Here is a 115,343-nt window from a genome sequence, read left to right on the forward strand (position 1 = left end):
CTTGTTTGAACGTCGGCTGGAGAGCGAATTTCTCAGCACGCGTCGTGGCGACAGCGCTGGCTATTTACTGCTCATAGACCTCGATTATTTCAAATCGGTAAACGATACCTGGGGCCACGAAGCGGGGGATTTCCTGCTGGCGGAAATTTCATCGCTGCTGCGAAATCATGTGGGATTGCAGGATATTCCAGCGCGTTTTGGCGGCGATGAGCTAGGCGTGATTGTGCATCATGCCAGCGACGAATCGGTGGTGGCGCTGGCCCAACGTTTGCAGGAAAAGATTGCGCAGGTGCGTTTACCGGCATCGGCGGAGTTTCGTTGTTCGGTGAGTATAGGTATTGCATCAGCAGCGCATGCAGAATCCATACGTCACTGGTTGCGGCATGCCGATGAAGCGCTGTATGAGGTGAAACGTGCCGGACGCAACGGCGTGCGCTTGTGGCAACCGTCGCTGGCCGGCGCGGCCTGAATTACACGAACTCGGGTTCGCAGTTCACTGGGAAGTTAAGCGAGTTAGCAATAAAGCAGGCTTCGTGGGCCTGATGATGCAGTTCACGCGCGCGGTCCGCATCCGCCGGATCGCGCAGCGCAATGCGCGGTTTCAACGTGATGTTGGTAAACCGACCGCGCGTGCCCTCAATCATTGTCCCTTCTGCTGCATCTTCATAAGCTTCCACTACAATTCCGGCGTCAGAACATAAATGCAGATACCACAATTTGTGGCATGCCGAGGCCGAAGCCAGCAATAACTCTTCCGGATTCCAGCGCGTGGCATCCCCGCGAAACGCTGGATCGGCGCTTAGCGCTATCGTCTCTTTGCCAGCGGCAATCAGCTCCGCGTTACGATCGTAAGCGGTATAAGATGCGGTGCCGTTGCCGCGGTTGCCGGTCCAGCGCACCGTGACCTGATAATAGTGTTCTTTTGCTGCCATTACTGATGCTCCTTTTAAAATGAACATGACATCAGCAGACTATCAGGAATTGCTGCTACAACGCCTGCGATCGGTGATATCGATTTTCGTGAAAGGATAGGGGCCGTGTAATTTGTTTATAGCGAAAGCTGTTAGGTAAACTTAAGGAATCGGATAACGTTTAAGGGAAAATTTACCATGTTAGAGACAAACCGCCTGATCCTCCGACAATGGCAGCAAACAGACTTACAACCCTTTGCCGAACTCAATGCCGATCCCGAAGTGATGAAGTATTTCCCGAAAACGCTGAGTCGTCAGGAAAGCGACAACGTCGTTGCAAGATTTAAGGCGATGATTGGTGCAAACCAGGGTTGGGGTTTTTGGGCCGTTGAGATGAAAGCCACCGGCGAATTTGTCGGCAGCGTGGGTTTAGCACAGCAGCCAGATCGCTTCGATTTTTCTCCCTGCACGGAAATTGGCTGGCGTATTAATAAAAAGTTCTGGGGGCAGGGAATCGCCAAAGAAGCCGCCCAGGCATCGTTGGCTTACGCGTTTAATGTTTTGCATCTTCCCGAGGTCGTTTCGTTCACCAGTACTCATAACACGCCATCTGAGAAGCTGATGCAGCGATTGGGGATGCAGAAACAAACTATCTTTCTCCATCCCGCGTTACCTTCCGATCACGCACTAGCTGAGCATGTGCTGTATAAGATTTTCCACAACAACTTTATTGACTCGCCTCTCTAAACCCGGCATCAGTCAATGTCGCCCGCACATGAGGAAGACTCTGCGGATAATTTTGCTGAATAAACTCAATCATCTTTTCCCGCACGTAACAGCGTAAATCAAAGGCGGTAGGGGAATTCTGCGCCGTCATTAATAATCTGATGGTCATGGTTTTGTCAGTGGTATCCGTAACCTGAAGCACCTGAGTTTGTTGATCCCAGAGTTTAGTTTCACTGAGGACTTTTTCAAAATGCTTACGCAGAGGATCTAATGGCATCGAATAATCGAGGTAAAGAAAAACAGAGCCTAATATTTGGGCGTTATTACGCGTCCAGTTTTGGAAAGCATTTTCGGTAAAGTAGGTGATGGGCAAAACTAAACGACGCAGATCCCAAATACGCACCACAACATAAGTCAGGTTGATCTCTTCAATCCAGCCCCATTCATTTTCCACCACCACAGCATCATCAATTTTTATCGGTTGGGTAAAGGCGATCTGAATCCCGGCGAACAGGTTAACCAGCGATTTCTGCAGGGCAAAGCCAATGATTATACCGGCAACGCCGGCACCGGCGAGAATGGTCGTGCCGAATTTTCGCACGCCAGGGAAACTGAGCAAAATTAGCGAAAGACACAGTGTCACCAGTACGACAATCGCGACTTTTTTCACATACATTATCTGCGTGCGAATTTTTCGCGCACGAAGGTTATTCGAAAGATTGATGTCATAGCGAATAAATAGCATATCCTGCGCCACATTGATCAATCGAATAAGCACCGAGCAAAAGGATAAGATAATGAAAATATTAACGGTGGTGGTAATAAAGCTCAGGGATCCTGGCTGGATATTAACATAACTAAGTCCAGCACTAATTAACAATAAAGGGATAAACAGAAACAGCGATCCGCGCAGATGCTTTTCCAGTGACTTGAACAGTTTTCTGTCACGTTTTTGCCAGTAGCGAATAAATCTAAGGAGAATAAATCGCGCCAGAAATCCTATTGCGAGTGAGAGAGTGACAAGCATAACAGCAGGCACCCATGTTGGAGCACCAGATAACTCATCAAATAATAATGGCATTACTTTCCCTTTTATTAAGCCAACAACCGTGGTTGTCAGATAAGTCAAAAAATTCAGTAACCATTCTGATATCGGTTATCTGCAGATTATTTATTCATACTTATCAGTATAGACGCTGTAGCAGGCAGGGGATGGGTGGCGTATGCATCGGTCGCCACAAATGGCGACCCTTAGGCAGTTTGGCGAGGTTTTTGTAGGGTGCGCATTGATGCGCACCTGTTACGAAAGGAGGTAAATCAATCACTTTGAAACTACAACTTTAGCTGGCTGCCTAAAATAGCATCGGCTTCCTGCAGTGTCACATCGAGGCCCGCAGAGGGCGTAAATGTCAATTCGCCAAAAATAACCTTACCGTTGAGAAGGTAGAAGTCAGCACGAACAAATTTAAAATCAGCGGCCAGTTTAACCGCATACTCTTTCATGTTATTGAAACCTTCCGGCATTTTGGGATAGCTGTTGGTATTGATTAATTCAACAGTATCTTCAAAGGGAAGCGGATGCCAGTTCATATCAAAATAATAGAATTTAGGTGTGCCTTTCTCCCGCTCCATGCACACCATTACCGCATAAGGTTTTCCATTGAAACAGTAAAATTTATAATCCTCTGGAAACCCACCACGTTCATTCTCAATGTATTTTTCGCATAAGATTTTGCGGTCAATTTTCTTATACTGCGGCTCAATGAAATGGGAGGAGAAATCCTGCTTTAACCACTTACTGAGTTGCTTGTTGGTTTTTTCGATGTCCAGCGATGCTTTGCTATCACAGATTATGTTGTAACCTGCGCCATGGTTACACTTAAGTGCGAATTTATTGGGTAATGCGCGGTAGTCAATATCCATTGGGTCATCATACACGCCGTAGAGTTCATTCAGGATTTCACCACACCCTTTCGCTATCACATACTCCCGAACCTTATACTTATCCGCGCACAAGGTATAAATATCACCATTTAACTCATTGAATTTGAGCCACTGAATTTTTTCATTGAAATTGATTGGATTGGTTAAGTTCAGCTTTTTCTTGAACTTAATATAGTAATGTGTTTTAGCGCAAAATTCTGGGTACATATATGCGCTGATTTTTAACGCTGATTTGACTGTGTGTTTTATCATTTTCATTAAAATTATCTCAGTTTGAAAATGTTAAGATGCATTTTGATGATTGTTTTATTTCTGAAGAAGTAATTGAGTAAAGTGCAAGACATAATCTCAACGATCAAAAAACAGTATGCGGCCCCATTAATGCCGAAGGAATTAATCATTAGCCATGAAAGCGGTATGGTTAAGACACAACATAAAAACATCTTTTTAGCCAGGTAACTGTATCCGGACTCTTTGATCATATAGCGATAACAAATTGTACCTAATGCAGAGAACATAGTGCCGATGATAATGATGGGAATGATACTCACGGAATCCATATACTTATCGCCATACAGTAAATGTATGAAGTATTCACCAAAAAAGTAGAATCCAGCTAACGCTATAAGCGAACACAAGATGACAATTCGGTTGATTTTAATGAGTAGCATTTCAACGGTGATTTGATCTTTTTCACTGTATATCTTTGAGAAGAAGCTTGTTATTAATGCCAATACGATAAATGACCAGGCACCTCCTAAAGTTAACGCGACGCTATAAACGCCCAGATTTGAGTAAGAAAGGATTTTTGCCAAAAAAATGCTCGATATCTGCGTATAGATGTTAGCCGATAGACTCGATAAAATCAGCGCACCGCCGGTGAATAACATATGACGGTTATACATTCCGGCGCCTTTACGATTCTCATTTATTTTTGTGGTGTAGTTAAAATAGATAAGACGCAGGAAATAAGGTATGAGCGGGATGATAACAATAGGAATGGTGAAGTAGTACACGGGCATTTTGAAGTATGAAATAGAGAATCGAATCAACAAGGCAACAGATAAGCCGATCACATTGGTGATAGTGTTTATTTTTGATTTTAATTGCGTGTTGTTGTAGATGGAAAAGAAGTCCATCACAATGTAGTAAGTGGCAATACAGTTGGCCACACCAAATAGAAACACAATGATGTCAGTGAAGAAGTAGAGGTAGATCAATACCGCGCTTGATGACAGGAGAAAGAAAAATCGCCGTTGATTTTGTGTGTGTATCGCTAATGCGATCCCAGACTTACTCTTTTCACTCATGCGTTTAAAGATGATGTTCTGACCGCCAAACCACGATAGCGTTTGCACAAATATAAACAGAGAAGTTGAAATGTTTATTTTGCCATAGTCTTCAGGGCCAACGTATTTTGCCATCAGCGCATTAATATACAGTAGCCCGATGATATTGACTGACTTTTCTAACATGATCCATATTGAGTTAGAGTACATTGCATGTCTCTCATCTACAGAGCTGTGTTGATAGCGTTAAGGACTGTTTATAAGCCATCCGCAAAAAATGAAGCTTTCTTCTATATGCATTAATGTTGTGTATTATTGCGAAATATTCATATAAAAAACACCCAATATTACTGTTTATTCTGCAGGCTAAATTAATTGGTTGACAGTGTGGCTGCTGATATCCAATTAGTGAAGGGTTTTTTTATTAATCAGATTAATGACGTGCGTTTTCAAATATTGAGTCCATTATTTAATCGTGTTCGACTCTATATATTGTGATGATGATCATGATTTTCTTTAACGGGGCTAATTACCGAGAGCACACAGTGTAGCGGCGCAATTGATTGCGCGATTATGCCCTATTTCATGGGGCTGATTTCTGACCACGTCAGTACCGCTGTGGCTTACAGCCTGCTGCAGCTGAGCTTTGTTGTGGTGCTGGCCTATGCGTTGAGGTAGCGCAGACATTCATAATGCGTTGAGTGTCTTGAGGGGCGATTCTGCGGAATCGCCTTACGAATGAACGTTAAAGTACTGCGTGCACATGCCGATAATCGTTTCAGGCTTTTAAAAGCTGTTTTTGTACTCAATATTCGTATTAATCAGGAGAGCAAGATGGATGTATCACAAATTACATCACTGGCTACCGGCCTTGATAACATGGAACTGGCTAATAAATTAAGCACGTTAGTACTGAAAAAGACATTAGATAATCAGCAATCGATGGCGAGCGGCATTCTGGATTCGATTCCTCAGTTGCCTGCAAACCCTGCAATTGGGCGCAACATTAACACCACTGCCTGAAGTCAGCATTAACGGTTTTATGGAGTGATGTCGATCGGGTATCACTCCCAAAATGATTAAATAGTGTTGGCATGTTATTAGCGGAAGAAATTACAGGGTGAAGGTGTCGATCACATATCCTGTTCGCGCAGTATTTTGCCGACATTTCCGCCCGGATGGACGTTGAGCAGCCGCTGCTGATCGAAGCCGTTACGCAGCATGATGTTACAGCACAGCGCATCGAACACCGCCAGCACCAGCATGATAGAAGTGGTAGCCAGCATATTGAGCGGGTCGATCTCCCGCTGGATATGCGTTTTCACCACCAGCGTAGCGGCGTCGGCAATCGCTGAGTCCAGGTTTTCCGTCACGCTGATGATAGCAACGCCTTTGGTTTTAAGCGTCGGCAGCAGGCGCGTCAGTTCTTCAGAATTACCGCCACGTGAAATCAGGATCATCAGGTCGTTGTTGCGCATAAATCCCAGGTCACCGTGGGCTGCATCGGTAGCGTTGAGGTACACTGCCGGTTGCTCGACGCATGCCAGCATGTGGGCGATTTTCCGCGCGGCAATGCCCGAGGTGCCAACACCGGTCACAACAATTTTACCGTGACATCCGGTAACCAGCATCACGAGCTGATGCCAGGTTTCGGCATCAAGATTACGTTGTAACGCCAGTAATTCCTCGCTATAGGTCTGCCAGGCCTGACATGCCTGAGTAAATTCTTCTTCCGCATTCATTCGGTTTTCCCCTGCATCAGGTCTCGATATTTCATGCTGTCGTGATACATCTCGTGGAATACGCGGTATTTACGATCGTAATACTCTTTGATTTTGTTGGTCTGTGGTGTGATGGTTTTACCAATGCGGCTCATAGCAGCCATGGCTTCTGGCAGCGAATCATAGACACCCGCTGCAACGGTGCCCATCATGGCGCTGCCGAGCAACATCGCTTCACTCTCTTCCGGCAACAGCATTGCGCAACCTGTCGCGTTGGAATGCTCCTGCACAAAAATCGGGTTTTTAGTGCCGCCACCACTCGCCATCATGGTATCAATGCAATAACCACTCTGGTTCATGGTTTCAATAATATGACGAGTGCCGAGCGCCAGCGCCTGAATGGTGGCGAGATAATGCAGCGCCATGTCTTCCGGCGTGCGAGACAATTTCAGGCCAGTCAACGTGCCCGTCAGTGTTGGATTGGCACGCGGTGAGCGGTTGCCGTGGAAATAGGGCAACATATGAATGTCTTTGGTCAGGAACGCGATATTTTCTGGCTCACCCGCCATTTTGCGCAAAATACCATTCAGAATTTCATAAATCGTTTTGCCACTGTCTTTTCCCTGTTTGAGTAAATCCTGATAACACGGGTGTGACTGAATGACATGATCAATTAACGCGCCGGTAGTCGATTGTCCGCCTTCATTCAGCCAGTAATCCGGCAGTATCGCCGAATAATATGGCCCCCAGATCCCACCGATATAGCGCGCGCTACGCGACATCGCCATATGAGCGGTGGACGTCCCGCCAATCAGCGCGATGCGATTATCGAAATCCGCTGATTCGCCGGATACGCCGCTGGCACCCAGAATGCCGAGGCTACCCGCGTGGGCATCAATAATGGAGACGCTGACCGCCGTACCGGCAATCAACCCCATTTCTGCAGCGGCGCGCTGAGTTAATCCATGCCCCAGCGGCTCACCCATGGTTTTTACTTCACTGCCGATTTTTGACGCGTTGTTTTCCAGCAAATCTTCCAGACCGATCTGGCGGAAATAGCTCGAGTCCCAGCGGTCTTCGTGACCGATATACGTCCATTTGCAGACGGTAGAGCACAACGATCGCGTGGTGTCCTGCGTGGCGCGCCAGGTAAGAAAATCAGGCAGGTCGAACAGATGCCCGACGTTGCTCCAGGTCGTCGGCATGTGTTGCTTCAGCCACAGCAGTTTTGGCGTCTGCATTTCTGGTGAGATGATTCCGCCGACAAATTCCAGCACGCGGTGGCCGGTGGCATTGATGCGTTCTGCCTGCGTGATAGCACGGTGATCCATCCATACAATAATGTTCTGCTCGCTTCGCCCGGACGGGCTGACGGTCAGCGGTTTACCTTCTTTATCCAGCACCACCAGCGAACAAGTGGCGTCAAAACCGATGCCTTTCACCTGAATAGGATTGATATCTGCCTGATTAACCGCGTCTTTTACGGCGTTACAGACAGACTGCCAAATCTCATCGGAAGACTGTTCGACGAAATCGGCTTTCGGGCGGTACAACGTGATCTCACGGCTGGCCTGGCCGACCATGCGGCCGGTCATATCGAAGACGCCTGCGCGGGCGCTGCCGGTTCCTACGTCTATTCCAATAAAATATGTCGCCATGTTTTTTCCCTTCGTAAAAATCTTTCGCTTATGATTTTCTGTTTTGCAGAGCGATAAACAGGATCAGAACGCAACCCCACAGCGTCATGGTCAGATAACTGCTGACGCCCATCAGGTTAAGGCCGCTCTCGAGCATTTGCAGGACGATCAACGCCAGTACCAGGCCGATGACCCGGCCAAACCCGCCGTCGGGATTAATTCCGCCAAGTACAGAAGCCAGAATGGTCACCAGCAAATAGGAGTCGCCATAGCCTGCTTTGGCCGAGTTGAATTTGGACATCATCAGCAGTGCCGCGCCCCATCCGAGCAGCGCGGAAAGCACATACACCGCGAGGGTAACTTTGTGGGTGTTGACGCCACTGAACCGCGTGGCCTGTTCGTTGGACCCCATCAGATAGAGGCTGCGTCCCAGCGTGGTATGTTCCAGTAACACCCACAACAGCAGCGCCACCAGCAGGAATAACAGCAGCGCCACCGGAATGCCAAGCAGGCTGCCGTTGCTGAGATACTGAATGGCTGCCGGGAAGCCGGAAATCACAGCACCATTGGTTAGCAGAATATTCAGCCCGCCAATCAGCGTCATGGTACCGAGGGTCGCCAGAATCGGCGAAACACCGATATAGGCGATCAGTGCGCCATTGAGCGCGCCAATGAGCACAGCGATGACCAGACCCGCGAGCATCGCCAGCGCGAAATATTCTGGCTGGTTCTGGTGCGCCACCAGAATGGCCGCCATCGCCAGCGAACAGGCATTGGCTCCGGCAATGACCGAAAGATTGATACCGCCGGTGAGCATGGTGATACCCATACCCAGCGCCAGCATGCCCAGAATCGGTAACTGAGAGGAGATCGACTGGAAATTGCCGACGCTGTAAAAACTGCCGCCCAGCGTGAACGAGAACAGCACGGCAACGGCGACGATGATCAATAACTGCAAGCGGATGATGTGATCGCCCGGAAAGAAGCGGTTTAAGGTTGTCATGTCACATTCCCTTTGCCAGTTTGCGTTTTTCATTCCACGCGGTGCTGCTGATGCTGACCAAAATGATCACGCCGCTGAAAACCTGATGCCAGTAAGATGAAATGCTCAGCAAGGTCATACCATTTTGCAGGAAGGCCAGCAGCATTACTCCCAGAATGGTGCCGGTCAGCGAGCCACGGCCGCCGGTCATGCTGGTGCCGCCTAATACCACCGCCGCCAGCACCGTCAGCTCATAACCCAGCAGGGAATTAGGCGCGACAGACTGGGTGATTTGCGCCTGAACCACGGCCGCTATACCCGCCAGCAATCCCATAAATCCGTATACATAAAAATGCAGTCGCAGGATGTTCAGGCCGAGACGCGACGCAGCGTCACGGTTGCTGCCCATGGCATAAATCTGGCGTCCCACGCGTGTGCGGTTCATCAACACGCCGGTGGCGATGATCACACCCAGCAAGCTAAGCAGCGGCAGAGTCAGGCCATAGTCGTAGCCGTCGGCGGCGGTAAAGGAGAACCAATTAATACCGTTCATAAACCAGTCGGGAAACCCGTATAACCAGGTGCCATTGGTGACATACACCAGCAGACCGTAAAACAGGTTTAACGTGGCAATGGTGATAATGATGGCCGGAACGCGCAGCCAGTACACCAGAAAACCGTTGACCAGCCCGAGCAGCAACCCGCTGCCCATCGACAGGGCAAATGCCAGTGGAAAGCTACCGCCGTGATGGATGATGTAACTGGCCATCACGTACTGACCGATTGAGGTGATGGCCGGGAAGGAGATGTCGATGCCCCCGGCAATTAACACCACAAACAGACCACAGGCCAGAATGGCGAGAATGGCGTAACTGGTGGCGACGTCAGTCAGATTACCAAGGGTCATAAATTCACTGGTGCCGACGCTTAAGCCAATCACCAGCAGCAGAATCAGTAATCCCAGCCAGAATTCGTGCTGGGAAAACAGTTTCGACAGAGATTTATTATCCATTAATCACCTCCGCAATCTGCGCTTCGCTGCTTTGGTGCGGCGCGAATTCCGCTACCAGTTCGCCTTTGCGCATCACCAGCACGCGATGACTGTTGTAATAGGCTTCCGGAATTTCATCGCAAATCATCAGCACCGCCATGCCAGATTCCGCCAAATCGCGTGCGATGCGATAAATTCCCTCTTTGTTGGCAATATCTACGCCGACGGTCGGCGAATCGAGGATCAGAATATGGGGTCGCGTTGCTACCCATTTGGCGATGGCGATCCGCTGCGCGTTACCACCGGAAAGGGTTTTAACGGGTAACTGGCTATCCGAGACTTTGATGTTCAAATCACGGATCAGGTCTCTTACCACCGCTGCAGCTTTCTGATGGTCCATTAATCCTGCGCCGGTGTGCAGCTTGTCGAAAATGGACACCAGCGTGTTGTCATAAATGGATTGCTCCATGATCAGACCCTGCGTCAGACGGTCTTCTGAAACATAAGCAATGCCGTGACGGATGGCGTCGCGGTTACTGTGGAATTGCACCACATTGCCGTTAACGCGGATTTCTCCGCTATCTGGTTGGCTCATGCCGAACAGGCTCAGACAGAGTTCCGTCCGGCCCGAACCGAGCAGGCCAATAATCGAGGTGATTTCACCCTGGCGCAGCGCCAGTGAAATATTCTGATACTGACCTTTGCGGCTTAGTTGGCTGACTTCAAGGAGTGGCGTTACGTTGGCTGGCGCACGATGCGGCAGATGACTGTAGGTAAAACGTTGTCCGGTCATCAGGAATGCCAGTTCATTACTGTCGAGTTCGCTGGCCGGATAGGTGCCAACCAGTTTGCCGTCGCGCATCACGCTGATGCGATCGGCCACTTCCATCACCTCATCAAGACGGTGGCTGACAAACACCACGCAGATACCGGCGGCTTTGAGCTCATTCACCACGCGCAACAGACCATTCACTTCAGTACGAGTCAGCGATGCGGTCGGTTCATCCATAATCACCAGACTGGCGTCAGCGGCGATAGCGCGGCATATGGCGACTAATTGGCGATCGGCGATCGACAGCTTTTCGACTTTACGATCCGGATCCAGAGAGACGCCGACCCGTTGCATCGCTGCCACTGCTTTTTTGCGCATTGCCTCGCGATGTACCCAAAAATCTCCGCCTGGTAAATAACGGTGAATGGCAATATTTTCGGCTACCGACAGATTGGGAAATAAAGACAAATCCTGATAAATAACCTGAATGCCGTAATACGAAGAGAGCTGCGGCGTCAGAGTATGAAATAGTTTTCCGTCCAGCGTAATGGCCGCGCCTTTTTCCGGCTGATAAACACCAGAAATGACTTTAATGATGGTACTTTTGCCACAGCCATTTTGACCAGCAAGGCAATGCACTTCGCCTTTATTTAACGTCAGGCTGACATTGTCTAATGCTAGTACGCCGGGAAATTTTTTGCTGATTCTTTCAAGGCTGATAAAGGCCTCATAAGGGGCAGGGGACGTATTAAGCGTATTCATCACCGATCCTTAAGCATATCCTTTGTAATTCCAGTGGGCATTGGCTGCGCAATTTAGAGCTAATCAATGGGTTATGTTTGCGCATTGGCCGCTTTGCCCTGCTGGAATTATTTAGGGTATAAATTTTCATGTCTGATTCGAGATCTAAATACGGCACAACATACAACGCCGTATTTATTTCTCTTAGCCTGGTGTGGCGCTGGAGATAATCTGTCTCCAGAAAATACCTGAATTAAAAAGCCTGATCAGAATCCAAGTGATTTCGCATTCTCTGGTGTCACTTCCAGAATTTTATTAAAGCGAATGACTTTTTTATCCATATCTACGTCAGCTTTCCCCAGCCCTTCGATAGTCAGATCTTTGGTGACTTCTTTACCCTGCAACAGCTGATCAGCGACCGTTACTAAGGCATAGCCGGCATCTTTTGGATCCCACAGCAGCGCTTTCTTAATATCACCGCGCATTAAATATGGAGCAGCTTGAGCGGGCATAGCGATACCAACAACGGCGATTTTATTTTTAGCGCGTTTCTGTTGAACCGCCTGACCCGCACCAATCGGGCCGAGCGAACCGAAACCGATAATCCCTTTCAGGTCGGGATAGGTCTTCATTAAATCCAATGTGGTGGAGTATGACTTATCAATATTTTCTGCCACCGGCAGGCGAGACGTTAATTCATGCATATCCGGGTACTTTTCTTTCTGATATTTGATCGCAGCATCCGCCCACGCGTTATGCAGCGGCACAGTCAGGGATCCGACATAAATGGCGTACCCTCCTTTGCTACCCATATCTTTTGCCAGTTCGTCCATATTGACTTCAGCATATTTCTGGCTGTCGATGGTTTCGATATCCCATTGACCAATTTGCTGGTCCGGCGATTCATGGGTTAATACCACGATGCCCTGGTCACGCGCTTTCTTTAATACCGGCTCCAATACTTTGGCATCGTTTGGCACCACGATGATGGCGTCGACTTTTTTAGCAATCAAATCTTCAATCACTTTGACTTGCTGGGCCGGGTCTGGAGTGGAGCCGCCGACTTGATAAGCGTTGACATCCAGTTTTTGCGCGGCTTCTTTCACGCCGACTTCCATGCGGGTAAACCATGGAATGCCGGTGACTTTGGCGACCACGGCAATATCGTAAGGCTTAGCGGCGAAAGAGGGTGTTGTGAATAACATGCATGCTGAAACCACACATGCACTGACTAATGCGAGGTTAAATTTCATTGCGATACCTTTCTTATGATGTTTTGCAGTAGGGAGCGGACGGTTGGTATTCAATTCACACTCAGAGATTAACTGAAGGAGACACCGGTTTTCGCATGATTGTGATCAAAATGTGAACAATGCCCAGTTTTGTTAAATTTAAAGATTACTTGTGTTAATAAAAAGTAAATAAACACTCCTCCCTTTCCCGGCATCCCGAATTTCAGAGGTGATGGGGTGTTTCTATTAACAATTTATTTCCAATAAAGTAACAAAAGAGAAATATTTGACCGCGTCGTATCTTTCTTGCAGCGAAGAAGGCGGTGCCAGAAATTTTATTTGCACGGAATGTGAACAGCAGCGCATTCCTGGCGATTTTAAGATTCCGCAAACGACGTTTCCCGACCGACGTCATTTTCATCCTCACCGGATATGAGCCTTGTCACAAAATACGTATGACGTTTTTAGCCCTCAAAAAGTAACGCTAAGAAGTGAGGGGCTGTTAAAGGCCCGTTGCAGCTTGTTAATGAATTTGTTAACGCAGATTAATGCATCAAACGCATCAACCCATGAGTTTATTGCGCTTATATAGTTTGTTTTGCTCATCCAGTCTGCAGAAGCAGGCGCTGTAAAAGCGCTAATGACAAACTGGAGATAAACATGCATTCCTCTAACCTACCCATGACGGCCCGAACCCGATGCAGTGCGATACTGCGGGTGACTTCTGGCAACTTTCTGGAACAATTCGATTTTTTCCTTTTCGGGTTTTATGCCACTTATATCGCCCATACTTTCTTTCCGGCCAGCAGTGAATTTGCTTCGCTGATGATGACCTTTGCGGTCTTTGGCGCAGGGTTTTTAATGCGTCCGGTCGGCGCGATTGTGCTGGGCGCGTATATTGATAAAGTCGGCAGACGTAAAGGGCTCATTGTTACCTTGTCGATCATGGCGGCGGGGACATTCCTGATTGTTCTCATTCCGTCTTATCAAACGATTGGGCTCTGGGCACCCTTTTTAGTGCTATGTGGTCGCTTACTGCAAGGCTTCTCAGCGGGTGCAGAGTTAGGCGGCGTATCCGTTTATCTGGCAGAAATTGCCACGCCCGGCCGTAAAGGTTTTTACACCAGCTGGCAATCTGGCAGCCAGCAAGTGGCCATTATGGTGGCAGCGGCCATGGGCTTTGCACTGAATACGGCTATGGAAGAAAGCACCCTTCGCGAGTGGGGATGGCGTTTGCCTTTCCTGTTCGGCTGCCTGATTGTTCCGTTCATTTTTGTTCTGCGCCGTAAACTGGAGGAGACCGAAGCGTTCACTGCTCGCCGCAACCACCTGGCGATGCGAGACGTGTTTAAAACGCTGTTAGCAAACTGGCAGGTGGTTATCGCCGGAATGTTGATGGTCGCCATGACCACCACCGCGTTTTATCTGATCACCGTATATGCCCCTACCTTTGGTAAAAAAGTGCTGATGCTGAGCGCTTCTGACAGCCTGCTGGTGACTCTGCTGGTTGCGGTATCAAACTTCTTCTGGCTACCGGTTGGGGGAGCCCTGTCAGACCGCTATGGCCGTAAGCCTGTATTGGTGACCATGGCGATGTTAGCGCTGATGACTGCCTATCCGGCACTTAACCTGCTTGCTGAAGCACCCAGCTTTTCCATGATGCTGACAGTGCTGTTGTGGCTCTCCTTCCTTTACGGTCTGTATAACGGCGCCATGATCCCGGCATTAACAGAGATTATGCCGGTAGAAGTGCGAGTTGCAGGCTTCTCTCTGGCCTACAGTCTGGCTACGGCTATTTTCGGTGGATTTACGCCAGTCATTTCAACTGCACTGATTGAGTACACCGGCGATAAAGCTTCACCCGGCTACTGGATGAGCTTTGCTGCGATTTGTGCATTACTGGCCACCCTCTATTTATACCGTCGCAGCGCGTTATCACTTCAAACCGCTGGTTAGTTCAGGAATAACATCATGCAAAAAATACATCGTTCACTTCTCATTACGCTGTTAGTGAGTTCCGTTAGTTTTTCAGCGGCGGCCAAAGATGTCACCGTTATGATTTCGGGCGGATTTAAAGCGGCGCTGGAAAAACTGGCCCCACAATTTGAAGCAAAAAGCGGCGACAAGATCATTTTGATCTCTGGCCCCTCGATGGGGAGAACGCCTCAGGCGATTCCAGCGCGCCTGGCGCGCGGGGAGAAGGCGGATGTGGTGATTATGGTCGGTGATGCGCTAAAAAACCTGGAGAAGGATAACTGGCTTCAGCCGGGCTCGCGCGTTGAGCTAGCCGACTCTTCAATTGGTATGGTCGTTAAAGAAGGTGAGCCTAAACTAAATATTAAAACGGATGCAGATCTGCGTAATGCCCTTTTGCAGGCCAAATCTATTGCTTATTCTGACAGTGCCAGCGGCCGCTATGTCAGCAGCCAACTGTTTAAAAAACTGGGAATAGAAGACCAGGTAAAAACAAAAGCGCATAGGGTAGAGCGCATTCCGGTGGCATCCGAAGTGGCTAAAGGCACTTATGCCGTCGGTTTCCAACAAGTGAGTGAATTGCTACCTGTGCCGGGCGTCACCTTTGTGGGTGAACTGCCTGAAGATGTGCAATACGTTACCCGCTTTGCCGGTGCGGTGACCGCCAAGGCAACAAACGGGCATGAGGGCAAAGCGTTACTCAACTTCCTCTCTTCGGCTGAGGCGCAAGATACTGTGCGCGCTACCGGATTGCGATCGGTGACGGCTGAACGGCCGGTTAAACAACACGATACTGTTCAGTGATCAGCTTCTCTAACTCAGCTGCAATGTAGGATTGCATACGGCCACTGCGCCTGATCAGGCCAACCGTACGCTTTACCACCGGCTCAGTGAGTGAAAGGTGTGTGAGTACTGAATGCTCTGACATCGGCATCGACATAGCGGGTACGGCAGCCATGCCGATACCCGCTTCAACCATACCTAGCATGGTGGTCACATGACGGGTTTCGCAGATACTGGGGCGCTCAGGAACGATGTGATCCAGCATCTTATCAAGTAGATGGCGGTTACCGGAGGTCTTATCCAGCTCAATGTAATCCTGCTGATAAAACTCTCGCCAGGTCAGGTTTTTTTTATTGGCTAATGGATGATCCCGCCTGCAGGCCGCCACGTAGACATCGCTCGTCAAGGGTATAAATTCGATAGTGGTTTGCAGATCTCTGGCAAAACAGATGCCAAAGTCTGCCTGACCACTGGCCACTGCTTCAATGACGTTTCCAGCGCTACTATCAATGATTTTCACACGCACCCGTGGATAGCGTGTCTGGAAACGGCGGATAACATCGGGCATAAAATAGTAGGCTGCCGAGGGCACAGTGGCAACGGTGACCAGCCCTATACGATCCTGACTCACCTTATTAATATCCGCTAATACCAGTTCAACATTCGCCAGCAGCTGGTCTGAGCGTTCAGCAAAGGTCCGTCCATACAGTGTCAACGTGACACGCCGGGTCGTTCTGTCGAACAACTTGATCCCTAACGCGGATTCCAGCTTTTCTATCCTACGACTCAATGCTGACTGTGAAAGGCAGATGGACTCAGCGGCAAGCCGAAAATTACTGTATTCAACCAGCGCACGGAAGGCATAAAGATCGTTGAGGTCAAAGTTTACAGGCATAGCAGCAGACAGTCCTTTGGAGCTAGCGGGTGTTCAAAGGGCAATGATAGCCACATTATTGATTACGGTAACCACGTCTTACCTACAAATGTTATTACTTCTCATGTTGGCAAATAATTTTGCCATGCAATGGTCATTATTTCCCCGCCAGCATTTCTGGCAGCGTGCTGCGTTGCCGGAACCACGCGGCAAAAAAGCCGACGATAATGCAAAACTCGGCAATATCTCCGCCGTAATACATCCACTGCGCAGCCTGCTGAATTTCTTCAGCGCTGGCTAAGGTTCCACGTGGGTATCCGAAGCCGTACATCAACTTCGCGAGAATAGCGTGAGCGGCAGTAGCAAAAAAAATTGCCGCCAGACGCACAGTTCTCGATGGACGGTGAGGCGCGGGATCGGGCCCGGCGACAGACCAGGTAAACAGGTAGCCGGAGAGGACAAAATGCAGATGCAGGAAAATAAACAGGGCAGGAATGGCCATGCTCAACGCATATAACGGAGTGAGATAAAGAAGATACATCCCGCCAATATCCAGCGAAGCAGCGGTAAATGGATGGATTAAAAAGCGTATCGGGCGGGTGCGGAGAATAGTCATCATAGCGCGCGCCCACTGTGCGGATAGAGTGCGTAATATCAGTGAGCCGGGCGCCCCAAACACCAATCCGAGAGGTCCAAACATTCCAAGAAACAGATGCTGCAACATATGACCGCGTAAGTCATGATGCGCCCAGTTAGCCAAAGGCGGCAGCATGGATGCCACGATCATGACGATGCCGGCGGTAAAGCTGGCCATGCGCCAGGCGCTCCAGTGGGCAACCCGCCGTAAACGGACAGCGGCGATCAAATAAAAAAAGAGAATGACAGCAGGAGCTATGACCAAAAGAATAAATAGCGCGACTGAATGGGGCATCGCCGCAGGATGCATCATGGGATCCACGGATCAAACTTCCGTTTTAGCGGATAGAGCAGACCGCGCGTGACGATAAATCAGCAAGCCTGCCACCAATAACAGCACAGCAGACAGATTCCAGATGAGGTCATAAAGCAGCACGTTATCAACATAGCGGATCTGATGCAGCCTGAGCAGCTTGTGATCAACAATTCCATCAAACAGTTGAAAAGCCCCCAAACCCACAATGAATCCTGCCCATGCTGCCGCGCGGTTGAGTTTTCCACGGCTTCGCAGGTCCGCAAACATGAAAAAACCAAGCACGAAAAGAATCAGCTCGCCTGCGTGCAATAATCCATCTGAAAGCAGGCTAAACGCGGGTGTGCCCCAGTCAAAGAAGTGATGCCAGGCCAGAATCTGATGAAATACCACTTCATCAATTGCCGCCATCATACCGATTCCCAATGGAAGGGTGGCTATGAATGAACGTTTCAGATCGGGTTGAGGACTGGAATTCAAAGTTGGCACTACGTTCTCCGGGTAAAAGTTAAATTTCACTTAAGAAGCGTAGATGATAATTCCCGCAGCCCGGCCAATTTACGCCAGCGTTATGTCGGGCAGGGCGCACGACATTACCGAAAGCGGTTTTTCAGAGATTCCGCTGAGATTGTGATGATAGCAATCAGGCCTTGAAGCGATGAGAAATTGTGACCAAAATATCCACTGGTCACTCATCGTTTACATCAGCTCACCGAGCAAAGTTGAAATATGACAGAGAAAAAAACTACCGCCGCCACGCGTGGGCCTTCCGACCACACCATCCGCGATCAGATTGTGGCTGCCGCCATGGAGTACTTTAGCCATTACGGCTTTGAGAAAACCACCGTATCCGATCTCGCGCGATCAATTGGCTTCTCAAAAGCCTACATTTACAAGTTTTTCGGTTCTAAGCAGGAAATCGGTGAAGTCATCTGCGCCAATTGCCTTACGGATATCACGGAAAGGCTGAACGCTGCGCTGGAGCAGTCACCTTCCGCCACGGAAAAAATAAAGCAGCTGTTTCAGACGCTTGCTGTGGCAGGCTGCGAGCTGTTCTTCCGCGAACGTCGGCTGTATGACATCGCCGCCGCTTCCTCGCGTGAGCACTGGCCTGCTGCTGTGCAATATGAGGATTCCCTGCGTGAAATCGTGCTCGCCATCCTGCGCGCAGGACGCACTGCCGGGGAATTTGAGCGTAAAACGCCGCTGGATGAAACGGCCGCCGCCGTCTATCTGGTACTCAGACCTCTTGCCGATCCACTTCAATTGCAATCCTCACTTGATACGGCCGGAGAAGATGCAAGCCAATTGGCTGCATTAGTACTTAGAAGTCTCGCTCCGTAGTTTGTGACCATTGACATAATTGGTCACTAGTCAGAGAATGGCGTCCTCATACTTCCCTTGAGTAAGGTAACCCATGCTCCGGCATCTCCCTTTGTTGTCCGTCATCTGCCTGCTGCCGGTCATTCTGACTGGTTGCGGCGAACCTCTATCAGCCGCTGACGATCCGCGCTCCCGGCCGCCACTCATCAGGACGGCGACCGTCGAGCCTGCGGCGGGTCAATCTCGCGTTTTTACCGGCATTGTGGCCGCACGTTTTCAGAGCGACCTGGGTTTTCGCGTGTCGGGCAAGGTGCTTGAGCGTCTGGTTGATAAGGGGCAAAGCGTCAAACGCGGCCAGCTGCTGATGAGGCTCGATCCGGCTGATCTCGCGCTGCAGGTCCGCGCTGCGGAGGGTGCGGTAAACGCCGCCCAGGCACGCGCGCGCCAGACCGGCGATGATGAGAAACGCTATCGTGGATTGGTGGGTTCTGGCGCGGTCTCTGCATCCTCTTACAGTCAAATACGTGCAGCGGCAGATGCCGCGCGTGCCGATCTGAGCGCCGCGCAGGCGCAGGCACGCGTGGCGCTCAACGCCTCGCAATATGCCGTACTGAGTGCTGATGCCGATGGCGTGGTGGTGGATACGTTGGCCGACCCAGGTCAGGTGGTTAGCGCCGGTCAAACGGTTGTGCGCCTCGCCCGCGCCGGTCAGCGTGAGGCGATGGTCAGTCTGCCGGAGACATTGCGCCCGCAGGTGGGATCGCCGGCTACAGCCATCCTGTATGGCAGTGGGATCGAGAATGATGCCAGGCTGCGCGAGTTGTCAGATTCGGCGGATGCAGCAACCCGCACCTACGAAGCACGCTATGTGCTGAGCGGTGCCGCAGCCGGTGCTCCGCTGGGTTCAACCGTAACCCTGCGTATCCCGGAATCTGCGGCGACGCCAGAATCCTGGTCAGTACCGCTCAGTGCGGTGTGGGATGCGGGACGTGGTGCTGGCGTCTGGCTGGTGGAAGGCAAACCCGCCAAAGTCACCTGGCGTGCCGTGACGCTGCTCGGCATCAGCGACGACAGTGCGCGCGTGTCGGGTCCGCTTCAGAGCGGGGAACAGGTAGCCGCGCTGGGCGCACACCTGCTGCATGAAGGTGAAGCCGTCCGCATCGGAATGCCTGGGTCGCAAGGAGCCACGCCATGAGCCGCAACCGCTTTAACCTCTCGGCGCTGGCGGTGCGTGAACGATCGGTCACGCTGTTCCTGATCATTCTCGTTACGGTCGCTGGCGTAGTGGCTTTTCTGGGTCTGGGAAGAGCGGAAGATCCCCCGTTTACCGTCAAGCAGCTGACGGTGATCACCGCCTGGCCTGGCGCCACCGCGCAGGAGATGCAGGATCAGGTGGCTGAGCCGCTGGAGAAGCGGCTGCAGGAGCTGAAGTGGTATGACCGCACCGAGACCTATACTCGTCCCGGAATGGCATACACCATGCTTTCCCTACAGGACAGCACGCCACCTTCTGAAGTGCAGGAGCAGTTTTACCAGGCACGCAAAAAGCTCAGCGATGAGGCGCGCAACCTGCCGGCGGGTGTGATCGGGCCGATGGTTAACGATGAATTCTCGGATGTGGTTTTTGCCCTCTATGCACTGAAAGCAAAGGGTGAACCGCAGCGATTTCTGTCTCGTGATGCCGAAAAACTTCGTCAGCAGCTGCTACACGTTGCGGGCGTAAAAAAAGTCACCATTACCGGCGAGCAGGCAGAACGTATTTATGTCTCCTTTTCCAGCGATCGCCTCGCTACGCTGGGCATTACACCGGAACAGATATTTAACGCCCTGAACGGGCAAAATGCCCTGTCACCCGCCGGTTCGATACAAACGCGCGGGCCCGAGGTGTTTATCCGCCTCGACGGTGCGCTGGATACGCTCGAAAAAATCCGCAACACACCGGTCGTCTCCGGTAATCACACGCTACGGCTTGTCGACGTGGCCAAGGTCGAACGTGGCTATGTCGATCCGCCCGATTTTCTCATCCGTAATGAGGGTGAACCTGCACTGATGTTGAGCGTGGTAATGAGGGAAGGCTGGAACGGTCTTGAGCTGGGTAAGGCGCTGGAACAAGAGGTCCGAAATATAAATAGCGACATGCCGCTGGGCATGACGCTCACCAACGTTTCCGACCAGGCGGTTAACATCAGTTCGGCTGTCGATGAGTTCATGGTGAAGTTCTTCGTGGCTCTGCTGGTGGTGATGGTGGTGTGCTTTGTCAGCATGGGCTGGCGCGTTGGCATCGTGGTTGCTGCCGCGGTTCCGCTGACGCTTGCCGTGGTATTTGTGGTGATGGCCGCCACGGGAAAAAACTTTGACCGCATCACGCTGGGTTCACTTATCCTCGCACTGGGTTTACTGGTTGATGACGCCATCATTGCGATAGAGATGATGGTGGTGAAAATGGAAGAGGGCTATGACCGCATCAAAGCATCGGCCTACGCCTGGAGCCATACAGCCGCGCCGATGCTGGCCGGCACGCTGGTAACCGCGATCGGCTTCATGCCCAACGGCTTTGCGCAGTCCACCGCCGGTGAATACACCAGCAATATGTTCTGGATCGTGGGGATTGCCCTGATTGCCTCGTGGGTGGTGGCAGTATTGTTTACCCCTTATCTGGGCGTGAAGATGCTGCCCGACATCAAGCCGGTAGTCGGTGGCCACGCGGCAATCTATAACACCCGCCATTACAATCGCTTCAGACGACTGCTAACCAAAGTCATCGCGCATAAGTGGTGGGTGGCAGGCGCGGTGATTAGCTGCTTTGTGCTGGCCATCATGGGCATGGGGCTGGTGAAAAAACAGTTCTTCCCAACCTCCGATCGTCCTGAGGTGCTGGTTGAAGTGCAAATGCCTTACGGCACCTCAATAGAGCAGACCAGCCAGACCACGGCGCGAATTGAGCACTGGCTGAAAAAGCAAAAAGAAACCCGCACGGTAACCGCGTATATCGGGCAGGGTGCGCCGCGTTTCTATCTGGCGATGGCCCCGGAATTGCCGGATCCCTCTTTTGCCAAAATCGTGGTGCTGACCAACGGCGAGCACGATCGCGATGCGCTGAAGCAGCGTCTGCGACAAGCGGCAGCAGATGGGCTCGCGCCTGAAGCGCAGGTGCGCGTAACACAGCTGGTTTTCGGTCCCTATTCGCCTTATCCGGTCGCTTACCGGGTGATGGGTCCCGATCCAGACGTACTGCGCCAGCTGGCCGCGAAAGTGAAAGTACTGATGCAGGCCAGCCCGATGATGCGTACCGTCAACACCGACTGGGGTTCACGCGTGCCGGTAATGCATTTCAGGCTGGATCAGGATCGGCTGCAGGCGATGGGGCTAACGCCTGCCGGAGCGGCTCGTCAACTGCAGTTCCTACTGAGCGGGGCATCTATCACGGCGATTCGTGAAGATATCCGATCTGTGGAAGTGGTTGGTCGTGCAGCCGGAGAGGTGCGCCTCGATCCCGCGCGCCTTGACGCTCTGACGTTAGCCGGAGCCGATGGGCAGCGCATTCCACTCTCGCAACTCGGTGAAATCGACATCCGCATGGAAGATCCGCTGCTGCGCCGCCGCGACAGAACGCCAACCATAACGGTGCGCGGCGATATTGCTGACGGATTGCAGCCACCGGATGTCTCAAGTGCGTTGAGCCGGGAACTTCAGCCATTAATCGCGTCACTGCCGCCGGGGTACCGTATTGAACAGGCGGGCTCGATTGAGGAGTCGGGTAAAGCGACTAAAGCGATGCTGCCGCTGTTCCCAATTATGATTGCCCTGACGCTGCTGATCATCATCCTGCAGGTGCGTTCCATGGCAGCGATGGTGATGGTTTTTCTGACCGCGCCGCTCGGGCTGGTTGGCGTTGTGCCCATGCTGCTGCTATTCCAGCAGCCCTTTGGCATCAATGCACTGGTTGGGCTGATCGCGCTGTCAGGGATTCTGATGCGAAATACGCTGATCCTGATCGGACAAATTCATCAGAATGAGCGGGAAGGCCACGATCCTTTCAAGGCTATCGTTGAGGCAACGGTGCAGCGCGCCCGGCCGGTTCTGCTGACAGCGCTAGCGGCGATTCTGGCATTTATTCCACTGACGCACTCCGTGTTCTGGGGCACGCTGGCTTACACGCTGATTGGCGGGACGCTGGGCGGCACTATTATGACGCTGGTGTTTTTACCGGCGATGTATGCCATCTGGTTCCGTGTCAGGTAGGCTAATGCTGAAAAAAATCCCCGCCTGGAGCGGGGAAGGAAGTATGAACAATATGCAAAGACTCTCGCACGCTGTGCGTGCTGTGTGTAACCTTCGTACCAAGTATGAAGCGATAAAAGAGTAGTAGCAGTATTTAACGCCTGCAACTCAGGTCCACAAATAAAAATGAAAAGGCTCGGGCACGAGGCCTTTATCACTTCAATCATCACAGTAATGGTCTGGTAGACAGTCCTGAAATCACTGCCTGGCTTCGTTTATCCTCGTCAGTAAAACCCGAGCGTTACTTATCAACGTGGTCTTTTAAAAATGAGAAATCGATTAATAAATGGCATTTATTTGGAATGGCCAAATAAAAATTATCAATATTCTTGATGATTGAGTCCATAAATAACCGAAGCGGTTTCATTTTGATAAAGATGCAATTTAAATGACTGTAATAGGAGCTAAAATAAAAAAATATAACCCGTGCATTTTTTTTAATCTCCTATAAATTGACCCAGCGGTACTCTCCGCACGTAACGAATGATGCTTTGCATCGCCTCTGAAAGCGTTAGAGATTTCCACTTTCAGAGGTCATTTTTTCCTGCCATAAAAGTCCAATCCTTTTTACTTGCCCTATCTCATATTAAATATTCATCAATTCACGCCAATAAAGCTGTACAACATTGCGATCATTGTATAAGTTTACTGCATGACGATCTGATTAAATTATGAACACGTGAGGTTTCCTTGCAACAGAACCTGGGAAAATGCCATTCAGTAAATGATATTGCAGCGTTTTTCAGCCGCATCTCTCTCTCTTCTCAACACTAAATGTTGAACAGAGAGTGATATGAAAAATCACCATGAACAAAAGTTGAGTGATCTTCTCATCGGCGAGGCGGTAATAGCATTGCTGCGCGAAAAAGCCGGCATCTCGCGACGTGCGCTCCTCTCGAAACTTGAATGGATGCTGAAAGCCGAAAAGGATGAAGAACGCGCGCGCGCAATACTTCTCGCTATGCAGGATGTTAAGAAAGAAATTGCCGAGAGTGAATCCCCTAAAGTTGAAGACCGGGAGCACATGGCAAATTTTGATATAGACAAATTCGGTAATGACGACTCAACCCGACATTAACGCCGGCTAAGGGCTTAAGTGCGTGGAAGAGAGACAAAAATGCGCAACTCAGTAAGGATATTTTATGCAGCAGAATACTATCGAGTCAGACCTGCAGAGTTATTTACACAGCACCGGTGACCAGTATGCACAGGAAAAAGAAGTCATTGGTATCATCGTAAAGTCATTGATCGCAGAGAGAGGAAGAGTGACGAACAAGGCCATCATCATGAGTCTGATAGCGGAGCTGGAGAGTGCGACAGATATTGAGCAACTCGATGTGCTGCGCAACTGCCTTGAAATCGTTGTAGGCCGTACGCCTAATGATGATGATTAATAAAACAAACTATTCTATTTGCCTATCAGCGGGGAGAGTTGTGTCAATTCCCCGCTTTTCTGACCGCTACATCCATATTAAAAATACTGATCCTCATGTCCCTGAGACTTTACTCACCAGTAAAAAAATGCCCAACGTTCTTCTTCACCCGGAGTAAAGCCCACCACCATCTTCAACGCGTTGAGTAACGCGTCAAGTTGCAACGGGTCCGTGGTATTTTCAATTTCCGAGATGAAGTACAAAATAATGGCGCTATTGGAGACACTCTTACCCTGACTCTCAAGCGTCTGGATGGCGGAGTCAATCAGTGTCTTCTCCGCAGAAAGGTTGTCACCTGCGTTTTGGAGATAGTCAGTAATGTCTATTTCGCGGGACGTTTGCTGTGCGCTTTGTTGCATTTTCTCTCCTTGTGATCAGATATTTCTGCGGCAACGTTTGAAAGATGTTTACGCTATTGCGTTGGGTGTTGGCTAAACAAACCCATGCTTTCTGGGCTATTTACCCAGTTAAAAGTCATTCAAAACTAAATTTAGCGCATATTTCTGTTATGGCACGCCTTTCATGGATAAAAATCCATTAATGAGCGGTTTAAAGCCTGAATCCCTTCGACGGGATCGTGACTGGCTTATCTCGCCAACAGATAAAACTTAGCGATCAAACAGCATGCCGATTAATGTCTGATAATGGCGTTCTTCTTCTTGAGTGGCTGCGACTTCGAGACGTCTTAACAGTTTAGTGCAGATAGCCTTACGATTAAGGTTCTTGCCTGCCCGAAGGATTTCGACAACAATTTGACCTAGCGTTTCTTGCTGAGTTGGCGCGCTTGCTTTGCTAAAATAATGTGCAATATCGCTGGCTGTATCGGGAAATTTAGAAACACTCTGACGCATGCGAACCTCGTAAAAGTTGGGATAGTCGATTCTGTCTGAACATAAAGTTAGACAATCTTTTAAAACTTGTACAGGATTAATTTATCTGTACAGATTTTCTTTTCAAGCAAAAGATGCTTATCCTTTTTATTCAGGTAGTTATGTTTGGTTGTAAGATCAGCTGTCGGGTTCTGGTTGTTGAAGATAAGGGTAAATTTGTACAAAGAGAGAGGAGGCGATTAACTGGAGGAGGGGGTATTGAAAGGTTCAGGGAATGAAGTCTGTTTAACTCACTTACTTATCGACATAATGCGGAGCGCCCTGAGGCGCATCCTTAACCTGAATCAACGTTAGTCACCCATTAACGATCATTGTTGATAGCGCGTAAATGTCTGGATGCTGAAAGCCAACGTAGCTCTTCGCGGTTTCGTGGGGAGGTTTCGACAAAGGCTTTTAGCCAGCGTCTGGCGTCGGCTATCTGAGCAAGTCTATTGTCGCTGGCATCGCCTTCGGCCATGGTGCCCAACTCAATGATGAGGGAGTGAATGTTGATTTCCTTCTGACTCACAGCAAGATTAATCACTGCCTCGCCAATAATGATATGGCCTTGTTCTTCGTCATGAAATAACACTGCGTTTCCTCCAATATTTTCGATTACCGTAAGAATAGTGTAGTAACAAACGTCCTTAAGGTCTTTAAGATTGTTTAGAGATTTCGGTTTATCAAATTATGCATGTTAATGTTGCTGCTCAACTTGCTGATAATTATCTTAAATTATGCCAGATGTAAACGCATTGCTTAATGATAAAGAAAAGTCTCAAATTTCGAGGGAAAATAATGAAATCGTTTTCAAGACAAAACTTGCCTCAATTAATGAAGATTTTGATACGTAATTTGGGAATGGGAAATGAATATTGCCAAATGACCGGTGGGGATTAATTAAGGAAGGGGAGAGTGTCGTCCCTGACATTTTCTCCAGCCGGTACACGTTAAACGCGACCGTTGAGGTCATCTTCGTCGTCGTCTTCCGGCCAGAGCCGGACTACGTCCTTAGGCGTCAGTTCGTTTCGTCGTTCAAGCCTGCAAGCGTCTGCAGGTAAGGCACATTATGGACAGCGCGATCGGGCTCTTCGAAACTCTTCAACCATTTTGTGGCTTCAGAAATATCAGACAACCTTGCCTTGCTGCCGCCTGCATTTGCCATATGTTCCAGTTCGTCAATCAGCGATTTTACGCTGACAACTCTCTGTCCCAAGGCAATACTCAGTGCCGCTTCGCCAATAATGACGTAGCCTTTCCCGTCGTGTTGAAAAGACATTAACCATCCTCCATTTTCACGTTTATGACAACCTCGACTTAAACTGTAGGCGCTATGACGGATTTAGCTAAAGGTTAATTCCTAAAAGTCATGAAATCTTAGATTTATATATTTTCTAAGTGACTGTTCACTGCCGTTATTAGGTGCTAATGCAGGGTGATATTATGTACAACTTTGCATGAAAGAGGTTTAATGTTAAAGGCGTTAAGCGCTTTTCAATGATGGATATTAACTCGGTGAAATAATGGGAAGGCACTACAAAAAGGGCTGATATATTTAATTCTAAAGTAATCCGTGAACAGCTGTATAAATATGAAAGCGCAAGGATGCAATAAAATCCTTTGCAGGTAACGATATTGGTTTCGTTACATTTACGGATAGCCAGCTTATTACGCGGAAGTTGGCGGACACCAGCTGCATATTATGCACCGCGCTGTTATATCTTGAGCCCCCACCCAGCCATAGCGTATCCACAAGACGTGCGTCTGTAGAACTTTCAGGGACTGCCCCGATGTATAGGTTGCCCGAGTAGCAACTGATAACCATAGACGAATGTGTTCAGTGCTCAGTCAGAGTGATAAGTTTCCACTATTAGGTCTAACGGGATGCGGCAGAAAAAGTGTCTCAGAACTGATGCCTAAAGGTCATTCAGCAGTTTGTAGATCTCATTTACAACCTGCAGGGTTGCGTGTTCGATCATCCCTTCATTACGACATAAAACCCAGCCGTGTTCTGCAACGGCTCGCTCGAACGACTGAGTACAAGCGACATGATCTTCCAGCTTATGCACCACCGTACTACTCAACCCGCGCGTTCTGGCCGCAGCCCTTGCCCATGAAATTTCAGGCGCAGTAACAACCCCGACATGCAGGTCCGGCGCTTGCACGTTTCGATCAATGTTTAACTGTAAAATCTCAGCAAATGGAACCATCCGGCGAAACGCGGCATCCGACGGGTACCAGCGATCCATCAAAATGATGCTGTTCGGTGGCTGTTTAGTCAGCACATGTTGGGAAATCCATGCACGGCTATCAGCAAAGCGCGCACAAACTTCCCGCTCTAAAACCATGGAGGGATTTCTGGCCAGCCTGTTCACCAGAGCCATTGTTTCTCTCCTGAAGGGGTCGCTTTTTTTCTCGCAAAGCCGGATTACCTTAATGTTATCTGACCTGAGTACTTTCGTAATGGCTTCCAGTAGCGTGGTTTTACCGACGCCTTTGGGTCCATCCAGAGAAACAAACAGTGGACGGCTCATAGTCGAAATGACGGGTGATGTAGTGTTTGTGTGAAATTCAAATCGGGCAAAAGCATCCTATTTCCTTCTTATTAACCGGTGTCCACTTTCTACGTCCGGTGAAGCTGTCTGGCGCGTCAGCGTGAACTAAATGAAAGGCTCTCATAACAGACACTGATGGACATTGTGGCAATGGCTTTAAGTTACGAGTCTCATTTTCTGATGGTAAATTCATTTAAGGTCAATGCCCATATGTTGCGATCTACACGATGGAGTTTAGGGGATCCGATTAGCAAAAGGAAAACTTCTCTCTGTACGCTTGTTATTTAAGCAGAGAGGCGTTAATGGGCAGCTTTGAGCGAGCAGCGGACGTTTAAAAGTAAAAATTTAAAAAAAAGCTGATTTTTATGTTGTCGCCTGTTAGCCTGGAAAAATGCAGCAACCGGCTCAGTACAATCTCACCCACTCATTATCATCACTTCCAATTTTTAGGTGGGATTACGTTCGCCATTTCCCGCCAGTAAAATGGGCCTTAACGAACAAACCATTGAGGTAAATATGGACTTCGACACAGTGGCAACTTCAGCAAAACCAACCCTGCATCTTTTATGCGGAAAAATTGCATCAGGCAAATCCACATTATCTGCAAAATTAGGTACTTTACCTGGCTCCGTAATTGTTAGTGAGGACAACTGGCTGGCTGCGATCTATGAAAATGAAATGCAATCATTGGCGGATTATATTCATTGTTCTTCAAAGCTCAGAAGGGCTATGAAGCCCCACCTGGTGGCACTACTCAAAGCGGGTTTATCCGTTGTTCTGGACTTTCCGGCAAACACACGGGCACAGCGTGAATGGATGATGAGTATTATTAAGGAGTCAGGTGCTGATAATCGTCTGCATTATTTGAACGTATCTGATGAAGTCTGCAGAGCCCGGTTACACGCCCGTAACGCAGAAGGTACGCACGACTTTGCAGCTACAGATCAACAGTTCAATACCATTACGAGTTATTTCTCAGAACCTACAGTTGACGAAGGGTTTGAAATTATCGAATACCTCTAAATGCATCATCCGCACTTAAGCCACCATTGAGTAGCTTTATTGTGTTCCCAAAATTGATGGCACTGATGATGCCTTAATACAGACAGCCTCCGCTTCTGGCCAAAGTGGACAGCGTTTAACGCTGTCCGGCATGAGTGATGCGAGGTATCTCATAACTAATATCTGGTGATATCTTATAGTTTCCACGCTTCATCATCCAAAGCGACAAGGTAATTTATATCAACAATGCATGTAATGTCCCTTTTATCACCTTGTTTCTAATTACTTCTAAGCCCATCAATTGCCATAGTCGGAAGTATCAATACCGATTTTACGCTGGTTTGAATTCGTTCGATGATTGCTTCTCGAGGGCCATTTATCCATTCATCACTCATATAAAATTTTTCCTGAGACGCTTTCATATGTTCAACATCATCAAATGCCCGAATCAGAAAGTAAGAATCCTCATCATGAATCGAGTTGCCAAATGCAATGATGTCGATACCCGCTCCACGATGGAGAGGAGCACTTATTTCAACCATGATTGTATGGAATTCTCGTCCAGTGCCTGGCTTCAGAATGTACTGCAATAACTCGACTGCTCTCATTAATTTCATTCCCTTGGTTTACGTTAGATACCTGGATTAGCGGTAACTTCCTAGCTATGCACATAATCAAATTGTACTAAATATAACCATCAAAGTTACGCTTAAAAAGATTTTCGTAAACAAGCAATTCTAACATCGTTGTTTTTACAGCTCTTCGCTTGTGGATAAGGCAAAAAACCTACCTCATTTTTTTTCGATTCAAAACCGTAATCTTCTATGCAGAGTTGGGCTTGAGCTGTGCGCCAGATACTGGCTAATGCCACATTCGATCCAAGTAAAGTCGCATAACCACCGACGTACATTACCTGCATTGCAGCTTTAACGACTGGAAGGCGCTGCCACTACGTAAATTCCGCTGGCGAGCATTTTATTCACTACGCAAACCTTAGTCACACCAATTTCAGGCAATAAAAAACCCGCACGAGGCGGGTTTTTTTATTATCAGCGGTGCTTATCTGCTCAGACTATTGTCTTCATCGCTATTGTAAGCGCTGCTGATAATGAGCGCGGCTTACAGCGGAGTAACGTTGCCCGCTGCTGGGCCTTTGGCGCCATTTTCAATGGTGAAGGAAACTTGCTGACCTTCATCAAGAGTTTTGTAGTTGTCGCTCTGGATAGCAGAGAAATGGACGAAAACATCCTTGCTGCCATCGTTAGGAGTGATAAAGCCAAAACCTTTATCAGAGTTAAACCATTTTACTAAACCAGTCATTTTGTTAGACATAGATAATTCCTTAATTGATGAGCCACTTGTAGCGGCGAAAATTGGCCTGAAGTGAAAGATTTACTTATTGGGCACTTAGGAGGAGGCTCTCGAAGAAGGATATCTAGGGATAACACTTGAACTGAGGACTGCTTTATTAAAACTGCTTTCATAAGGTCTGTGTTCCAAACCGATGACGCATTAAGACATAGCGATAATAATTTAGCAACGAATATGTTTATTTATTTTAACCATTTAAAGACCTGGACGGCTGAACGGCCGGTTACGCTTCATCTTTGGCTGCGCTTTGCCGCGCCGATTATCACAAGGTGGTTTGTTATCTGCGTGGTGATGCTACTTATAGCAATAACAAGCAACTATAATCTCACCGGTTAAGTGGCTTGATCTGCTTTGTGAGCACATCAGCTTTTCCACTCCTTTTCGCGGCGGTGAATTTCAGAGGCATACATGATGCGTACTCTTCAGACGGCCTGGTTGCTTACTCTGGCCCTGTTTGTCTGTCCCGCCTCGGCGGCCAACACGATCAGCGATGGCTGGGAATGGCTCAAGCAGGACGTTTCACAAACCTGGCAGGAACCGCAGTATTACGATCTCTATCTGCCTTTCATCAGCTGGCATGCCCGTTTTGCTTACGATAAAGATAAAACCGATAACTACAATGAAACGCCATGGGGCGGCGGGTTGGGCGTCTCGCGCATCAATGAAGACGGTAACTGGAGCGCGCTCTACGCGATGGCGTTTAAAGATTCCCATAACGAATGGCAGCCGATCATTGGTTATGGCTGGGAGAAAGGCTGGTATCTGGATCAATCGCGTGATTTTCGTCTCGGACTTGGGCTAACCGCCGGTATCACCGCGCGCGATGACTTCGCCAATTACGTGCCGCTGCCTATCGTGCTGCCGCTGTTCTCCGCTGGTTATAAACGTTTCAACGTGCAGTTCACCTATATTCCCGGCACTTACAATAACGGTAACGTGCTGTTTGCCTGGGTTCGCTATGCCTTCTGATTCCGCCAACGCGTTGCATAAAGATCGCATCAGCAAAGTGCTCAAGCGCGTAGCGTTAGGCTTGCTGGTTTTGCTGGTGATGTTCCTGGTGATCCGTGGTTATCAATCCGAACAGGGACCGCCGCTGCATCGCTGGCATACGTGGTCGGCGGATGAAATGTCGGTGGATGAGATTGATCGCGCCAGCTTCGCGGATTATCTGACGCGTGAAGCAGCGATTTTCCACGACATGAAGCTCAACGTGACCGACCAGCTCAGTGACGATGAGAAAACGGCGCTCAACCGCTTTAACGCGCAAAGCCCGGTTTATCCGGCGCGATTCGACACCGACTGGAATCGCTCTTATATCCTCGAGCCGGAAGGAAAAGCGAAAGGTGCGGTGGTGCTGCTGCATGGATTAACCGATTCGCCGTACAGCATGCGCTATCTGGCGCAGGCGTATCAGCAGAAGGGTTTTGTGGCGGTAGTGCCGCGGCTGCCGGGACACGGCACGGCGCCCGGTTCGCTCACCAAAGTTGACTGGCAAATGTGGATGGCGGCAACCCGCTTAGCGGTGCGCGAAGCGACACGCCTGGCGGGTAGCAACGTACCTTTGCATCTGGTTGGATACTCGAACGGCGGCGCGCTGGCGGTGAAATACAGCCTCGATACCTTGCAAAATAACGCGCTGCGCAAGCCGCAGCAGCTGGTATTGCTGTCGCCGATGATTGGCGTCACCGCCTATGCGCGGTTTGCTGGCTTAGCCGGCTGGCCCGCTATCATTCCCGGCTTCGCCAAAGCGGCGTGGCTGAGCATCATCCCCGAATACAATCCTTTCAAGTACAACTCGTTCCCGGTGCGCGCGGCGCGGCAATCGTGGCTGCTGACTCAGGCGATGCAGGATCAGCTGCTGCATGTGATTCGCGGCGGCAGCATGCCGGCGTTTCCTCCGGTGCTGACCTTCCAGTCAGTGCTGGATTCCACCGTCAGCACCCGCGCGGTGGTCAATGCGTTCTATCGCTATCTGCCGGATAACGGCAGTGAACTGGTGATGTTCGACGTCAACCAGGCGGCGAACTTGCGCGCGCTGTTCAGGCCCGCGCTCTACTCAGCGGTCAATAATTTGTTGCCGCCTGCGCCGCGCCGCTATGCCTCAACGGTCATCACCAACGCGTCACCGACCACCTATCAAACCGTGGCGCGCATTACAGCGGCAGATCAAACGCAAGAGATCGTGCGTTCGATGCATGAAGCCTGGCCGCAGGATACCTATTCGTTGTCGCACATTGCCGTGCCGTTCCCACTCAGCGACTCGCTGTATGGCCGCGAGCCAACGGAAAAGAATCGTTATGGCATTAGCTTTGGCACCATCTCGCTGCGCGGTGAAACCGCCAGCCTGATCGTTGGGCTGGATACGCTGATGCGCAACACCTCCAATCCGTTTTTCGATTACATGATGTTGCAAATCAAGGGGCGCATTGACTGCAGCAGTCAGAGCAATCTGCCGGCCTGCATCAAAGGGTTATGACTTTTTTCAGCCAGCCGCTGGCGAGGATCACTCTGGAGAGCAGCACCGAAGCGGCAAAGGTCACGGCAATCAGCGTCAGCTTAGTCGCCAGCGAGGTGATGGGAATCAGCACGGTGAGCAGATGGAAAACCGAGTAGTGAAGAATATAGACGCCGGTCATAGTTTTGCTGATGGTCGCCAGAATGGTCTCTTTAACCGCCACATTGCGGCGAAAGCGCACCTGACTGGCGGCGATCACCAGCACCACCACCAGCAGATAGATCTGCGAGCCAGTGAGAATAAAGGCGTTGCGATCGGCTTTGAATAGCGCAAAGAAGAAGTGCTGCTCATAAAACCAGGTAAACAGGTAGATAAAGGGCAGGGCGATTACCGCGCCGCGCGCCACTTTTTTGCGCTCGATCCAGTCATTAATCAGCGGATCGCACAGCAGCTGGCCGGTTAAATAAAACAGCAGCCAGGTCCAGAGCCGATACTGCGGTTCAAGCCGGAACAGCGGGTCGTCCGGATGCAGCACCGCCAGCAAATCGTAGCCATATGAGAACGCCAGCAACGCAAACACCAGCGCAACGAACGCGCGTCGGTGCTGGCTAAGCCAGATCATCAGCGGGTGAAAGCTGTAGATGATAATGAACGAGAAGATGAACCATGGCTGGATCAGGTAGCCGCGCTGATAGGGTTCCCACAGGTAATAGACCGTCATCCAGAACAGAAACACGATCACCAGATTGCGAATCTTGCCTATCTGCCAGTTAACATCCTGCTCGGAACGGGCATCCATTATCCCGGCGACGACAAAAAACAGCGGCGTGGCGATGGTGGAGATAAAGGTCAGAAACGCCAGAATCCAGTGATAATCGTAATCGTAGCGATCCCAGGTGTTGTACACGGTGAAAAATGTCACCGCCGTCATACATCCCAGCGTTTTAATCACGTTGAGGCCGGTCACATTCATGATGCGCTAGCCACCGTTTGGCGATGGAAGCAGGCGTAAATCACCGGCAGCACCAGCAGCGTCAGCACCGTGGCAAAGCCCAGACCAAACATAATCACCACCGCCATGCTCTGGAAGAACACATCGCGCAATAGCGGCGCCAGCCCGAGCACGGTGGTGAAGGCGGTCAGCAGAATAGGGCGCAGACGCGAGGTGGCGGCGTAGATGATCGCGTCAGCCTGCGGCTTTACTAGCTTCTGCTGTTCAATCTCTTCGACCAGCACGATGCCATTGCGAATCAACATACCGCTCAGACTCAGCAGGCCGATTAACGCCATGAAGCCAAACGGAATTCCGGTGATCAAAAAGCCCGGCGTCACGCCAATCAGCGCCAGTGGCACCGTCAGCCAGATAGCGACGGCGTTTTTCAGCGAGCTAAACATCAGCAAGGTGATCACAAACATCACCAGATAACCCAGCGGCAGCGAGGTAAACACGCCTTGCTGCGCTTCACTGGAACTCTCCGCATCGCCGCCCCACTCAATGCTGTAGCCGTGCGGCAGCGAGATTTGCTCAATCAGCGGCTTCACGCGCGCCACAATATCGCCGGACGTATCGTTGCTGAGCGGATTCGGGTCGGCCTGCACGGTGAGTACGCGGCTGCGATCGCGGCGCAGAATCAGCGGATCTTCCCATTGCAACGTAAAACCGCTCACCACGTTGCTGAGCGGGATGTACTGCTGCTGGCTCTGGCTCCACACCAGCACGTTATTGAGATGATTGGCGTCCTGCCGCTCGCTGGCCGGTGGCCGCACGATAACCGGCAGCAGGTCAGCGCCTTCCCGGTACAGCCCAACGCGGCTGCCGGTGAAATTCATCTCCAGCGCGTTATCCACCTCCTGCTTATCGACGCCCAGCTCGCGGCCTAATGCCAGATTGAACTGCGGGCGAATAACTTTGCTGCGGTTTTGCCAGTCGTTGCGCACGCTGTCGGTGGCGGGATCGGCGGTGAGGATGTCGCCGACCTGGCTGGCGATCAGGCGCATTCTGTCGGGATCGGGACCTTTGATACGCACCTCAATTGCGCTACCGCCCGAAGGACCAAACATCACCCGTTTGGTGCTGGCATTGACCTGCGGATACTGGCGCACGATGTAGGCATCAATACGGTGTGACAGCGCCCCGATATTACGCTGATCGTCCATGCGCACCATGATTTGCGCATAGTTGCTGTACTGACGCTGCCCGTTGTAAGTGAGTATAAAGCGCATGCTGCCCTGGCCAATGGTGGTGACGGTAGACACCACGCCTTGCTGCCCGGTAATCGATTTTTCAATGTCGCTGGCCATCTGCTCGGTGGCGTTGATATCGGTGCCGTACGGCAGCCAGAGATCGACAAAGAAGATCGGCGTATTGGCTGAAGGGAAGAAGTTTTGTCGTACCGATCCAAAGCCCCAAATCGCCAGCGCCAGCAGCACCGCCATCAGCGAAAGCGTGAGGGTTTTTTGCCTGAGCAACACCAGCAACATGCGCTGATAAAAGCGATAAAAACCGCCGTCATGAGGTGAAACTTCAGCCGCAGCTTTAGTAGGTTCCTGTGTTTTAAACAGCCACCATTTGATCAGCACCGGCGTGATGGTAAGCGCCGAGAACCAACTTAGCAGCAGGGAAATCAGCAATACCTGAAACAGCGATTTGCAGTACTCGCCGGTGGAATCCTGCGAAAGACCAATCGGCGCAAACGCCAGAATGGCGATTATCGTCGCGCCCAGCAGCGGGAAGGCGGTGCGGCGAATCACAAAGTGGATGGTGTTCATCAGCGGCGAGTTTTGCTGACGCGCGATTAACACACCTTCGACAATCACAATCGCATTATCCACCAGCATGCTCAGCGCAATAATCAGCGCGCCCAGCGAAATGCGCTGCAACTCAATGCCGCACAGATACATGATCAGCAGCGTGCCCAGCACATTGAGCGCCAGCGACAACGTGATGATAATGCCGCTGCGCACACCCATAAAGATCAGCAGCACGCCGACGACAATCGCCAGCGCCATCAGGAAGTTGGTAATAAAGCCATTCACCGAGTGCGCCACTTCGGCGGCCTGATCGTAAAACACGTTGATCTGAATACCCGCCGGTTTTTCTGCCGACATCTGCTGCAGTTTGGCCTCAAGCGCGCGCCCGACATCAATGACATTCACACCAGGAATAAACGAAATTCCCATGGTGACCGCCGGACGTCCGCTGGCGTGGTAAATGCTGGAGGGCGATTCACTCAGCCCGCGCGACAGCGAGGCGATATCGCGCAATCGGGTGGTGGCGCGATCGCCCGGCGGGCTGACCAGCAAGTCGCCCAACTCCTCGATGTTCTGAAACTCGCCGGTTGGATGCAGACGGATCGATTCCGTGCCGGCTTTGATGTCGCCCGCATTGGAGACCACGTTGAGGCGACTTAGCACGCTGGCGAGCTGCGGCAGCGTAATGCCGCGCGCGGCCATCATCGTTAAGGAGACATCGATATTAATTTGCTGCGGGATCACGCCGCCCAGCGCCACTTTGCCCACGCCCGGCACCAGCACCAATTCACGCCGCAGCTGTTCCGCGTATTGCACCAGTTCCGGATTACTGAAGTTGTCGCCAGAAATAGCGAAGAAGAAACCAAACACATCGCCAAAATCATCGTTTACGAACGGCGCGGCCACGCCGGGAGGAAAGAAACGCGCCGCGTCGCCGACTCTGCGCCGCAGTTCATCCCAGATTTGCGGCAACGCGTTGGAGTGGTAACGCGAGTCAATGTTGACGGTAATCTGCGACAGGCCGTTGGAAGAGATGGAGCTGACATTGTCCAGATAGGGCAACTGCTGCAGCGCATTTTCCAGTGGCAAGGTGACTTCTTCTTCCACCTGCTGCGCAGACGCGCCGGGATATTGGGTGACAACCACAGCGGTCTTAATGGTAAAAGCCGGATCTTCGAGACGGCCAATATTGAGCAGAGCAAAAATGCCGCCGACGCCCAGTAACAGAATCGCCAGCCAGACGCGGACCGGATTATCGATAAACTGCCGGGAGATATCCATTACAGCCCTCGCTCACGCGTCCAGATGCGTACCGGTTGCTGAGCATGCAGCTCGTTGACGCCAGCGGCGACCACGCGTTCACCGGCGTGCAGCCCGGCGGTGATCACCACGCCGCGATCGGTCACTTCACCCACGCTGACTTTGCGATCTTCTAACGTCAGCTGATCGCCGCTGCCTTGCACCACCCAAACATGCGGTTCATTGCGCTGGCTGTTATCGGGATTGAACACCGCTTCCACCGGCACCACTAACGATTCGCGATTCACATTGGCGGGCAGATTGGCGAGGTTAATCGTCACCGTGCCACTGACGCCGCCCACCGCCGGGAAATCGGCCGGGCGCGGCATAGTTAAAATAATCTGCCACGTCAGCGAGTTGCTGTTACTGCTGCCGGTGTGCTCTTTGTACTCGGCCTGGAATTCGCGATCCGGCAATGAGTTGATGCGCACCACCGGGCGATAGGTCAGGTTGCGCATATCCAGCGCGGTAAACAGGTTTTCCGGCACACTAAACACCACGTCGAGCAGATCGTTGCGGGTCAAGGTGGCGATGGTTTGTCCGGCGGCGACTACCTGATGATTGCGCACGTTAACCACGGCGGCCACGCCGCTGAACGGCGCGGTTAGCGTCATCTGGCTTAACTCCTCACGGGCAATTTGCAGCGCGGCATTGGCCGCATCGCGGTTGGCGCGCTGCACATCCATGTCTGCCTGCGAAATCGCCTGGCGGCCGGAGAGCGTCTGGAAGCGGGCAAATTGCCGCTGTGCAAGCGTGGCGGCGGTCTGGCGCTCATTAACGCGCTGCTGCGCTTCCCGCGCCGTAAGCCTGGCGATGAGCTGGCCCTGCTCGATGCGGTTGCCCTGGCGAATATCCAGCGATTCAATCTGTCCTGCACGTTTGAACGACAAATCGGTGGAGTCGCCGGATTCAATGCGCGCCGGGAAGATACGTTGTTGAGATTCGCCGGATGCCACAACTTCAACGACTTTCACCATGCGTGGCGGTGGCGTGACTTCCTGTTTTTTTTGATCGCAACCCGTTGTTAAAAATATAACAATGGCAGCCAGCGTAATATAACGAGTCACTGTTTTATCCTCAGCAACAACGAATCCATTGTTGGCAATAATGTGAGTGGATAATTTAATTACCAAGCATAGAGACAACCGCGTAGGTGAATAGTCCTACGGCGGAGCAGGTAACGATCGCAATGACAACATAAAGACTCAGACGGAGCAGGCTATAACCATACATCGTTGCCTCCATTAACCATGACCACAGAAAAACTGCGCCATCGTCTTGAAAGGTGAGAAGTATTAACAGGATGTTTTTGTTATCGATGAGCATAGACGCAGATGTCAAAAAAAGTAAAGCCTAATAGCTTGTAATATTTTTGATGAAATTAACCAGATTTAAATCTAATAAAACTGATTTTCATGGATATTTAATCCGCAATATCGATATAAAATATCAGATTAAAGTAACCTGAATATTGGCTTTAAATTACCCAGCCTTATGAATTATCACACTATATTTTTATTATTATCCGCGATCGGATAAGTCTGGTGAGATAAATTGTTTTCGCCTTACGACTTTTATTGAGAAATGAATGCGTTGAATATCCCTGTGCTACGTTTATAGCGTTCATTTTACAAAAAACTTTCAATTTCGTATAGAAAATAGGGCTGCTCCATTGCCGCTGAGCAGCCATTAACGACATATTTTTCAATCTGAAACGGACCGCTTCTTCAACCGGATAAGTCAGGTCTGATCTTTTCGTTCAATGGCGACTTGTTAAATACGGGATATCACCGCCTTGATTTCCGAAACAGGATTTGAGGAGAAAGCGATGAATACTGCTAAACCGGAAAGTACCTATTATCAACTTTCTGTCGATGAAACGCTGGCCAGTACGCAAAGTTCCACCGAGGGAATCAGTAGTGCTGAAGCGGCGGCGCGCCTAACACAGTACGGGGAAAATGCCCTGCCACAGAAACCCGGCAAGCCGGTTTGGCTGCGTTTTCTCGCTCACTTCAACGATGTGCTGATCTACGTTTTGTTGGCCGCTGCGCTGCTAACTGCCGTCATGGGACACTGGGTTGATACGCTGGTGATTCTCGGCGTGGCGGTGGTGAATGCCCTGATTGGCCACATTCAGGAGAGCAATGCGGAAAAATCCCTGCAAAGTATCCGCAATATGCTCTCCAGCGAAACGGTGGTGATCCGTGCGGGTAATCACGAGACGCTGCCCACCACCGAGTTGGTGCCAGGTGATGTGGTGGTGATCCGCGCCGGCGACCGCATCCCGGCGGATCTGCGCGTCATTGAGGCGCATAACCTGCGTGTCGAAGAAGCGATTCTGACGGGCGAATCCACCGTGGTCGAGAAGGGCACGGACGCGCTCATCGGCGAGCTGCCGCTGGGCGATCGTACCAATCTGCTGTTCTCCGGCACCACCGTCAGTTCGGGCGGCGGTAAAGGGCTGGTGGTCGCTACCGGTGGCGCCACGGAACTTGGGCACATCAACCAGATGATGTCCGATATCGAAAAGCACCGCACGCCGCTGCTGGTGCAGATGGATAAACTTGGTAAAGCCATTTTCCTGATCATCCTGGCGATGATGGCCGCGCTGTTTGTCTTTAGTTTGCTGTTCCGCGATATGCCGGTTTCAGAGCTGATGCTGTCTCTGATTAGCCTTGCGGTGGCATCGGTTCCCGAAGGATTACCGGCGATTATCTCGATCATTCTGTCGCTTGGCGTGCAAACCATGGCGAAGCAGCAGGCGATCATCCGCAAGCTGCCTACCGTGGAAACGCTGGGCGCGATGACGGTGATCTGCTCAGATAAAACCGGCACGCTGACCATGAATGAAATGACGGTGAAAGCGATTATCACCGCCGATCAGATTTACCGCGTTGATGGCGTGAGCTATGAACCGGTAGGCGCCATCCATAAAGCCGATGACGCTGTGCCGGTGAAAGTGGCGCAAGGCTCGATCCTCGAGCGCTATCTGCGCACCATCGATCTGTGTAACGACAGCCAGCTGATTAAAGACGAAAACGGACTGTGGAAAATCACCGGCGGCCCGACGGAAGGCGCGCTTAAAGTGCTAGCCGCCAAAGGACATCTGCCTTCAGTCACCACCGAGCTGCGCAATAAAATCCCCTTTGATTCGCAATACAAATACATGTCGACGCACTACCTGATCGGCGATGAAGAGTGCGTGCTGCTGACTGGCGCGCCGGACGTGCTGTTCAGACATTGTCAGCAGCAGCAAACGGAAGCCGGATTGCAGCCAATCGATCTGCCGTGGTGGGAAGCCAAAATTGAGGAGTATGCGCGCGAAGGATTACGCATGGTGGCGGCGGCCTGGAAACCGGCCACGCCAGGACAAACTGAGCTGACGCATCAGGATCTGCATCAGGGCATGATTCTGCTGGGCATCGCCGGGATGATGGATCCCCCGCGACCGGAAGCCATCACCGCGATTGGCGACTGCCTGCAAGCCGGCATTCGCGTGAAAATGATCACCGGCGACCACCCGCAAACTGCGATGAGTATTGGGCAGATGCTGGGAATCGGTAACGCCAGCACCGCCATCACCGGACGCGAGCTGGAAGTGATGGATGATCATCAATTGAGCGAAGCAGCGCAGGCGTACGACATCTTTGCCCGTACCAGCCCGGAAGATAAATTCCGTCTGGTGCAGGCGCTGCAGAGCAAAAAAGAGGTGGTCGGGATGACCGGCGATGGCGTGAACGATGCGCCCGCACTGAAGCAGGCGGATGTCGGCATCGCCATGGGGATTAAAGGCACCGAAGTGACCAAAGAAGCCGCCGATATGGTGCTGACGGACGATAACTTCGCCACCATCGCCAGCGCGGTGCGGGAAGGGCGGCGCGTCTATGACAACCTGAAAAAGACCATTTTGTTCATCATGCCGACCAACCTCGCGCAGGGCTTGCTGATCATCATTGCCTTGCTGGCGGGTAACTTAATTCCGCTGACGCCGGTGTTGATTCTGTGGATGAACATGGCGACTTCCGCCACGCTCTCTTTCGGCCTGGCGTTTGAAGCGGGTGAGCAAAATATCATGCGTCGTCCGCCGCGCGATCCCAAGCTACATGTGATGGATGGTTTCGCCATCTGGCGCGTGATTTTTGTCGGTTCGATGATCGCCATCAGCGCCTTCGTACTGGAAGCCTGGCTGCAACCGCGCGGCTATTCACCGGAATTTATTCGTACCGTGTTATTACAAACGCTGGTAACGGCGCAGTGGTTTTATATGCTGAACTGTCGTGTTTCCGACGGCTTCTCATTGAGCAAAGGTTTGCTGATGAATAAAGGCATCTGGATCGTCAGCGGCGTGCTGTTAGTTCTGCAATTGCTGATTATCTACGCGCCCTTTATGCAGCTGCTGTTTGGTACCACCGCGCTACCGTTACGTTACTGGATTATTACCTTGATCATTGGCTTCGTGATGTTTTTAATTGTCGAAATCGAAAAGCCATTAACGCGGAGATTCAGAATCAATTAATAGCGCGTGACATTCAGGCCGCTTCTCTTACGGCCTGAATGTTTTTCGTCACTTGACCTCAAACAAGGCCCAGCGCACAGGTTTTTCTCTATAATACATTTTGTATAGGATGAAGGATCTTAATAATGGGACTGAACGAGTTTCCTTTATGGTCAAGGCTTTTGCGCGTACTGATAATTCTCGCCTCGTTGACCATAATTCTCACCGGTATCTATCTGGCATCGGCATTAATTAATCAGGTGATGCTGTCACTGTTTCTGGCGATTATGCTCGATCCGTTAATCAGTCGGCTCGAAAGAAAACGCGTGCCGCGTCTGCTGTCATCGCTGCTGGTGATTGTGCTGCTGTTATTGGTGATTGTGTTCACCATCATCAAACTCACCGTATTAACCCCCGATTTAATCCAGCTGAGCCGTCAGGCACCGCAGTTACTGGCCGAACGCTTCGAGCCGGTGACGCAGACGTTTAGTCATTTGGGCCTGGTTTTAACGCCTAACGACATGCTGGCGTTTGTTGATGCGGGTGCGGTGGTGCGCTTTGTCACGGGTTTTCTCACGCAAATACCCAGCATTCTTTCCTGGTGGCTGATGGTATTTCTGATGCTGTTTTTCATGCTGTATGAGATGAGAAATTTAAAAATCCTGTTGCGTAAACTGGCCGAAGGGAAATATCAGCGCTACTACGTGGCGCTTGAAGAGGGTGTGCAAAGCGTTATCGTTTATGCTCAGGTTAAAACCCTGACCAGTATTGTCGGCGGCATTATTGTCTGGGCGGGTGCTCATCTTCTTGGCCTGAAGTTCGCCTTTTTCTGGGGTGTGTTGATGTTTGTCTTCAACTATATTCCGGTGCTGGGTTCATTTATGGCGGCCATCCCGCCAGTGCTGCAAAGTTATATGCTGTACGATATCCAAACCGCATTGGTGGTCGCACTGTTCTTCGTGGCGTTGAATTTAATTCTGAGTTCAGTCATTGAGCCGTTGTTATTGGGCAAACGATTGAATATGGCACTTACCACACAACTGCTGGCGTTTCTTATCTGGCAATCCTTGTTGGGCATCATCGGTGCGATTCTGGCAATTCCGCTGACGTTTATGTTGAAAAAGATATTACTGGCGAGCGCTGGGAACGAAAAGCAGGGAGAACATTTTCCAAAAAGGTCGCCATAAATGCCGTTATGCTTGTTTTTTTCAATGGCGAATACGCTGGCCGGGGCCGCCTTTGGTCCGGCGGTCCTCGCGCCGCTTACGCGGTACCTTCATTTCGCTCGTCAGCCTGACGGACCGGCGGAGACGGGACTTCCTTGTCCCGACTCCGCCTTTCGCCCGCGTCCTGCGTGCTCTCCTGGCTTCCTCGCTACATTCAGCGCTGCGGATTGCCTGCCTAAAAGCGGCCCCGGCCTGCTTCTTAGCTTCCATGCGTGGTTTTGAAAACGGCTCAATTTCCAGATGCGTCAGTGCCCACACGGATAATACGGACTCAAGGCAAAATTTCACGCTCAAGACTTTCTACCCCGATAAAAGGTTTGATACAGCACCGGCAACACCAGCAGCGTTAGCACCGTGGCGAATCCCAAACCGAAAATGATCACCACCGCCATGCTCTGGAAAAACACATCGCGCAGCAGCGGTAGCAGGCCGAGCACGGTGGTAAAGGCGGTGAGCAGAATCGGGCGCAGGCGCGACGTTGCGGCGTCGAGAATCGCTTGCTGTAACGGCTGATGCCGCGCCAGCCGGTGCGTTTCCTCAACCAGCACGATACCGTTACGAATTAACATGCCTGACAAACTCAGCAAACCAATCAACGCCATAAAGCCAAATGGAATGCCGGTGAGCAGGAAGCCGCAGGTGACGCCAATCAGCGCCAGCGGCACGGTAATCCAGATCGCCAGCGCATCGCGCAGCGAGTTAAACATCAGCACGGTAATCACAAACATCGCGAGGAAACCTAACGGCAGCGAGCCAAGCAGGCCGCTTTGGGCATCGCGTGAACTCTCCAACTCACCGCCCCATTCCAGATGATAGCCGGCGGGCAACTTCAGCTGCTCGATGGCTGGCTGCACGCGCGCCACAATCTCTGCGGCGGTGCGGCCGCTAGCGGGATCGGGATCGGTTTGCACCGTCAAGACGCGCATGCGGTCACGGCGCATTATCAGCGGATCTTCCCATTCCAGCTGGAAATCGCTCACCAGATTGGCCAGCGGCACATAGCGCTGCTGCGCCTGACTCCAAACCTGAATATTGCCAAGATGGTCGATATTCTGCCGCTCCAGCTCGGAGGTCTGCAGCATGATCGGCATCAGCCGCGAGCCTTCGCGCAGCAAGCCGACGCTATCACCGCTGAAGTTGATACGCAGCGCGCGGTCGATATCGCGCTTGTCCACGCCCAGCTCCTGACCGCGCAGCGGCGAATACTGCGGACGAATCACTTTACTGCGCGCCTGCCAGTCATTACGCGGCGGAAACGCGCTGCCCTCGGCGAGGAAAATGTCGTCAATCTGGCTGGCAATCTGCCGCAGCGTAATGGGATCGGGGCCGGTAATCCGCAGCGCAATGGCGCTGTCGCTGGCACTGCCAAAATTGATGCGTTTGATGCGCTCCGTCACCTGTGGGAAGTGCTCGCCGATGTGCTGCTCGGTGTGCTGCGCCAGCATTTCCAGCTGCCTGGCGTCCTGCACGCGCACCATAATCTGCGCGTAATTACTGTACTGACGCGTTGCATCGTAGGTCAGCGTAAAGCGCATCGCGCCCTGACCAATGGTGGTCACGGTACTGCTGACGCCCGGCTGCTGGTTAATCCAGCCTTCAACCTCGCGCGCGGTTTGTGCGGTGTAATGGATGTCGGTGCCATACGGCAGCCACAGATCGGTGAAGAAAATCGGCGTATTGGAGGCGGGGAAGAAGTTCTGCTTCACGTAGCCGAAGCCATAGATCGAGGCGGCCAGGCACGCGGCCATCAGCACTAAAGTAGTGATGCGGAAGCGCAGCAGCGTGGTGAGTACGCGGCGATACAGGCGAAACACCACGCCTTGATACGGCTGTGCGTCTTGCTTGCTGATCGCCTGGCGACCATCCATCCACTGCACGAACACCGGCGTCAGCGTCAGCGCGGTAATCCAGCTGAGCAGCAGAGAAATCAGCAGCACCTGGAACAGCGATTTACAGTATTCGCCGGTGGAATCCTGCGATAAACCAATTGGCGCGAAGGCGATGATGGCGATCACCGTGGCGCCGAGCAGCGGCAGCGCGCTGCGTTTCACCATCTGCATCATCGCCTGTTGCAACGGCTTGCCGCGCTGGCGATCGACCTTGATGCCTTCCACCACCACGATGGTGTTATCCACCAGCATGCTGAGAGAGATAATCAGCGCACCCAGCGACACGCGCTGTAGCTCAAGCTTAAACAGATACATGATCAGCAGCGTGCCCAGCACATTAAGCGCCAGCGAGGCGGCGATCACCATACCGCTGCGGACGCCCATAAACAGCAGCAGCGTGCCCACCACAAACGCCAGCGCCATCAGAAAGTTATTGATGAAACCATCCACCGACTGCTTCACTTCCTGCGCCTGGTTATAAAACACGTTCAGATCGATGCCGAGCGGTTTGGCCTGCTGATGCTGCTGAATTTTGGCGCTTAACGCATCGCCGACATCAATCACGTTGACGCCAGGCGCAAAGGAGACGCCCATCGCCAGCGCGGCGTTGCCGTTGGCGTGATAGAGATTGCCCGGCCGTTCGGTAACGCCGTAGCTGAGCGTGGCGATATCGCGCAGCAACACTTGCTGGCTGCTGCCGGGCGCAGAGATTGGCAGCGCACCGATCTCATCCAGTGAGTGAAACTCGCCGGTCGGATGGAAACGAATCGCTTCATTGCCGAGGCGAATCTGGCCCGCATCGGAGACGGCATTGACGCTGTTGAGCAAAGCGGCCACGCGCTGTGGCGTCACGCCCAGCGCCGCCATCTTCTGGCTGGAGAGCGTGATATTCACCTGCTCCTGTTCATTACCGGCAATCGCCACTTTCGCCACGCCAGGTACCAAATTCAGCTCACGCCGCAATTGATCGGCGTAGGTGCGCAGCTCGCTGTTGGTGAAGTTCTCGCCGGAAAGGGTAAAGAAGTAGCCGTAGACATCGCCAAAGTCGTCATTTACCAGCGGCGCGCTGACGCCGGGTGGAAACTGGCGCGTGGCATCGTCAACGCGGCGACGCAATTCATCCCACACCTGCGGCAAGTCGTCGGCGCGATAGTGGCTGTGAATCGTAACGGTGATCTGCGACAAACCGTTGCTGGAGATCGAACTGACGTTGTCGAGCGATGGCAAGCGCTGCAAGGCGTTCTCCAGCGGCAGCGTGACTTCCTCTTCCACCTGCTGCGCCGACGCGCCAGGATAGTGCGTCACAATCACCGCCGATTTAATGGTGAAAAGCGGATCCTCCAGGCGGCCAATGTTGAGCAGCGCAAAAATGCCGCCCACGCCCAGCAGCAGGATCACCAGCCAGCTGCGAATCGGGTATTTGAGAAACGGTTCCAGCAGGCGCATCACAGACCTCGCTCGCGTGTCCACAGGCGCACCGCCTGACCATCACGCAGATCGCTGACGCCCGCGACCACAATGCGATCGCCCACTTGCAGGCCGGAGAGAATTTCGATGCCCTGCGCATTGAGTTTTCCCACCACCACCGGCTGCTGCTGAACGTTAACCACATCACCTTCACCGCTGATCAGCCACACGTAAGGCTGATTCGGCAGGCTGTGATCCGGGTTAAACACCGCGTTGGCCGGCACGCGCAGCAGCGGCGTGCCGTCGGAAGTGGGCAGGTTATGCATCTGCACTTTCACTGTGCCGCTCAGTCCGCTGACCTGCGGTAAATCCGTCGGACGCGGCATCGTCAGCACTACTTGCCAGGTTAGCGTGGCAGCATCAGCTTCTGCGCGATGCTCTTTATATGCCGCGCGAAACGTGCGGCCCGGCAGCGCATTCAGGCTGATCTCTGGCTGATAACTCACGTTTTGCACGTCAAGGCTGGTGAACAGGTTTTCCGGCACGCTAAAAATCACATCCAGCACATCGTTGCAGCTGATCACCGCCACCGTTTGTCCGGCGGTGACCACCTGATGATTTTGTGAGGCCACGCTGGTGACGATGCCGTCAAACGGTGCGCGCAAGGTGTGATAATCCAGCTCCTGTTTGGCGATGTTGAGCGCCACGGCGGCTGAGTCGCGATTGGCCTTTTGCACATCCATATCTGCCTGCGAAACCGCACTGCGCGTGGCCAGCGCACTGAAGCGCTGATACTGACGATCCGCCTGCTGGAATCTGTTCTGCTGATCGTTGACGCGCAGCTGCGCATCGGTATCGATCAGCCGACCAATCACCTCGCCAGCCTTCACATGGCTGCCTTCACGCACCTGCAACTGCGCCAGCCGCCCGGTACGCTTAAACGCCAATTCGGTGTAATCGCCCGCCGAAATACGCGCTGGAAATACCCTGACTTTCTCTGTGGTATTTTCCGTCAGTGTTAGCGCTTTAATTACGCGAGGTGCGCTGAGTTCATCACCGCTTTTATTGTCACAACCGATCAAAACCAAACAAATTACAAGTGCACCCAGCACTGGCCAATTATTCATGCCCCTGCCTCAATAAGAAAGAAAGGGCGGGAATATGCCATTGCCTGAAAGAGAGAATAATGACCCTCCGCAAAGTAAGGGTCATTAGGTGGAAACAATTATGTGCGTTTAAGGTTGGTTTAATTTAGCGATGTCTGGCGAAATCAATTATGCCACCATGCGCGAAACCACATGATAAGAGAGTAAGCCGATGGCGGTAGCTGATGATACTGCAATGATAATAAAGGAAATGATCATCGGTATTGTCAGGTTGTGTAATTTATTCATAATAATTCCCCCTATGATTAATACATTTCGAGATGAAACTAAAATTAATATGCGTCATTTGCCTTTCTATTTGCGTTTAAATAATAACATTACGCAATCAGTGCTATCACTATTAGCATCACACTTCTGAATCGGTAAAAACATGACCACGGTCAGTATGCTTCGGGAAAATATAATTAAAATGTGGTTTTTATTTTCGCACGCTTTTTTATTTTCAATTCAATGTCACGGGGTTAATTATGACCGTTATTCCTATTCAGCCAAAACGTCCGGAAGCATCCGCGCGTCCCTATTATCAGCAGGATAACGCCGCCGTATTTAAAGCCATCAACAGCTCACCCGCGGGGTTGAGCAGCACCGACGCACAGCAACGACTGGATGCCAACGGGCCGAACGTGCTGCCGCAAAAGGCGGATAAGTCACTGCTGATGCGTTTTCTGGCGCATTTCAAAGATGTACTGATCTACATCCTGCTGGCTGCGGCGGTGATCACCGCGGTGATGGGCCATTGGGTGGATACCTTTGTGATTCTCGGCGTGGCGGTGATCAACGCCCTGATCGGCTTCATTCAGGAAAGCAACGCTGAAAAGTCGCTGAAAAGCATCCAGAACATGATGTCGAGCGATGCCATGGTGCTGCGCGACGGCCAGCAGATCACCGTCGCTACGCAGCATCTGGTGGTCGGCGATGTGGTAATGCTGCGCCCAGGCGATAAGATCCCGGCGGATTTGCGGCTGTTCGAGGTACATAACTTGCGCGTCGAAGAGGCGATTCTGACCGGCGAATCCACGGTGGTATCAAAGAACACCGTGGCACTTGAAGGTGAAAAAGGGCTCGGCGATCGCCTGAATCTGGCCTATTCCGGCACCACCGTCAGTTCAGGCACCGCGCTGGGCGTGGTGATCGCCACCGGCGGCGACACCGAGCTGGGCCACATCAATGCGATGATCTCCGCGATTGAAGAGGCGAAAACCCCGCTGCTGGTGCAGATCGACAAACTCGGAAAAGCCATCTTCGGCATCATCATGTTGATGATGGCGGCGCTGTTTGTGTTTGGTTATCTGCTGCGCGACATCGCGGTGACGGAGCTGCTGCTGTCGGTGATCAGCCTCGCGGTAGCGGCGGTGCCGGAAGGTTTACCGGCGATTATTTCGATCATTCTGTCGCTTGGCGTGCAGTCGATGGCACGCAATCACGCCATCATTCGCAAGCTGCCGACGGTCGAAACGCTCGGTGCCATGACGGTGATCTGCTCGGATAAAACCGGCACGCTGACCATGAACGAGATGACGGTGAAAGCGATGGTGCTGGCGAACAGCCAGTGGCGCATCAGCGGCAACAGCTATGAACCCAAAGGCGAATTCACCCTTGAAGCGGGCCAGCAGAGCGATGCGCTGATGCAGGGCTTCCTGCAGGTGGTGGATATCTGTAACGAAAGCCAGCTGCGTCAGGATGCCCACGGCAACTGGGGCATTGTGGGTGGCCCAACCGAAGGTGCGCTGAAAGTGCTGGCCGCCAAGGCGGGCATTCACAGTGACAAGGTGCAGATTCTGAGCAAGCTGCCGTTTGACTCGGCCTACAAATACATGGCGGTGAGCTGCCTGATTGATGGCAAACCGTGCCTGCTGATGACCGGTGCGCCCGATGTGTTGCTGTCGCTGTGTCAACAGCAGCAGGGTGCTACCGATGCGGAAGTGATTGATCGCGAGTATTGGGAAGCGGCGATCACCACCTACGCAAGCGAAGGGTTGCGCACGGTTGCCGCCGCGTGGCGCTGGCTGCCGGAAGCGCAGCACCACATCGATCATGAGGATTTACGCAACGGCATGAAGATGCTGGGCCTGGCGTGCATGATGGATCCGCCGCGTCCGGAAGCCATCACCGCGATTCGCGACTGCCAGCAGGCAGGGATTCGCGTGAAGATGATCACCGGCGATCACCCGGAAACCGCGATGGCGATTGGCCAGATGCTGGGCATTGGTAACAGCGATTCTGCCATCACCGGTTACCAGCTAGAGCATATGGACGATGCCGAGTTGGGCGTGGCGGCGCGTGAATACGACATTTTTGCCCGTACCAGCCCCGAGCATAAGCTGCGTCTGGTGAAAGCGCTGGAGAGCAGCGGTGAGATCGTCGGCATGACCGGTGATGGCGTCAATGATGCGCCCGCGCTGAAGCAGGCCAACGTTGGTATCGCGATGGGCATCAAAGGCACCGAAGTGACCAAAGAGGCGGCGGATATGATCCTCGCCGACGACAACTTCGCCACCATCGCGGCGGCAGTGAAAGAGGGACGACGCGTCTACGATAACCTGAAGAAAACCATTCTGTTTATCATGCCGACCAACCTCGCGCAGGGATTGCTGATCATCATTGCGATTCTGATGGGCAACCTGCTGCCGCTAACGCCGGTGCAGATTCTGTGGATGAACATGGCGACCTCGGCAACGCTGTCGTTTGGTCTGGCATTTGAACCGGCAGAGCGCAACATCATGCGCCGCCCGCCGCGTAACGCACGCAGCCCGGTGATGGACGCTTACGCCATCTGGCGCGTGATCTTCGTCGGCCTGCTGATTTCGATTAGCGCCTTTGTGCTGGAAGCCTGGCTCCAGCCGCGCGGCTACACGCCGGAGTTCATCCGCACCGTGCTGCTGCAGATGCTGGTCACCGCGCAGTGGGTTTACATGCTGAACTGCCGCAACAGTAACGGATTCTCGCTGGATGCCGGCTTGCTGAAAAATCGTGGCATCTGGCTGGTCACCGTGGTGCTTATCGCGCTGCAGGCGATGATTATCTATGTTCCATTGATGAATACGCTGTTTGGCACCGCGCCATTGCCGTTCAAATACTGGCTGATTTCGCTGGCGGTGAGCGCCGGGATCTTTGTGCTGGTGGAGATAGAGAAGCGCCTGACACGCGGCTGGCGTCTGGCCCGTTAACGTATGTTGGCTGGCGCCATGCCAGCCAACCCTTTTTCATTCAGCGGAAGACGCTGATTCACGCTGCATCACCAGACTGAGCGCAGCGGGCAATACCGTCAGCGTCATCAGCGTTCCCACCAGCAATCCACCAATGATGGCGTAGGCCATCGGCCCCCAAAACACCTGATGTGAGATGGGAATCATGCCTAATATCGCGGCGCAGGCGGTGAGAAGAATCGGGCGGGCACGATGCTCAGCCGCTAGGCTTACCGCATCATTGCGCGACATGCCAGCACGCAGATTGCTATCGGCTTCCATGATCAGGATCACCGCGTTGCGGATGATCATGCCAGCCAGCGCAATCATACCGAGCAGGGCGACAAATCCCATCGGCGTGCCGCTGGGCAGCATCGCCAGAACAATGCCAGGCAGTCCAAAAGGCGCCATCGCCAATGCCAGCAACATGCGCGATACGCGTTGCAGCTGCACCATCAGCAGAATCAGCATGACAAACAACGTCACCGGCAAAACGGCAAACACTGAGCCGTTACCTTTATCCGATTCGGCAACCGTGCCCTCTTCATCAAGGGTGTAACCTGGCGCTAATCCGGCACGCAGCTTCTGGACATCTGCGCTGAGCTGCGAGGATGTGGTCTCCGCTTGCATGCCCGCCGCTACATCAGTTTGTACCACCACATAGGGAAAACCCTGGCGACGCCACATCACCGGATCCTGCAATCCCCACTGCAGTGCCGCAACCTGGCCGATGGCAATCTTCGCGCCTGACACGGTGGTCAGTTTCAGCGCAGCGAGGCTCGTTAAGTCCAGCCGGTCAGCATCGTTGGCGCGCAACACCACATCAACCAGCCGGTTATGATCTCTCACGGTAGTCACGCTTTGACCGGACCACACGCGGTTCAGCAGCTGCGCGATATCCTGTGAAGAGACGCCAGCCGCGCGGGCTGCGGTTTGGTTCACCGCAAAGGTGATGACGCGTTCCGGCTCGCCTGCGGTCAGGTTTACGCTGCGCGTCGCGTGGGATTGCCCGAGGATGCTGGCCAGCTTTTCCGCATACTGTTTCACCCGCTCGTAGTGCGGCCCGCTGATGCGATAGCGGATCGGCCAGCCAACCGGCGGACCCAGTTCCAGCGGCGATACGCGCGTCACCACATCGCTGGAATCGCGTGCCAGCAGGCGATCGAGTTCAGCTTTCAACCGATCCCTCGCCGCCAGATTTTTGGCTACCACCACCAGCTGGGCGATGTTTTCATCATCGTTCAGCACGTCCATCGGCAGATAAAAACGCACGGCGCCGCTGCCGCTATAGGAGGAGAAATGGTCGATATTGGTGTTGCCGCTGAGTTTCGCTTCGAGCTGTTCTACCACGCTTAAGGTGCGCGCCTGCGAGGCATTCGCGGGCAGCGTGAGGCTGACCAGCAGCTCCGGGCGATCGGATGCCGGGAAAAACTCGCCCTGCAGGTGGCTCATGCCCCAGATGGCGAGCAGCAGCGATGCGCCGGCCAGGCCGAGCGTCAAGCCTCGATGGCGTAACACCTGTGAAACCAGACGGCGATAGAGGCGCAGCAACCAACCGGGCTTAGCGTGCGATTTACCTGGCCTTGATGCCAGGATCCAGCTGCCGGTCAGCGGAGAGAACAACACCGCAACGACCCATGAACTGAGCAGCGAGATCAGCACCACCACAAACAGCGAGTAGCAATATTCCCCCGCGCCGGACGCGGCGAAGCCGACGGGAATGAAACCGGCAATCATCACCAGCGTGCCGGTGAGCATCGGAAATGCGGTGGTTTCAAAGGCTACTGTAGCGGCGCGCCAGCGGGAATCACCGGCTTCGAGTCGGGCGACCATGGTCTCCACCGCGATCATCGCATCATCCACCAACAACCCCAACGCGATGATCAGCGCGCCAAGTGAAATGCGTTGCAGCCCAATGCCCGCCAGCATCATGCCGGTAAAGGTCATCGCCAACACCAGAGGAATCGCCGCCGCCACCACTAAACCGGCACGCAGCCCGAGCGAGACGAAAGAGACGGCCAGCACGATAACGATGGCTTCACCGAGCACCCGCACAAATCCGCTGACCGCGTCGCTGACCACCCGCGACTGATCCGCTACTTTCGTTACCTCAATCCCGTGCGGCAGTTGGCTGGCAATCCGCGACATTTTGTCCGTTAACGCGTGGCCAAAATCCAGCATATTGCCGGTCGGCGCCATGGAGATCGCCAGCCCAATCGCTGGCTTACCGTTGACGCGATAGAGCGGCGTTGGCGGTTCCGCCGCCACACGCGTCAGCGTGACGATATCGGTCAGGGGAATGTAGCGATCGCTGATGTGCAGCGTCACGGCGCGCAGGCTCTGTTCCGAGTTGAAGGCACCGCTGACGCGCAGCGCGATGTTATCGCTGTCGGTGCGAATGACGCCTGTGGGTGACAAGGCATTCTGCGCCTGCAAGGCATCGGTGACCTGTTGCAGGCTCAGGCCCATTCCCGCGAGCGTGCGCGGAGAGAAGCTCGCCACAATCTGCTCCTCCTGCACGCCGAGCAACGTAATTTTGCCGACATCCGGTACGCTCATCAGCCGATCGCGAATCGACTCAACGCGATCGCGCAGTTCACGCGTGCTAAATCCTTCAGCAGTAAAACCGTAAATCGTGCCAAAAGTATCGTCAAAATCATCATTGACCGCCGGTGCCGCAACGCCCGCAGGCAGCGCGGAGCTGACATCCTGCATTTTCTTGCGTACCTGATACCAGATGTCCTGCACTTTGCCGGGCGGCGTGCTGTCGCGCAGATTGACAAAGATAACGGTTTTGCCGGGATGCGTTTCACTCTGCACGTAATCCAGATAGGGCACTTCCTGCAGCTTTTTCTCCAGCGGTTCAGTCAGCAGTTGCACCGTATCGTCGAGATCGGCACCGGGCCACTGCGCGGAGACCTCGGCGGTTTTGATGGTAAAGGCGGGATCTTCGTTGCGCGGCAGCGCCTGATAGCTGAGCACGCCAGCGCCAAGGATCATCAGCATCAGAAAAGCCATCAGCTGTTGATGAGCCAGCGCCCAGGCGGAAAGGTTGAATTTATCGCGAGCGGAAGGTTCACTCATGGCTGCTCATCTCCCCGCGCAACCGCTTCGCCATCGCGCAGTGTGCTGACGCCTGCCGTGACCACGCTTTCGCCTGCCGTGAGACCACTGGCGATATAGACTTCGCTGGCGGTGAAGCGGGAAATCACCACCGTGCGGCGTGTGACCTTGCCGCGCTTCGCATCCAGCACAAACACCGCCGGTTTGTCCGCCAGGCGCGTCAGCACGGATGCAGGAAGGATAAAGGTGCGGGGATCGCTCTCCGGTAGTGCCACGCTGACGCTGGCGCCCAACAGCATCGCTGGCGGTGGATCGTCTAGCGTTAATCGAACCCGCCAGGTCCGCGTTTGCGGGTCGGCCTGCGGGCTGATATCGCGCAGATGCGCCTGCGCGGTGATCGCCGGTGAAGAGAGCAGAGTTACGCGAAAGGCATCGCTGGGGAGCGAGGAAAATGCTGCCGGGAAAGGCACATCCAGAACCACATCCCGCCGCGCACCGCTTGCCAGTGCCATCACCGTTTGACCGGCGCTCAAGACCTGTCCGGCAGAGGCGCTGACGGCGGTGATCACGCCGCTGAAAGGAGCCGTTAGCTGCGTCCAGCGTAGATTTTCCTGCGCGCTATTAAGTGCGGCTTCGCTGCTTTGCAGGTGCGCCGCAGCGGATTGCCAATCGGATTGTGCGCTGTCGAGCTGCGCCCGTGCAATCGCACCGGAAGGCATCAACTGTTTCATACGATGTAGATTCAGCGCCGCAACGCGTTCAGCTGCCCGCGCGCTGTCGGTGTCCGCCATCGCGCTGCGTAACGCATTGGCGGTAGTGCTGCTCTCTAACGTTGCCAGCACCTGACCGGCGTCAACACGATCGCCCACTTCGGCAGGGCGCGTCAGAATCCGCCCATCCAGCCTGAAACCCAATGATGTTTCGTCGTGGGCATGAATATCGCCGGTCATCTGCACCTGTTGCCCTTGCAGGGCGGGCTTCACGGTGATGAATTTTACCGGTCGGGGAGGCGCGGGTGGTAAGGGATCGCGTGGCCCGCAGGCAGTCAGCGACAAGGCGATGACCACCATGCATGGCAACAATGGCAGTAACGTTATCAGGCGTTGTGCATCGATAAGATGATCGGCGGCCTGTTTGACCAGGCCGGTGAAAGAGTCAGTCATGGCGCCACTCCGTACAAGGATTTGGCGCCATTAAAACGGCTAACTGTCGAGATTCGTTGTACGGCGAGTCAAGATCCTGTCAAGAGCGCTTAAAACGGTGCCGGACTGACGTCCGGCAGGAAAATCGCCAGGCTGAGGCCGCCCTCTTTGGGTAGTTTGGCGCTGATCCTGCCGCCGTGCGCCGCGCAGATGGCGCGAGCGATCGACAAGCCTAGCCCGCTGCCGCCTGAGTGGCGCGCGCGCGAGGTTTCACCGCGCGTAAAGCGTTCAAACATCTCGGGCAGAAATTCAGGCGCCACGCCGGGGCCATCATCCCTGAATTCGATGCTGCAGCCTCCCGGCACCGCGCGGGCAGTAATCTGCAACTGGCCCGCAGGCTTGCCATAGCGCAAGGCATTTTCAATCAACACGCTAAACACCTGGCCCAGGCGGAAGGGATCGGCGCGGCAGGTGAGCGTGCTGTCTGCTGCCACGCTGATGATCATGCCGCTGGCTTCGGCTTGCGGTCGCACCCAGGCCACGCGCTCCCGCGCCAGTTCTCCGGGGTTGATCTCATGCAGATCCAACTTGAGTTGCCCGGCGTCGGCCAGCGACAGCAGGTGGAGCTCATCGATCAGTCGGCTCATGTGGCGCAGCTGTTTCATGATCATCTCAAGCTGCTGCGGTTCCGGCTGAAACACGCCATCCAGCAGACCTTGTAACCGGCCAATGGCGGCCGTCAGCGGCGAACGGAGTTCGTGTGCCAGCGCCACGTGCGAGGCGCGCAGTTCACGATCGTAGAGCGCCAGCTGCTGGCTCATGCGATTAAAGTCGTGTGCGAAGTGCAACAGCTCCGCCGGCGCGCTTTTTACAATGGTGGCGGCGGAACCAAACTGCCCTTCGGATACCCGATCAGCGGTTTTTTTCAGGTGGCTAAACTGCAACGCCAGCGGGCGGGCGTTGCGCAGAACGGTGAAGGCAACAAACGGCGTAATGATGAAAATCAGGATGATCACCATCAGCCAGTCAGCGGCACCCACCGAAGGATCGGAGTAGCGCACGCCCCAGCGTTCATCAACGATCTCGTGGAAGCGCGGCAGATTGGTTTGCGGATGCGCACGCAGCGTCAGAAATTCCTGGCGCATCTCCGGCGGCATATGGTGGATGATCCACAGGTTTTGCAGCGCAAAGCGCAGGAACATAATCCCGGCAACGGCAATCACCGTGACGATCGCCAGCGTCAAAATACGCACGCAGATCCAGCGCCACAGCGTTTGAGGAGGTGACTTTTTCATGGCTGTCTGAACCTGTAACCCACGCCGCGCACGTTAAGTAATATCTCGGACAAACCGGCGTTTTCGAGCTTCTTACGCAGGTTGTAGACGTGGGTGTCGATCACCCTTTCCAGCGCCTCGCTTTCAGGCATGCAGGTTTCGATCAGATAGTGACGGCTGAGTGCGCGCACCGGCGCTCGCATCAGGGTCACCAGCAGGGAAAATTCGGTTGGCGTGAGTTCAACGCGTGTTGGCTGTTGCTCTGGCTGCGCGACCATTGCAGTCATCGCGGCAGTATTGACCTCAAGCGCCTGCCAGCGCAGCACTTCATCCTCCGCAACGGCCGCCCGGCTGCGGCGCAGCACCGCCTGCACGCGCGCCACCACTTCGCCCGGATGATAGGGTTTCACGACGTAGTCATCCGCGCCTAAGCGCAGCGCGCCGATTCTGTCGGGCGTGTCGGTCATCGCGGTAATCATAATCACCGGCGTGTCCGCGCGGCGTCGCACGGCAGCCAGCACCTCGGTGCCGTTCATGCCGGGCAACATGATATCGAGCAGAATGAGATCGGGTTTCCACTTCTCAACGCGCTCAAGTCCGCTATGCCCATCGCCGGCAATCTCCACGGCGTATCCTTCACGTAGCAGATAGGCTTCCAGCACGTCTGCCGCGTCTGCATCATCCTCAATAACCAATACTCGTCTGTTGTTCATGGCTCACCTTGACAGTTTCTTCATAAATCCCTGGCACGTTATTGACAATGCTTCGGGATACTCCAATCCGTGACGCAACGCCCGGGCAAGGGGCTAAAAACAGATGGGTAACTGAGGGGACACGATGATAACGAGAAAAAAGGCGCTGTACAGTGGCTGTTTGTTACTGGTCAGTATCAGTACCAGCAGCCGCGCTGATGACAGCGCAGCGCAGGATGGCGTGATGATTGGCGTGGGCGCGCAGACCACGCCGACATACAGCGGCGCGGACAAGCAACGCTGGCAAGCGGTGCCGATGTTGCAGGCCAGAAAAGGTGCCTTTTTCGTCGATTCGCAAAAGGGGGTCGGCTACGATCTGCAAAACGACAGCGGCCTGTATCTGGAGCATTCGCTGGGATATGGCCTGGGCAGGGCAGACAAGGATTCCGACTGGCGCGACGGTTCTGACAAGCTGCGTGGCATGGGCACAATAAATGCCACGCTCAACACCGCTATTGCGGCCGGTTGGGCGGTCTCGCCGTGGCTGGTCCTCGAAGCGAAAGCCGTGCTGCCGCTGACAGACAGTCAGGGCGTGAATTATCGCACCTCGGTAACGTTAATTCCGCTGCAAAGCCAGCAGGATAGCCTTTCCTTGCAGACGTCCGCGCTATTTGGGGATGCGCGTTACATGCAAACCTGGTACGGCGTCAGTGCGCGTCAAAGCGTGAAAAGTGGCTATGCGACTTACTCACCGGCAGCGGGATTTTATGGGGTAGAAACCGACCTGACATGGAGTCATCAGTTTACCCAGCACTGGGGCGGGGCGCTGAGCGCGGGCTACACGTGGCTGGACGATCACGCGGCGGACAGTCCCATCGTGTTCAGGCAGAATCAGCTGACCGCAACAGCGGCGGTGACCTATACGTTTTAAGATTTGAATGGTGTTTAAGCCCGCACCGCTGTAAGGAAATCCACTACAGCGGGCGGCTTGAGTGAGAAAGATTATTAATGCGGAACTTCAGAGATCTCTTTCACGTCACTTTTATTGATTTGCTGCTTCACGCCATTGGCATCGACGTAACCCAGCAGGCCGGTTTCAGCATCCTGTGGTTTGCCATCGGTGACGATGGTGCGTCCATCATTGGTGTGGATGGCGTACGAGGTACGCGTACATCCGGTTAAAGCGGACAGGGCAATAAGCGCAGTAATAGAAAGCAAAATTGATTTTTTCATTAGTCTCTCCAGGCTGTTAAAAGGATATTAATTATCCAGTTCGCTCATGTTGGTAATCTTGTCGCGATTGATCTGCTCAGTTTTACCGGTTTGCGCATCCTTGTAAGAAACAAGGCCCGTGTCACTGTCGATTTGCGGCTTACCAGACGTCACAATCGTGCGTCCGTCGGTGGTCTTAATCGCCTGATTTGAAGAGCAAGCGGTCAATGTCATTGCCATAAAAGTGCCAAGAAATGCCGTTGCCAGTACTGTTTTTTTCATCGTGATGAGTTCCTTTCAGTGGAATAAGTTTTAACTACCTAAATAGCTTAGAACATTTTCCCGAAACAGCCAGAAACCCGGCGCATCTGCGCTGTTTAACCCGACTCAGATGGCGGTTCATGCCGCGCGCTTAGCGGATCTCATTCACATACATAAAGTGTTCAGTACTAAAACGGTGGTGCGCCAAAATTACCGGCAGGGCACTTTGATCAAATGAAACTTCATCAATCACCATCACGGCGTGCGGCAAACTCAGCTCCAGCAGCGCCGCATCCTCTTCATTCGCCAGCGTAGCGGTAATTTGTTCACGCACGGCGGCGACGCGCAGGTCGTAGCGCTCAAACAAATAGCGATAAAGCAGCGGCGGTAACTGATCGGCTGCTGGGAAATCGGCCAAACGCGCCGAGGGCAACACCAGCGTTTCATGCATCGCGGCGATGCCCTTCACGCGACGCAAACGCTTCAGCCGGATCACTTCATCGCCCTGACCAATTTGCAGTTTCTCTGCTTCTTCGGCGCTGGCATGACTCAGTTGATAATCCAGTAATCGGGTATCGGATTGCAGCAATCCGCCGGTTTTATCGTGCAGGCGAAAATACTGGAAAAAGTGGCTGAGATTGTGCAGCGGCGCCCAGCCGGTTACCACGGTGCCGGTTTTGCGGCGTCGCATCAGCATACCTTCCGTGGTCAGCGCCGCCAGCGCTTTGCGGACGGTGCCCACCGACACACCAAACTTCGCCGCCAGGCTATTTTCACTCGGCAAAATCGTGCCCGCGGGCAGTTCACCTTGCAGGATCGATTCGCTGATATGGCGCTTGACCACTTCATACAGCGGCGCACCTTCACCTTCGCTGAGTCTGGCGAAAGGTTGAGCGTGGTTCGCGTCATAGTTTTTTTGCATGTTTCCGATTACCGATTGACCTCAGTCGTTGAATTGCATTATCTATAAACTATATAGAAATACAACAGACGATAATCCTATGATGCAAAATCCACGCTTTAACAACGCATTAGCGATGATTGCTCATGACGGCGCGCAAATGACGGATGACCTTAAACAGATGCTGGAGGTGGATACCTGCTTCCCGCCGGGCAACGGTTATGGCGCATTTGCTGACGTGATGACGCACTTGTTAGCACCGCTGGATTTTCACTTTGCGCGCGTCTCCGTGCCGGAACATTTATGGCAGGCACCGGACGGCAGCGCGTACGGTGAACGCGTCAATTTGCTGGCATCGCTTGATGCCGGTGCCGCTGAAAACTGCAATCTCTATTTCCACACCGATACCGTGCCCGCCGGCGATGGCTGGCGTTTTCCAGCGCTCACGCTGACCGCAGCGGAAGGCAAGCTGTTTGGGCGCGGCGCGGCAGACATGAAAGGCACCATTGTTGCCGCGATGGCGGCAGTGCGCGCGGCACAGGCGGCGGCCATCCCGCTGCGTTTTAATCCGGTATTTCTGCTGTGTAGCGATGAAGAGGGCGGCTTGTATCCCGGCATTCGTTATCTGGCGGAACAACAGCTTTTCTCCGGTCACCTGCTCAGTTTCAACGGCGGCGCGGTGCCGCGCATCTGGGCCGGTTGCTTTGGCAGCATCGATCTCAAAGTGATTATCACCGGACGTTCGGCGCACTCCGGCGATCCGGTTAACGGCATTAATGCTATTGAAGTGGCGCTGCCAATGATGAACGCGCTTTATCAGCTGAAGCTCGAGGTGGAACAACGCACCTCGGCGATGCCTTCTCCGCCGCACTATCACGGCAAACCGTTGACGTCACTGTTAACGCTGGCCGCTGCGCAGGGCGGCAGCAAAGGATCAACCATTCCGGAACGGTTTGAGCTGCTGATTAACCGCCGCTACGCGCCGGAAGAGCGCTTTGACGCGGTGTGGCAGGAGCTGACGCACTGTGTGGAAAGTGCGATGCGCGACAGCCCCGCGCTCGACGTCACGCTGCAAATGATTGGCCATCTGGCGCCGGTCGCTAATCCAGACGGTCCGCACTGGCCACGCTGGCAGGCGGCGCTGAGTCAGGGTTTTGGCTTCCAACCCAGCGAGTTCAAACCCTGGGGATCGTCCACCAGTTCCGATATGGGCTGGGTCCAGCAAGCCGGGATTCAGGAGATTTTACTCGGCGGCCTCGCCCGTCCTGACAACCGCATTCATGCCGCCGATGAGTACACCACGCTGGCAGATGTGATCGCACTTTCGCAGTCCATTCTGGCGTATCTCGCCGATGATTTTCAGCCAACCCAGGGTAATTAACTAATCACGAGGAAGAGAAGATGTGCGCAATGAAAGGGTTAAACCGCAGACAGTTTATCGCCAGTTCTACCGCTCTGACGGGCGCAGCGATGCTGCCCTGGTCGTTCTCGGCCCATGCCGCGCAGGTGGCGAGCGCCACGCCGGGCGGCACGGCGCGTAAAGGCGGTGTGCTGCGCATCAGCGTTGATCAAGCCGTCGGCGTGTTAAATCCACATCAGGTGCGCGTCAACCCGGAATATCTGGTAGCGGAACTGCTGTACAGCGGCTTAACGCGTCTGACGCAGGAGATGAAAGCCGAAGCCGATTTGGCGCAATTCTGGCAGGCCAGCGCCGATCTTAAACAGTGGACGTTTACCCTGCGCCCGAACCTAAAGTTCAGCGACGGTTCCGCGCTGACTTCCGCCGATGTGGTCGCCAGCCTGCAGGCGCTGCTCGATCCGAAAAATGCCTCGCCAGCGTTGCATAACATTGGGCCGATTAACGCCGTCAGCGCGCCAGATACCAACACGGTTTTGATTGAAACCGATGCGCCTTACGCCGATTTGCCGGTGATGCTGGCTTATCCGGATGCGAAAATCATCCCCGCCAGCATCGCGCAAGGCCAGTATGACAAGCTTAGCAAAGCCTCATTCGGCGCCGGTCCTTTCCAGCTGGTCTCCTACGATCCAGAACGCAAAATTGTGGTGAAGCGCAATCCGCATTACTACGATCCGGCGCGTCCCTATCTGGATGGCGTGGAAGTGGTGGTCTATCCCGATGGCATCGCGGAGAGCTCCGCGCTGATCTCCGGTGACACCGATCTGATGCTCAGCGCGCAGTCGAGCGAGTTCGCGCGCCTGTCCAAATCTTCCGGCGTGCTGCCGCTGCGCGTGGCCTCCGGCCAGTTCCTCAATGTGAACATGGGCTGCGACCAAAAACCATTTAACGATGTTCGGGTACGTCAGGCGCTGGCACTGTGCGTTGATCGTCAGGCGTCGGTGGATTTCGTGGCGGATGGCCTGGGTTCACCGGGCAACGACACGCCGATTAACGGCGCGTATCCGTTCTTCGCCAACCTGGCGAAAAAAGCGGTGGATTACAGCAAAGCCAAAGCGCTGCTGGCGGAGGCCGGTTACCCCAACGGGATCGATTTAACACTTATCGCCTCCGACAAACCGGCCACCCGCACGCAGCTGGGCATTGCCCTGCGCGAGATGGCGAAACAGGGCGGTTTCCGCATCAACGTGCAGACCATGGCGCACAGCACCTATCTCGATCAGGTGTGGAAGAAGGGCAACTTCTACGTTGGCTTCTACAACATGCAGCCGACGCCAGACGCGGTGTTCTCGCTGCTCTACACCTCAACCGCATCGTGGAATGAAACGCGCTGGAACAACGCGGAGTTTGATAAAGCGGTAAGTGCGGCGCGTGAAACCCGTGATGAAGCACAGCGCACAACGCTGTATGGCAAAGCGCAGCAGCTGATGCATGACGAAGTGCCATCGGTGATCCCGACCTTCTTCGATCTGCTCGCCGCCAGCCGCGATTATGTCGGCGGATATCATCTGCATCCGCGCGGTGCGGTATTCCGTCTTGACCATATCTGGTTAACCGACAAAGCGCCGAAGCGCGCAGCATAAGGAGCGAACGTGACAGCAAGTTATCTGCTCAAACGCCTTCTGCTGATGGTTTACACCTTGTTAGTGGTGTCGCTGCTGGTTTTTGGCATCACGCAACTGTTACCGGCCGATGCGGCTGTCACCTTGCTGGGACAAAACGCCACGCCGGAAGCGCTAGCGGCGGTGCGTGAACGTCTGGGGCTGGATGCCCCAGCGTGGCTGCAATATTGGCATTGGCTGACGCAGGCGCTGCAGGGCAACTTTGGCGTATCGATGCGCAATGGCCTTGAAGTGGCGCCGACGCTGCTGACGGCATTATCACGCTCGCTGCTGCTGGCGGTGTGCGCCTTAATTCTGATGCTGATCATCGCGATTCCCCTCGGCATCTGGGCGGCGGTGCGCCGTGGCAAAACCGCCGATGTGCTGGTGAGTGTCATCTCCTATACCGGCATCTCCTTCCCGGAGTTCGTCACCGCCACGCTGGTGCTGCTGCTGTTTGCTGATGTCTGGCAGATTTTGCCCGCCACCGGCTATGTGCCGCTCAGTGAGAACGTCGTCAGCGGGATCCAGCACCTGATTCTACCTTCGGTGACCGTGGCGCTGATTCTGGTGGCGCACGTCTCGCGCATGGTGCGCTCAGAAATGGTTGATGTGTTGCATACCGATTACATCCGCGCCGCGTGGCTGAAAGGCTTATCGCGTCGCCGCATTCTCTGGCGACATGCGCTGCGTAACGGCTTGTTGCCGACCATCACTATTGTGGCGCTGGATGTTGGTTATCTGCTGGGCGGCATTGTGGTGGTGGAGGAGATCTTCGCCATTCCCGGCATTGGCCGCGAACTGATTGTCGCCGTGCAGGCGCGCGATCTGCCCACCATTCAGGCTGGCGTGATGATTCTCGCCGCGACCTATTCAGTGGTGAACTTCCTGGCTGATTTGGCCTATGTCACTCTCGATAAGCGGATCTCCTATGCCTGATATGTTGAAACGTTTGCTGCGTTCACCGCAGGGTGCCGCTGGCGTGCTGATTATCTTGCTGGCGCTGCTGATGGTGGTGGGCGGTGCCCACGTCGCGCCTTTTGATCCTGAATCAATTTCCATCCTGACGCGCTATAAGCCGCCCAGCGCGGAACACTGGTTTGGTACCGATCAGATGGGCCGCGATATCTTCAGCCGCGTGCTGGTGGGCGCACGCTCAACCATTCTACTGTCGCTACTGGCGACCGCGCTGGCGATGGTAATCGGTTCGGTGCTCGGTACCGCCAGCGCCTATCTGGGCGGCAAATTTGATGAGTTCATGATGCGCACCATGGATGCGGTGATGGCGATTCCCAGCCTGCTGTTTGCGTTGCTGATTGTCAGCACGCTTGGGCAGAGCAGCATGAACGCGGTGCTGGCGATCACTATCGCCTTTGTGCCGGGCATGGTGCGCATCTCGCGCAGCGTGGCATTGGCCGCCCGCCAGCAGGATTACATCAACGCCGCCATCGCGCGCGGCGAAGCCGGGCACTACATCATTCTGCGAGAAATGCTGCCGAATATTCTGGCGCCGATCATCGTGGAAGCCACCATTCGCGTTGCCTTCGCCATCATGCTGTTTGCCACCCTGAGTTTTCTGGGTTTGGGCGCGCAGCCGCCAGAGCCAGAATGGGGATTGATGGTCTCTGAAGCGCGCGCTTACTTCTTTAATGCGCCGTGGATGATGATGATTCCGGGCCTCGCCATCGCATTGGTCGCCATTGGGTTTAATTTACTGGGTGACGGGCTGCGTGATGTGCTCAACCCAAGGAGCCACTGATGAGTGACAAGCTTACACCGGTGCTGTCGGTGGAAAATTACAGTCTCGATTACGCGTTAGCCAAAGGACATGCGCTACCGGTACTGCGTGACATCAACCTGCAGGTGATGCCCGGCGAAGTGTTGGGGCTGGTGGGCGAATCGGGTTCCGGCAAAACCACGCTCGGCTGGGCGATCATGCGCTGGCTGGCGGGCAATGCGCGCGAGCTGCAGGGCGATATTCGTCTCAACGGCGAGAGCCTGCTGACTTTATCCGCGGCCAAACTGACAGCGCTGCGCGGTGCCAAACTCGGCATGATTTTTCAGGATCCCAGCGCCTCGCTCAATCCCACGCTGACATTGGGTGAGCAGGTCACCGAAGTGTTACGCCGCCATCGCGGTTTATCGGCGCGTGAAGCGCAGGAGATGGGCGAATCGCTGCTGCGTGACGTTGAACTTAAAAATCCGGCGCGCATGATGCGCCGCTATCCGCATCAGGTGTCGGGTGGCGAGAAGCAGCGCATCCTGATCGCCACCGCGTTTGCCTGCCAGCCGGACTGCATGATTTTTGATGAGCCAACCACCGCGCTGGATGTGATCAGTTCGGCGCAAATCCTCGATCTGTACGAGCGTTTGCGCGAGGAGACCGGCGTTGCGTCGCTCTACATCTCGCACGATCTGGCGTTGGTGGCCAAAGTGGCCAATCGCGTCTGTGTGCTGGAACAGGGACGCATTGTCGAACAGGCCGACACGCGCAGCCTGTTTAGCGCGCCGCAAAACGCCTATACGCGCAAGCTGATTGAGGCGGTACCCAATCCGCAGCACCGGCTGGTGCAGGACGCGCCCGGCAACCAACCGTTACTCGGCCTGAAACAGCTGACCATCGATTACGGCAAACACGGTCTTCTTGATCGTCTGCTGAAGCGTGAAGGCAATACCACGCGCGCCGCCAATGCGGTTGCGCTCACCGTTCATCAGGGAGAAATTCTCGGCGTGGTCGGTGAATCGGGTTCCGGCAAATCCTCGCTCGGTAAAGCCATTACCGGCCTGGTGCCGTTCAGCGGCGAGCTCGACTTTTGTGGCTACGCGCTACATGGCCGGGCGCAAATGGATAAAGAGTATCGCCGCCGCGTGCAGATGATTTTCCAGCATCCAGATGCCTCGCTGAATCCGCGCATGACTATTGGCGAAATCATCGCACGGCCACTGCGATTGTATGGTGTACCCGCAGGTGAAACCGAAGCGCAGGCGGTAGCGCGACTGCTGCAGGAAGTGCGTTTGCCGGCGGAGTTTGCGCAGCGTTATCCGCATGCACTGTCGGGCGGGCAGAAGCAGCGCGTCGCAATCGCCCGTGCGTTTGCCAATCCGCCGGATTTGGTGATTTGTGACGAGATCACCGCCGCGCTCGACGTCTCGGTGCAGGCCACCATTATCGAACTGCTGCTGGAACTGCGCCGCCGCTACGGCACCGCGTATCTGTTTATTACCCACGATCTCAACCTGATTCGCCAAATCGCCCATCGTGTCGCCGTAATGTATCGCGGTGACGTGGTGGAAGTGCTGCCCGGCGACAACATGACGGCGCTGGCGCAACATCCTTATACCCGTGCACTGCTTGATGCGGTGCATATTCCCGACTTATCCAAGTCCGTTGCATGACGAGAGAAACATGAAGCCTGAACAGTTGATTCATCATATCGATCGCGATTTTTGCCTCTCATTCCTGGCAAAAATGGTGCAGCACAAAAGCTACAGCGCCACCGATGGCGAGCGTGAATTGGCGAAATATATGGCCGCGCAGATGGCGCAGCTGGGCCTGGAAACCGAACTGCAGAATGTGCCCGGCGACAGGCTGAATGCCATCGGACGATTGGCAGGCAGCGGCGGCGGCAATAGCCTGCTGTTCAACGGGCATCTGGATACCAATCCGGTCACCGAAGGCTGGACTGTCGATCCCTGGGAAGGAAAAATCGACGAACAGTTTATCTACGGTATCGGCGTTTCGAACATGAAAGCGGGCGATGCCGCCTATTTTTGCGCGTTGAAAACACTGATTGATGCCGGTGTAAAGCTGAAAGGCGATGTGATTTTGACCTATGTGGTGGGTGAGTTGCAGGGCGGCATTGGTACGCTGGCGGCGATTGAGCAAGGTGTGCGCGCCGACTACTTCATCAATGCCGAACCCACCGATCTGCAAGCTCTGACCATGCACGCCGGTTCGCTGATGTTTACTATTGAGCTCACCGGCGATACGCGCCATCTGTCAAAACGGGAAGAAGCGGTGGATGCGATCAGCGCCGCCGTCGAGCTGATCCCGCAGATTAACGGCATGACCTTTAGCGGCGCGAAAACCGCTGAGCATCGCAAGATTAACCGTGGTCATATCGGTACCGTGCATGGCGCGTTAGGCCGCGATCTGGAAGAGTGGCGACCGCCGCAGGTGGCTGACTTTGTGCGCTTAAAAGGCTCGGCACGTTTCGCGCCAGGACAAACGGTGGAAGGTGTGCTCGCCGATCTGCAGGCGCTGCTGAACACGTTGTGCCAGCGCTATCCGGGACTGAAAGCCGAGCTTTATGATGATGGCATCCGTGATAAACCCACCATGTTGCCGTTCGAAGTGTCACCGGAATCCGCCATCGTCAAAGCGGTGAATCGCGGCTGGAAAACCGTGCGCGGCACCGAACAGCCCACCGGCGTGATCACGCCTCCGGCGTTCTTCGGCACCGATGCGGCACATCTCTATCAGCATGCGGGCATGGAAGGGATCGTCTGTGGGCCAGGCGGCAAATACAACACCATGCCGGATGAGCGCGTTGAAATCAGTGAATTCCTCGATATGGTGCGCATCTATCTGCTGGCCATTCTGGAGATTTGCCAGCCGGTTGAGGTCGCGTAATGCAGGTTTAAGCGCTTTGAGAGCTGATAGGATTTAGCCTGACGCAGGACGTTGAACTGAATGATTTATCACTAACCGTTCCCGCATTACGTTTCGATATGAAATAGGCCACCACGGAGAGCATCGCGAGCTATGCCATTTACCGCGAGGCGCATCAAATGGCGTGGTTTGATGCTTACCAATATTCGGGTTTAACCGCAGGTTTTTACGCGTCGCAACCCGAACAGGAAACTGGCATGCATCAAGCTCTTCATTGGTGATCGTTCTGCGTATCCAGTGACTATGATTTTGCAGTGAACCCGGAACACCACGTACGTTGCCCTGGCGGTGCGGTAAAATGATCCCGATACGAATGTCGGGAAAATCTTCGCGAATAGCCTTGAGTGCTGGCGTCATGTCGGTGTCAGCCGATACTAACACCAGTTGCGCGATCCTCTCTTCTATTGGCAACGTCTGCTGTTTAGCAAACAAACGATACATGCTGATGGCAATATTCACGTCGGTTTCTTTCTCTTCCAGCTCCCAGATATCTACCTTATCGAGACGTGATGCGGGTAGTTTTTTACTAATGAAACGCGGAGCCCGAGCGTGCTCAAGTCGATGACGTCCGGTGAAGATATTAATTCCGGTCGTCTTCAGCGCGCGAATATAAGTATCCTGAGCGTGTCGGGATTCGATGCCGCGTGTGGCGAGATGGGGAATAACCGAGGAGGTGTAATAGTTTACTGTTTCAATTATTGCAGCCGGATCCTGTACCCGACATATATGCGAAAGCAGCAATGACAAGTTGAGCCATTTATAAGGCGTACCTGCCAGCAGTCCATAAAATACATTGTATCCGTCAATAAAAACTGCAGTACGCACTCTTATCCTTCCTTAAGATACGAAAAAACCGGCCTGAGCCGGTTTTTTCACCCTAACGGCCAGCGAACTGAATCGCTGCGTACAGGGTTGAGTTGTGTGGCTAACTTATCAGCATTACTGGCTAAACTCAAGTTGCTCAAGGTGAAATCCAAGCCATAAAGATTGTAAATTTAGGCGCTATTTTCGGCTCCAGCATTAGTGCTGCAGTATTTAACTTTGAAAAATCGGGAGATATACGAATGGTCTTGCTTCAGGTTAATGGTAATTCTAATAAAAAGTGATGAGTGCAAATGAAATTCTGGAATATCCATTAACCTGAATTGCTAATGTAAATAACTACCGCAACTGACTATCCTTACTTCCACGGCGGTTATAACCGCTGATCGCCGCCTGTTTTTTATCGATCTTGCTCTGGCAATTCACGCAGTAACGCACGCCAGCCAATGCTGCGCGACGCGCTTCCGGGATCGGTTCGCCGCACTCGTCGCAAAATTCAGCACTTTCACCGTGCCCGAGATTTTCACGAGCGCGGGCCACCGCATCATCCACCGTGGCATCAATTTGTTTGTGCACCGCACCGTCTTCTGACCAACCGCCAGCCATACTTCACCTCCGCAAATACTGATGCTCTGAGTATAAGACATGACGTGATTTGTGCCGGGCAGCTCAAATTTTCACGCGTATTTAACATGGTTGACACATCATCGCGCGCCATCCTAGACTGCGGCTTGTTCCAAGGGGTGCTCTGTTAAGGGGCTGAGATTCTACCGGCTGGCGTGTATGCGCGAGCAACGTAGTGACCCTCCGAACCTGATCCGGCTAATACCGGCGTAGGGATGCGGAACCGCAGGGCGATATCGCGCCCTGATTCCCTCTTTGTGCTTTGTAGCGGACAGTTCGCGCTCTTCAGGCGTTGCCTGAGAGTCTCTGCGCAATCGCAAAGGTGGCGACGCACATGAACGAAATACACATCATCCAGGCTCTGCTGACATTTCTGCAGCGCGAAGATAGCTCAGACGACGATTTCAACCAACTGGCCCTCGAAATCTTCGCTTATCAGTTCGCACACAATTTCCCTTATCGCCGCTTCGCCACCCAGCGCGGACGCACGCCGCTGACGGTGAAAAACTGGCGCAACATTCCCGCCATCCCGATTAATGCCTTCAAAGATCTGACGCTCAGCTGCCGTCCCACCGAGCAAATTACCGAGATCTTCATGACCAGCGGCACCACCGGCACGGTAAAAGGGCGCAGTTACCATTCGACGCTGGAAGTGTGGAAAAAATCGATGCTGCTCAACTTCCGCCGTCGCTTTATGGCGGGCCGCGATCGCATCCGCATGGGCATTTTGTTCCCGGATACCGTGGCGATGCCGAACTCCTCGCTGGCGACCTATCTTAAATTGGCGATGAAGGAGTGTGGCACGCCGGACAGCGAAGTGATGGTGGGCGAGCATGGCCTCGAAACCAGTCGTCTGTTCACTGCGCTGGAACAGGCTGAAGCGGATGGCGAACCTTACGCGCTCCTGGGCGCCAGCTACAGCTTTGTGCCTTTGCTGGATGACATGCAGCGCCAAAAACGCCGCTTCGCGCTGCCGGCAGGCAGTCGCATTCTCGATACCGGCGGTTTCAAAGGCCAGTCGCGCGAGATGGGCGCGGAAGAATTCTACGCTTCGCTCTCTCATGCCTTCGGCATTCCGCGTTCCCACTGCATCAACATGTACGGCATGACGGAAATCAGCACGCAGTTTTACGACGCGGGCAACGAGTGCTGCCCGCCGGTGAAATCCGGGCCGCACTGGATCCGCACGCGCGTGGTCAATCCGCTTACCGGTGATGATGTGCCGGACGGCGAAGTTGGCGTGCTGGCGCATCACGATCTGGCGCATTTCAACTCGGTGTCCGCTTTGTTAACGGAAGATGCAGGCGTGATGGTGCCCGGTGGATTCCATCTGCTGGGACGCGCGACCGGCGCTGATGCCAAAGGCTGTTCGCTGACCATGGAAGCGTTTCTCGCCAGCGCGCAGGCACAGTCGTGAAAGAAATTGCCGGACATCTGCCGGGCCTCTCCGCTGACGAAGTGCATTGGCACACGCTGAGTTTCAATCATCGTGGCGAAAGCCTCGAGGTTTGCGTTCCGCAACTTGATGACGCGCAGATAAAGGCGCTCGCAGCGCGCATCCGCACCAACGCCCGCGCTTATCTCCAGCAGCTGAGCGTGGCGCAGATCATGGGCATCATTGATGAAGCGGTGGCGCGACTGCTCGATCGTCATCATCCAGTGCGCATCAAGGCCGAAAAGCTGCTGCCCATCGTCACCGGTTACGATGCCGAGATGGTGCGGCCTGGCCTTACCGGCTATCTGAAAACCTTTCGTCAACCGCAGTTAAAGCGCTTTCTAGCGGAGGATTTCGCCGATGCGCAGATGCTCGACGATTTTCAGCCGCGCCCCAAAGGCGGCTTTGCGCGCGCATTTGGCCCGCAATTGTTAATGCATATCTGGGCGGGCAACGTGCCGGGCTTGCCGCTGTGGAGTTTGATCTGTGGTCTGCTGGTTAAGGCGGGCACCATCGGTAAACTGCCAGGCAATGAGCCGCTGATGGCAAGCTGGTTCGCGCAGTTGCTGGCGGAGATCGATCCAAAACTGGGCGAATGTATCGCGGTGGTGTGGTGGAAAGGCGGCGATGCGCAAACCGAACTAACGTGGCTGCGTCAGCCCGATGCGCTGGTGGCTTATGGCGGAAATTCAACGCTGGCGGCGATCCAACAGCGTTTGCCGGTTACCACGCGCTTTCTGCCGCACGGCCACAAAATCAGCTTCGGAATGGTGGCGCGTTCGGCGCTGAATGTACGGCAAGGCGCGGAGCTGGCGCGTTGCGTGGCGTATGACGTGATGCGTTACGACCAGGCCGGTTGTTACTCGCCGCAAATGCTGTTTGTCGAGCGCGGCGGCAAGGTGTCGCCGGATGAGTTCGCCAGCTACATCGCCCATGAACTCGCCGCGCTGGCGCACAAACATCCGCGCCGTCCGCTGGCGAGCGAAGAGATCAACAGCATTGCCGCGTGGCGTAATGGCGAGGAGATTCGCGCGCTGGGCGGCGATCGTAGGCTTTACGGCGAGGCGGCAGACGATTGGGCAGTGGTGAGCGTTGATCATGCGGAGCCTTTATCGCCGGCGGCATTGGGCCGTACGTTGAAAGTGGTGTGCGTGGATGCGCTGGAGGAAGTGGTCGATTTGGTGGCGCCGCAGCGGCATTTTCTGCAAACCGCAGGCGTGGCGGCCGCGCCGCAGGCGTTGTTCGGCATTTCGGCTCTGCTCGGGCAAGTGGGCGTTACGCGCATCGCGGCGTTCGGCAATATGACCTCGCCGGAAGCGGGCTGGCATCACGATGGACGTTTTAGTTTGCTCGATCTGGTGACCATCACGGAGATCGAGCAGGGCGCAGAAGCGACCACCGAGCGTTACGCACCGTATGCGGAGTGACGCGATAACAGATCGCACATACCGTAGCGGCTAATTTATTGCGCATCAATCCGCTGTGCGCGATAAATCGCGCCGCTGCAGATTTTGCGTGACCATATCAACATGGAGCCATAATGAAATTCTCTAATCAAACAGTTCTGGTGACCGGCGCAAGTCGCGGCATTGGTGCGGCGATCGCTAAAGCCTTCGCCGCTGAGGGCGCGTTTGTGGTGGTGAACTATCTGCGCAATGAAGCTGCCGCTGCGGGCGTGGTTGAGGAGTGCCGCGCATTGGGCGGCGACGCGCTGGCGATTGTTGCCGACGTCACCTGTGAGCAGCAGGTCAACGCCATGATGGAGCAGATCGTCAACGCCACAGGTCGCCTCAATGCGGTGATCAACAACGCTTTCGCACCTTACGTTTTCGACACTGAAAATCGTTCACGTTTCTGGGAAACGTCGTGGTCGGGCTATCAGTCGCAGTTCGATGGCGCGGTAAAAGCCGCCTATAACGTTTGTCAGGCGGCGCTGCCGTTAATGCGCGCGCGCGTGCGCGGCAGTATCGTTAATCTCACCAGCGATCTGGTGGCGCGTCCTTCGGTGCCTTACCACGATTACATCACCGCGAAAGCGGCGCTAACCGGCTTTAGCCGCACGCTGGCGACGGAGCTGGGCCCGCTGGGGATTCGCGTGAACTGCGTGGCGCCCGGCCTGGTGTATCCCACCGATGCCAGCCAGGCAACGCGCGAAGCGGTGCGCGATTCTCTCACGGCGCAAACCCCGCTGCGGCGCATCGCGCGACCGGAAGATGTTACCGGCCCGGTGCTGTTTCTCGCCTCCGACTGGAGCGAATTTGTCACCGGACAAACGTTGTACGTCGATGGCGGATTAGTGATGAATTGAACCGTACGGTCGCCATTTATGGCGATCGGTTTAGCCCTGCGCAAGCAAATAACTATCCAACCTGATCAACGCGATCACATATTTCGGCAACGCCTCCAGCAGCGATGGCAGATGGATTGTCTCGTCGGCACCGTGCGGCAATCCATGGCCTTCGGGTAAAAAATCGGGCGTGTTTGCTGCGGTTTTCCGATAGCCGGGCCCAAAGGTGATGGCGTTTGGCAGCTTCTTCGAATGGGTCACGCCGCCCATCGCGTAAGGGCGATCGTCATTGCCGGTGGTGTCATTCCACACTTGCTGCAGCAGCGAAATCACCGGATGTGAGGTCGGCAGGAAGAACGGCGCCACGTCGCGCCAGCCGGGATCGAGCGTAATGGTAGTAGCGGCTAACTGCTGTTGCAGCATCTCGACGATCTGCTCGCCGCGCCACGAAACCGGATAACGGATATCGCAGTCAATGCTCAGCGTGTCGGCGCGATGGCTGTACCACACGCCCGCGTTCAGCGTCAGTTTGCCGGACTCCGCATCTTCCAGCCCCAATCCGGCGCTCTCGCCATACGGCGACGCAAACAGCTGTACCAGCGTTTCCGCCAGCTGACGTTCGTGATCGCCCAATAGCTCCAGCTCAATCAGTGCGGTGAGCAGCACCTGCGTGGCATTCAGCGTGCCGTCGGGGAAGGCGGCATGCCCGCCGTTGCCGCGCGCTTTCAGGGTGAAAGCGCCATCGTTTTCCGGCTTGATCGACACATAGGTCGCGGCAATGCCCTGCAGCAGCGCCAGCTTTTCACTAACCGCATGCTGATCGGCCTGTGCAATTCGCACGCTGGCGAAATCCGGCACGCTATTGCTGGCCGATCCGGCAACAATATCCGCCAGCACGCCCGATTCGGCGACATTCAGGGTAAAACTGAGTTGTCCTTTCTGCGCATTGTTCACCGGGAACATGCCATCGGTGACAATCGAATAATCAGGCACCGGACCGTTCTCCGCAAACCACGCCATATCGGCCATGTTGGTCTCTTCCGCCAGACCATAAACGATGCGCAGATTGTGATGCAGCGGAATATTCAGATCGCGCATCAGCTTTAACAGATAGAAATTGAGCACACCGGGCCCTTTGTTATCCGCCACGCCGCGACCAATCACAAAATCGCCGTGCTGCGTTAGCGCAAAGGGCGGAAAGGTCCAGTTGTCGCCCGCTGGCACCACATCCAGGTGGTTGATCAGCCCGATGTCGCGCGCGTGCTCGCCATAAATCACCGAACCGGCGTAGCCCTGATGCTGCTCGGTTTTGAAACCGGCCTGCTCGGCCTGATCTAACACCTGCTGCAAGATTTGCGCGCACTCGGGGCCAAAAGGCGCGCCGGGCGCTGCGCGGTCGGCGCGGCTGATGCTGGGAATAGCAATCCATTCGGCCAAATCATTGGTTAATGCGGCGCGGTGCTCCGCAATCCATTGCTGGATCTGTGGCAACAGCGCGCTTTCCTGAGGTGATAACGACGCGGACATAAGGCTTCTCCTTCAATTTATGCACAACATAAAACATTCCACCGCGTCGGCTTAGACGCATTTGCGCGAACCATTGCTACCACGCAGCTAAGCGCCACTTCATGCGCATTCCTGCAAAGCTTAGCTATTTTTGTTGCTCGTATTGCATGGCAAAGCAACGGAGATTAACGCCCTACGACGCTAAGTCACCAGTAATGCAGGAGAATTAAGGTGGATAACAGCCCCGCAGCCGGAGCGACAGTCGGCGTGGATGTCGGAGGAACCTTTACCGATTTTGTTTTATTTGATCCGCAACGCCAGCAACGCTTTTTCCATAAACAGCCCAGCACGCCCGCCGATCCCGCTCTGGCGGTAAGTGACGGGCTGCGCGCCGTGCTGCTGAAAAGCGGTTTGCCCGCCAGCGCGCTATCGCTGGTGTTGCACGGCACCACGCTGGGCCTCAACGCCATTATCCAGCGGCGCGGCGCGGATATCGCGCTAGTGATCAGCGCCGGTTTCCGCGATGTGCTGGAGATCGCGCGTGCGCGTATGCCGTCCTCCTTTGATTTTCATGCCGACCGCGAGCCGCCTTTTTTACCGCGTCAGCGCGTGCTGGAGATCCCGGCGCGTTTTAGTCCCGCCGGTGAAGTGACGCAGTGGCCAACTGAGGCCGAACTGGCGACGGTGGTATCCGAGGTTCTGCAACTCAAGGTGAGCGCGGTGGCACTGGTGACCATCAATGGTTATGCCAATCCCACGCGTGAAGCGGAACTGGCAAGCGCGCTGGCTGCAAAGTTAGGCACGGTGCCGGTGCTCTCTTCGGCGCAGCTGTGGCCGGAGATTCGTGAGTATGAACGCACATTGGTGGCCGGGCTGAACGCCTATATTCAGCCGCTGATGCAGCGCTACTTTAACCGCCTGAGCGATTTACTGGCGCAGCAGGCGATTGACGTTCCCTTATTGATCACCGCGTCCAACGGCGGCGTGCTGCCGCTGGACGCCGCACATCAGCGCCCGGTGGACACGCTACTCTCCGGACCGGCATCCGGCGTGATTGCTGCGGCGCATCTGGCGTCCGGTACAGGTTTTGTCTCCTTCGATATGGGCGGCACCAGCAGCGATATCTCGCTGTCGGAGCAGGGCGAAATCGAACGCGTTAACCGCACCGAGATTGGCGGCCTGCCGCTGATTTTGCCGGTGGTGGGCGTATCGGCGATTGGTGCCGGCGGCGGCTCCATCGTGCATGTCGATGATTTCGGCATTCTCAAGGTTGGCCCAGAAAGTGCGGGGGCGGATCCGGGTCCGGTTGCCTATCAGCGCGGCGGCACGCAACCCACGCTCACCGACTGCTATCTGGTGAGCGGCATCTTATCCGCCGACGCGGCGTTGGCGGGCACCATCACGCTGGATCACGCCGCCGCACTTCGCGCACTCAGCGAATTGGGCGAAACGTTAGGTTTGGCGGCCGAACAGGTGGCAAGCGGCGCTATCGCAGTAGCCACCGCGCAGATGGCGACCGAACTGAACAAAGCGCTGGCGCAGCGCGGATTGACCGCCGATGGCTTGACGCTGATTCCCTTTGGCGGCGCGGGCCCGACCCACGCCAACTTCTTTGCCGAAGAGGCGGGCATCAACCGCATTCTGGTGCCGCTGCGTCCCGGCACGTTCTGCGCCGAGGGCGCGATCAGCGCTGATATCCGCCGCGACTTTGTGCGCAGCCTGCGCATCAACGTTACAGCGGAGAGCTACGGCAAAATCGCCGCCACCGTTGCGGAGCTGCATCAGCTGGCGCAAAAGTGGTTTGCCGAACAGGCCAGCCGCCTCAGCGAGCGCGCCCATTATCGGGTGGAAGCGGATATGCGCTATGCCGGACAGGCCTACGAACTCAGCGTCACTCTCGGCAGCCCGGCAAGCATCACGCATCAGCAACTGCTTGAACGTTTTCAGCAGCTGCATCAGCAGCGTTATGGCTTTAACACGCCTGACGCGGCCATTGAACTCACCACGCTGCGCCTGTCGCTGAATGCCGTTTTGCCGCGCCCAACCGATAAACCTTTTAACGCAGACGTTAAGATTGATGAGCCAGTTTCGCGCCCACTTTATCTGCGCGGCGGCTGGGTGAATGCGCGCATCTGGCAACGTGTGAACATCGGTAAGCAGAGCCTCATTCTCGGCCCGGCGGTGATCGAACAAGAGGATACCACCACGCTGATCTTGCCTGGCTGGTCGGCGTGCACCGATAGCAGCGGCAATCTGCTGATCGCGCGCGTAACGGGAGACGCAGCATGAAACTGGATGCCATCACTCTCGAAATCCTCAACCAAAAACTCACCGCGCTCACCGAAGAGATGTGCCACATCCTGCAGCGCACCGGACGCACGCTGTACGTCAAGGAAACCGCCGATTTTTGCTGCGCGGTGGCTGATCTGCAAGGCCGCTTCTTTGCCTATCCGAAAGGTATTGGCGTTTCCGGTTTTGTCGGGCTGAACGCGCTAACCGCGATTCAGGCGGTCGGCGAGGTTGCGCCCGGCGATGTGATTCTGACTAACGATCCCTGGCGCTCGCGCGGGCTGGCGACGCATCTGCCAGATTTGCAGGTGCTGGCGCCGTGGTTCGTCGATGGCGAACTGGTGGCGTGGGGCTGGGCTTTTTTACACGCCTCCGACGTTGGCGGGCGCGTGCCGAGCAGCATCTCGCCGACCAACAGCGATATTTATCAGGAAGGGCTGCAAATTCCGCCGGTCAAGCTGGTGCGTGCGGGTGAACTCAATCGTGATGTGATGAACATTCTCACCGCCAACAGCCGCACGCCGGAGGCGATTGCTGGCGATATTCAGGCGATGCTGGCCGCGCTCAATGCCGGTCGCGATCGCCTGAATCGCATCGTGGCGCAGCATGGCGTTACGGACGTGGTGCAGGCGCAGCAGGATTTGCAGGCATATTCGGCGATCCGCGCGCGCCAGGTGCTGCGCCGCATTCCCGACGGCGTGTATCAGTTTGAAGATTACCTCGATGACGCCGCAGGCAGCGGCTTGCCGGTGCGGCTCGCCATCACCGCCACCTTTAACGATGGCAAGGTGCATCTCGATTTCACCGGCAGCGATGCGCAGGTGGCGGCGGCGATCAACATTCCCAGCCACGGCGATCCACATGCTTGGCTGACGCTGCGCATTTTGGCGCTGGTGTGCACGCTGGACAAAGGCGTGCCGCTGAATGCCGGATTACTCGCGCCGGTGACGCTGTTTGCGCCCGCCGGATCGCTGGTCAATCCGCACTATCCGGCGGCAGTTGGCGTACGCCATGCGGCGGCGGTGCGCGTGAATGATCTGCTGAACGGTTTGCTGGGTCAGCCGTTGCCGGACGTAATGCCCGCCGCCAGCGGTGGCACCATCATTCCGCTGGTGATCGCCGAAGTGGCGCGCAATGGCCGCGAGCAAAATGTGCAGGTGATCGAACCGCTGGTCGGCGGGGGCGGGGCGCGTTGGAGGCATGACGGCATCGACGGCCGCGACAACAGCATCTCCAATCTGGCGAACAATCCGGTGGAGATGGTGGAAGCGGAAACCCATATCGAAATCCGCCAGTACGCGCTGCGCCCGGGTTCTGCCGGCGCAGGACAATGGCGCGGCGGCATGGGCCAGCAGATCCGCGTGCGCATTCTGCAAGATGACAGCACGCTGCTGGCGCGCGGCATGGAGCGCATGCTGTTCCAGCCGTGGGGCGTGCAGGGCGGTCAGCCGGGGCAATCGACCACGCTGACGCTTAATCCTGATGTCGCGGGCGGCCAGCCACTCGGCAAGATCGATCTGCTGAGCGTCAACGCCGGTGACGAAGTGCTGCTGCAAACGCCCGGCGGCGGCGGTTGGGGCGATCCCTTCAAGCGCGATGCGCTGGCGGTGCAAAACGATGTCGATAACCATTTGCTGAGCCACGCCGACGCGGCGCAGCACTATGGCGTGGTGTTTACCGATCACGGCATTGATGCCGCGGCCACCGCCGCCTTGCGCAGCCAACCGCGTGCAGCGTCATCTTCTTTCGGCGCGGCGCGCGAGAACTGGCAAACGCTGTTTGATGGCGATCTGCTGACGCGGCTCAATCAGCTGCTTTATCCACTCAGTCCGGCCGAACGCCAGCGCCATCGCTCTGCGGTGTTTGCCGCCGCGTTAGCGCAGTTACCGGCAGATTTTCCTCGTTCAACTTCTCCAGCTATCGCGACGGCGCGCCAGGCGTTTGCCGCTGCGCTGCGCGCGCTGGAGAGTGAACTTTCAGCGTCAATGACCTCAATACCAGGAGATGGCCATGCGCCAGTTAAATAACAAAAAAATCCTGCTCACCGCGCTGGTGGGCATGTTGATCAGCGGTGCGGCGAGCGCGGCTGAAACCACAGACTCGGTGATCGTTGGCGTTTACGGCGGTGACTGGGAGAAAAATATCCGCGCGTCCGGTCTGGAGCAGTTTGCCAAAGATAATCACCTGAAGCTGACCGTAGTGCCGGGCGCGGATGCCGAATGGTTTGCCAAGCTTCGCGCCGCCAAAGGCCGTCGTTCGCCGTATGACGTGGTGGTGTTCCAGCCCGATACCGTGCAGCGCGCGCAGGCGGCGGGCTTGCTGCAGCCGCTGGATGCCAAAGATATTCCCAACCTGAATAATCTGTATCAGAGCGTGCAGTCGCGCTTTGTGTATGACAATCAAACCTACGCCGCCGCCTTCAGCCTCGGCCAGCTTGGCCTCGCTTATCGCAGCGATCTGGTGAAAACCCCGCCGAAAAGCTGGCTCGACTTGTGGAATCCGGAATACAAAGGCCACGTAGCGATTTCATCGCCGACCTACGCCGCCGGTTTGCAGTTCTTCGCGGGCTTAGTGCACGCGTTGGGCGGCGAACTTAATCAGCCTGCCGCCGTGGACAAAGCCTTCACCAAACTGGCGGAACTGCGCGGCAACGCGGTGGCGTTCCCGGACAGTCCGGGCGCGATTCAAACCCTGCTGGAGCGTGGCGATGCGTGGGTGGTACCGTACTGGGATGGCCGCGTGTTTGCGCTCAAGCAGCAGGGCATGAAAGTTGATTTCGTCTATCCGTCCGATGGCCCGGTTGTCGGTGCCGCGAACTGGGTGATTCCAAAGGGCGCGCCGAACCTCGCCAACGCCTACAAAGTGGTTAACGCCATGTCTGCGCCCGACGTGCAGAAAGCCTTCTCGGATAAATCACTGTATGGCATGACCAATAAAGACGTGCAGTACAGCGACAACCTGAAGAAGCAGGTGAAAGTGGGCGAAGCAGCCTACAGCAAACTGATCTGGATTGATTACAGCACCGCCACGCCGCAGCTGGCGGACTGGACGCGTCGCTGGAGCCAGGCGCTGGGTGGTGCCAAATGAGTTCAGTCGTCATTGACGGCGTAGCGCGGCAGTTTGATAACCACCGCGCGCTGAATGACGTCAGCATCACCATCGAGCAGGGCGAGTTTTTCTCCCTGCTCGGGCCGAGCGGCTGCGGCAAAACCACGCTGCTGAATATCATCGCCGGATTTTTGTCGCCGAATAACGGGCGCGTGTTGATTGGTGGCAAGGATGTCACCGCGCTGCCGCCGTATCAGCGCCACATCGGCATGGTGTTCCAGAACTACGCGCTGTTTCCGCATCTGAGCGTGGGCGATAACGTCGCGTTCGGGCTGAAGGTGCGCAAAGTATCGCGCAGCGAACGGCAGCGTCGTGTCACCGAAGCGCTAAAGCAGGTGCGACTGGAAGGGCTGGCGCAGCGCATGCCGCATCAGCTTTCCGGCGGACAGCAGCAGCGCGTAGCGATTGCGCGCGCGCTGGCGATTGAACCGCAGGTGCTGCTGCTGGATGAACCGCTGTCGAACCTCGATGCGCGCCTGCGCAAGGAGATGCAGGACGAACTGCGCGCGTTGCAGCAGCGCGTCGGCATCACCACGGTGCTGGTGACGCACGATCAGGAAGAGGCGCTGACGCTGTCGGACCGCATTGGCATTCTCGGGCAGGGCGAGCTGCAGCAGATTGGCGCACCCGCCGCGCTCTACCGGCAACCGGCGAATCGCTTTGTCGCGGAGTTTGTCGGACAGGCCAATCTGTTCCATGCCTCTGCGCACAACGGACTTTACCAGGCGCGCGATCACTTTGTAGCCGCCGGATCAGCGCTGCAACTCAGCGCCGCGCAACCGGCAAGTGCCTCATCGTTGCTTATTGTGCGTCCCGAGCGCGTGCAGTTCTCCAGCGAGCCGCAGCAATTTACCAGCAACGGCAGCGCCGCCAGTGTGAAAGAAGTGAGTTTTGCCGGTGCGACCTTGCGGCTGGTGTGCCAGCTGCCGGGCGGCGGCGAGATCCGCGTGCAGCCAGCAGAAGCGCACTTTTCACAGCTGCCCGCGCCGGGCGATCGCTGCTATCTGCACTGGCAAGCGGCGGATGTCATCGTGCTGCCCGCGCAGGAGCGCGCCTGATGAAGATCGCTACGCGTAATCTGTTTCCCTGGCTGCTGCTGACGCCATCGCTACTTTTTCTGCTGCTGTTTTTGCTGGTGCCGCTGCTGCTGCTGTTCGACCAAAGCCTGACCAACGTTGATAGCCTGCTCAATCCGCTGCCCGGTTACAGCCTGGCGCAATATGTGACGGTGTTTGCCGATCCGCAATATCTGCACGCGCTCTGGACCACGCTGTGGGTGTCGCTGCTCACCGCCGCGATTACCGTGCTGCTGGCGTGGCCGGCGGCGTGGCTGCTGGTGACGACGCAGCGGCGCGGCTGGCGCACGCTGCTGTATGTGATCCTGATTTCTCCGCTGCTCACCAGCGTGGTGATCCGCACCTTCGCGTGGATTGTGCTGCTGGCGCAGAACGGTTTGATCAACGGCTTCCTGCTGTTCACCGGTTTGATTCCACAGCCGCTGAGCCTGTTGTGGAACATGAATGCGGTGATCATCGCTTATGTGCAGGTGATGCTGCCGTTTGCCGTGCTGCCGCTGATTACCTCGCTGAATGAAATCGCGCCCTCGCTGCGATTGGCGGCGATGAGTCTGGGTGCTACGCCCGCGATGACCTTCCGCCGCGTGGTGCTGCCTTTGACGCTGCCCGGCATGCTGACCGGTTTCATCATCGTCTTTTCCCTCGCGGCGGGCAGCTACATCACGCCATTGCTGATTGGTGGACGCTTACAGCCGCTGCTGCCGATTGCCATTTATCAACAGGCGATGCAGATCGCTAACCTGCCGCTGGCGGCGGCGCTGTCGTTGACCTTGCTGGTGATGACCTTGATAGTCGCCGGGATTGCGGGCGCGTTCCTGAAACGCTGGGAGAAGAAAAATCATGGATAACACGCAAAGCCTGGCACAGCGGCTGACGCAGTTCGGCGTGACGCTGGCGGGCATCGTGATTTACGCCTTTTTAGCGCTGCCGGTGCTGGTGATTGTGCTCTCGGCGTTTAGCCCGGAGCCGTATCCGCAGTTTCCGCCGCAGGGATTTTCGCTGCGCTGGTTTAGTGCACTTTTACAGGATGACGGCTGGATCGCGTCGCTGTGGATCAGCGCCTTGCTGCTGGTGATCGTCACGCCAATCACCGTGGTGCTGGGTACGTTTGCCGCCTGGTCGCTGGCGCGGCTGGAGTTCCGCTATCGCGAAGCCTTACAGGCGTTTATTCTGTCGCCGCTGATGATTCCGCAAGTGGTGCTGGGCATTGCGCTGCTTTATGTGCTGACGGCGGCGGGTATCGCCGGGATGATCACCGGGCTGGTGATTAGCCATGTGGTGGTGGCGCTGCCGTATGTGGTGCGCACCGTTAGCGTGAGCCTGGCGGCAATGGATAAGCGGCTCGAAGCGGTATCGATGAGTTTGGGCGCGGGGCGCTGGTATACGTTTCGCCACGTCACGCTGCCGCTCATTAAGCCCGGCATTCTGGCCGGAGCGGTATTTGCGGCGGTGACCTCGTTTGGTGAAGTCTCCGTGAGCCTGTTTCTCAGCGCGCCAGACACCATCACCGTGCCGGTTCGGGTATTTAATTACGTCGATCAGACTTTCGATCCTACGGTGAATGCGATTTCGGTAATCTTTATTATCTTCGCGGTGCTGATTTTAATGGTAATTGAGAAAACGATTGGGCTGGTGAAGTTGAGTTAGATTGTTCGGTTATCGCCGCCGTGATGGGGAAATAATGGGATCGTTGCGTGATAAATAATGGATATTGCGTTTACGGGTCTTTCTCAGAAAATTCTTTAGTTAAACGAGTAAACCGCACTGGTAAGTGCGGTTTTTTTTATGAATAGGGATCACAACTGGCTAAATTTTCGCTTCACTGAATTTTATTATTCCCCTATGGTTTGCGTGGTTAACGGGATTAACTATAGGGATATTTATGTACCACAGTGATGCGGTGATACGGCAGCTACAGGCGCAAAGGATTCTGGCAGAAAAGCTCGACAATGCCGTTTCCGGCGTTATTGATGTAGTTTCGGATCAGGTCAGTAAGATCAATAAAGGGGCGACCCGGCTTTCATTTTATGCATCGTGTTTTACTGATGAATACATGGACGTCTGTAAAAATCAGATGCTGGAAGATAATCGTTTTAGAAAAGCAGTCGTTCGGTTAATAAAAGACAGAGATATTATTTTTGCACTGTTGCAAACCTACATAGACTATCAGCTTGGAGGCAGATCTTATCGCCAACTCGAAGCAATTAAAATTCATCTAATGCGAGCAAACATTCACATTGCAGCCAGCACACTAACTACGCGCGCATTTGGTGCTGGAGCGGCTATGGCTGTCGTCATGGGGATGAATATAACGCTTCCTGTTGGCCGTAATGTTGGTACTGCAGTTGGTGCGGCAGCGTCAGTATAGGGAATTTATGCCATAGTTCAAAACGCAGCAGACAGCGCAAAGCGCTTGCAAATAATGCACCCTCCTTTTTACCACGCATTGTATATGCGAGAACTCGAAATGATGTATTTCCTTATTGAACCTTCATTTATGCGGGCTGGTGCGCTAAAAAATCAATGGCTTTCAGATTACGAAGTCGCTGGAGTATTGATGAAGTTAGTGGGGAAATGATGAAGAAATTTTTAAAGCAATGGTTAATATCAGAATCGAAGTTCCTGATCTGCACTTACGTGCCGATAGTATTAACAATACTTTTTGCGTTACTACAAATTTACTTTTTCCCAGATAGCAGTATGTTAGGTGTGGGGATATTTTATTTGTGCTCACTATCATTTGTCATCTACAAATGTCGTTAAATTTAAGTTTGAAGTATTTTTGTTTAGGTGCCTATTTTTGCAGGCTAAACATATGTTCTTGATTGTGAATTTAAGACTCTTAGAGAAATAGCATATGTTCAATGTAATTAGGTGTAAATGCTCGTCAGACTTGTATACGAGTAGGTTGGAGTAAAACTATGAGAGGGTTTTTAAATCGGTGGTTGATAACGCAATTGCAATTTCTATTACGCATATACGTTCCCGTTTTATGTGCGCTTGTGTTTGGTATGTTGAAATTTTATTTCTATCCTGAGAGTGGGATGATGAGTGTATGTATAGTTTACCTGTGCGCGTATATTTTTGTTGTTTATAAATGTCGAAAACTTTAAGGGATTAAATATGTCAACTCCAGCACATATCTGGTTAGAAGATGAAAGCGGTTCGCCGATTGTGGGCTCGTGCATGATGCCGACCAGACTCGGTTCGATAGAGCTCAACTCCGTCATGCACAACATTACCATCCCGGTGGATCCGCACACGGGAAGGCTTACGGCCACAAGAATTCATGCACCAATATCCGTTCAAAAGGAGTTCGATAGAACAACGCCGGTGCTGTTTCGTGCATTGTGTCAGGCCAGAACGCTGAAATCAGCGACCATCAAGATGTACCGAATTAACGAAGCGGGTATTGAGGTCGAGTATTTAATATCCGCCTGGATAACGTCAAAATCTCCAGCATCTCACCGGCTCTGCTGCCAAACGGCCAGACCAGCACGCATCTGGAAAATATTGAGCTACGATCTGAAACGATTACATGGAAATACGTGGACGGTAACATCGTGTTTAAGGATGGATGGAATGAGAGGATGATTGCTTAGCTTCTGGCTAAGATTGCTGACGCTGAGGATTAGAAATACATGAACAAAATAGTATTGCTCAAAGACGATATAACCAAGGTCCCAGTGGAAGCCATTGTGAACGCCGCCAATACCTCCTTGCTTGGCGGCGGCGGAGTTGATGGCGCCATCCATCGTGCGGGCGGGCCAGCGATTTTGGCTGAGTGTCAGAAAATCAGAAATCGACAAGGTGGCTGCAAAGTCGGAGATGCAGTGATCACCACGGCGGGTGATTTGCCAGCAAAATACGTCATTCACACCGTTGGACCACATTGGCATGACGGACGACATGACGAAGAAACGCTGTTAAAAAATGCTTATCTGAGCTGTTTTAAACTGGTAGAAGAATATGGCATCCAAACCGTTTCGTTTCCTAATATCAGCACTGGTATATACAGATTTCCGAAAGTGCTGGCGGCTGAAATCGCACTAGCCGTGATTGATCAGTGTTTGCGTGAGAACGCCAATATCGAGCAAGTCAATTTGGTCTGCTTTGATGAGGAAAATTACGACCTGTATTCAAAAATGCTTGGGCAATAAAGTTCTGTATAATTTCATTCAGCCGCACTCGAATAACGATATATTTACGGTTGGCTAGACAACATTGATGGCTATCTTATCGCCATCTTAAGCCGGGAAAAATGGCATTTTTTTACCCTTACTCAATAATCAAAAGGAATGGTTAATAACATGGGGTTTAGATTTCGAAAATCGATAAGCATTATTCCCGGTGTAAGGATGAACCTGAGCTCCTCGGGTGCGAGCATGAGTGTTGGGCCGCGAGGGGCATCCGTTTCGTTCGGCAAACGCGGTACTTATGCCAATCTGGGACTTCCAGGGACGGGATTGAGCTATCGAACTCGTTTAGATCGAGCAAGTGCAGCGAGCAGAAAACGCAATGCTTCTCGACAAGAGGATCCCTATTTACGGCAAGAGCTTGAGCAAGAGGTGGAAGCGCTTAATCAGGCTGTAGACGATATTGTGAATATCTATCTCCTTACACCTGATCCTCGTACGGTGCATTCCTACTCCGAGCTCGAAGCGCATTATCGGCAGTTGATGTTGCAGCCCTACAATGTGCCTGCACCTGTCCGTCCCGAAAAGCCCGTTCCTCTTATTGCACCTGAACAACCTGAAGACAATCAAGGTCGTGGTCTTATTGGACGAATATTTGAATCAGCTTCTGCTCGCCAGGATCGGCAAACACGTAATATTGAGCAATGGCAACGAGAAGTAAAAGAGTGCGAACAGGAAAACGAACTTTTTCTGAAGCGATATCAGGCGATGCGTCAGCGCTGGGCGGAGCTATACGCTAACTGGAAATTCGATGCGGCTGAACATGAAAAGAAGATTGCAAGCAAGTTGGCAAATATTGAATCGCAATTCGCCACCGATAACAGCTATTTCGAATCACTTCTGTCCGAAGTCATTCAAGCTGCAGACTGGCCACGCGAGACGCTGGTGTCGTTTCAGGTGAATGCCTCCACATCTGAAATTCTCATTGAAGTAGATTTGCCAGAATATGAAATGCTGCCTACTTCATCAGTACGGGTGAATACCCGTGGAACAGAGATTATTGAAAAAGAGTTGTCACAAAAGGCGATGCGAGAACGTTATGCTTTGCATGTGCACGGTATCGTATTGCGGCTGGCTGGTATGGCTTTTTGCGCGCTGCCATTTAATACCGTTATCATTAGCGGCTTTACTCAGCGAATCAGTAAACAGACCGGGCACTTAAATGATGAATACATCCTATCCTCACGTATTGAACGTTATTTATTTGAACGGCTCAACTTTAGCAATCTGGAAAATGTCAGCCCGATTGACGCTTTTGATAAATTCCAAACACAGCGTCGCATGAGCGCAACATTCATTTTTCAACCCGTTACACCTATTGTTTGAGAAGATGATCGCGGCCTCTACTACTCGGAAACCCTAACCAAATTTGACGCGACCGCATTGATTCAGTCTATATCGGGTGACAAAAGGATCTTTAATAACCCCACACCCATAAAAAAAGCGGCCCTAAGGCCGCCAAAACCCTCAACTGCAGTGAACATTGAGGAAGGAGGATAATAAACGGGTTAGCCTTTCACGCCACCAGCCGTCAGGCCGCTGACCAGCCAGCGTTGGGCTAGCAGGAACACCAGCGTAATCGGAATTGCAGAGAGCACCGCCGCTGCCGCAAAGTCGCCCCACAGATAGTTTTGCGGGTTCAAATATTGCTGCATGCCGACCGCCAGCGTGTAGCTATTCACATCGCGCAGCAGCAATGAAGCAACCGGCACTTCGGTGACAGCGGCGATAAATGCCAGAATAAACACCACCGCCAGAATCGGCACCGAAAGCGGCAGCAGCACCAGCCGGAATGCCTGCCACGGTGTGGCGCCATCCAGCGCGGCGGCTTCTTCCAGCGAACCGTCGATGGTTTCGAAATAGCCTTTAATGGTCCAGACGTGCAGGGCGATGCCGCCGAGATAGGCAAAAATCACGCCGCCATGCGTATTCAGGCCGATAAACGGCAAATATTGTCCCAGGCGATCAAACAGCGCATAGAGCGCCACCAGCGACAGCACGGCTGGAAACATCTGGAAAATCAGCATGCCTTTAAGCAGCGTGGCGCGCCCGGCAAAACGCATGCGCGCAAAGGCATACGCGCAGGTGGTAGAAAGCGCCACAATGCCAATCGCGCTGATGGCGGCGATTTTCACCGAGTTCCACAGCCAGAGCAGCACCGGGAAGGGCGGCGGCGTCACGCGGCCATCGGCGTGCTCCACGCTGAAACCTAACGCCAGCTGCCAGTGCTCCCAGGAAATCTGCTCCGGGATCAGCGAGCCGGTGGCGAAGTTACCGGCGCGCAGTGAGATAGCGAAGACCATCAGCAGCGGAAACAGAATTCCCGCAATAAACGTCAGCAGCAGCAGATGCGTCATCAACAGACGCAGCTTTTGCGATTTGGGTTGCACCATAGCCATAACGCCTCCTTAATCGAATTTCATCCGCACGGCTTTGAGATTGATCACCGCCAGCGCGCCCACCAGCAGGAAGATCAGCGTGGCAATCGCCGCCGCCAGACCAAAGTCCTGACCGCCGCCGCCTTCAAACGCAATGCGCCAGGTGTAATTGACCAGCAAATCGGTGTAACCCGCTGGCGTGGTGGTGCCGATACGATCCGGTCCGCCGTTGGTCAGCAGCTGCACCAGCACAAAGTTATTGAAGTTAAAGGCAAAGCTGGCGATCATCAGCGGCATCAGCGGCTTCAACAGCAGCGGCAGGGTAATCAGGAAGAAGTTCTGCAGCGGCCCGGCGCCGTCCATCGCCGAGGCTTCGTAGAGATCGTCCGGAATCGCTTTCAGCAGCCCCATGCAGAGAATCATCATGTAGGGATAGCCGAGCCAGGTATTGACGATCACCAGCATGGTGCGCGCCAGCGTCGGATCGCTGAACCACGCGGGCTGGAAGCCAAACAGCGCTTTGAGCATCACGTTGATTTCACCGAAGCTCTGGTTGAATAAGCCTTTGAAGATCAATATCGAGATAAACGCCGGCACGGCGTAGGGCAAAATCAGCATCACGCGATACACCGCTTTGCCTTTCAGCGCTTCCCACTGCACTAAGCAAGCCAGCACCATGCCGACCGCCACGGTGAGAATCACCGTCACGAACGAAAACAGCAGCGTCCAGCCAAAGATCGCCAGAAACGGTTTTTGAATCCCCTCATCGGTAAACACACGAATGAAATTCTTCCAGCCGGTATTCACCGTAAAGCCCGGACTCAGCGCTTCGCCGCTCGTGTTCTGATAGAAACCGCTTTCACGATTGGCCTGATAAAGCGCGCCGCTTTGCTGATTTTTCAGGTCGCCGTTGGCTTGCAGTACATACAACGGGCGCGTGCCGGAGAACTGACGCAGCGAGCTCATCACCACCAAACGACCATCCGGCAGTTCGGCCTGAATCTGGTTCAGCGCCTGGCGGTTGGTGGTGACGATGCGCAGCGTGGCGCGTTCGCCCGGCGGTGGCGGGGCGCTGGTCAGTTTCAGCTTTTGTGCTCCGCCAAAGGCAAATGCAGGCGAGACGAAGGTTTGCCCGTTGGCGGCTTCGGTCAGCACCAGCTGCCAGCGATCACCCGCCGGGATCAGCGAGAAGTTCAGCGCCGACCCATCCTGATACTGACGGCTCAGCAACACCTGTTGCGCACGTTCCAGCGTCAGCTGGTTGGTGCTGCTGTAGTTGGTAAAGGCAATCGCCACGGTACAGGCGAGCGGAAACAGTACGAACAGCGCCATGCCGGCGAGTCCGGGATAGACATAGCGCCAGGCGTAAGCGCGACGATTGGCATAAATCCAGATGCCGACGGCGCTGATAATCAGCGTCACCAGCGCAAACAGATATTCACCTTTTGCATACATCAGCACGAGCAGATAGCCGACCAGCAGACAGCAGATACCGAGAAAAAGAGCCTTCAGCACGGCGCTGAACCGTGCTGTTTTCGGTTTTCCTGACATGATGCGGTTTTCCTTAACAGCCAGTAACGAGCCGGATTGCGCCGGCTCTGGTAGAGAGGATTACTTGTTGAGTCGTGCCTGCGCATCTTTCAGCGCCGCATCGACGCTTTGACGTCCGCTCAACGCATTCAGCGTGGCGGTGCGCATCGCGTACCAGAAGGCGGCCATCTGCGGAATGTTTGGCATGATGTCGCCGTTGCGCGCGTTGGTCATGGTGGCGGCAATGCGCTCATCTTTTTCCAGCGTCTGCTGGAACGATTTCAGCGCCACCGCGCCGAGCGGTTTGTCTTTGTTGACCGCATCAAGACCGGCGTCGGTCAGCAGGTAATTTTCCAGGAACTCTTTGGCCAGCTCTTTATTCGGGCTGGCGGCATTGATGCCGGCACTCAGCACGCCGACGAAGGTTTTGGAGTTTTTGCCATGCAGCGTGGGCAGCAGCGTGACGCCGTAGTTGATTTTGCTCTTATCGATGTTGCTCCACGCCCACGGCCCGTTAATGGTCATGGCGGTTTGCCCCTTGTTAAAGGCGGCTTCAGCGATGGAGTAATCAGTATCGGCATTCAGCGTTTTGGCCTTCACCTGATCAACAAGGAAGCTCATGCCCGCTTTTGCCCCTGCGTTATCCACGCCGGTATCTTTCACGTCGTAACGGCCATCGTTGAGCTTAAAGGCATAAGCGCCGCCCGCCGCCAGCAGCGGCCAGGTGAAGTACGGCTCCTGCAGGTTAAACATCATGGCGCTCTTGCCCTGCGCGCGCATTTTCTTATCAATGGCGGCGATCTCTTCCCAGCTTTTTGGCGGCTCAGGCAGCAGATCTTTGTTGTAGATCAGGGATAAGGATTCAACCGAAATTGGATAACCGATCAGCTTGCCGTTGAAGCGCACCGCATCCCAGGTGAAGGGGAAGATTTTCTCCTGGAAGCGCGCGTCCGGGGAGATCTCCGCTAACAAGCCTGACTGCGCATAACCGCCGAAACGATCGTGCGCCCAGAAGATGATGTCCGGGCCGTCGCCGGTGGCGGCCACCTGCGGATACTTCTCTTCCATTTTGTCCGGATGCTCAACCGTCACCTTGATGCCGGTCTCCTGCTCAAACTTTTTACCCACTTCAGCCAGGCCGTTGTAGCCCTTGTCGCCGTTGATCCAGATGACCAGCTTTCCCTCTTCAATCTTTGCAACGGCAGAAGCTGAAAACAGCACGGCCGTCAGGGCGGAAAGGGCAAAAATGCGTGCACCGGTTTTCATTGTCATAACTCCATCCTGTTAGCGGAAACGGAAATCGTTTTACCTGCTACATTGTGAGTATCTGCCGCCGCTTCTCATCCTCCCCGGCTCTACGCCTGCTTATCACCTGATGTGATCTGCGTTGCAAAACCACCCGGTTATCACGGGCTAGCGCACACAATCGTCGCTCTGCTCTGCGTCATAGCTCACAAAAATGGTTGCCTGCCGCGTTTTATCAGACAGGTCTGCAAGATCTCCTCCTCCCGTCTCCTCCCCCACGCTGACGCCATGCGGTGGAGGATGTCGGCGGTTATCTCCTTGCCCATAGTGGTCGCCGGGGTCTGTCCGCCGACTTGCGGACAAGGAATAGCAAGCTGAGAGGAAAGCATCATGTCGAGCGTTACGTTGCGCAGTGTCTCCAAGGTGTGGGGCGAAACCGAGGTGTCGAAAAACATCAGCCTTGAGATCGCCGAAGGCGAGTTCGTGGTTTTTGTCGGACCTTCAGGCTGCGGCAAATCGACGCTGCTGCGCATGATTGCCGGTCTGGAAACCATCACCAGCGGCGACCTGTTTATAGGCGACAAACGCATGAATGAGGTGCCGCCCGCCGAGCGCGGCATCGGCATGGTGTTTCAGTCCTACGCGCTGTATCCCCACCTTTCGGTGGCTGAGAACATGTCGTTCGGCCTGAAGCTGGCCGGCACGCGCAAAGCGGAGATTCAGCAGCGGGTCAATCAGGTGGCGGAAGTGCTGCAGCTGGCGCATCTGCTGGATCGCCGTCCGAAAGCGTTGTCGGGTGGTCAGCGTCAGCGCGTGGCGATTGGCCGAACGCTGGTGGCGGAACCGCGGGTGTTTTTACTCGATGAGCCGCTCTCCAACCTTGACGCGGCGCTGCGCGTGCAGATGCGCATCGAGATCTCACGCCTGCATAAGCGTTTGAAGCGCACCATGATTTACGTCACCCACGATCAGACCGAAGCGATGACGCTGGCCGATAAGATCGTGGTGCTGGATGGCGGCCACGTTGCCCAGGTCGGCAAGCCGCTCGAGCTGTATCACTATCCCGCCAATCGTTTCGTCGCCGGTTTTATTGGCTCACCGCGCATGAATTTCTTACCGGTAAAAGTCACCGCCACCGCCATCGATCAGGTTCAGGTGCGTTTACCCAATACCCAGCTGGTGTGGCTGCCGGTCGACAGCGCCGGTGTGCAGGTGGGCAGCAACATGTCGTTAGGCATTCGTCCCGAACATCTGCTCTCCAGCGATATCGCTGACGTCACCCTCGAAGGCGAGGTGACGGTGGTGGAGCAGCTGGGACACGAAACGCAAATTCACATCCAGATTCCCGCCATTCGTCAAAGCCTGGTTTATCGCCAGGAGGACGTCGTGCTGGTAGAAGAGGGCGCCCTGATGGGCATCGGCCTGCCGCCAGAGCGTTGCCATCTTTTCCGTGAAGATGGCAGCGCCTGTCGCCGGCTACATCAGGAACCCGGTGTTTAGCCCTGCAAAACAATAAAAGCAATGACCTCAGGAGATAGAAAATGTTAACTCTGCGCAAACTCCCTATCGCGGTTGCTATCGCGGCAGGCACGCTCGCTGCCCCGTCGATGGCAGTCGATTTTACCGGCTATGCCCGCTCCGGCATCGGCTGGACCGGCAGCGGCGGGGAACAGCAATGTTTTCAGGCCACCGGCGCTCAAAGTAAATACCGTCTGGGCAACGAATGTGAAACCTACGCTGAGCTGAAGCTGGGCCAGGAAGTGTGGAAAGAGGGCGATAAGAGCTTCTATTTCGATACCAACGTCGCCTATTCGGTTTCTCAGCAGAATGACTGGGAAGCGACCTCGCCCGCGTTCCGCGAAGCCAACGTCAAGGGCAAAAACCTGATCGAATCGCTGCCGGGTTCCACCATCTGGGCCGGTAAGCGTTTCTACCAGCGTCATGACGTGCATATGATCGACTTCTACTACTGGGATATTTCCGGTCCCGGTGCCGGTCTGGAAGATGTCGATCTCGGCTTCGGCAAACTCTCCTTTGCCGCCACGCGCTCCTCCGAAGCGGGCGGCTCTTACACCTTCTCCAGCGATCAGATCCGTGATTACGCCACCAGCACCGCCAACGACGTGTTTGATGTGCGCCTGGCAGGTTTTGAAACCAACCCGAACGGCGTGCTGGAGCTGGGCGTCGATTATGGCCGCGCCAACGCGCGTGACGGTTATCGCCTGGAAGATAACGCCTCCAAAGATGGCTGGATGTTCACCGCCGAACACACGCAGAGCATGCTGAAGGGCTACAACAAATTCGTGCTGCAGTACGCCACCGATGCGTTGACTTCACAGGGCAAAGGGTTGCCGCAGGGCACCAACATCAACAACAGCGGCAGCATGTATCGCGTACTCGATCACGGTGCAATTAGCCTCGCCGATCGCTGGGATCTGATGTACGTCGCCATGTACCAGAACACCGATCTCGATAACAACCGTGGTACCGAGTGGTACACCGTGGGCGTGCGCCCCATGTACAAATGGACGCCAATCATGAGCACGCTACTTGAAGTGGGCTACGACAACGTGAAGTCGCAGCAGGTGAACGAGCGCAACGGCCAGTACAAAGTGACGCTGGCGCAACAGTGGCAGGCGGGCGACAGCATCTGGTCGCGTCCGGCACTGCGTCTGTTCGCAACCTACGCCAAGTGGGATGAGAAGTGGGGTTACAGCAAAGACAGCTCAGGTGATTTAACCTCCTTTGCTTCTAACGACAGCAGCGGCAACGGCATTCTGACCAACAGCCGTGGCAACGACGATGAGGTGACATTCGGGGCGCAGATGGAGATTTGGTGGTAATGCTCCCGCATGTGGCTTAACTGAGACGATCTCTTTTCGGCGCGGCGCGCCATTGCCTGGTTCGCGCCGCCGCCTGACAGTTTTTGAGGTTATACAATGAGAATGAAAAAAACGGTTTTTGCGCTCTGCCTGAGCGCCGCGCTGCTGGCCGGCCAAAGTTTACCGGCGCTCGCGGATGTCAATCTGGTGCCACAGGATCTCTCTGCCGCGCCCACATTCCCCGCCGCCAGCCTGCAAACGCTGAGCTGGCTGCCGGTCGATACTTCCCGCACGCAGGTCACCACGCTGAGCGGGAGCCACAGCAACCTGAATGCAGCGGGCGTGACGGGTTCGGTGGCGGCCTACAGCTTGCCAGCCAATATCGGTGAACTCACCATTACGCTGAGCAGTGAAGTGAAACAAAATCAGGTGTTCGCACCGAATGTGCTGGTGCTGGATGAGAACATGCGTCCGGCGGCCTGGTTCCCGGCGCGCTTTTTCACCTACCAGCAGCCGGGCGTGATGGCGGCGGATCGGCTGGAAGGCGTGATGAAACTGACGCCTGCGCTGGGTCAACAAAAGATTTATCTGCTGGTATTCACCACCGATAAGGATTTAACCGAAACCACCACGTTATTGGATCCGGCGAAAGCCTACGCACGCGGTACTGGCAATGCGGTGCCGGATATTCCCGATCCGATTGCGCAGCACAGCCGCGATGGCACCCTGAAACTGAAAGTGAAAACCAGTTCAGGTTCATCCATTTTGGTTGGACCACTGTTTGGGTCATCGAGTCCTGCGCCGGTAACGGTGGGCAATACGCAGCCGGTTGCGCCGGCGACTTATCGTGCTGCCCCGGTTTCGGATGCAAAACCTAAACCGATCATGACGGATACCGAAGGTTACTTTAATCAGAACATCCGCGAGGCGGTTGAGAAGGGCAATATCGATAAGGCGTTGAAGCTGCTGGACGAGGCCGAGCGTTTAGGCTCCACGTCGGCCAGACAGGTGTTTATCAGCAGTGTTAAAGGCAAGGGGTAATCCGCCCCGGCAGTGCTGATTTGTCCCATCTGGTGCGCTTCGGCGCACCTTTTTTTCAGGAGTGGGCACTGGCGTATCTGCTTCGTCACGGGCCGTCCTCGCGCCGCTAGCGCGGTGCCTTCAGCTTTCACGTCGTGCCGACGGACCATTCGGGGATCGGCCTTCCTGGCCGGCCCCGAACTGCCTCACGCATCCATGCGTGAGTCTCCTGGCTCAACGTAAAAGCCTCAGCGCTGCGGATAGCCCTTATGCCGAAGCAGATACGCCAGTGCTGCTAGCAATGTGCCCATTTAACAGCAGGCACTCGAGCTCATTGGCAGGCCGGGGTCACTTTCGGGCAGGCGATCCGCAGCGCTGAACGAAGCGAGGAAGCCAGGAGAGCCCGCAGGACGCGGGCGAAAGGCGGAGCCGGGACAGGGAAGTCCCGTCTCCGCCGGTCCGTCAGGCTGACGAGTGAAGTGAAGGTACCGCGCATGCGGCGCGAAGGCTGCCGGACCGAAAGTGACCCCGGCCTGCAACTATGCAAGGCAACCAATAGCGACTAAGCATTACGCCTCCGTTGATCGATATCCGCCAACAACGCATTGATCTGCGGGTCAGCAAACATCGCCTCCAGCGAAGCGCTGAGTTTGCGGCGCCAGTTGGGATATTGGCGGGTGGTGCCGGGAATATTCACCGGGGAAGCCATATCCAGCCACTCTTCGGGTTGCAGGCCGAGCAGCGCGCTATTGCTGTCGGCCAGATAACGCTGCATCGCCGCACTTAACGCGCGATCCATCACCTGCGGTTCGGCCTGTTCGGGCAAGCAATTGCTGCGTTGCAGGCTCCTAATCAGGGCGCGGCGCGCGGCTAAGCGTGACTTATTCAGCCCGGCAAGAATTTGCTTATCAGGATAAAGCCCCAACTCGCTGCCCAGCCGTAAATCGTCGCTTTGCCACCAGCCGCGCAGTGTCGGCATATCGTGGGTAGTAGCGACCGCCATCGCCTGACGTGGCCAGTGGTCGGGGGCGCGAAAGGCCACTTTGGACGTCTGCTCAAAATAGAGCACTTTGTAGGAGTAAACGCCCGCCTGGTAAAGCTTGCCGATGATCTTCTCCGGCACCGTACCCAAATCCTCACCAATCACCATGCAGTGATGACGCTGACTCTCCAGCGCCAGAATCGCCAGCAGATCGTCGATGGGATAATGCACATACGCGCCTTCGGCCGCGCTTTCGCCCTGCGGGATCCACCACAGTCGCAGCAGCGCCATCACGTGATCGATGCGCAGCGCGCCGCAGTCGTGCATGTTGGCGCGCAGCAGATCAATCCATGGCTGGTAGGCGCGCGCCTGCATAATCTGCGGATCCATAGGCGGCAATCCCCAGTTCTGGCCCAGCGGGCCGAGGATATCCGGCGGCGCGCCGACGCTGGCCTGCAAGCAGTAAAGCTCGCGATCGCTCCAGGTTTCCGCGCCGCCCTGCGCCACGCCCACCGCCAAATCGCGGTATAAGCCAATCGGCATCGCCTGCTGCTGGCACACCGCCCAGCAATCAGCAAACTGGCGCGCGGCCAGCCATTGCAGCCACAGATAAAAGCGCACTTCATAGGTGTGTTCGATGCGGAATGCCCGCACCGCTGCGCTGTCTGGCGACTGCAACGCCGCAGGCCAGGTTGTCCAGTCGTAGCGCTGAGGGGCTTCGGCGATCTGCGCAGCGTGCAGCGCATCAAACACGCCCTGATGCAGCAGACTTTCACCGCCTTGCTGCATAAAACATTCAAAGGCGACAACCAGGCCATCATCCGCACCGCGCTGCCTGAACTGCTGCCAGGCGAGACGCAGCGCCTCCAGCTTGAGGTGAGTAACCGCTGAGTAATCGACCCACTCAGCGTCCCGCGCCGCCTGTAACGCCTGCTGCGTGCTGGTCGCCTGCCACCAGCGTTGCGCTTCTTCACTCAGCGTAAAATCCTCAACGGCGGCGACATCGATATACAGCATATTGAGCCAGCGCCGCGACGAAGGGCTGTACGGACTGGCGCTTTCCGGCGTTGCCGGGAACAGCGCATGCAGTGGATTCAAGCCAATGCAGGCACCACCGCGCTGCGCAACCTCAACCAGCATCTGCTTTAAGTCGCTGAAATCGCCGATTCCCCAGTTGGACGCCGACCGCAAGGTATACAGCTGAATGCAGGCGCCCCACAGCGATTGCCCTTGCTGGATGGCTGGCGGCTCGTAACAGCGCACGGGCGCGACAATAATCCGGCAGTGAAATGCCTGTTGCTGGACGCTAAAGCTGAGCTGGTGATAACCCAAAGGCAGCGCAGGCAAAGCGATCGGCCGGTTGGCGATTGCGCGACCTTGCCAGCGTTCGCCCTGTTCCGCGATCAGCTGCCATTCGCCTGTTATGCCGGGCGCAGGCAGCACAATCTCCGCCTGTTCTCCCTGAACGATCAATACCGGCGGCAGCGGCGAAGCGTGCGGTTGCGCGGGATGCATCGCCGCCAGCAAACGCTGGCGGGTAACGGCAGAAACCGATTGCAGCTGGCCGTGCGCGTCGATGTATTCGCTGGCGATTTCGGCGGTTGGCGTCATGGTGCTGTTCATCGCGCGGCCTGCCAGATGCGTTGCTGATAGTCGCGGATGGCGCGATCGGCGCTGAACATGCCGCAGCGCGCGGTGTTGAGAATCGCGGCGCGCGTCCAGCCATGCTGATCGGCCCACAAGGTTTCTGCCTGCGCCTGCGCGTTGAGGTAGTGACGAAAATCGGCCAGCACCAGATAAGGATCGCCGCCTTTGGCGCTCAGGCTGTGCAGCAGCGGCTCGAACGCGGTGACGTCGCCGTCGCTAAAGGTGCCGTCTTCTAACGCTTTCAATACCCGATCCAGCTGCGCATCTTTTTTGCGCCACGCGTCAGGCGAGTAACCTTCTGCTTGCAACGCGCTGACCTGATCAACGGTATGACCAAAGATAAAGATATTGTCGCGCCCAACCTGCTCAGCGATCTCCACATTGGCGCCATCCAGCGTGCCGATGGTTAAGGCGCCGTTCAGCGCCAGCTTCATGTTGCCGGTGCCGGATGCCTCTTTGCCAGCGGTAGAAATCTGCTCGGAGAGATCCGCCGCCGGGATCAGCCGCTCGGCAACCGTAACGTTGTAATCAGGCACAAACACCACTTTCAGGCGATCGCCAATGCGCGGATCGTTGTTGATGGTGGCCGCCACTTTGTTAATCGCATAGATGATGTTTTTGGCCAGCACATAACCCGGCGCGGCCTTGGCACCAAACAGCACCACGCGCGGCGTCAGGTTGGCCTGCGGATCGCTCACCAGCGTTTGCCACAGCGCGATAATGTGCAGTAGCGCCAGATGCTGACGCTTGTACTCGTGCAGGCGCTTGATCTGTACATCAAACATCGCCTCAGGATTCACCTGGATGCCGGTGCGTTCTGCAATCCAATGCGTCAGCGCAACCTTGTTCTGCTGCTTGATGGCGCGATACTGCGCCTGGAATGCGGCGTGATCGGCGTAGGTTTCTAACGCTTTCAGCTGATCGAGATCGGTGAGCCACGGCTGATCGAGGGTTTGGCTGATCAACGCCGCCAGCGCCGGATTGCACTGATTAATCCAGCGGCGCGGTGTGATGCCGTTGGTGACGTTATGGAATTTCTCCGGCCACAGCGCGTGATATTCCGGGAACAGATCTTTCACCACCAACTGCGAGTGCAGCGCCGCCACACCGTTCACCGCAAAGCCGCTGGTGACGCAGAGATTGGCCATGCGCAGCTGGTTATTGTGAACCAGCGCCAGTTTCGCCCAAGTCACTTCGTCGCCCGGCCAGCGCGCTTCCACCTGCTTCTTCAACTGAGCATTTAGTTGGGTAACGATCAGCATGTGGCGCGGCAGCAGGGCGCGCACCATGCGCACATCCCAGCACTCCAGCGCTTCAGGCATCAAGGTGTGATTGGTATAGGCAAAGGTGTGCTGGGTAATATGCCACGCCTCGTCCCAGCTCAGCGCGTGTTCATCCAACAGCAGGCGCATCAGCTCGGGGATCGCCAGCGTGGGATGGGTATCGTTGAGCTGAATCACTTCATGATCCGGCAAGCTGGCAATGCTACGGCCGGCGCGCTGATGACGGCGCAGAATATCCGCCAGCGAGCAAGCGCACTGGAAATACTGCTGCATCAGGCGCAGCTTTTTGCCGTTGTCGTGATTGTCGTTGGGGTAGAGCACTTTAGTGAGTTTTTCAGCTTCAATGCCCGGCTGCTCGGCGCGCAGAAAATCCCCGTTATTGAAGCGCTGCAAATTAAACGGCTGCGCATGTTTCGCCTGCCACAAGCGCAGCGGCTGAGTGACGCCATTCTGATAACCGACCACCGGCAGATCCCAGGCTTCGCCGAGAATTTGCACCGCCGGCTCCCAGCGCGCAACGCCATTGTGCGTGATGACTTTGCCGCCGAGATGCACCGGCACAGTTAACGCCGCGTTATGGTTAAACCACGGATAGCTGTCGCGCTGCCAGTCATCCGGCATCTCCTGTTGCGCACCATCAACAAAGTGCTGGCGGAACAGACCGTACTGATAACTGAGTCCGTAGCCGGTGGCGGGTTGTCCCACGGTTGCCATCGAATCGAGAAAACAGGCGGCGAGCCGGCCCAAACCGCCGTTGCCCAGCGCCGGATCGGTTTCACACGCTTCCACGTCGCTCAGCGTGATATTCCACTCGGCCAGCGCCTCGTTCACCTCGTCATACCAGCCAAGGTTGAGCAGATTGTTGCCGGTGAGACGACCAATCAAAAACTCCATCGAAATGTAGTTAACGTGACGCTGCGGCGTGGCCGCTGGTGGCGCAGGCATCTCCGCCAGCATGTCGGCCAGTGCGCCACTCAGCGCCTGCCACCATTGGTTTGGCGTCATCTCTTGCGCATCGTGCAGACCAAAACGTTGCCATTGTCGGGTTAGCGCGTGTTTAAAACGGGTACGGTCAAATTTCATAATCAGTCCTGTCAGGGCGGAGGTGAGTGTGCTTCATTCTGCGCGTCAGCCATGACGCGCTCCTCCTCCTGCACCAAATTCAGCGGGGAGGATGAGCGGGGAGGAGAGGCTGAGGGAAATCTTAAAGTGTGACAGGAATGTGATAACCGTCGCTTTTGTTAAGACTGCTTAATGGGTTAGCTTGCATTAGGTAAACGAATATCTGAACGTATGTGACTATTAATTACGAAGCGTAAAATAATGATGCGCCACGTTTAGGGAGAAGCGTTTACCGATGTTAATACCCTCCAAACTTAGCCGACCGGTCCGCCTTGAGAACACGGTTGCGCGCGAGCGCCTGATGCAAAAACTCGGCGCGGCGGGCAATTACCGTTTGGTGTTGGTGACCAGTCCGGCGGGATATGGCAAAACCACGCTGATCTCGCAATGGGCGGCGGGGAAAGCCAATCTGGGCTGGTATTCGCTGGATGAGGGCGACAATCAGCCAGAACGCTTCGTCGATTACCTCATCGCGGCTCTGCAGCAGGCAACGCAGGGCGGCTGCGCCTCCAGCGAAGCGCTGGCGCAGAAACGGCAGTATATTAACCTGAACGCGCTATTCGCCCAGTTGTTCAGTGAGCTGGCGGCGTGGCAGCAACCGATTTGGCTGATCATCGATGATTACCATCACATCACTAATCCCGCGATTCACGACGCGATGCGCTTCTTTCTCCGCAATCAGCCGGAAAATGTGACGCTGATTTTGCTGTCACGTAATTTGCCGCAGCTCGGCATTGCCAACCTGCGCGTGCGCGAACAGCTGATTGAGTTAGGCAGCCAGCAGCTGGCGTTTACCCATCACGAAGCCAAACAGTTTTTTGATTGCCGCCTGACAACGCCGCTGGAATCGGAAGAGAGCGGGCGTCTGTGCGATGACGTGGCGGGTTGGGCGACGGCGCTGCAGCTGATCGCGCTCTCGACGCGTCAGGGCGCGAGCTCCGCTCAGGATTCCGCGCGCCGTCTTTCCGGCATTAACGCCAGCCATCTGGCGGATTATCTGGTTGAGGAGGTGCTGAATAACGTGGATAGCGCCACACGACATTTCTTACTGAAAAGCGCGCTGCTGCGATCGATGAACGATACGCTGATCGCCTGCGTAACCGGCGAAGAACAAGGGCAGATGCGGCTGGAGGAGATTGAACGTCAGGGCCTGTTTTTGCAGCGCATGGATAACTCGGGCGAGTGGTTTAGCTATCATCCGCTGTTTGGCAGTTTTTTGCGTCAGCGCTGTCAGTGGGAACTGGCGGCGGAACTGCCTGCGCTGCATCGCGCGGCGGCAGAAAGCTGGATGCGGCTGGGTTTCCCTGGCGAAGCGATCCATCATGCGCTGGCGGCTGGTGATGCGTTGATGCTGCGCGACGTGCTGCTGCAATACGCCTGGACGCTGTTTAATCAGAGCGAACTCACGCTACTGGAAGATTCTCTCAAGGCGCTGCCGTGGGAAATTCTGCTGGAAAATCCAAAGTTAGTGCTGTTACAGGCGTGGCTGATGCAAAGCCAGCACCGGTTTTCCGAGGTGAGCAGTTTGCTCACGCGCTTTGAGCACTCCTGCAGCGAACAGATTGATGATGTGCTGCGCGGCGAATTCAACGCGCTGCTGGCGCAGGTTTCTATAAATGATGGCAACGCCGAAGAAGCCGAGCGGCTGGCGTTGCTGGCGCTCGACGCGCTGCCGGAAAGCCGTCAATACAGCTGCATCGTGGCGACGTCGGTATTGGGCGAAGTGATGCACTGCAAAGGCGAGCTGAGCAGTTCGCTGAAGTTGATGCGCCAGACCGAGCAGATGGCGCGCCGCGAGGAAGCGTGGAATTACGCGTTGTGGAGCCTGATTCAGCAGAGTGAGATTCTCTTTGCGCAGGGGTTTTTACAGTCCGCATATGAGATACAGGAGCGGGCATTTGTGCTGGTGAAAGAGCAGCATCTGACACAGTTCCCGATGCATGAATTCCTGCTGCGAATTCGCGCGCAACTGTTGTGGGCGTGGGGCCGACTCGACGAAGCAGAACAGGCGGCGCGCGAAGGGATAAAAGTGCTGAAAGGCTATCAGCCGCAGCAGCAGATTCAGTGCCTCGGTTTGCTGGTGCAGTGTTCGCTGGCGCGCGGCAATCTCGATAATGCCCGCAGCCACCTGAGTCGGTTGGAGAATCTGCTTAACAACGGATCGCTGCACAGCGACTGGATCGCCAATGCCGATAAGGTGAGAGTGATTTTTTGGCAGATGACCGGCGACAGCCAAAGCGCCAGTAGCTGGATGCGCCAGACGGTGAAACCGGAGTTTGCCAACAATCATTTCCTGCAAGGTCAGTGGCGCAATGTCGCGCGCGCGCAGATCTTGCTGGGAAATATGAGCCAGGCCGAAGTGGTGCTGGATGAGCTGAATGACAATGCGCGCGCGCTCAACCTGATGAGCGATATGAATCGCAATCTGCTGCTGTTAAATCAGATTTACTGGCAAACCCAGCGCAAAGCGGAAGCGCAGCAGGCGCTAACCGAAGCGCTGAAACTGGCGCGCAGCACCGGTTTCGTCAGCCATTTTGTGATCGAAGGTGAAGCGATGGCGCAGCAGCTGCGTCAGCTGATTCAGCTCAACACGCTGGATGAACTCGATAATCATCGCGCCAGACGCATTCTCAGCGAGATTAATAAATATCATCGTCATAAGTTTGCCCATTTTGACGAGGGCTTTGTTAGCCGCCTGATTAATCATCCCGATGTGCCGGAGCTGATCCGCACCAGCCCGCTAACCCAACGTGAATGGCAGGTTTTGGGGCTGATCTATTCGGGATACAGCAACGACCAAATTGCTGGCGAGCTGGATGTCGCTGCTACCACCATCAAAACGCATATCCGCAATCTGTACCAAAAACTCGGCGTGACGCACCGCGCGGAAGCGATGAATCAGGCGCAGTCGATGCTGCGGATGATGGGGTATGTTTAAGGCGGACAGCGGCTCGCGGTTCAGACATATTCCAGAAAATAATGTCCCTCTGAAGGGGAGCGGATATATGCAAACCCAGACACGCCCAAGTGCATACCTGCAATCAATAGGTTTTCTCGTGAAGCGCGCTCAAGAATTGCTCTTCGTGTTTGCTCTGCCTGGTCAGGATCGTAATCAAAGGCGATTGAAACTTGCGGATGGGCAATTTGAATATGCGGATAATGCGTAATATCACCCCAAATCAGTAATTTTTCATCGCGGGAATCTATCAGGTAGCCGCTGTGACCAGGCGTATGTCCCGGTAGGCTGACTGCGGTGATATCTTCAGCAATCGCTGTTTCTTCCGTAAATCGAACAGTTGAATAAGCTTCGAACGTGCGACGAAACAGCGAACCATTCATCAGTGCGCGTTCACTCAGGCTAGTTAATTTTTCATTATCCAGCCAGAAGTTTGCTTCTGCTTTGCTAATGTAGAGTGCTGCATTTCGGTAAGCGGGTCGCCCATTCTCATCCAGCAGACCGCCAATATGATCGGGATGTGCGTGGGTCAACAACACGGTATCAACCTCGTCAGGCATGATGCCGGATAAAAGAAGGTTTCGTCTTAATTCTCCACCGATATGATTGAGGTTTCCCATACCCGAATCGATCAATATTATTCGTCCCGCTCCACGGATGAGATAGCTATTAATTTGGATATCATCCGCTGCTTTTATTCCGGCGTGTTGCTGTATATTTACCGCTGCTTCAGGTTCTATTCCAGATAACAGGCTCAGGCTGGCTTTCATCACGCCATCACTAAGCGCAGTGACCTTATAATTGCCGATATCCCTTGTGCTGAATACGTTCGTCAAAATTACCTCGTCAAATGTAGATAATAAAAATAGAAGATGACTCTGTTTGCTTAATTAAACGTCGCATTACTTAAGATGTTGCGGCAATATTTATTGTGTGGCTATCATCATTCTCGACTGAGTTGTGACCGGAAAAGTTATGGACATTAAGTTATTGCGCTCTTTTGCTCTCGTCGCCGAACTCGAGCACATCGGTCAGGCAGCTGAGAAATTGCATATTTCAGCATCCCCTTTGAGCCGCCAGGTTCAGCAACTGGAAGATGAGTTAGGTGTGGCACTTTTTCATCGGGAAAAGAAACGCCTCTATCTCAGCGCCGAGGGCAAGCAGTTCCTGACAGAAGTGAAGGCATTGCTTTTGCACCATGATCGTCTGAATGGACTGGGTAAAAGTTTGAAGAATGGTCAGTCGGGCAGGCTTGATATTGGCTATGTCGAAGCGGCCATTCACTCACTTCTACTTCCTGAAAGCCTTGCCCGGTTAAATTGCTCGTCAAAAGTTGATATACAGCTCCATGCCTTACGCTCACAGGCACAAATCGATGCGCTAGCGAATCATGCGCTGGATCTGGCACTGGTTTATAACGAGCCGGAAGAGGATGACTGTTTTGCCTTTCAAAGCGTGTTAGTTGAGCCGGTGGTGCTGGCTATGCCAATAGAACAGGCAATTAGGGATCCCAGACCTGAGCAGTTACACATGAAGCGCTGGATCGCCGATAAGCAAAGTCTAAATACGGCAGTGTCCAACCGCTTGCTTGAGGTGTGTGAAGTGAGTGGGTTTACGCCTGATATTCGGCTTGAGGTTAGCGGACCACTGGCGGCGCTCTCCTGTGTTGAAGCAGGGCTGGGATTTACCTTTATTCAGCGAAGTCTTGCGCGGCTTGCTTCGTCGTCTGTCATTGTTGTTGAAGTACCCTGGCTGGCGCTGTATGTGAATCTCTATGCGATATGGCGGAGAAATGAGGCCAAACCGCTGGTCAGCCGCTTACTGACGGCATTGAGGGAACACGTTCCCTCTTGATGTTAATTTGATAGCCACTCATCGCGGGTTAATTCCCACAATTCATAATCGAGAACACCCGCGACATACTCTTTTTTGCCAGTTTCTATCAGACGCATGCCGGATTTACGTGAGATCTTCACTGAGCCTGTATTCACCGCCGCTTTTGGCACATGTAATACTTCGCGGCCCAGCGTTTTAAACCAGAAATCATTCACGGCGTTGCACGCTTCACTCATATAGCCACGTTGCTGCCACTCAGGTACCAGCCAAAATCCGCGGTTATCATTTTCTCCATCGCGCAGTTCGATCAGACCGATCAATTCCTCAGGCTTCTCCTGACGTCTGATACTCCAGCACCAGCCTCGACCTTCCTTAACGGCGGGCAACACCACGTTATCAACGTAATTCTGTGCGGCACCTTCAGGGTAAGGCCACGGCACGGCAGCATTGAGATAACGCACGATCTCCCAGCGCGGAAAGGCGATTTGCACCGACTGCCCATCACCGCTTTCCAGGGGCTTCAGGATTAATCGTTGCGTTTTGATTTCTGGCGTCATAGTTCCTCCCTAAGAAACGTCAAATTACTTCTGAATAGTAGAATGATCGCACCAGTTTCGCATTGAATTAATTCCGCCATCTGGTGAGGTAAAGCCAGCGCAGCCTAATATCGAGTCGAATAACTTCTCATGGAATACCGGCGTTTTGTCGTTCTGCAATTGCTGCAGTTTGGCAAACGACGCTTTGTTATTACTGTCACTTAAAAACTTATCGGATGCCCAAACCATAATTGGCACCGTGCGCTGCGCCATCGGCGCATGATCGCGTGGCGTGCCGTGGAAATGCAGGTTGTCGGAAATCGATTCTCCGTGATCGGAGGCATAAAACACGATGGCATTTTTATCTTTCAGGCTATCGAACGTCTGCTTAAGAAAATAATCGGTATACAAAAGACTATTATCGTAAGAATTTATCATCTCCTGCGTGCTACAGGCATCATCAATGCCCTGACACTCCGGTGTGTAACGCGCGAATGCCCGTGGATAGCGTTCGGTATACATATAATGTGAACCTTTGGTGTGAAGAATTACAATATGTTTACCCTGCGGATGGCGCTGAATGGAGTCCTGCAGTTCATTAATTAACGCCATATCATCCACCGGCTTACCGACATTACGCTTCTCCGCCTGAATAGATTCGCGCATTGAATAACTGTCGGCCATGACTTTGTTATAGAACCAGGCTTCGCTCTGCATGGAATAGAGATCTTCCGAGAAACCTTGCTTCTTCATCACCGTAAACACATTCATCTCTTTCAGGGTGCGCTGCGGAGCTTCTGAGGCACCGCCTTCTCTGACAAACATACAGCGCAGCGAGAGCTTGGTTGAGGTATCACAGGAATAACCCTGCAAGTGAACGAGGTTTTTCTCGTGATCGAGATAAGGTGTGTTGTCGCGATCGTAACCGTATAAACCCATATGATCGCGGCGGGCACTTTCACCAATCACAAATACGATATACAAGTTATCCGCATTTTTCGGTGGGACGTATTTAAAGTGTTCAGCGGGATCGTATAGATTACGGTTGTCTTCAGCCTGACTGAATGAACTGTATGCCAACAAGCCAACGCCTGATAACCAGTTAGACGGTGAATAAGTACCGGCCACAATGCCGCCGTAGCTGGCCATCATGCGGTTATTTTTCTTGTCCTGTTCATCCTGCACCTTGCCCATTAAATTCAACGGTAACCAGCAACCCAATGCGGCAATCACAATGGCGATAGTTTTATAAGACCAATAACGCTTTTTGCTGATATTTGAAACGGGTTTACTGCGCATTCCGCGCCAGATTAGCCATAGCGGAATGACGTTGATAATTACCATCCACAGCACAAAGTGCCAGCCAACGGATTCCTTAGAAAGATCCAGTGAATCGGTGGCTAAAACGGCGGCGATGATTCCATAACCAATATCAATATTAAAGAAAATCATGTAATAACTGGCCGTGCTGGAGAAAATCACCAGCATGGTCATCAATACGCGCGACAGATATTTTCCGGTTAATGAGGTTAACAACGTTAACAGCATCACCAAACAAAATGCAGCGATGACCTCAGTCACTAATGAAAGGGTATTATCAAACTGCAATTGCGTATAGCGGCGGATAAAAATCGGAATGTTAAGCAGTACGCCGATATAGAGCGAAATAAATGCCGGTAGATAAAACTGTTTAACCCAACCCTTTATAAACATGTGTTCCCCGTTCTTATAATAAACAACTCAATCACTTGCCTGAAAATTGACAACCTTAAGTGAGAGGGTGGATTTGGGGAACAGTTCAATCGTTGCTGGGCCTAAAGTATGTTATATTGTAACAAAATCAGGAGCTGACGCTTTTCATGAACATTAAAATCCAGCAAGCCGATCCCCACTCATCAGAATCCCAATTACTGGTTGAGAAGTTATCAGCCGAACTCGCCGTCATAACCGGCGATAACGGCAAAAGTCATTTCAACGCCCAGGAGCTCAACAATCAGCATTCTTTGTGGGTGCTTGCCAGAGATGAAGCGGGCAATGCCGTGGGCTGCGGAGCATTGAGACCACTTGCAAAACAAATTGCTGAAGTAAAACGTATGTACTCCGATCGTAGCGTGCCAGGCGTTGGCGCTGCGCTGCTGGAGTATCTGGAAACGTGGGCCAAAAGTATGGGATATTGCGAAATTCGGCTATCGACCCGCGTAATCAATAGCCGTGCCGTGGCTTTTTATCACCGTTGCGGCTACGCGCAAATCCAGAACTACGAACCTTACGTCGGAAGAAACGAATCGATCTGTTTTGCTAAAATGCTGTGAGTTTGACAACCTACCAATGGTAAGTTACTACTAGTAGCTTACTCATAACGGAGGTTGTCGCTATGCATGCTCTGATCGTTACTGCTCATCCGGACCAACATTCACACACGCACCACATCGTCTCGCAGGTGGCACAAGGAATTGCTGCTGGTGGCCACAGCTATGAAATTGCCGATCTGGCGGCGGAGCAGTTCGATCCGCGCTTCAATCAGGCCGATTTCGATCAGTTCAAAAGTGGTGCGCCATCGCCGACAGATGTGTTGGCGGAACAGCAACGTCTGGATCGCGCCGATGCATTGATTCTGGTTTATCCCATCTATTGGTGGTCGTTTCCGGCGCAGCTGAAAGGCTGGATCGATCGCGTTTTCACTCAAGGTTGGGCGTACGATGATGATGGCCAAACTGTGGTGAAAAAGCTCGGCCATTTGCAGGTGCATTTGCTGGCGCTAGGCGCGGCGAGCCAGCGCACCTATGTGCGTCGGGGCTATTTCAGCAGCATGCGCACGCAGATCGATGAGGGGATTTTTGGCTATTGCGGCGCGCCGGTGGTGACCAGCGAATTGCTGCTGCCAACCGATGAACATTATCCCGACGCGCATTACACGCTGGCAAACCAACTCGGACAGCGACTTTTTAACGTGAAGGAAATGGCATGAATCAACCCACTCGCCAGCGCATGACGCATCAGGCGCGTCGTCAGCAACTGATTGGCGTGGCGTGGAACCTGGTGCGCGAGCAGGGCAGCGATGCGCTGACGTTAGGACGCGTGGCGGAAGAAGCGGGCGTCAGTAAACCGGTGGTCTACGATCATTTTGGCACGCGCCACGGTCTGCTCGCGGCGCTGTATGAAGATTTTGATCTGCGCCAGAACGCGATTATCGAGGCGGCGATGCACGCTGCCGGTGCCAGCCTTGCCGAGCGGGCTAATGTGGTGGCGTCGAGTTACGTCGATTGCGTGTTAACGCAGGGACGTGAAATTCCCGATGTGCTGTCGGCGCTCGATAGCACGCCGGAACTGGCGGAAGTGAAACGTAAATATCAGCTCGATTTCATTGAAAAATTCCGCAGCTGGTTTGCGGAGGCAACGTTGCCGCAAGCCAGCATGTGGGGAATGTTAGGCGCCGCCGATGCGATTTCCCATGCGGTGGTGTGCGGTGACATCAGCCAGCAGCAAGGATTAGCCGAACTTCAGGCGCTGATTCTGGCGCTGGTGGAACGTCACCAGTAACCTTTTATCCAGCCAACAGGAACAACAGATGTCATTACGCGAGATTGATAGCGATTGCTGGCAACAACTGGAGACCGGCGCAAGCGAACCCGATGCCGGTTTTCACTTCTTAACACTCGCGTCGGTTGATCAACAGGGCAAGCCGCAGGCAAGGACGCTGGTGCTGCGCGCGGTTGACCGCGTCAAACGCACGCTGGAGTTGCACACTGATATGCGTAGCCCGAAATGGCAGGCGCTGGCGGTTAATCCAGACGTTACGGTTCTGGGATACAGCGCAAAAACGCAGCTGCGGTTGCAGGGAACGGTCGAGCTGCACGCCGCGCACAGCGCAGTAGCTGAAGCGGCGTGGCAACGATTATCGCGCCGGACGCAGCAAACCTATGCTGGCGCTGCGCCGGGAAGTGACATTGACCACCAATCCAATGATGTCGCTAACGCCGAGGATAATTTTGGCGTGTTGCTAATCCGAATTACCCAACTGGATTGGTGCCTGCTGGCGCGGGAAGATAATCAAAGAGCGTTGCTGAATTACACCGACGACGGCGCGCTAGTCAGCAGCAAATGGGTGCATCCGTAGCGCGCCAAAGCGCACCGCCAGTTTCTCGCCCAGCGGCGGCATCAGTAGGGTCGGCAAAGTGTAAGTCAGCAGCGCCAAACCGGTTGCCATGCTGCTGTAGCCAAGGCCGCTTTGATAATAGACCGGCAGATAAATCATCAGCGGCCAGAAGCTGAAGTTCATGCCAATCGAGCCCATTAATGCCCCGGAAAAGGCGCGGAAACGGAATACGGAGAAATCAAACATCGGATGTGGATGGCGCTTCTCAATCCATACAAATAGCAGCGCGCTCAGCAGTGTAAGCAGCAAAATCAGTTGTGCCGCGACGCTGTTCCAGCCGAGGCTGCTGCCCTGCGTAATGAGATAGGTGGCGCCGACCACGCTGAGCGATAAGGTAATCAGGCCGCTGAGATCGAGCTTTTGGGCTTCAGCATCGCGCGATTCGACCACATTTTTCAGCGCGAGGATCAGCGTCAGCAGCGCGATAAATCCGTGTACCAGAAACACCCATTGCCAGCTAAACCAGGCAACTAGCATGCCGCCGATGATGGGTCCGAATCCCAGCCCAAAGCCAAAGGTAATGCCCCACGCGGCGAACGCACGGCTACGCGCTTTGCCCTGCGGAAACTGGAACGACAGAATGGCAATCAGGCAGGTTAACATCGCGCCACCGCTTAATCCTTGCAGCAAACGTCCGACAATCAGCCACAGCGCATTGCCCGCCAGTCCGCACATCACCGATGTCACGCCGAAGGCGATAATGCTGATGATGAAGATGCGCTTGCGTCCATAAGTGTCGGCCAGCGTGCCGGTTGCCATTAACACCGCGGTGCAGGCCAGCGTATAGGCGTTCATGATCCACTGCAATTCGCGGAAGCTGGCGTGCATCTCCCTTTCCAGCACCGGCAAAATCACCGGTACGCTGGATATCTCCAGTCCCGACATCAATGCGGCCAGACAAACCGCCATCAGCGCCAACATGTTCTTCATACTCAATCCCTGCGATACGTTAAGAGCGTGCCAGCATGAAAGATTGGCGTGCGAGTGGAAATCTGCCTGCATGCCATATATCGTCAAGATCGTGCCAATTTCTCCGGTGACCTTTAATGCAAATGATTGCTCCGCTTCATGGCCATTCGCCTGCACCGTTCAACCGCCGACTGGTTTTGCTGGCGTATGAATGTCTGTGTACCTTTGAGTTCGGCATCGCCGTTGAGGCTTTCGGGCGTGCCGACGAAGTGTTCGGCCAGCCTTTATACGATTTGAGCGAGGCGTCGGTGGAAGAGGGCGTATTCGGCGCGCAAGGTGGCGTGCGGCTGGTGGTCGACGGCGGACTTGAGCTGCTGGAAGAGGCGGGCACTATCGTGATTCCCGGCTGGCGCAGCGTACATGAACCGGCATCGGATCAACTTATCGCCGCGTTACAAAAAGCCCATCGCAACGGCACGCGTATTGTTTCGATCTGTGCAGGCAGTTTCGTGTTGGGCGCTGCCGGATTGCTAAATGGTAAGCGCGCGACCGCACACTGGAACAGCACCGAGATTCTGGCGCAACGCTTCCCGCAGGTGCAGGTTGAGCACGGTATGATTTATGTTGATGAGGGCAGCATCATTACGTCAGCGGGTGGCGCAGCGGGCGTGGATTTGTGCCTGCATCTGATCCGCCGTGATTATGGTATTGAAGTGGCAAACCGCACCGCGCGCCGCATGGTGACACCGCCGCTGCGCGAAGGCAATCAGGCGCAGTTGGTTCAGCAGCCGGTGCCGCAGCGTGCGGCAAAAAATCTCTCGCCGTTACTTGATGATTTGCGTAATCACCTCAATACGCCGCTGGTGATTGACCAACTCGCCAGGCAAGCTGGCATGAGCCGCCGCACCTTTTTACGCCGTTTCCATGACGCTACCGGCACCACGCCGGGAGAATGGATGTTGAGCATGCGGCTGGAAAAAGCTTGCGCACTGCTGGAGAGCGGCAAGCTGAGCATTGATCAGGTTGCTGAACAGGCGGGATTTGGATCGCCAGAAACCTTACGTCATCACTTCAGACAGCGGCTCAACACTACCCCGACCAACTGGCGCAAGTCATTTAGTGAAAGAGGGGTAACACAATAGATTCCGTGGGTCGCCGTTAAAGGCGACCGTTTTACATTTAATTCCCGCGATAAGTCGAATAACCAAACGGGCTCAACAGCAGCGGAATATGGTAGTGCTCGCCGGTGCTTTCCATATTGAACTCGACCGGAATTTCCGGGAAGAAGGTTTTCTGGTTGTTCATTTTGTAATAGTCACCGGTTTTAAACACCACGCGATAGCTGCCTGCGCTGGCGGTTTTATCTTCCGGGAACAGCGCGCTAATCCTGCCGTTGCTGTCGGTTTTGCCGCTGGCTAATTTCACCCAGTTATTGTTCTGTTTCTGATCGAGTTCAACCTCAATACCCGCTGTCGGCGAGCCTGTTTGCAGGTTCAAAACATGTACGCTGAGCGGATTTTTTGGTGCTGCCGGTTGTGCTGCTCCCGCTGACAGGCTGGTCGCAATCAGGATGGCGCTGGCTGAGGTAAAGAGAGTTTTCATTAAAATATCCTTTTTAAGCAGGTGAATGTGCTGCAATCCTGGATGCTTCGACAACAAAATCATAATTGATAAGACTAAATGTGAAATTTCTGAGATCTGACGAGCAATCTACCAAGTGCTGACATCTTAGCGGGCATTGATGCAAACCTGGTTGCCATGAAGGGCGAGCATACGTAATGCAGGTCATTGTTGTTGTCACTCCCTCAGTGCAAATGGCGGTTAATTTAATTACCAGCGAGCGACAACTACGCTAATCCACCTCCGATTATTCTGAGTCATCTGTCAGAATTCTTCTCTAAAAGTTGTACCAGTTTAAGTAACATGTACATATATAATTTTGAGTCAGGCATTTATTATTAGCTTGCAAATGTAATTTTGTGGTTAATAAGCGAAGGGTAAAGCCTGGATAAGCGAAGCGGTAAATAAATTGAAGTTGATCAAGAAATAATCGATTATACGGATTTTTAGCTGGAAATAACCCTCCTGACATGGATAAATCTGTATTTAAGCGAAGCGTAAATACAGTATCAGGAGAGTGTTGTGCAGAAGTAAAACGATGTTAGATGTTTATTCTTTTGGGAAGAATGTTATTTGCGTCGGCTGATTTTCCCTCCTTTTCTTCCTGCTTCAATGGCGCGCTCCGGGTCGTTTTTGAAGTTACCGCTGCTAGCCTGACCGCCTTTGCGCCCGGCTTCAGCCGCGCGTTCCTTGTTCTCTGCGAAGTTGCCTGCACCACCACGACGTTGCGGCTTTTTTTCTTCCTCATCGGGTAGCTTCTTAGCGTCCGTCATTGGTTCTCCTCTTTTATAAATACCAACATGATGCAAAATAAATGTAGTGCCATTTTTTCCAGTTTCAAGCCTGGGTTTCTCGTAAGTCTTAATTCTAAGAGGCTTGCTTATGTTACTTCCAGTTAAATTTTCACTTCTCTCTAAATGTAACTACCATTAGTTACTTGCTTAAGATTTTTAACATTAAAAAGAAAGCTTCTCTAGCCAGATAATAAGCGAAGCGGTAAGCACATTTACTTATAACCTCAATCGCAATTCTTGCGCACATTACTTGCAGCTTGACGCTTGCTTGCTACGTTTAATTAATCTTCTTGTTTAGCCTAAATTAACGCTTCGCTTATTTTGCTCAATTAGCCTAAATGAGCTGATGTCATACCCATCAGGCAGCTAACTGTCGATGTTCTTCTCACTACCGGAGCAAATTGATGACCAAGGAATTTGTATATCTGGATTGGTTGCGCGATGCGCATGCGATGGAAAAACATGCAGAGCCTTTGCTGCAGGCAGCTACGCTGCGGCTGGAGGAGTTCCCGCTGTTGCAGGCACGTATGAAGCAATATGCACAACAAACCGCTGAACAGCAGCGGTGGGTGAAAGACGTTTTGAAACGCTACGACAGTAACTGGTCAGCGCTGAAAGACGCGTTAGGACGATTGTCGATCGTTGGGCAAGCCGCGAGTGATATGTTGCGCAATGAAGAGGGCGTGCGCATTGCGGTGAGCAGCTACGTGTTCTGTAACTATAAAGTGGCAACCTACACCGCATTACTGGCCGCAGCGCAACAGGCGGCGGACAGCAAAGGTATTAAGACTTTCCAGCTGATCCTGCAACATGAAATCCAGATGGCAGATTGGCTTCTTCATCAGCTGCCGGACGTGGCGAACGAGGCCATTTTGCATAGCGCGGTAGCCGCAGTCTGACGGATAACTATAAGTGGTCGGCAGCCTTGCTCTGCTGACCGCTCAATTTGGCTTGCAGGTTAAACGCTACAGAGAAACTAACTGTTTTCCCTTAGTCAAATTGCTGCAAATAATAAAATCAGGATCATTCTTTGCTATTTGTTAGCCTGGCGAGAACCTTTATTCTAAATTAAGTAAAAAAACCAGGCTTAGAATTTTATGTTATTCCCTATCAGTAAATGGAACTGATCAATGAAATCGATTTCAGCAAAATAACACTCCGCGTCTGATATTTGAAATGTGACCCTATCAATCATCGTCTCTAATGTTAATGAAATTGCTGACGATAACAGCAGAGATGCTGCCGATTAACGCCCGTAGCCTCTTCTGTTTTTTTTAAAACAACATTATTGTCTTCACTACTTTTCAATCAAAATCATTGAGGTTTCTAAATGGACGTAGTTCAAAGATTTTCACGTAATGTAAAGTTGCGAACCAAACTTACAATATCCTCTATGCTCAATATCGCGATGCTACTTTTAGTGGCGTTACTCGGATTAAATTCGCTGTTCTTAGCTGAAACCGGCGTTAACGGCATGATGAAAGACGATTATCCCACTATTGCATTGGGCAACCGATTAATTGATGAGATCAACGTAACGGTGCAGCAGCAGGCGCTGCTGCTGAGCCCGATTGATGCGCAACGCCGGACAACGATTCAGAGCAATCTTCAGGATGCCTCAAAGAAAATTACCGAAACCTACAAGCAGTTAAATAAGCTGGCTACCGATGATGAATCAATCGCATTTCTCAAGCGCGTGGAAGTGAGGCGAGCAGAGTTCCTTAAAGAGCGAAATGTATTCTTCGATTTAGTGAATAGTGATGTGACAAAAGCAGTGAATTTCTATTTTTCTACGCTTGCCTCAGCGCAAAGAAATTATATCGATGAGGTTGAGGGGTTTATTACCCTGCAAGAGCAGCAAATGGATGGCTCCTATAATAATTTTATGGCGTCATACGGCAAAACTAAAATTTCCATGCTGATTATTTTTGTAGTGGCTATTTTACTTTCAGCATTTATTGGCTGGATTATTATTCGCTCGATTACAGTGCCATTGAAAAAAGTGATCGCCTTTCTTGGTCGAGTGGCGGATGGCGATCTCAGTTCTGATTTTCATGAACAGCGAAAGGATGAAATGGGGCAGTTAATTAACGCCATCCAGCAGATGCAGGAAAAGATGTCGGATATTGTCAGCCATATTCGCATTAGCGCAGAACAGATATCCGGCGGTGCCAGTGAAATCATGTCGGGCACCAACGATCTCGCGGCGCGTACGGAAGAGCAGGCCAGCTCGGTAGAGCAAACGGCGGCCTCGGTGGAGGAGTTCAGTGCCACCATTAGCAACACGCGTAATAATACCTACGTTGCCGCCGATCTCTCCGCTAAGGCGGAAACCACGGTAGGACGCAATGCCAGCATGATGGACAACGTCGCCAGCAAAATGGCCGAAATCAATGATTCTGCCAGCCGCATGGCGGAGATCATCAACCTGATCGATTCCATTGCTTTCCAGACCAATATTCTGGCGCTTAATGCTGCGGTAGAAGCCGCACGCGCGGGTGAACATGGTCGCGGTTTTGCCGTGGTGGCGCAGGAAGTCCGCGCGCTGGCGCAGAAAACCGCCACCTCATCGCATGAGATCCGTAATTTGATTGAGGAGTCGTCCACCCGTATTGCCGATGGGCGCGATATGGTGACGGATGCCAATAAATTGATGAACGGCATGATGTCGAACGTGGCTGAGATGAAAGAGTTGCTGGTGCAGATCAATCAGGCCAGCAGTGAGCAGGCAGACGGCATCAGCCAAATCAACACCGCGATTAGCCAGATTGATATCACCACGCAGCAGAATGCGTCGCTGGTGGAACAATCGCTGGCGGCGTCGGCGATGCTGAGCGAGCAGGCGGCGAATATGGTGAATAGCGTAAGCGTGTTTACGCTGCGTCAAACCGCTTAATGCGAGGGTGATCCAGAACGGCATATGCGTTCTGGATCTTTTTTTAAATTGCCGGATATTCGCCGGTACCTTCTGGCCACGGCGTCAACAAATCAAAGCCGGTTTCGGTCACGGCGATGGTGTGTTCCCACTGCGCTGACAGCGAGCGGTCTTTGGTGACCACCGTCCAGCCATCGGACAGTACACTGGTGCCGGCTTTACCCGCGTTGATCATCGGTTCGATAGTGAAAATCATGCCCGCCTGTAACGCCAATCCCGTGCCTGGCGTGCCGTAATGCAGAATCTGCGGATCGCCGTGATACACCTCGCCAACGCCGTGACCGCAATATTCGCGCACCACCGAGAAACCGGCTTTTTCCGCTACCTGCTGAATGGCCGCCCCGATATCGCCTAAGGTCGCGCCCGGTTTTACCACTTTGATACCTGCCACCATCGATTCGTAGGTGATATCCACCAAACGTTTGGCGCGCACCGACGGCTGGCCAACGTAATACATGCGGCTGGTGTCGCCGTACCAGCCATCTTTAATGATGCCGACGTCTATGTTGACGATGTCGCCATCCTTGAGCTTTTTCTCGCCCGGAATGCCGTGGCACACCACATGATTCACCGACGTACAGGTCGTTTTGCTGTAACCGTGATAGCCAATATTTGCTGGCACCACTTTTAGCTCGTTTACCACGTAATCATGACAAATCGCGTCCAGTTGATCGGTGGTGACGCCCGGTTTAACGTACGGAGTGATGATCTCCAGCACTTTAGCGGCGGCGTGTCCAGCGGCACGCGCCAGTTCGATCTCTTCAGCGGTGTGCAGTTTGATGCTCATTACGCGATTCCCTGCGAGGTGAATAAAGGATGGTCGAGCAGTTGCGCTAAATCCGCGCCGCTGTCGCGTTCAACGCGCATCAGCAAGCGCGTCAATTCCTGATGATTGAGTGACGGATAAATCTCGGCCAGCATGCCGATCTTCATCCAGTGTTCCGCCTGCGCGTTGATGGAACGGCTCATCGCCGTGCTGGCGATGCGCAGATTCTCATGCATTAAGTCAGAGATTTTTACGATGCCCATGGTGCAACCTATATATGAATCGTATGTGATATGTATATAGGTTACCGTTTTAGGCTGGGATATGCAAAAAGGGGGTGAAGCCAATCCATGGCGGACAAAATCCTAAGGCGCCTTACTCAGACTTCGTTGGAGGACGACGACTTATTTTGCCTCCTTTCCGTCCCGCTTCAACGGCGCGTTCAGGATCGTTTCTGAAGTTGCCTCCACTGGCTTTGCCTCCCGCCTTGCCAGCTTCTTTCGCACGTTCTGGATCGTTAGCAAAATTCCCTGCGCCGCCTCTGTAGCTCTGTTTGTTCATAGGAAGACCTCTTATCAATGTTCCGTTAGATTTGAGGACTAGCTAGTCACGCTGCAATTTTAGTTCGCCGTTGCGTTAAAGCCAGGCCGTAAACGCCGATCATTGAAAATGATCATTAAGCGCGATGAAATTTGTCGAATTAATAGTGACCTTCGTCACAATTTACAATTCCTGACTATACTTCTGCCTTTTGGGTTTCAACCTTTGCGCTACAAGGCGCGTTCAATATGCAGGGAACAGGAATGGACACATCGCAGCAAAACAGTGACGACGATTCAGCGCTAAGTAATCTCACCGTTAAACAGCGCATCTTCTTTGTGGTACTCGTAGCGACAATGGGTGCTCTGGCTTTTGGTTATGACACCGGGATTATCTCGGGTGCCTTGCCGTTTATGACCTTGCCGCCTAATCAGGGCGGTCTTGACCTCACACCG

96 protein-coding genes, 2 pseudogenes and 1 riboswitch (2 of these 99 cut by a window edge) are annotated in these 115,343 nt (G+C 54.0%); of the genes and pseudogenes, 49 read left to right on the top strand and 49 right to left on the bottom strand.

From position 1 onward, the window contains the following. A protein-coding gene (locus PZBJ_RS03535) for a diguanylate cyclase (protein WP_101761219.1) crosses the window boundary here: on the top strand, positions 1–469 show its 3' portion. 608 nt of this gene lie to the left of the window's left edge; the window shows 469 of its 1,077 coding nt (coding positions 609–1,077); its start codon lies beyond the left edge, outside the window; its stop codon occupies positions 467–469. 1 nt (position 470) lies between these two features. On the opposite strand, the gene PZBJ_RS03540 is transcribed toward PZBJ_RS03535, so the two are convergent. Continuing rightward, a complete protein-coding gene (locus tag PZBJ_RS03540; protein ID WP_101761220.1) occupies positions 471–932 on the bottom strand; it encodes an OsmC family protein in 462 nt (153 codons plus the stop codon). A 177-nt stretch (positions 933–1,109) separates the two neighbouring features. On the opposite strand from PZBJ_RS03540, the gene PZBJ_RS03545 reads away from it, so the two are divergent. Beyond that, on the top strand, positions 1,110–1,658 hold the full coding sequence (locus PZBJ_RS03545) for a GNAT family N-acetyltransferase (protein WP_101761221.1): 549 nt from the start codon (positions 1,110–1,112) through the stop codon (positions 1,656–1,658). Here PZBJ_RS03545 and PZBJ_RS03550 read toward each other — a convergent pair. The 3 genes from PZBJ_RS03550 to PZBJ_RS03560 all read right to left on the bottom strand — a co-directional run bounded on the left by PZBJ_RS03550 (position 1,639) and on the right by PZBJ_RS03560 (position 5,080). Beyond that, positions 1,639–2,718: a mechanosensitive ion channel family protein gene (locus tag PZBJ_RS03550; RefSeq protein WP_101761222.1), complete on the bottom strand. Its 1,080-nt coding sequence runs from the start codon at positions 2,716–2,718 to the stop codon at positions 1,639–1,641. The two genes, PZBJ_RS03545 and PZBJ_RS03550, sit on opposite strands and share 20 nt — an antisense overlap. Before the next feature lie 251 nt (positions 2,719–2,969). Beyond that, positions 2,970–3,839, bottom strand: a complete 870-nt coding sequence (locus PZBJ_RS03555) for an ATP-grasp fold amidoligase family protein (RefSeq protein WP_101761223.1) — start codon at positions 3,837–3,839, stop codon at positions 2,970–2,972. Positions 3,840–3,844: 5 nt separating this feature from the next. Beyond that, entirely contained in the window at positions 3,845–5,080 is a 1,236-nt protein-coding gene (locus PZBJ_RS03560) for an oligosaccharide flippase family protein (RefSeq protein ID WP_101761224.1), read from the bottom strand. A 624-nt stretch (positions 5,081–5,704) separates the two neighbouring features. On the opposite strand from PZBJ_RS03560, the gene PZBJ_RS03565 reads away from it, so the two are divergent. Continuing rightward, positions 5,705–5,893 (top strand): YjfB family protein, encoded by a 189-nt coding sequence (locus PZBJ_RS03565; RefSeq protein ID WP_101761769.1) that lies wholly within the window; start codon positions 5,705–5,707, stop codon positions 5,891–5,893. Positions 5,894–6,003: 110 nt separating this feature from the next. On the opposite strand, the gene PZBJ_RS03570 is transcribed toward PZBJ_RS03565, so the two are convergent. From PZBJ_RS03570 to PZBJ_RS03595, 6 genes are all read right to left on the bottom strand, one after another. Beyond that, positions 6,004–6,612 (bottom strand): KpsF/GutQ family sugar-phosphate isomerase, encoded by a 609-nt coding sequence (locus tag PZBJ_RS03570; RefSeq protein WP_101761225.1) that lies wholly within the window; start codon positions 6,610–6,612, stop codon positions 6,004–6,006. Then, positions 6,609–8,249: an FGGY-family carbohydrate kinase gene (locus PZBJ_RS03575; protein ID WP_101761226.1), complete on the bottom strand. Its 1,641-nt coding sequence runs from the start codon at positions 8,247–8,249 to the stop codon at positions 6,609–6,611. Before PZBJ_RS03575 ends, PZBJ_RS03570 begins: the two co-directional genes overlap by 4 nt. 28 nt (positions 8,250–8,277) lie before the next feature. Beyond that, a complete protein-coding gene (locus PZBJ_RS03580; protein WP_101761227.1) occupies positions 8,278–9,231 on the bottom strand; it encodes an ABC transporter permease in 954 nt (317 codons plus the stop codon). A gap of 1 nt (position 9,232) precedes the next feature. Continuing rightward, positions 9,233–10,222, bottom strand: a complete 990-nt coding sequence (locus tag PZBJ_RS03585; RefSeq protein ID WP_101761228.1) for an ABC transporter permease — start codon at positions 10,220–10,222, stop codon at positions 9,233–9,235. Further along, complete coding sequence (locus tag PZBJ_RS03590) at positions 10,215–11,735, bottom strand: sugar ABC transporter ATP-binding protein (protein WP_101761229.1); 1,521 nt, start codon at positions 11,733–11,735, stop codon at positions 10,215–10,217. Before PZBJ_RS03590 ends, PZBJ_RS03585 begins: the two co-directional genes overlap by 8 nt. A gap of 245 nt (positions 11,736–11,980) precedes the next feature. Then, positions 11,981–12,967: an autoinducer 2 ABC transporter substrate-binding protein gene (locus PZBJ_RS03595; protein ID WP_101761230.1), complete on the bottom strand. Its 987-nt coding sequence runs from the start codon at positions 12,965–12,967 to the stop codon at positions 11,981–11,983. Between the two features lie 639 nt (positions 12,968–13,606). Here PZBJ_RS03595 and tcuC point away from each other — a divergent pair. After that, positions 13,607–14,902, top strand: coding sequence for an MFS transporter (gene tcuC / locus PZBJ_RS03600; RefSeq protein WP_146001283.1), 1,296 nt, complete (start codon positions 13,607–13,609; stop codon positions 14,900–14,902). Positions 14,903–14,917: 15 nt separating this feature from the next. Continuing rightward, positions 14,918–15,724, top strand: a complete 807-nt coding sequence (locus PZBJ_RS03605) for a substrate-binding domain-containing protein (RefSeq protein WP_101761232.1) — start codon at positions 14,918–14,920, stop codon at positions 15,722–15,724. On the opposite strand, the gene psrA is transcribed toward PZBJ_RS03605, so the two are convergent. From psrA to PZBJ_RS03620, 3 genes are all read right to left on the bottom strand, one after another. After that, a complete protein-coding gene (psrA, locus tag PZBJ_RS03610; protein WP_101761233.1) occupies positions 15,699–16,598 on the bottom strand; it encodes an L-proline-binding transcription factor PsrA in 900 nt (299 codons plus the stop codon). The genes PZBJ_RS03605 and psrA overlap by 26 nt on opposite strands. A 136-nt stretch (positions 16,599–16,734) precedes the next feature. Beyond that, a complete protein-coding gene (locus PZBJ_RS03615) occupies positions 16,735–17,526 on the bottom strand; it encodes a cytochrome c oxidase assembly protein (RefSeq protein ID WP_240632871.1) in 792 nt (263 codons plus the stop codon). A 12-nt stretch (positions 17,527–17,538) separates the two neighbouring features. Further along, positions 17,539–18,015: a DUF2243 domain-containing protein gene (locus PZBJ_RS03620; protein ID WP_206098192.1), complete on the bottom strand. Its 477-nt coding sequence runs from the start codon at positions 18,013–18,015 to the stop codon at positions 17,539–17,541. Between the two features lie 240 nt (positions 18,016–18,255). On the opposite strand from PZBJ_RS03620, the gene PZBJ_RS03625 reads away from it, so the two are divergent. The 5 genes from PZBJ_RS03625 (at position 18,256) to PZBJ_RS03645 (ending at position 24,524) form a co-directional block, all read left to right on the top strand. After that, positions 18,256–18,870 carry a TetR/AcrR family transcriptional regulator gene (locus PZBJ_RS03625; RefSeq protein ID WP_101761235.1) on the top strand — a complete coding sequence of 205 codons (615 nt, stop codon included), beginning with the start codon at positions 18,256–18,258 and terminating at the stop codon, positions 18,868–18,870. A gap of 73 nt (positions 18,871–18,943) precedes the next feature. Then, a complete protein-coding gene (locus tag PZBJ_RS03630) occupies positions 18,944–20,044 on the top strand; it encodes an efflux RND transporter periplasmic adaptor subunit (protein WP_101761236.1) in 1,101 nt (366 codons plus the stop codon). Further along, entirely contained in the window at positions 20,041–23,091 is a 3,051-nt protein-coding gene (locus tag PZBJ_RS03635) for an efflux RND transporter permease subunit (RefSeq protein WP_101761237.1), read from the top strand. Before PZBJ_RS03630 ends, PZBJ_RS03635 begins: the two co-directional genes overlap by 4 nt. A gap of 832 nt (positions 23,092–23,923) precedes the next feature. After that, complete coding sequence (locus PZBJ_RS03640; RefSeq protein ID WP_101761238.1) at positions 23,924–24,208, top strand: hypothetical protein; 285 nt, start codon at positions 23,924–23,926, stop codon at positions 24,206–24,208. A 64-nt stretch (positions 24,209–24,272) separates the two neighbouring features. Beyond that, positions 24,273–24,524: a biofilm development regulator YmgB/AriR family protein gene (locus PZBJ_RS03645; RefSeq protein WP_101761239.1), complete on the top strand. Its 252-nt coding sequence runs from the start codon at positions 24,273–24,275 to the stop codon at positions 24,522–24,524. Between the two features lie 113 nt (positions 24,525–24,637). On the opposite strand, the gene PZBJ_RS03650 is transcribed toward PZBJ_RS03645, so the two are convergent. From PZBJ_RS03650 to PZBJ_RS03670, 5 genes are all read right to left on the bottom strand, one after another. Further along, positions 24,638–24,922 carry a biofilm development regulator YmgB/AriR family protein gene (locus PZBJ_RS03650; protein WP_101761240.1) on the bottom strand — a complete coding sequence of 95 codons (285 nt, stop codon included), beginning with the start codon at positions 24,920–24,922 and terminating at the stop codon, positions 24,638–24,640. A gap of 249 nt (positions 24,923–25,171) precedes the next feature. Then, positions 25,172–25,414, bottom strand: coding sequence for a regulatory protein YcgZ (gene ycgZ, locus PZBJ_RS03655; RefSeq protein ID WP_101761241.1), 243 nt, complete (start codon positions 25,412–25,414; stop codon positions 25,172–25,174). Between the two features lie 340 nt (positions 25,415–25,754). Beyond that, positions 25,755–26,024: a hypothetical protein gene (locus tag PZBJ_RS03660; protein ID WP_101761242.1), complete on the bottom strand. Its 270-nt coding sequence runs from the start codon at positions 26,022–26,024 to the stop codon at positions 25,755–25,757. A 426-nt stretch (positions 26,025–26,450) separates the two neighbouring features. After that, complete coding sequence (locus PZBJ_RS03665; RefSeq protein WP_101761243.1) at positions 26,451–26,711, bottom strand: hypothetical protein; 261 nt, start codon at positions 26,709–26,711, stop codon at positions 26,451–26,453. 637 nt (positions 26,712–27,348) lie between these two features. Next, on the bottom strand, positions 27,349–27,966 hold the full coding sequence (locus PZBJ_RS03670; RefSeq protein WP_101761244.1) for a dTMP kinase: 618 nt from the start codon (positions 27,964–27,966) through the stop codon (positions 27,349–27,351). Between the two features lie 537 nt (positions 27,967–28,503). Here PZBJ_RS03670 and PZBJ_RS03675 point away from each other — a divergent pair. Then, a complete protein-coding gene (locus tag PZBJ_RS03675; RefSeq protein WP_101761245.1) occupies positions 28,504–29,010 on the top strand; it encodes a P-loop nucleotide/nucleoside kinase family protein in 507 nt (168 codons plus the stop codon). A 257-nt stretch (positions 29,011–29,267) separates the two neighbouring features. Here the strand turns inward: PZBJ_RS03675 and PZBJ_RS03680 are convergent, their stop codons facing one another. Together PZBJ_RS03680 and cspE are read right to left on the bottom strand one after the other, a co-directional pair. Beyond that, positions 29,268–29,597, bottom strand: coding sequence for an NIPSNAP family protein (locus tag PZBJ_RS03680; protein WP_101761246.1), 330 nt, complete (start codon positions 29,595–29,597; stop codon positions 29,268–29,270). A gap of 511 nt (positions 29,598–30,108) precedes the next feature. Next, positions 30,109–30,321 carry a transcription antiterminator/RNA stability regulator CspE gene (cspE, locus tag PZBJ_RS03685; RefSeq protein WP_007885867.1) on the bottom strand — a complete coding sequence of 71 codons (213 nt, stop codon included), beginning with the start codon at positions 30,319–30,321 and terminating at the stop codon, positions 30,109–30,111. Between the two features lie 450 nt (positions 30,322–30,771). Here cspE and pagP point away from each other — a divergent pair, with 450 nt between their 5' ends. Together pagP and PZBJ_RS03695 are read left to right on the top strand one after the other, a co-directional pair. Continuing rightward, complete coding sequence (gene pagP / locus PZBJ_RS03690) at positions 30,772–31,329, top strand: lipid IV(A) palmitoyltransferase PagP (protein WP_420818496.1); 558 nt, start codon at positions 30,772–30,774, stop codon at positions 31,327–31,329. Further along, entirely contained in the window at positions 31,319–32,836 is a 1,518-nt protein-coding gene (locus tag PZBJ_RS03695; RefSeq protein WP_101761248.1) for an alpha/beta hydrolase, read from the top strand. Before pagP ends, PZBJ_RS03695 begins: the two co-directional genes overlap by 11 nt. On the opposite strand, the gene PZBJ_RS03700 is transcribed toward PZBJ_RS03695, so the two are convergent. The 3 genes from PZBJ_RS03700 to PZBJ_RS03710 are packed head-to-tail and all read right to left on the bottom strand — an operon-like array spanning position 32,823 to position 37,842. Then, positions 32,823–33,788 carry an acyltransferase gene (locus tag PZBJ_RS03700; protein ID WP_101761249.1) on the bottom strand — a complete coding sequence of 322 codons (966 nt, stop codon included), beginning with the start codon at positions 33,786–33,788 and terminating at the stop codon, positions 32,823–32,825. The two genes, PZBJ_RS03695 and PZBJ_RS03700, sit on opposite strands and share 14 nt — an antisense overlap. Beyond that, the gene (locus tag PZBJ_RS03705; protein ID WP_101761250.1) at positions 33,785–36,847 is read right to left on the bottom strand and encodes an efflux RND transporter permease subunit; all 3,063 of its coding nucleotides are present in this window, start codon (positions 36,845–36,847) and stop codon (positions 33,785–33,787) included. Before PZBJ_RS03705 ends, PZBJ_RS03700 begins: the two co-directional genes overlap by 4 nt. After that, on the bottom strand, positions 36,847–37,842 hold the full coding sequence (locus tag PZBJ_RS03710; protein ID WP_245250666.1) for an efflux RND transporter periplasmic adaptor subunit: 996 nt from the start codon (positions 37,840–37,842) through the stop codon (positions 36,847–36,849). Before PZBJ_RS03710 ends, PZBJ_RS03705 begins: the two co-directional genes overlap by 1 nt. Before the next feature lie 851 nt (positions 37,843–38,693). On the opposite strand from PZBJ_RS03710, the gene PZBJ_RS03720 reads away from it, so the two are divergent. Beyond that, positions 38,694–41,381: a cation-transporting P-type ATPase gene (locus PZBJ_RS03720; protein ID WP_101761253.1), complete on the top strand. Its 2,688-nt coding sequence runs from the start codon at positions 38,694–38,696 to the stop codon at positions 41,379–41,381. Between the two features lie 125 nt (positions 41,382–41,506). Continuing rightward, the gene (locus PZBJ_RS03725; RefSeq protein WP_101761254.1) at positions 41,507–42,547 is read left to right on the top strand and encodes an AI-2E family transporter; all 1,041 of its coding nucleotides are present in this window, start codon (positions 41,507–41,509) and stop codon (positions 42,545–42,547) included. Between the two features lie 329 nt (positions 42,548–42,876). Here PZBJ_RS03725 and PZBJ_RS03735 read toward each other — a convergent pair whose 3' ends face one another. Both PZBJ_RS03735 and PZBJ_RS03740 read right to left on the bottom strand, forming a co-directional pair. Next, the gene (locus PZBJ_RS03735) at positions 42,877–45,921 is read right to left on the bottom strand and encodes an efflux RND transporter permease subunit (RefSeq protein ID WP_101761256.1); all 3,045 of its coding nucleotides are present in this window, start codon (positions 45,919–45,921) and stop codon (positions 42,877–42,879) included. Further along, complete coding sequence (locus tag PZBJ_RS03740) at positions 45,921–47,009, bottom strand: efflux RND transporter periplasmic adaptor subunit (RefSeq protein WP_101761257.1); 1,089 nt, start codon at positions 47,007–47,009, stop codon at positions 45,921–45,923. The genes PZBJ_RS03735 and PZBJ_RS03740 overlap by 1 nt, the downstream gene beginning before the upstream one ends. 506 nt (positions 47,010–47,515) lie before the next feature. On the opposite strand from PZBJ_RS03740, the gene PZBJ_RS03745 reads away from it, so the two are divergent. Then, positions 47,516–50,215 (top strand): cation-transporting P-type ATPase, encoded by a 2,700-nt coding sequence (locus tag PZBJ_RS03745; RefSeq protein ID WP_101761258.1) that lies wholly within the window; start codon positions 47,516–47,518, stop codon positions 50,213–50,215. Positions 50,216–50,251: 36 nt separating this feature from the next. On the opposite strand, the gene PZBJ_RS03750 is transcribed toward PZBJ_RS03745, so the two are convergent. From PZBJ_RS03750 to PZBJ_RS03765, 4 genes are all read right to left on the bottom strand, one after another. Then, positions 50,252–53,317: an efflux RND transporter permease subunit gene (locus PZBJ_RS03750; protein ID WP_101761259.1), complete on the bottom strand. Its 3,066-nt coding sequence runs from the start codon at positions 53,315–53,317 to the stop codon at positions 50,252–50,254. After that, positions 53,314–54,459, bottom strand: coding sequence for an efflux RND transporter periplasmic adaptor subunit (locus tag PZBJ_RS03755; RefSeq protein ID WP_101761260.1), 1,146 nt, complete (start codon positions 54,457–54,459; stop codon positions 53,314–53,316). Before PZBJ_RS03755 ends, PZBJ_RS03750 begins: the two co-directional genes overlap by 4 nt. Before the next feature lie 89 nt (positions 54,460–54,548). Beyond that, positions 54,549–55,733, bottom strand: a complete 1,185-nt coding sequence (locus PZBJ_RS03760) for a sensor histidine kinase (protein ID WP_101761261.1) — start codon at positions 55,731–55,733, stop codon at positions 54,549–54,551. After that, positions 55,730–56,425, bottom strand: a complete 696-nt coding sequence (locus tag PZBJ_RS03765) for a response regulator transcription factor (RefSeq protein WP_101761262.1) — start codon at positions 56,423–56,425, stop codon at positions 55,730–55,732. The genes PZBJ_RS03760 and PZBJ_RS03765 overlap by 4 nt, the downstream gene beginning before the upstream one ends. A gap of 124 nt (positions 56,426–56,549) precedes the next feature. Between PZBJ_RS03765 and PZBJ_RS03770 the strand changes: the two genes are divergently transcribed. Then, entirely contained in the window at positions 56,550–57,335 is a 786-nt protein-coding gene (locus tag PZBJ_RS03770) for a MipA/OmpV family protein (RefSeq protein WP_101761263.1), read from the top strand. 74 nt (positions 57,336–57,409) lie between these two features. Here PZBJ_RS03770 and PZBJ_RS03775 read toward each other — a convergent pair whose 3' ends face one another. From PZBJ_RS03775 to PZBJ_RS03785, 3 genes are all read right to left on the bottom strand, one after another. Then, entirely contained in the window at positions 57,410–57,637 is a 228-nt protein-coding gene (locus tag PZBJ_RS03775; protein WP_101761264.1) for a YgdI/YgdR family lipoprotein, read from the bottom strand. Between the two features lie 27 nt (positions 57,638–57,664). After that, positions 57,665–57,898 (bottom strand): YgdI/YgdR family lipoprotein, encoded by a 234-nt coding sequence (locus PZBJ_RS03780; protein WP_007885913.1) that lies wholly within the window; start codon positions 57,896–57,898, stop codon positions 57,665–57,667. 130 nt (positions 57,899–58,028) lie between these two features. Then, positions 58,029–58,799, bottom strand: a complete 771-nt coding sequence (locus PZBJ_RS03785; RefSeq protein WP_101761265.1) for a GntR family transcriptional regulator — start codon at positions 58,797–58,799, stop codon at positions 58,029–58,031. Positions 58,800–58,878: 79 nt separating this feature from the next. On the opposite strand from PZBJ_RS03785, the gene PZBJ_RS03790 reads away from it, so the two are divergent. Genes PZBJ_RS03790 through PZBJ_RS03815 form a run of 6 tightly spaced genes read left to right on the top strand, consistent with a single transcriptional unit; the run spans position 58,879 to position 66,429 of the window. After that, a complete protein-coding gene (locus PZBJ_RS03790) occupies positions 58,879–60,159 on the top strand; it encodes a M20 family metallopeptidase (protein WP_101761266.1) in 1,281 nt (426 codons plus the stop codon). 20 nt (positions 60,160–60,179) lie between these two features. Beyond that, a complete protein-coding gene (locus PZBJ_RS03795) occupies positions 60,180–61,778 on the top strand; it encodes an ABC transporter substrate-binding protein (RefSeq protein WP_101761267.1) in 1,599 nt (532 codons plus the stop codon). Between the two features lie 9 nt (positions 61,779–61,787). Further along, the gene (locus PZBJ_RS03800; protein ID WP_101761268.1) at positions 61,788–62,735 is read left to right on the top strand and encodes an ABC transporter permease; all 948 of its coding nucleotides are present in this window, start codon (positions 61,788–61,790) and stop codon (positions 62,733–62,735) included. Then, a complete protein-coding gene (locus tag PZBJ_RS03805; protein ID WP_101761269.1) occupies positions 62,728–63,555 on the top strand; it encodes an ABC transporter permease in 828 nt (275 codons plus the stop codon). The genes PZBJ_RS03800 and PZBJ_RS03805 overlap by 8 nt, the downstream gene beginning before the upstream one ends. Beyond that, complete coding sequence (locus PZBJ_RS03810) at positions 63,555–65,192, top strand: dipeptide ABC transporter ATP-binding protein (RefSeq protein WP_101761270.1); 1,638 nt, start codon at positions 63,555–63,557, stop codon at positions 65,190–65,192. Before PZBJ_RS03805 ends, PZBJ_RS03810 begins: the two co-directional genes overlap by 1 nt. A gap of 10 nt (positions 65,193–65,202) precedes the next feature. After that, complete coding sequence (locus tag PZBJ_RS03815) at positions 65,203–66,429, top strand: M20 family metallopeptidase (RefSeq protein WP_101761271.1); 1,227 nt, start codon at positions 65,203–65,205, stop codon at positions 66,427–66,429. Between the two features lie 33 nt (positions 66,430–66,462). Here the strand turns inward: PZBJ_RS03815 and PZBJ_RS03825 are convergent, their stop codons facing one another. Further along, positions 66,463–67,293 (bottom strand): NYN domain-containing protein, encoded by an 831-nt coding sequence (locus PZBJ_RS03825; protein WP_240632872.1) that lies wholly within the window; start codon positions 67,291–67,293, stop codon positions 66,463–66,465. A 336-nt stretch (positions 67,294–67,629) separates the two neighbouring features. After that, the gene (locus tag PZBJ_RS03830) at positions 67,630–67,896 is read right to left on the bottom strand and encodes a DksA/TraR family C4-type zinc finger protein (RefSeq protein WP_008110643.1); all 267 of its coding nucleotides are present in this window, start codon (positions 67,894–67,896) and stop codon (positions 67,630–67,632) included. A gap of 123 nt (positions 67,897–68,019) precedes the next feature. Next, a riboswitch (TPP riboswitch) is annotated at positions 68,020–68,147 on the top strand. A gap of 101 nt (positions 68,148–68,248) precedes the next feature. Here PZBJ_RS03830 and PZBJ_RS03835 point away from each other — a divergent pair. The 3 genes from PZBJ_RS03835 to PZBJ_RS03845 all read left to right on the top strand — a co-directional run bounded on the left by PZBJ_RS03835 (position 68,249) and on the right by PZBJ_RS03845 (position 71,657). Next, positions 68,249–69,331 carry a LuxE/PaaK family acyltransferase gene (locus tag PZBJ_RS03835; RefSeq protein ID WP_101761272.1) on the top strand — a complete coding sequence of 361 codons (1,083 nt, stop codon included), beginning with the start codon at positions 68,249–68,251 and terminating at the stop codon, positions 69,329–69,331. Next, positions 69,328–70,776: an acyl-CoA reductase gene (locus PZBJ_RS03840; protein ID WP_101761273.1), complete on the top strand. Its 1,449-nt coding sequence runs from the start codon at positions 69,328–69,330 to the stop codon at positions 70,774–70,776. The genes PZBJ_RS03835 and PZBJ_RS03840 overlap by 4 nt, the downstream gene beginning before the upstream one ends. 113 nt (positions 70,777–70,889) lie before the next feature. Further along, the gene (locus tag PZBJ_RS03845) at positions 70,890–71,657 is read left to right on the top strand and encodes an SDR family oxidoreductase (RefSeq protein ID WP_101761274.1); all 768 of its coding nucleotides are present in this window, start codon (positions 70,890–70,892) and stop codon (positions 71,655–71,657) included. Between the two features lie 30 nt (positions 71,658–71,687). Here the strand turns inward: PZBJ_RS03845 and PZBJ_RS03850 are convergent, their stop codons facing one another. After that, positions 71,688–73,163 carry a Sapep family Mn(2+)-dependent dipeptidase gene (locus PZBJ_RS03850; protein WP_101761275.1) on the bottom strand — a complete coding sequence of 492 codons (1,476 nt, stop codon included), beginning with the start codon at positions 73,161–73,163 and terminating at the stop codon, positions 71,688–71,690. 210 nt (positions 73,164–73,373) lie between these two features. On the opposite strand from PZBJ_RS03850, the gene PZBJ_RS03855 reads away from it, so the two are divergent. The 10 genes and pseudogenes from PZBJ_RS03855 to PZBJ_RS03900 all read left to right on the top strand — a co-directional run bounded on the left by PZBJ_RS03855 (position 73,374) and on the right by PZBJ_RS03900 (position 85,137). Next, the gene (locus PZBJ_RS03855; protein WP_101761276.1) at positions 73,374–75,431 is read left to right on the top strand and encodes a hydantoinase/oxoprolinase family protein; all 2,058 of its coding nucleotides are present in this window, start codon (positions 73,374–73,376) and stop codon (positions 75,429–75,431) included. Continuing rightward, entirely contained in the window at positions 75,428–77,458 is a 2,031-nt protein-coding gene (locus PZBJ_RS03860) for a hydantoinase B/oxoprolinase family protein (protein WP_101761277.1), read from the top strand. The genes PZBJ_RS03855 and PZBJ_RS03860 overlap by 4 nt, the downstream gene beginning before the upstream one ends. After that, entirely contained in the window at positions 77,442–78,518 is a 1,077-nt protein-coding gene (locus PZBJ_RS03865) for an ABC transporter substrate-binding protein (protein ID WP_101761278.1), read from the top strand. Before PZBJ_RS03860 ends, PZBJ_RS03865 begins: the two co-directional genes overlap by 17 nt. Next, positions 78,515–79,597 (top strand): ABC transporter ATP-binding protein, encoded by a 1,083-nt coding sequence (locus PZBJ_RS03870; protein WP_101761279.1) that lies wholly within the window; start codon positions 78,515–78,517, stop codon positions 79,595–79,597. The genes PZBJ_RS03865 and PZBJ_RS03870 overlap by 4 nt, the downstream gene beginning before the upstream one ends. Next, a complete protein-coding gene (locus tag PZBJ_RS03875) occupies positions 79,597–80,463 on the top strand; it encodes an ABC transporter permease (protein ID WP_101761280.1) in 867 nt (288 codons plus the stop codon). Before PZBJ_RS03870 ends, PZBJ_RS03875 begins: the two co-directional genes overlap by 1 nt. After that, positions 80,456–81,262 (top strand): ABC transporter permease, encoded by an 807-nt coding sequence (locus PZBJ_RS03880; RefSeq protein WP_101761281.1) that lies wholly within the window; start codon positions 80,456–80,458, stop codon positions 81,260–81,262. The genes PZBJ_RS03875 and PZBJ_RS03880 overlap by 8 nt, the downstream gene beginning before the upstream one ends. 235 nt (positions 81,263–81,497) lie before the next feature. Then, positions 81,498–81,983 (top strand): hypothetical protein, encoded by a 486-nt coding sequence (locus PZBJ_RS03885; RefSeq protein WP_240632873.1) that lies wholly within the window; start codon positions 81,498–81,500, stop codon positions 81,981–81,983. Positions 81,984–82,738: 755 nt separating this feature from the next. Then, a pseudogene (locus PZBJ_RS03890) lies at positions 82,739–83,217 on the top strand (Hcp family type VI secretion system effector). Between the two features lie 39 nt (positions 83,218–83,256). After that, positions 83,257–83,775: an O-acetyl-ADP-ribose deacetylase gene (locus PZBJ_RS03895; RefSeq protein ID WP_101761282.1), complete on the top strand. Its 519-nt coding sequence runs from the start codon at positions 83,257–83,259 to the stop codon at positions 83,773–83,775. 150 nt (positions 83,776–83,925) lie between these two features. Then, the gene (locus PZBJ_RS03900; protein ID WP_101761283.1) at positions 83,926–85,137 is read left to right on the top strand and encodes a DUF4236 domain-containing protein; all 1,212 of its coding nucleotides are present in this window, start codon (positions 83,926–83,928) and stop codon (positions 85,135–85,137) included. A gap of 182 nt (positions 85,138–85,319) precedes the next feature. On the opposite strand, the gene malG is transcribed toward PZBJ_RS03900, so the two are convergent. Genes malG through malE form a run of 3 tightly spaced genes read right to left on the bottom strand, consistent with a single transcriptional unit; the run spans position 85,320 to position 88,991 of the window. Further along, positions 85,320–86,210 (bottom strand): maltose ABC transporter permease MalG, encoded by an 891-nt coding sequence (gene malG / locus PZBJ_RS03905; protein ID WP_101761284.1) that lies wholly within the window; start codon positions 86,208–86,210, stop codon positions 85,320–85,322. Between the two features lie 9 nt (positions 86,211–86,219). Next, positions 86,220–87,740, bottom strand: a complete 1,521-nt coding sequence (gene malF / locus PZBJ_RS03910) for a maltose ABC transporter permease MalF (RefSeq protein WP_101761285.1) — start codon at positions 87,738–87,740, stop codon at positions 86,220–86,222. A gap of 60 nt (positions 87,741–87,800) precedes the next feature. Next, positions 87,801–88,991 (bottom strand): maltose/maltodextrin ABC transporter substrate-binding protein MalE, encoded by a 1,191-nt coding sequence (gene malE / locus PZBJ_RS03915; protein WP_167391173.1) that lies wholly within the window; start codon positions 88,989–88,991, stop codon positions 87,801–87,803. 363 nt (positions 88,992–89,354) lie between these two features. Here malE and malK point away from each other — a divergent pair, with 363 nt between their 5' ends. The 3 genes from malK to malM all read left to right on the top strand — a co-directional run bounded on the left by malK (position 89,355) and on the right by malM (position 92,827). Next, positions 89,355–90,464 carry a maltose/maltodextrin ABC transporter ATP-binding protein MalK gene (gene malK, locus PZBJ_RS03920; RefSeq protein WP_101761287.1) on the top strand — a complete coding sequence of 370 codons (1,110 nt, stop codon included), beginning with the start codon at positions 89,355–89,357 and terminating at the stop codon, positions 90,462–90,464. A 41-nt stretch (positions 90,465–90,505) separates the two neighbouring features. Continuing rightward, complete coding sequence (locus tag PZBJ_RS03925) at positions 90,506–91,807, top strand: maltoporin (RefSeq protein WP_101761288.1); 1,302 nt, start codon at positions 90,506–90,508, stop codon at positions 91,805–91,807. 96 nt (positions 91,808–91,903) lie between these two features. Next, a complete protein-coding gene (malM, locus tag PZBJ_RS03930; RefSeq protein ID WP_101761289.1) occupies positions 91,904–92,827 on the top strand; it encodes a maltose operon protein MalM in 924 nt (307 codons plus the stop codon). Between the two features lie 541 nt (positions 92,828–93,368). Here malM and malQ read toward each other — a convergent pair. Both malQ and malP read right to left on the bottom strand, forming a co-directional pair. After that, on the bottom strand, positions 93,369–95,411 hold the full coding sequence (gene malQ, locus PZBJ_RS03940; RefSeq protein WP_101761290.1) for a 4-alpha-glucanotransferase: 2,043 nt from the start codon (positions 95,409–95,411) through the stop codon (positions 93,369–93,371). Then, the gene (gene malP, locus PZBJ_RS03945) at positions 95,408–97,801 is read right to left on the bottom strand and encodes a maltodextrin phosphorylase (RefSeq protein WP_101761291.1); all 2,394 of its coding nucleotides are present in this window, start codon (positions 97,799–97,801) and stop codon (positions 95,408–95,410) included. Before malP ends, malQ begins: the two co-directional genes overlap by 4 nt. A gap of 274 nt (positions 97,802–98,075) precedes the next feature. On the opposite strand from malP, the gene malT reads away from it, so the two are divergent. Beyond that, a complete protein-coding gene (gene malT, locus PZBJ_RS03950) occupies positions 98,076–100,778 on the top strand; it encodes an HTH-type transcriptional regulator MalT (RefSeq protein WP_101761292.1) in 2,703 nt (900 codons plus the stop codon). 20 nt (positions 100,779–100,798) lie between these two features. On the opposite strand, the gene PZBJ_RS03955 is transcribed toward malT, so the two are convergent. Beyond that, positions 100,799–101,632 carry an MBL fold metallo-hydrolase gene (locus tag PZBJ_RS03955; RefSeq protein ID WP_420818494.1) on the bottom strand — a complete coding sequence of 278 codons (834 nt, stop codon included), beginning with the start codon at positions 101,630–101,632 and terminating at the stop codon, positions 100,799–100,801. Between the two features lie 139 nt (positions 101,633–101,771). On the opposite strand from PZBJ_RS03955, the gene PZBJ_RS03960 reads away from it, so the two are divergent. Further along, the gene (locus PZBJ_RS03960; RefSeq protein ID WP_101761293.1) at positions 101,772–102,650 is read left to right on the top strand and encodes a LysR family transcriptional regulator; all 879 of its coding nucleotides are present in this window, start codon (positions 101,772–101,774) and stop codon (positions 102,648–102,650) included. A 2-nt stretch (positions 102,651–102,652) separates the two neighbouring features. On the opposite strand, the gene PZBJ_RS03965 is transcribed toward PZBJ_RS03960, so the two are convergent. Together PZBJ_RS03965 and eptB are read right to left on the bottom strand one after the other, a co-directional pair. Next, on the bottom strand, positions 102,653–103,189 hold the full coding sequence (locus PZBJ_RS03965) for a GNAT family N-acetyltransferase (RefSeq protein WP_101761294.1): 537 nt from the start codon (positions 103,187–103,189) through the stop codon (positions 102,653–102,655). Between the two features lie 24 nt (positions 103,190–103,213). Next, positions 103,214–104,881: a kdo(2)-lipid A phosphoethanolamine 7''-transferase gene (gene eptB / locus PZBJ_RS03970; RefSeq protein ID WP_101761295.1), complete on the bottom strand. Its 1,668-nt coding sequence runs from the start codon at positions 104,879–104,881 to the stop codon at positions 103,214–103,216. 146 nt (positions 104,882–105,027) lie between these two features. Between eptB and PZBJ_RS03975 the strand changes: the two genes are divergently transcribed. The 4 genes from PZBJ_RS03975 (at position 105,028) to PZBJ_RS03990 (ending at position 107,285) form a co-directional block, all read left to right on the top strand. After that, a complete protein-coding gene (locus PZBJ_RS03975) occupies positions 105,028–105,480 on the top strand; it encodes a GNAT family N-acetyltransferase (protein WP_101761296.1) in 453 nt (150 codons plus the stop codon). 62 nt (positions 105,481–105,542) lie between these two features. Next, positions 105,543–106,136 carry an NAD(P)H-dependent oxidoreductase gene (locus PZBJ_RS03980; RefSeq protein WP_101761297.1) on the top strand — a complete coding sequence of 198 codons (594 nt, stop codon included), beginning with the start codon at positions 105,543–105,545 and terminating at the stop codon, positions 106,134–106,136. Continuing rightward, the gene (locus PZBJ_RS03985) at positions 106,133–106,708 is read left to right on the top strand and encodes a TetR/AcrR family transcriptional regulator (protein WP_101761298.1); all 576 of its coding nucleotides are present in this window, start codon (positions 106,133–106,135) and stop codon (positions 106,706–106,708) included. Before PZBJ_RS03980 ends, PZBJ_RS03985 begins: the two co-directional genes overlap by 4 nt. Before the next feature lie 28 nt (positions 106,709–106,736). Further along, on the top strand, positions 106,737–107,285 hold the full coding sequence (locus tag PZBJ_RS03990) for a pyridoxamine 5'-phosphate oxidase family protein (RefSeq protein ID WP_101761299.1): 549 nt from the start codon (positions 106,737–106,739) through the stop codon (positions 107,283–107,285). Here PZBJ_RS03990 and PZBJ_RS03995 read toward each other — a convergent pair. Beyond that, positions 107,271–108,254 (bottom strand): annotated as a pseudogene (locus tag PZBJ_RS03995) (MFS transporter); the annotation flags it as partial. The gene PZBJ_RS03990 and the pseudogene PZBJ_RS03995 sit on opposite strands and share 15 nt — an antisense overlap. A gap of 116 nt (positions 108,255–108,370) precedes the next feature. On the opposite strand from PZBJ_RS03995, the gene PZBJ_RS04000 reads away from it, so the two are divergent. Further along, positions 108,371–109,375 carry a helix-turn-helix domain-containing protein gene (locus tag PZBJ_RS04000; RefSeq protein WP_101761300.1) on the top strand — a complete coding sequence of 335 codons (1,005 nt, stop codon included), beginning with the start codon at positions 108,371–108,373 and terminating at the stop codon, positions 109,373–109,375. Between the two features lie 37 nt (positions 109,376–109,412). Here the strand turns inward: PZBJ_RS04000 and uraH are convergent, their stop codons facing one another. Both uraH and PZBJ_RS04010 read right to left on the bottom strand, forming a co-directional pair. Beyond that, positions 109,413–109,835: a hydroxyisourate hydrolase gene (gene uraH / locus PZBJ_RS04005; RefSeq protein ID WP_101761301.1), complete on the bottom strand. Its 423-nt coding sequence runs from the start codon at positions 109,833–109,835 to the stop codon at positions 109,413–109,415. Positions 109,836–110,422: 587 nt separating this feature from the next. Further along, on the bottom strand, positions 110,423–110,626 hold the full coding sequence (locus PZBJ_RS04010; RefSeq protein ID WP_064740224.1) for a con-10 family general stress protein: 204 nt from the start codon (positions 110,624–110,626) through the stop codon (positions 110,423–110,425). A gap of 425 nt (positions 110,627–111,051) precedes the next feature. Here PZBJ_RS04010 and PZBJ_RS04015 point away from each other — a divergent pair, with 425 nt between their 5' ends. Both PZBJ_RS04015 and PZBJ_RS04020 read left to right on the top strand, forming a co-directional pair. Further along, positions 111,052–111,546 carry a DUF892 family protein gene (locus PZBJ_RS04015; protein WP_101761302.1) on the top strand — a complete coding sequence of 165 codons (495 nt, stop codon included), beginning with the start codon at positions 111,052–111,054 and terminating at the stop codon, positions 111,544–111,546. A 431-nt stretch (positions 111,547–111,977) separates the two neighbouring features. Further along, positions 111,978–113,543: a methyl-accepting chemotaxis protein gene (locus tag PZBJ_RS04020; protein ID WP_101761303.1), complete on the top strand. Its 1,566-nt coding sequence runs from the start codon at positions 111,978–111,980 to the stop codon at positions 113,541–113,543. A gap of 43 nt (positions 113,544–113,586) precedes the next feature. Here PZBJ_RS04020 and map read toward each other — a convergent pair whose 3' ends face one another. The 3 genes from map to PZBJ_RS04035 form a co-directional block, all read right to left on the bottom strand. Beyond that, a complete protein-coding gene (gene map, locus PZBJ_RS04025; RefSeq protein WP_101761304.1) occupies positions 113,587–114,369 on the bottom strand; it encodes a type I methionyl aminopeptidase in 783 nt (260 codons plus the stop codon). Then, on the bottom strand, positions 114,369–114,611 hold the full coding sequence (locus tag PZBJ_RS04030; protein WP_008106304.1) for a ParD-like family protein: 243 nt from the start codon (positions 114,609–114,611) through the stop codon (positions 114,369–114,371). The genes map and PZBJ_RS04030 overlap by 1 nt, the downstream gene beginning before the upstream one ends. Positions 114,612–114,723: 112 nt before the next feature. Next, on the bottom strand, positions 114,724–114,909 hold the full coding sequence (locus PZBJ_RS04035; protein ID WP_101761305.1) for a con-10 family general stress protein: 186 nt from the start codon (positions 114,907–114,909) through the stop codon (positions 114,724–114,726). A gap of 242 nt (positions 114,910–115,151) precedes the next feature. Between PZBJ_RS04035 and PZBJ_RS04040 the strand changes: the two genes are divergently transcribed. Continuing rightward, positions 115,152–115,343, top strand: partial view of a sugar porter family MFS transporter gene (locus PZBJ_RS04040; protein WP_101761306.1) — the 5' end (the start) only. The gene runs 1,257 nt beyond the window's last position; the window shows 192 of its 1,449 coding nt (coding positions 1–192); it begins with the start codon at positions 115,152–115,154; its stop codon lies off the right edge, out of view.

The sequence above is a fragment of the Pantoea endophytica genome (genome assembly GCF_002858935.1).
In the GTDB taxonomy this organism is placed as follows: Bacteria; Pseudomonadota; Gammaproteobacteria; order Enterobacterales; family Enterobacteriaceae; genus Pantoea; species Pantoea leporis.

Bases quoted from the DNA above. Each gene is read 5' to 3' on its own strand.
- PZBJ_RS03540 (WP_101761220.1), bottom strand. From the start codon at position 932: ATGGCAGCAAAAGAACACTATTATCAGGTCACGGTGCGCTGGACCGGC.
- PZBJ_RS03545 (WP_101761221.1), top strand. From the start codon at position 1,110: ATGTTAGAGACAAACCGCCTGATCCTCCGACAATGGCAGCAAACAGAC.
- PZBJ_RS03550 (WP_101761222.1), bottom strand. From the start codon at position 2,718: ATGCCATTATTATTTGATGAGTTATCTGGTGCTCCAACATGGGTGCCT.
- PZBJ_RS03555 (WP_101761223.1), bottom strand. From the start codon at position 3,839: ATGAAAATGATAAAACACACAGTCAAATCAGCGTTAAAAATCAGCGCA.
- PZBJ_RS03560 (WP_101761224.1), bottom strand. From the start codon at position 5,080: ATGTACTCTAACTCAATATGGATCATGTTAGAAAAGTCAGTCAATATC.
- PZBJ_RS03565 (WP_101761769.1), top strand. From the start codon at position 5,705: ATGGATGTATCACAAATTACATCACTGGCTACCGGCCTTGATAACATG.
- PZBJ_RS03570 (WP_101761225.1), bottom strand. From the start codon at position 6,612: ATGAATGCGGAAGAAGAATTTACTCAGGCATGTCAGGCCTGGCAGACC.
- PZBJ_RS03575 (WP_101761226.1), bottom strand. From the start codon at position 8,249: ATGGCGACATATTTTATTGGAATAGACGTAGGAACCGGCAGCGCCCGC.
- PZBJ_RS03580 (WP_101761227.1), bottom strand. From the start codon at position 9,231: ATGACAACCTTAAACCGCTTCTTTCCGGGCGATCACATCATCCGCTTG.
- PZBJ_RS03585 (WP_101761228.1), bottom strand. From the start codon at position 10,222: ATGGATAATAAATCTCTGTCGAAACTGTTTTCCCAGCACGAATTCTGG.
- PZBJ_RS03590 (WP_101761229.1), bottom strand. From the start codon at position 11,735: ATGAATACGCTTAATACGTCCCCTGCCCCTTATGAGGCCTTTATCAGC.
- PZBJ_RS03595 (WP_101761230.1), bottom strand. From the start codon at position 12,967: ATGAAATTTAACCTCGCATTAGTCAGTGCATGTGTGGTTTCAGCATGC.
- tcuC (WP_146001283.1), top strand. From the start codon at position 13,607: ATGCATTCCTCTAACCTACCCATGACGGCCCGAACCCGATGCAGTGCG.
- PZBJ_RS03605 (WP_101761232.1), top strand. From the start codon at position 14,918: ATGCAAAAAATACATCGTTCACTTCTCATTACGCTGTTAGTGAGTTCC.
- psrA (WP_101761233.1), bottom strand. From the start codon at position 16,598: ATGCCTGTAAACTTTGACCTCAACGATCTTTATGCCTTCCGTGCGCTG.
- PZBJ_RS03615 (WP_240632871.1), bottom strand. From the start codon at position 17,526: ATGATGCATCCTGCGGCGATGCCCCATTCAGTCGCGCTATTTATTCTT.
- PZBJ_RS03625 (WP_101761235.1), top strand. From the start codon at position 18,256: ATGACAGAGAAAAAAACTACCGCCGCCACGCGTGGGCCTTCCGACCAC.
- PZBJ_RS03630 (WP_101761236.1), top strand. From the start codon at position 18,944: ATGCTCCGGCATCTCCCTTTGTTGTCCGTCATCTGCCTGCTGCCGGTC.
- PZBJ_RS03635 (WP_101761237.1), top strand. From the start codon at position 20,041: ATGAGCCGCAACCGCTTTAACCTCTCGGCGCTGGCGGTGCGTGAACGA.
- PZBJ_RS03640 (WP_101761238.1), top strand. From the start codon at position 23,924: ATGAAAAATCACCATGAACAAAAGTTGAGTGATCTTCTCATCGGCGAG.
- PZBJ_RS03645 (WP_101761239.1), top strand. From the start codon at position 24,273: ATGCAGCAGAATACTATCGAGTCAGACCTGCAGAGTTATTTACACAGC.
- PZBJ_RS03650 (WP_101761240.1), bottom strand. From the start codon at position 24,922: ATGCAACAAAGCGCACAGCAAACGTCCCGCGAAATAGACATTACTGAC.
- ycgZ (WP_101761241.1), bottom strand. From the start codon at position 25,414: ATGCGTCAGAGTGTTTCTAAATTTCCCGATACAGCCAGCGATATTGCA.
- PZBJ_RS03665 (WP_101761243.1), bottom strand. From the start codon at position 26,711: ATGTCTTTTCAACACGACGGGAAAGGCTACGTCATTATTGGCGAAGCG.
- PZBJ_RS03670 (WP_101761244.1), bottom strand. From the start codon at position 27,966: ATGAGCCGTCCACTGTTTGTTTCTCTGGATGGACCCAAAGGCGTCGGT.
- PZBJ_RS03675 (WP_101761245.1), top strand. From the start codon at position 28,504: ATGGACTTCGACACAGTGGCAACTTCAGCAAAACCAACCCTGCATCTT.
- PZBJ_RS03680 (WP_101761246.1), bottom strand. From the start codon at position 29,597: ATGAGAGCAGTCGAGTTATTGCAGTACATTCTGAAGCCAGGCACTGGA.
- cspE (WP_007885867.1), bottom strand. From the start codon at position 30,321: ATGTCTAACAAAATGACTGGTTTAGTAAAATGGTTTAACTCTGATAAA.
- pagP (WP_420818496.1), top strand. From the start codon at position 30,772: ATGCGTACTCTTCAGACGGCCTGGTTGCTTACTCTGGCCCTGTTTGTC.
- PZBJ_RS03695 (WP_101761248.1), top strand. From the start codon at position 31,319: ATGCCTTCTGATTCCGCCAACGCGTTGCATAAAGATCGCATCAGCAAA.
- PZBJ_RS03700 (WP_101761249.1), bottom strand. From the start codon at position 33,788: ATGAATGTGACCGGCCTCAACGTGATTAAAACGCTGGGATGTATGACG.
- PZBJ_RS03705 (WP_101761250.1), bottom strand. From the start codon at position 36,847: ATGGATATCTCCCGGCAGTTTATCGATAATCCGGTCCGCGTCTGGCTG.
- PZBJ_RS03710 (WP_245250666.1), bottom strand. From the start codon at position 37,842: ATGGTGAAAGTCGTTGAAGTTGTGGCATCCGGCGAATCTCAACAACGT.
- PZBJ_RS03720 (WP_101761253.1), top strand. From the start codon at position 38,694: ATGAATACTGCTAAACCGGAAAGTACCTATTATCAACTTTCTGTCGAT.
- PZBJ_RS03725 (WP_101761254.1), top strand. From the start codon at position 41,507: ATGGGACTGAACGAGTTTCCTTTATGGTCAAGGCTTTTGCGCGTACTG.
- PZBJ_RS03735 (WP_101761256.1), bottom strand. From the start codon at position 45,921: ATGCGCCTGCTGGAACCGTTTCTCAAATACCCGATTCGCAGCTGGCTG.
- PZBJ_RS03740 (WP_101761257.1), bottom strand. From the start codon at position 47,009: ATGAATAATTGGCCAGTGCTGGGTGCACTTGTAATTTGTTTGGTTTTG.
- PZBJ_RS03745 (WP_101761258.1), top strand. From the start codon at position 47,516: ATGACCGTTATTCCTATTCAGCCAAAACGTCCGGAAGCATCCGCGCGT.
- PZBJ_RS03750 (WP_101761259.1), bottom strand. From the start codon at position 53,317: ATGAGTGAACCTTCCGCTCGCGATAAATTCAACCTTTCCGCCTGGGCG.
- PZBJ_RS03755 (WP_101761260.1), bottom strand. From the start codon at position 54,459: ATGACTGACTCTTTCACCGGCCTGGTCAAACAGGCCGCCGATCATCTT.
- PZBJ_RS03760 (WP_101761261.1), bottom strand. From the start codon at position 55,733: ATGAAAAAGTCACCTCCTCAAACGCTGTGGCGCTGGATCTGCGTGCGT.
- PZBJ_RS03765 (WP_101761262.1), bottom strand. From the start codon at position 56,425: ATGAACAACAGACGAGTATTGGTTATTGAGGATGATGCAGACGCGGCA.
- PZBJ_RS03770 (WP_101761263.1), top strand. From the start codon at position 56,550: ATGATAACGAGAAAAAAGGCGCTGTACAGTGGCTGTTTGTTACTGGTC.
- PZBJ_RS03775 (WP_101761264.1), bottom strand. From the start codon at position 57,637: ATGAAAAAATCAATTTTGCTTTCTATTACTGCGCTTATTGCCCTGTCC.
- PZBJ_RS03780 (WP_007885913.1), bottom strand. From the start codon at position 57,898: ATGAAAAAAACAGTACTGGCAACGGCATTTCTTGGCACTTTTATGGCA.
- PZBJ_RS03785 (WP_101761265.1), bottom strand. From the start codon at position 58,799: ATGCAAAAAAACTATGACGCGAACCACGCTCAACCTTTCGCCAGACTC.
- PZBJ_RS03790 (WP_101761266.1), top strand. From the start codon at position 58,879: ATGATGCAAAATCCACGCTTTAACAACGCATTAGCGATGATTGCTCAT.
- PZBJ_RS03795 (WP_101761267.1), top strand. From the start codon at position 60,180: ATGTGCGCAATGAAAGGGTTAAACCGCAGACAGTTTATCGCCAGTTCT.
- PZBJ_RS03805 (WP_101761269.1), top strand. From the start codon at position 62,728: ATGCCTGATATGTTGAAACGTTTGCTGCGTTCACCGCAGGGTGCCGCT.
- PZBJ_RS03810 (WP_101761270.1), top strand. From the start codon at position 63,555: ATGAGTGACAAGCTTACACCGGTGCTGTCGGTGGAAAATTACAGTCTC.
- PZBJ_RS03815 (WP_101761271.1), top strand. From the start codon at position 65,203: ATGAAGCCTGAACAGTTGATTCATCATATCGATCGCGATTTTTGCCTC.
- PZBJ_RS03830 (WP_008110643.1), bottom strand. From the start codon at position 67,896: ATGGCTGGCGGTTGGTCAGAAGACGGTGCGGTGCACAAACAAATTGAT.
- PZBJ_RS03835 (WP_101761272.1), top strand. From the start codon at position 68,249: ATGAACGAAATACACATCATCCAGGCTCTGCTGACATTTCTGCAGCGC.
- PZBJ_RS03845 (WP_101761274.1), top strand. From the start codon at position 70,890: ATGAAATTCTCTAATCAAACAGTTCTGGTGACCGGCGCAAGTCGCGGC.
- PZBJ_RS03850 (WP_101761275.1), bottom strand. From the start codon at position 73,163: ATGTCCGCGTCGTTATCACCTCAGGAAAGCGCGCTGTTGCCACAGATC.
- PZBJ_RS03860 (WP_101761277.1), top strand. From the start codon at position 75,428: ATGAAACTGGATGCCATCACTCTCGAAATCCTCAACCAAAAACTCACC.
- PZBJ_RS03865 (WP_101761278.1), top strand. From the start codon at position 77,442: ATGCGCCAGTTAAATAACAAAAAAATCCTGCTCACCGCGCTGGTGGGC.
- PZBJ_RS03870 (WP_101761279.1), top strand. From the start codon at position 78,515: ATGAGTTCAGTCGTCATTGACGGCGTAGCGCGGCAGTTTGATAACCAC.
- PZBJ_RS03875 (WP_101761280.1), top strand. From the start codon at position 79,597: ATGAAGATCGCTACGCGTAATCTGTTTCCCTGGCTGCTGCTGACGCCA.
- PZBJ_RS03880 (WP_101761281.1), top strand. From the start codon at position 80,456: ATGGATAACACGCAAAGCCTGGCACAGCGGCTGACGCAGTTCGGCGTG.
- PZBJ_RS03885 (WP_240632873.1), top strand. From the start codon at position 81,498: ATGTACCACAGTGATGCGGTGATACGGCAGCTACAGGCGCAAAGGATT.
- PZBJ_RS03895 (WP_101761282.1), top strand. From the start codon at position 83,257: ATGAACAAAATAGTATTGCTCAAAGACGATATAACCAAGGTCCCAGTG.
- PZBJ_RS03900 (WP_101761283.1), top strand. From the start codon at position 83,926: ATGGGGTTTAGATTTCGAAAATCGATAAGCATTATTCCCGGTGTAAGG.
- malG (WP_101761284.1), bottom strand. From the start codon at position 86,210: ATGGCTATGGTGCAACCCAAATCGCAAAAGCTGCGTCTGTTGATGACG.
- malF (WP_101761285.1), bottom strand. From the start codon at position 87,740: ATGTCAGGAAAACCGAAAACAGCACGGTTCAGCGCCGTGCTGAAGGCT.
- malE (WP_167391173.1), bottom strand. From the start codon at position 88,991: ATGACAATGAAAACCGGTGCACGCATTTTTGCCCTTTCCGCCCTGACG.
- malK (WP_101761287.1), top strand. From the start codon at position 89,355: ATGTCGAGCGTTACGTTGCGCAGTGTCTCCAAGGTGTGGGGCGAAACC.
- PZBJ_RS03925 (WP_101761288.1), top strand. From the start codon at position 90,506: ATGTTAACTCTGCGCAAACTCCCTATCGCGGTTGCTATCGCGGCAGGC.
- malM (WP_101761289.1), top strand. From the start codon at position 91,904: ATGAGAATGAAAAAAACGGTTTTTGCGCTCTGCCTGAGCGCCGCGCTG.
- malQ (WP_101761290.1), bottom strand. From the start codon at position 95,411: ATGAACAGCACCATGACGCCAACCGCCGAAATCGCCAGCGAATACATC.
- malP (WP_101761291.1), bottom strand. From the start codon at position 97,801: ATGAAATTTGACCGTACCCGTTTTAAACACGCGCTAACCCGACAATGG.
- malT (WP_101761292.1), top strand. From the start codon at position 98,076: ATGTTAATACCCTCCAAACTTAGCCGACCGGTCCGCCTTGAGAACACG.
- PZBJ_RS03960 (WP_101761293.1), top strand. From the start codon at position 101,772: ATGGACATTAAGTTATTGCGCTCTTTTGCTCTCGTCGCCGAACTCGAG.
- PZBJ_RS03965 (WP_101761294.1), bottom strand. From the start codon at position 103,189: ATGACGCCAGAAATCAAAACGCAACGATTAATCCTGAAGCCCCTGGAA.
- eptB (WP_101761295.1), bottom strand. From the start codon at position 104,881: ATGTTTATAAAGGGTTGGGTTAAACAGTTTTATCTACCGGCATTTATT.
- PZBJ_RS03975 (WP_101761296.1), top strand. From the start codon at position 105,028: ATGAACATTAAAATCCAGCAAGCCGATCCCCACTCATCAGAATCCCAA.
- PZBJ_RS03980 (WP_101761297.1), top strand. From the start codon at position 105,543: ATGCATGCTCTGATCGTTACTGCTCATCCGGACCAACATTCACACACG.
- PZBJ_RS03985 (WP_101761298.1), top strand. From the start codon at position 106,133: ATGAATCAACCCACTCGCCAGCGCATGACGCATCAGGCGCGTCGTCAG.
- PZBJ_RS03990 (WP_101761299.1), top strand. From the start codon at position 106,737: ATGTCATTACGCGAGATTGATAGCGATTGCTGGCAACAACTGGAGACC.
- PZBJ_RS04000 (WP_101761300.1), top strand. From the start codon at position 108,371: ATGCAAATGATTGCTCCGCTTCATGGCCATTCGCCTGCACCGTTCAAC.
- uraH (WP_101761301.1), bottom strand. From the start codon at position 109,835: ATGAAAACTCTCTTTACCTCAGCCAGCGCCATCCTGATTGCGACCAGC.
- PZBJ_RS04010 (WP_064740224.1), bottom strand. From the start codon at position 110,626: ATGACGGACGCTAAGAAGCTACCCGATGAGGAAGAAAAAAAGCCGCAA.
- PZBJ_RS04015 (WP_101761302.1), top strand. From the start codon at position 111,052: ATGACCAAGGAATTTGTATATCTGGATTGGTTGCGCGATGCGCATGCG.
- PZBJ_RS04020 (WP_101761303.1), top strand. From the start codon at position 111,978: ATGGACGTAGTTCAAAGATTTTCACGTAATGTAAAGTTGCGAACCAAA.
- map (WP_101761304.1), bottom strand. From the start codon at position 114,369: ATGAGCATCAAACTGCACACCGCTGAAGAGATCGAACTGGCGCGTGCC.
- PZBJ_RS04030 (WP_008106304.1), bottom strand. From the start codon at position 114,611: ATGGGCATCGTAAAAATCTCTGACTTAATGCATGAGAATCTGCGCATC.
- PZBJ_RS04035 (WP_101761305.1), bottom strand. From the start codon at position 114,909: ATGAACAAACAGAGCTACAGAGGCGGCGCAGGGAATTTTGCTAACGAT.